103 protein-coding genes and 3 tRNA genes (2 of these 106 cut by a window edge) are annotated in these 114,416 nt (G+C 71.6%); 46 read left to right on the forward strand and 60 right to left on the reverse strand.

From position 1 onward, the window contains the following. Positions 1–1,298, reverse strand: the 5' portion of a protein-coding gene (locus ACZ7MF_RS26860) for a CCA tRNA nucleotidyltransferase (RefSeq protein WP_471480403.1). It extends 154 nt beyond the left edge of the window; only the first 1,298 of its 1,452 coding nucleotides appear in the window; it begins with the start codon at positions 1,296–1,298; its stop codon lies beyond the left edge, outside the window. Between the two features lie 224 nt (positions 1,299–1,522). Here ACZ7MF_RS26860 and ACZ7MF_RS26865 point away from each other — a divergent pair, with 224 nt between their 5' ends. The 7 genes from ACZ7MF_RS26865 to trxA all read left to right on the forward strand — a co-directional run bounded on the left by ACZ7MF_RS26865 (position 1,523) and on the right by trxA (position 11,317). Continuing rightward, positions 1,523–3,886 (forward strand): DUF6049 family protein, encoded by a 2,364-nt coding sequence (locus ACZ7MF_RS26865; protein WP_471480404.1) that lies wholly within the window; start codon positions 1,523–1,525, stop codon positions 3,884–3,886. A 44-nt stretch (positions 3,887–3,930) separates the two neighbouring features. After that, complete coding sequence (gene murJ / locus ACZ7MF_RS26870) at positions 3,931–6,366, forward strand: murein biosynthesis integral membrane protein MurJ (RefSeq protein WP_471480406.1); 2,436 nt, start codon at positions 3,931–3,933, stop codon at positions 6,364–6,366. 139 nt (positions 6,367–6,505) lie between these two features. Then, on the forward strand, positions 6,506–8,197 hold the full coding sequence (locus ACZ7MF_RS26875) for a protein kinase family protein (protein ID WP_471480408.1): 1,692 nt from the start codon (positions 6,506–6,508) through the stop codon (positions 8,195–8,197). A gap of 28 nt (positions 8,198–8,225) precedes the next feature. Beyond that, positions 8,226–8,951, forward strand: coding sequence for an RNA polymerase sigma factor SigM (sigM, locus tag ACZ7MF_RS26880; protein WP_471480410.1), 726 nt, complete (start codon positions 8,226–8,228; stop codon positions 8,949–8,951). Between the two features lie 17 nt (positions 8,952–8,968). Next, complete coding sequence (locus tag ACZ7MF_RS26885; RefSeq protein WP_471481196.1) at positions 8,969–9,820, forward strand: anti-sigma factor family protein; 852 nt, start codon at positions 8,969–8,971, stop codon at positions 9,818–9,820. Between the two features lie 158 nt (positions 9,821–9,978). Then, positions 9,979–10,947 (forward strand): thioredoxin-disulfide reductase, encoded by a 969-nt coding sequence (gene trxB, locus ACZ7MF_RS26890; protein WP_471480412.1) that lies wholly within the window; start codon positions 9,979–9,981, stop codon positions 10,945–10,947. 37 nt (positions 10,948–10,984) lie between these two features. After that, positions 10,985–11,317 (forward strand): thioredoxin, encoded by a 333-nt coding sequence (trxA, locus tag ACZ7MF_RS26895; RefSeq protein ID WP_003975042.1) that lies wholly within the window; start codon positions 10,985–10,987, stop codon positions 11,315–11,317. 103 nt (positions 11,318–11,420) lie between these two features. On the opposite strand, the gene ACZ7MF_RS26900 is transcribed toward trxA, so the two are convergent. The 9 genes from ACZ7MF_RS26900 to rpmH form a co-directional block, all read right to left on the reverse strand. Then, positions 11,421–12,038, reverse strand: a complete 618-nt coding sequence (locus ACZ7MF_RS26900) for a GNAT family N-acetyltransferase (RefSeq protein ID WP_109029158.1) — start codon at positions 12,036–12,038, stop codon at positions 11,421–11,423. Between the two features lie 298 nt (positions 12,039–12,336). Further along, a complete protein-coding gene (locus ACZ7MF_RS26905; protein WP_471480414.1) occupies positions 12,337–13,443 on the reverse strand; it encodes a ParB/RepB/Spo0J family partition protein in 1,107 nt (368 codons plus the stop codon). After that, on the reverse strand, positions 13,440–14,513 hold the full coding sequence (locus ACZ7MF_RS26910; RefSeq protein ID WP_003975045.1) for a ParA family protein: 1,074 nt from the start codon (positions 14,511–14,513) through the stop codon (positions 13,440–13,442). Before ACZ7MF_RS26910 ends, ACZ7MF_RS26905 begins: the two co-directional genes overlap by 4 nt. Positions 14,514–14,786: 273 nt before the next feature. Then, the gene (gene rsmG, locus ACZ7MF_RS26915; protein WP_115743095.1) at positions 14,787–15,506 is read right to left on the reverse strand and encodes a 16S rRNA (guanine(527)-N(7))-methyltransferase RsmG; all 720 of its coding nucleotides are present in this window, start codon (positions 15,504–15,506) and stop codon (positions 14,787–14,789) included. Positions 15,507–15,630: 124 nt separating this feature from the next. Further along, positions 15,631–16,143 (reverse strand): Jag family protein, encoded by a 513-nt coding sequence (locus ACZ7MF_RS26920; RefSeq protein WP_356866400.1) that lies wholly within the window; start codon positions 16,141–16,143, stop codon positions 15,631–15,633. 15 nt (positions 16,144–16,158) lie between these two features. Then, a complete protein-coding gene (gene yidC / locus ACZ7MF_RS26925) occupies positions 16,159–17,454 on the reverse strand; it encodes a membrane protein insertase YidC (protein ID WP_356866398.1) in 1,296 nt (431 codons plus the stop codon). Between the two features lie 3 nt (positions 17,455–17,457). After that, positions 17,458–17,832, reverse strand: coding sequence for a membrane protein insertion efficiency factor YidD (yidD, locus tag ACZ7MF_RS26930; protein ID WP_003975049.1), 375 nt, complete (start codon positions 17,830–17,832; stop codon positions 17,458–17,460). Continuing rightward, a complete protein-coding gene (gene rnpA, locus ACZ7MF_RS26935) occupies positions 17,829–18,200 on the reverse strand; it encodes a ribonuclease P protein component (protein ID WP_042822545.1) in 372 nt (123 codons plus the stop codon). The genes yidD and rnpA overlap by 4 nt, the downstream gene beginning before the upstream one ends. A 21-nt stretch (positions 18,201–18,221) precedes the next feature. Next, a complete protein-coding gene (gene rpmH, locus ACZ7MF_RS26940; RefSeq protein ID WP_003975051.1) occupies positions 18,222–18,359 on the reverse strand; it encodes a 50S ribosomal protein L34 in 138 nt (45 codons plus the stop codon). 377 nt (positions 18,360–18,736) lie between these two features. Here rpmH and dnaA point away from each other — a divergent pair, with 377 nt between their 5' ends. The 9 genes from dnaA to ACZ7MF_RS26985 all read left to right on the forward strand — a co-directional run bounded on the left by dnaA (position 18,737) and on the right by ACZ7MF_RS26985 (position 31,628). Then, positions 18,737–20,719: a chromosomal replication initiator protein DnaA gene (dnaA, locus tag ACZ7MF_RS26945; protein WP_471480417.1), complete on the forward strand. Its 1,983-nt coding sequence runs from the start codon at positions 18,737–18,739 to the stop codon at positions 20,717–20,719. A gap of 880 nt (positions 20,720–21,599) precedes the next feature. After that, a complete protein-coding gene (gene dnaN / locus ACZ7MF_RS26950) occupies positions 21,600–22,730 on the forward strand; it encodes a DNA polymerase III subunit beta (protein ID WP_471481201.1) in 1,131 nt (376 codons plus the stop codon). Between the two features lie 219 nt (positions 22,731–22,949). Then, on the forward strand, positions 22,950–23,825 hold the full coding sequence (gene gnd, locus ACZ7MF_RS26955) for a phosphogluconate dehydrogenase (NAD(+)-dependent, decarboxylating) (protein WP_471480419.1): 876 nt from the start codon (positions 22,950–22,952) through the stop codon (positions 23,823–23,825). A gap of 30 nt (positions 23,826–23,855) precedes the next feature. Further along, positions 23,856–24,977, forward strand: a complete 1,122-nt coding sequence (gene recF / locus ACZ7MF_RS26960; RefSeq protein ID WP_471480421.1) for a DNA replication/repair protein RecF — start codon at positions 23,856–23,858, stop codon at positions 24,975–24,977. Beyond that, the gene (locus tag ACZ7MF_RS26965) at positions 24,974–25,546 is read left to right on the forward strand and encodes a DciA family protein (RefSeq protein ID WP_471480423.1); all 573 of its coding nucleotides are present in this window, start codon (positions 24,974–24,976) and stop codon (positions 25,544–25,546) included. Before recF ends, ACZ7MF_RS26965 begins: the two co-directional genes overlap by 4 nt. A gap of 434 nt (positions 25,547–25,980) precedes the next feature. Beyond that, the gene (gyrB, locus tag ACZ7MF_RS26970; protein ID WP_356866387.1) at positions 25,981–28,041 is read left to right on the forward strand and encodes a DNA topoisomerase (ATP-hydrolyzing) subunit B; all 2,061 of its coding nucleotides are present in this window, start codon (positions 25,981–25,983) and stop codon (positions 28,039–28,041) included. 42 nt (positions 28,042–28,083) lie between these two features. Next, the gene (gyrA, locus tag ACZ7MF_RS26975; protein ID WP_471480425.1) at positions 28,084–30,678 is read left to right on the forward strand and encodes a DNA gyrase subunit A; all 2,595 of its coding nucleotides are present in this window, start codon (positions 28,084–28,086) and stop codon (positions 30,676–30,678) included. 18 nt (positions 30,679–30,696) lie between these two features. Beyond that, positions 30,697–31,440: a DUF3566 domain-containing protein gene (locus ACZ7MF_RS26980; protein WP_471480427.1), complete on the forward strand. Its 744-nt coding sequence runs from the start codon at positions 30,697–30,699 to the stop codon at positions 31,438–31,440. A gap of 111 nt (positions 31,441–31,551) precedes the next feature. Beyond that, positions 31,552–31,628: transfer RNA gene (locus ACZ7MF_RS26985), tRNA-Ile, on the forward strand. Between the two features lie 217 nt (positions 31,629–31,845). Here the strand turns inward: ACZ7MF_RS26985 and ACZ7MF_RS26990 are convergent. After that, entirely contained in the window at positions 31,846–36,870 is a 5,025-nt protein-coding gene (locus ACZ7MF_RS26990; protein WP_471480429.1) for an nSTAND1 domain-containing NTPase, read from the reverse strand. Positions 36,871–37,235: 365 nt separating this feature from the next. Then, the gene (locus ACZ7MF_RS26995) at positions 37,236–37,826 is read right to left on the reverse strand and encodes a hypothetical protein (protein ID WP_471480431.1); all 591 of its coding nucleotides are present in this window, start codon (positions 37,824–37,826) and stop codon (positions 37,236–37,238) included. A gap of 279 nt (positions 37,827–38,105) precedes the next feature. Here ACZ7MF_RS26995 and ACZ7MF_RS27000 point away from each other — a divergent pair, with 279 nt between their 5' ends. Together ACZ7MF_RS27000 and ACZ7MF_RS27005 are read left to right on the forward strand one after the other, a co-directional pair. Beyond that, the gene (locus ACZ7MF_RS27000; protein WP_003975067.1) at positions 38,106–38,318 is read left to right on the forward strand and encodes a ferredoxin; all 213 of its coding nucleotides are present in this window, start codon (positions 38,106–38,108) and stop codon (positions 38,316–38,318) included. Between the two features lie 62 nt (positions 38,319–38,380). Then, the gene (locus tag ACZ7MF_RS27005) at positions 38,381–39,256 is read left to right on the forward strand and encodes an FkbM family methyltransferase (RefSeq protein ID WP_471480433.1); all 876 of its coding nucleotides are present in this window, start codon (positions 38,381–38,383) and stop codon (positions 39,254–39,256) included. A 101-nt stretch (positions 39,257–39,357) separates the two neighbouring features. On the opposite strand, the gene ACZ7MF_RS27010 is transcribed toward ACZ7MF_RS27005, so the two are convergent. The 3 genes from ACZ7MF_RS27010 to ACZ7MF_RS27020 form a co-directional block, all read right to left on the reverse strand. After that, on the reverse strand, positions 39,358–40,128 hold the full coding sequence (locus tag ACZ7MF_RS27010; protein ID WP_471480435.1) for a glycosyltransferase family 2 protein: 771 nt from the start codon (positions 40,126–40,128) through the stop codon (positions 39,358–39,360). After that, positions 40,125–40,913, reverse strand: coding sequence for a GntR family transcriptional regulator (locus tag ACZ7MF_RS27015; protein WP_471480437.1), 789 nt, complete (start codon positions 40,911–40,913; stop codon positions 40,125–40,127). Before ACZ7MF_RS27015 ends, ACZ7MF_RS27010 begins: the two co-directional genes overlap by 4 nt. 180 nt (positions 40,914–41,093) lie before the next feature. Continuing rightward, entirely contained in the window at positions 41,094–41,468 is a 375-nt protein-coding gene (locus tag ACZ7MF_RS27020; protein ID WP_471480439.1) for a DUF6344 domain-containing protein, read from the reverse strand. A gap of 339 nt (positions 41,469–41,807) precedes the next feature. On the opposite strand from ACZ7MF_RS27020, the gene ACZ7MF_RS27025 reads away from it, so the two are divergent. Together ACZ7MF_RS27025 and ACZ7MF_RS27030 are read left to right on the forward strand one after the other, a co-directional pair. Further along, positions 41,808–41,936 carry a DLW-39 family protein gene (locus tag ACZ7MF_RS27025; protein ID WP_003999697.1) on the forward strand — a complete coding sequence of 43 codons (129 nt, stop codon included), beginning with the start codon at positions 41,808–41,810 and terminating at the stop codon, positions 41,934–41,936. A 129-nt stretch (positions 41,937–42,065) separates the two neighbouring features. Continuing rightward, on the forward strand, positions 42,066–43,382 hold the full coding sequence (locus ACZ7MF_RS27030) for a hypothetical protein (protein WP_471480441.1): 1,317 nt from the start codon (positions 42,066–42,068) through the stop codon (positions 43,380–43,382). Between the two features lie 37 nt (positions 43,383–43,419). On the opposite strand, the gene ACZ7MF_RS27035 is transcribed toward ACZ7MF_RS27030, so the two are convergent. Together ACZ7MF_RS27035 and ACZ7MF_RS27040 are read right to left on the reverse strand one after the other, a co-directional pair. Next, on the reverse strand, positions 43,420–45,117 hold the full coding sequence (locus tag ACZ7MF_RS27035) for a serine/threonine-protein kinase (protein ID WP_471480443.1): 1,698 nt from the start codon (positions 45,115–45,117) through the stop codon (positions 43,420–43,422). A gap of 86 nt (positions 45,118–45,203) precedes the next feature. Beyond that, positions 45,204–45,752 (reverse strand): helix-turn-helix domain-containing protein, encoded by a 549-nt coding sequence (locus tag ACZ7MF_RS27040; protein WP_104636363.1) that lies wholly within the window; start codon positions 45,750–45,752, stop codon positions 45,204–45,206. A gap of 180 nt (positions 45,753–45,932) precedes the next feature. On the opposite strand from ACZ7MF_RS27040, the gene ACZ7MF_RS27045 reads away from it, so the two are divergent. Next, a tRNA-Ala gene (locus ACZ7MF_RS27045) sits at positions 45,933–46,005 on the forward strand. Positions 46,006–46,402: 397 nt separating this feature from the next. Further along, a complete protein-coding gene (locus ACZ7MF_RS27050; RefSeq protein WP_356862002.1) occupies positions 46,403–47,179 on the forward strand; it encodes an isoprenyl transferase in 777 nt (258 codons plus the stop codon). A 115-nt stretch (positions 47,180–47,294) separates the two neighbouring features. Here ACZ7MF_RS27050 and ACZ7MF_RS27055 read toward each other — a convergent pair whose 3' ends face one another. Then, a complete protein-coding gene (locus ACZ7MF_RS27055; RefSeq protein WP_471480445.1) occupies positions 47,295–47,993 on the reverse strand; it encodes a DUF5324 family protein in 699 nt (232 codons plus the stop codon). 320 nt (positions 47,994–48,313) lie between these two features. On the opposite strand from ACZ7MF_RS27055, the gene ACZ7MF_RS27060 reads away from it, so the two are divergent. Next, complete coding sequence (locus tag ACZ7MF_RS27060; protein ID WP_003975078.1) at positions 48,314–48,847, forward strand: peptidylprolyl isomerase; 534 nt, start codon at positions 48,314–48,316, stop codon at positions 48,845–48,847. Positions 48,848–48,951: 104 nt separating this feature from the next. Continuing rightward, positions 48,952–49,845, forward strand: a complete 894-nt coding sequence (locus ACZ7MF_RS27065; protein ID WP_471480447.1) for a rhomboid family intramembrane serine protease — start codon at positions 48,952–48,954, stop codon at positions 49,843–49,845. A 223-nt stretch (positions 49,846–50,068) separates the two neighbouring features. Here ACZ7MF_RS27065 and crgA read toward each other — a convergent pair whose 3' ends face one another. Continuing rightward, entirely contained in the window at positions 50,069–50,323 is a 255-nt protein-coding gene (gene crgA, locus ACZ7MF_RS27070) for a cell division protein CrgA (RefSeq protein WP_003975080.1), read from the reverse strand. Positions 50,324–50,473: 150 nt separating this feature from the next. Here crgA and ACZ7MF_RS27075 point away from each other — a divergent pair, with 150 nt between their 5' ends. From ACZ7MF_RS27075 to ACZ7MF_RS27095, 5 genes are read left to right on the forward strand one after another with little or no spacing between them, the layout of a single operon-like run. Then, entirely contained in the window at positions 50,474–51,253 is a 780-nt protein-coding gene (locus tag ACZ7MF_RS27075; protein ID WP_471480449.1) for a DUF881 domain-containing protein, read from the forward strand. Positions 51,254–51,298: 45 nt separating this feature from the next. Then, entirely contained in the window at positions 51,299–51,496 is a 198-nt protein-coding gene (locus ACZ7MF_RS27080) for a hypothetical protein (RefSeq protein WP_162832944.1), read from the forward strand. Next, complete coding sequence (locus tag ACZ7MF_RS27085; RefSeq protein ID WP_115743067.1) at positions 51,493–52,131, forward strand: aminodeoxychorismate/anthranilate synthase component II; 639 nt, start codon at positions 51,493–51,495, stop codon at positions 52,129–52,131. The genes ACZ7MF_RS27080 and ACZ7MF_RS27085 overlap by 4 nt, the downstream gene beginning before the upstream one ends. Then, complete coding sequence (locus ACZ7MF_RS27090; RefSeq protein WP_471480451.1) at positions 52,128–53,168, forward strand: class E sortase; 1,041 nt, start codon at positions 52,128–52,130, stop codon at positions 53,166–53,168. Before ACZ7MF_RS27085 ends, ACZ7MF_RS27090 begins: the two co-directional genes overlap by 4 nt. Positions 53,169–53,181: 13 nt before the next feature. Next, positions 53,182–53,940, forward strand: coding sequence for a class E sortase (locus tag ACZ7MF_RS27095; protein ID WP_471480453.1), 759 nt, complete (start codon positions 53,182–53,184; stop codon positions 53,938–53,940). Positions 53,941–54,025: 85 nt separating this feature from the next. Here the strand turns inward: ACZ7MF_RS27095 and pknB are convergent, their stop codons facing one another. The 6 genes from pknB to fhaA all read right to left on the reverse strand — a co-directional run bounded on the left by pknB (position 54,026) and on the right by fhaA (position 62,254). Continuing rightward, complete coding sequence (gene pknB, locus ACZ7MF_RS27100) at positions 54,026–56,044, reverse strand: Stk1 family PASTA domain-containing Ser/Thr kinase (protein WP_471480455.1); 2,019 nt, start codon at positions 56,042–56,044, stop codon at positions 54,026–54,028. A gap of 189 nt (positions 56,045–56,233) precedes the next feature. Then, complete coding sequence (locus ACZ7MF_RS27105; protein WP_471480457.1) at positions 56,234–57,706, reverse strand: peptidoglycan D,D-transpeptidase FtsI family protein; 1,473 nt, start codon at positions 57,704–57,706, stop codon at positions 56,234–56,236. After that, positions 57,703–59,139 (reverse strand): FtsW/RodA/SpoVE family cell cycle protein, encoded by a 1,437-nt coding sequence (locus ACZ7MF_RS27110; protein WP_356369900.1) that lies wholly within the window; start codon positions 59,137–59,139, stop codon positions 57,703–57,705. The genes ACZ7MF_RS27105 and ACZ7MF_RS27110 overlap by 4 nt, the downstream gene beginning before the upstream one ends. Before the next feature lie 27 nt (positions 59,140–59,166). Next, complete coding sequence (locus ACZ7MF_RS27115) at positions 59,167–60,714, reverse strand: Stp1/IreP family PP2C-type Ser/Thr phosphatase (RefSeq protein ID WP_471480460.1); 1,548 nt, start codon at positions 60,712–60,714, stop codon at positions 59,167–59,169. A 141-nt stretch (positions 60,715–60,855) separates the two neighbouring features. Continuing rightward, positions 60,856–61,374 carry an antibiotic biosynthesis regulator FhaB gene (gene fhaB, locus ACZ7MF_RS27120; RefSeq protein ID WP_003975090.1) on the reverse strand — a complete coding sequence of 173 codons (519 nt, stop codon included), beginning with the start codon at positions 61,372–61,374 and terminating at the stop codon, positions 60,856–60,858. A 10-nt stretch (positions 61,375–61,384) separates the two neighbouring features. After that, the gene (gene fhaA / locus ACZ7MF_RS27125; RefSeq protein ID WP_356862024.1) at positions 61,385–62,254 is read right to left on the reverse strand and encodes an antibiotic biosynthesis regulator FhaA; all 870 of its coding nucleotides are present in this window, start codon (positions 62,252–62,254) and stop codon (positions 61,385–61,387) included. Positions 62,255–62,795: 541 nt separating this feature from the next. Between fhaA and ACZ7MF_RS27130 the strand changes: the two genes are divergently transcribed. Beyond that, positions 62,796–62,882, forward strand: a tRNA-Leu gene (locus tag ACZ7MF_RS27130). Positions 62,883–63,029: 147 nt separating this feature from the next. Here ACZ7MF_RS27130 and ACZ7MF_RS27135 read toward each other — a convergent pair. From ACZ7MF_RS27135 to ACZ7MF_RS27280, 30 genes are all read right to left on the reverse strand, one after another. Further along, positions 63,030–63,356: an acyl carrier protein gene (locus ACZ7MF_RS27135; RefSeq protein WP_115743059.1), complete on the reverse strand. Its 327-nt coding sequence runs from the start codon at positions 63,354–63,356 to the stop codon at positions 63,030–63,032. A 30-nt stretch (positions 63,357–63,386) separates the two neighbouring features. Further along, a complete protein-coding gene (locus ACZ7MF_RS27140; RefSeq protein ID WP_471480463.1) occupies positions 63,387–63,959 on the reverse strand; it encodes a nuclear transport factor 2 family protein in 573 nt (190 codons plus the stop codon). Next, positions 63,956–64,231, reverse strand: coding sequence for an acyl-CoA carboxylase epsilon subunit (locus ACZ7MF_RS27145; RefSeq protein ID WP_471480465.1), 276 nt, complete (start codon positions 64,229–64,231; stop codon positions 63,956–63,958). Before ACZ7MF_RS27145 ends, ACZ7MF_RS27140 begins: the two co-directional genes overlap by 4 nt. Then, entirely contained in the window at positions 64,228–65,883 is a 1,656-nt protein-coding gene (locus tag ACZ7MF_RS27150) for an acyl-CoA carboxylase subunit beta (protein WP_471480467.1), read from the reverse strand. The genes ACZ7MF_RS27145 and ACZ7MF_RS27150 overlap by 4 nt, the downstream gene beginning before the upstream one ends. A 7-nt stretch (positions 65,884–65,890) precedes the next feature. Further along, positions 65,891–66,700 (reverse strand): 4'-phosphopantetheinyl transferase family protein, encoded by an 810-nt coding sequence (locus tag ACZ7MF_RS27155; RefSeq protein WP_471480469.1) that lies wholly within the window; start codon positions 66,698–66,700, stop codon positions 65,891–65,893. Further along, positions 66,697–67,146 (reverse strand): acyl carrier protein, encoded by a 450-nt coding sequence (locus ACZ7MF_RS27160; protein ID WP_471480471.1) that lies wholly within the window; start codon positions 67,144–67,146, stop codon positions 66,697–66,699. Before ACZ7MF_RS27160 ends, ACZ7MF_RS27155 begins: the two co-directional genes overlap by 4 nt. A gap of 35 nt (positions 67,147–67,181) precedes the next feature. Continuing rightward, positions 67,182–68,642 (reverse strand): MFS transporter, encoded by a 1,461-nt coding sequence (locus tag ACZ7MF_RS27165; RefSeq protein WP_471480473.1) that lies wholly within the window; start codon positions 68,640–68,642, stop codon positions 67,182–67,184. A 4-nt stretch (positions 68,643–68,646) separates the two neighbouring features. Next, on the reverse strand, positions 68,647–70,965 hold the full coding sequence (locus ACZ7MF_RS27170) for an SDR family oxidoreductase (RefSeq protein ID WP_471481204.1): 2,319 nt from the start codon (positions 70,963–70,965) through the stop codon (positions 68,647–68,649). 90 nt (positions 70,966–71,055) lie between these two features. Further along, positions 71,056–72,000, reverse strand: a complete 945-nt coding sequence (locus ACZ7MF_RS27175) for an aromatase/cyclase (RefSeq protein WP_471480475.1) — start codon at positions 71,998–72,000, stop codon at positions 71,056–71,058. Positions 72,001–72,038: 38 nt separating this feature from the next. Next, positions 72,039–72,824: a 3-oxoacyl-ACP reductase FabG gene (fabG, locus tag ACZ7MF_RS27180; RefSeq protein ID WP_115743051.1), complete on the reverse strand. Its 786-nt coding sequence runs from the start codon at positions 72,822–72,824 to the stop codon at positions 72,039–72,041. Between the two features lie 121 nt (positions 72,825–72,945). Beyond that, on the reverse strand, positions 72,946–73,218 hold the full coding sequence (locus ACZ7MF_RS27185) for an acyl carrier protein (protein ID WP_385362860.1): 273 nt from the start codon (positions 73,216–73,218) through the stop codon (positions 72,946–72,948). 238 nt (positions 73,219–73,456) lie between these two features. Continuing rightward, positions 73,457–74,674 carry a ketosynthase chain-length factor gene (locus ACZ7MF_RS27190; protein ID WP_471480477.1) on the reverse strand — a complete coding sequence of 406 codons (1,218 nt, stop codon included), beginning with the start codon at positions 74,672–74,674 and terminating at the stop codon, positions 73,457–73,459. Further along, positions 74,671–75,942, reverse strand: coding sequence for a beta-ketoacyl-[acyl-carrier-protein] synthase family protein (locus tag ACZ7MF_RS27195; protein WP_471480479.1), 1,272 nt, complete (start codon positions 75,940–75,942; stop codon positions 74,671–74,673). Before ACZ7MF_RS27195 ends, ACZ7MF_RS27190 begins: the two co-directional genes overlap by 4 nt. Then, the gene (locus ACZ7MF_RS27200; RefSeq protein ID WP_061443596.1) at positions 75,939–76,268 is read right to left on the reverse strand and encodes a TcmI family type II polyketide cyclase; all 330 of its coding nucleotides are present in this window, start codon (positions 76,266–76,268) and stop codon (positions 75,939–75,941) included. The genes ACZ7MF_RS27195 and ACZ7MF_RS27200 overlap by 4 nt, the downstream gene beginning before the upstream one ends. Positions 76,269–76,310: 42 nt before the next feature. Continuing rightward, positions 76,311–77,777: an FAD-dependent monooxygenase gene (locus ACZ7MF_RS27205; protein WP_387066856.1), complete on the reverse strand. Its 1,467-nt coding sequence runs from the start codon at positions 77,775–77,777 to the stop codon at positions 76,311–76,313. Beyond that, the gene (locus ACZ7MF_RS27210) at positions 77,732–78,820 is read right to left on the reverse strand and encodes a hypothetical protein (RefSeq protein WP_471480482.1); all 1,089 of its coding nucleotides are present in this window, start codon (positions 78,818–78,820) and stop codon (positions 77,732–77,734) included. The genes ACZ7MF_RS27205 and ACZ7MF_RS27210 overlap by 46 nt, the downstream gene beginning before the upstream one ends. A gap of 5 nt (positions 78,821–78,825) precedes the next feature. Continuing rightward, on the reverse strand, positions 78,826–80,598 hold the full coding sequence (locus tag ACZ7MF_RS27215; protein ID WP_471480484.1) for an acetyl/propionyl/methylcrotonyl-CoA carboxylase subunit alpha: 1,773 nt from the start codon (positions 80,596–80,598) through the stop codon (positions 78,826–78,828). Position 80,599: 1 nt separating this feature from the next. Then, positions 80,600–81,184: a flavin reductase family protein gene (locus ACZ7MF_RS27220; protein ID WP_115743045.1), complete on the reverse strand. Its 585-nt coding sequence runs from the start codon at positions 81,182–81,184 to the stop codon at positions 80,600–80,602. Positions 81,185–81,245: 61 nt separating this feature from the next. Continuing rightward, positions 81,246–82,958, reverse strand: a complete 1,713-nt coding sequence (locus tag ACZ7MF_RS27225) for an NAD(P)/FAD-dependent oxidoreductase (RefSeq protein WP_471480486.1) — start codon at positions 82,956–82,958, stop codon at positions 81,246–81,248. Between the two features lie 182 nt (positions 82,959–83,140). Further along, on the reverse strand, positions 83,141–84,094 hold the full coding sequence (locus ACZ7MF_RS27230) for a MarR family winged helix-turn-helix transcriptional regulator (protein ID WP_471480488.1): 954 nt from the start codon (positions 84,092–84,094) through the stop codon (positions 83,141–83,143). A gap of 128 nt (positions 84,095–84,222) precedes the next feature. After that, positions 84,223–85,695 carry an MFS transporter gene (locus ACZ7MF_RS27235; protein ID WP_471480490.1) on the reverse strand — a complete coding sequence of 491 codons (1,473 nt, stop codon included), beginning with the start codon at positions 85,693–85,695 and terminating at the stop codon, positions 84,223–84,225. A 103-nt stretch (positions 85,696–85,798) separates the two neighbouring features. After that, the gene (locus ACZ7MF_RS27240; protein ID WP_115743041.1) at positions 85,799–86,458 is read right to left on the reverse strand and encodes a hemerythrin domain-containing protein; all 660 of its coding nucleotides are present in this window, start codon (positions 86,456–86,458) and stop codon (positions 85,799–85,801) included. 138 nt (positions 86,459–86,596) lie between these two features. Next, a complete protein-coding gene (locus ACZ7MF_RS27245; RefSeq protein ID WP_471480492.1) occupies positions 86,597–87,910 on the reverse strand; it encodes a cation:proton antiporter domain-containing protein in 1,314 nt (437 codons plus the stop codon). A 76-nt stretch (positions 87,911–87,986) separates the two neighbouring features. Next, a complete protein-coding gene (locus ACZ7MF_RS27250) occupies positions 87,987–88,562 on the reverse strand; it encodes an NADPH-dependent FMN reductase (RefSeq protein ID WP_115743039.1) in 576 nt (191 codons plus the stop codon). Beyond that, a complete protein-coding gene (locus ACZ7MF_RS27255) occupies positions 88,559–88,960 on the reverse strand; it encodes a nitroreductase family deazaflavin-dependent oxidoreductase (protein WP_115743038.1) in 402 nt (133 codons plus the stop codon). The genes ACZ7MF_RS27250 and ACZ7MF_RS27255 overlap by 4 nt, the downstream gene beginning before the upstream one ends. A gap of 184 nt (positions 88,961–89,144) precedes the next feature. Continuing rightward, complete coding sequence (locus ACZ7MF_RS27260; protein ID WP_471480495.1) at positions 89,145–89,612, reverse strand: ester cyclase; 468 nt, start codon at positions 89,610–89,612, stop codon at positions 89,145–89,147. 27 nt (positions 89,613–89,639) lie between these two features. Further along, positions 89,640–90,197 (reverse strand): nuclear transport factor 2 family protein, encoded by a 558-nt coding sequence (locus ACZ7MF_RS27265; protein ID WP_471480497.1) that lies wholly within the window; start codon positions 90,195–90,197, stop codon positions 89,640–89,642. Further along, positions 90,194–90,565 (reverse strand): dehydrogenase, encoded by a 372-nt coding sequence (locus tag ACZ7MF_RS27270; RefSeq protein WP_240330438.1) that lies wholly within the window; start codon positions 90,563–90,565, stop codon positions 90,194–90,196. The genes ACZ7MF_RS27265 and ACZ7MF_RS27270 overlap by 4 nt, the downstream gene beginning before the upstream one ends. Positions 90,566–90,927: 362 nt before the next feature. Further along, on the reverse strand, positions 90,928–91,134 hold the full coding sequence (locus ACZ7MF_RS27275) for a hypothetical protein (RefSeq protein WP_471480500.1): 207 nt from the start codon (positions 91,132–91,134) through the stop codon (positions 90,928–90,930). Beyond that, the gene (locus tag ACZ7MF_RS27280; RefSeq protein ID WP_471480502.1) at positions 91,131–91,766 is read right to left on the reverse strand and encodes an OvmZ protein; all 636 of its coding nucleotides are present in this window, start codon (positions 91,764–91,766) and stop codon (positions 91,131–91,133) included. Before ACZ7MF_RS27280 ends, ACZ7MF_RS27275 begins: the two co-directional genes overlap by 4 nt. A 391-nt stretch (positions 91,767–92,157) precedes the next feature. On the opposite strand from ACZ7MF_RS27280, the gene ACZ7MF_RS27285 reads away from it, so the two are divergent. Beyond that, positions 92,158–92,745 carry a TetR family transcriptional regulator gene (locus ACZ7MF_RS27285; RefSeq protein ID WP_471480504.1) on the forward strand — a complete coding sequence of 196 codons (588 nt, stop codon included), beginning with the start codon at positions 92,158–92,160 and terminating at the stop codon, positions 92,743–92,745. A 29-nt stretch (positions 92,746–92,774) separates the two neighbouring features. Here the strand turns inward: ACZ7MF_RS27285 and ACZ7MF_RS27290 are convergent, their stop codons facing one another. Next, entirely contained in the window at positions 92,775–93,383 is a 609-nt protein-coding gene (locus ACZ7MF_RS27290; protein ID WP_471480506.1) for a ScbR family autoregulator-binding transcription factor, read from the reverse strand. Between the two features lie 58 nt (positions 93,384–93,441). Continuing rightward, complete coding sequence (locus tag ACZ7MF_RS27295) at positions 93,442–94,191, reverse strand: response regulator transcription factor (RefSeq protein ID WP_471480508.1); 750 nt, start codon at positions 94,189–94,191, stop codon at positions 93,442–93,444. A gap of 464 nt (positions 94,192–94,655) precedes the next feature. Here ACZ7MF_RS27295 and ACZ7MF_RS27300 point away from each other — a divergent pair, with 464 nt between their 5' ends. Both ACZ7MF_RS27300 and ACZ7MF_RS27305 read left to right on the forward strand, forming a co-directional pair. Continuing rightward, on the forward strand, positions 94,656–95,609 hold the full coding sequence (locus ACZ7MF_RS27300; protein WP_471480511.1) for a ScbA/BarX family gamma-butyrolactone biosynthesis protein: 954 nt from the start codon (positions 94,656–94,658) through the stop codon (positions 95,607–95,609). 28 nt (positions 95,610–95,637) lie between these two features. Then, complete coding sequence (locus tag ACZ7MF_RS27305) at positions 95,638–96,570, forward strand: NAD-dependent epimerase/dehydratase family protein (RefSeq protein WP_471480513.1); 933 nt, start codon at positions 95,638–95,640, stop codon at positions 96,568–96,570. A gap of 81 nt (positions 96,571–96,651) precedes the next feature. On the opposite strand, the gene ACZ7MF_RS27310 is transcribed toward ACZ7MF_RS27305, so the two are convergent. After that, positions 96,652–97,542 carry a dioxygenase family protein gene (locus tag ACZ7MF_RS27310; protein ID WP_471480515.1) on the reverse strand — a complete coding sequence of 297 codons (891 nt, stop codon included), beginning with the start codon at positions 97,540–97,542 and terminating at the stop codon, positions 96,652–96,654. A gap of 406 nt (positions 97,543–97,948) precedes the next feature. Between ACZ7MF_RS27310 and ACZ7MF_RS27315 the strand changes: the two genes are divergently transcribed. The 6 genes from ACZ7MF_RS27315 (at position 97,949) to ACZ7MF_RS27340 (ending at position 104,205) form a co-directional block, all read left to right on the forward strand. Continuing rightward, positions 97,949–99,433, forward strand: coding sequence for a DUF2252 domain-containing protein (locus tag ACZ7MF_RS27315; RefSeq protein ID WP_471480516.1), 1,485 nt, complete (start codon positions 97,949–97,951; stop codon positions 99,431–99,433). 283 nt (positions 99,434–99,716) lie between these two features. Next, a complete protein-coding gene (locus ACZ7MF_RS27320) occupies positions 99,717–100,532 on the forward strand; it encodes a hypothetical protein (RefSeq protein ID WP_471480518.1) in 816 nt (271 codons plus the stop codon). A gap of 49 nt (positions 100,533–100,581) precedes the next feature. Next, positions 100,582–100,911: a rhodanese-like domain-containing protein gene (locus ACZ7MF_RS27325; protein WP_356862255.1), complete on the forward strand. Its 330-nt coding sequence runs from the start codon at positions 100,582–100,584 to the stop codon at positions 100,909–100,911. A 176-nt stretch (positions 100,912–101,087) separates the two neighbouring features. Then, complete coding sequence (locus tag ACZ7MF_RS27330) at positions 101,088–102,110, forward strand: DUF5819 family protein (protein ID WP_471480520.1); 1,023 nt, start codon at positions 101,088–101,090, stop codon at positions 102,108–102,110. Then, complete coding sequence (locus ACZ7MF_RS27335; protein ID WP_471480522.1) at positions 102,107–103,423, forward strand: HTTM domain-containing protein; 1,317 nt, start codon at positions 102,107–102,109, stop codon at positions 103,421–103,423. The genes ACZ7MF_RS27330 and ACZ7MF_RS27335 overlap by 4 nt, the downstream gene beginning before the upstream one ends. Beyond that, positions 103,420–104,205 (forward strand): TrmH family RNA methyltransferase, encoded by a 786-nt coding sequence (locus tag ACZ7MF_RS27340; RefSeq protein WP_471480523.1) that lies wholly within the window; start codon positions 103,420–103,422, stop codon positions 104,203–104,205. The genes ACZ7MF_RS27335 and ACZ7MF_RS27340 overlap by 4 nt, the downstream gene beginning before the upstream one ends. A gap of 11 nt (positions 104,206–104,216) precedes the next feature. Here the strand turns inward: ACZ7MF_RS27340 and paaN are convergent, their stop codons facing one another. Continuing rightward, a complete protein-coding gene (gene paaN / locus ACZ7MF_RS27345; RefSeq protein WP_471480525.1) occupies positions 104,217–105,908 on the reverse strand; it encodes a phenylacetic acid degradation protein PaaN in 1,692 nt (563 codons plus the stop codon). Between the two features lie 160 nt (positions 105,909–106,068). Between paaN and ACZ7MF_RS27350 the strand changes: the two genes are divergently transcribed. Then, the gene (locus tag ACZ7MF_RS27350) at positions 106,069–107,583 is read left to right on the forward strand and encodes a 3-hydroxyacyl-CoA dehydrogenase (protein WP_471480527.1); all 1,515 of its coding nucleotides are present in this window, start codon (positions 106,069–106,071) and stop codon (positions 107,581–107,583) included. Next, on the forward strand, positions 107,580–108,224 hold the full coding sequence (locus ACZ7MF_RS27355; RefSeq protein WP_356862042.1) for a TetR/AcrR family transcriptional regulator: 645 nt from the start codon (positions 107,580–107,582) through the stop codon (positions 108,222–108,224). The genes ACZ7MF_RS27350 and ACZ7MF_RS27355 overlap by 4 nt, the downstream gene beginning before the upstream one ends. 45 nt (positions 108,225–108,269) lie before the next feature. Here ACZ7MF_RS27355 and ACZ7MF_RS27360 read toward each other — a convergent pair whose 3' ends face one another. Continuing rightward, entirely contained in the window at positions 108,270–108,773 is a 504-nt protein-coding gene (locus ACZ7MF_RS27360; RefSeq protein WP_356862044.1) for an Lrp/AsnC family transcriptional regulator, read from the reverse strand. Positions 108,774–108,963: 190 nt separating this feature from the next. On the opposite strand from ACZ7MF_RS27360, the gene pdhA reads away from it, so the two are divergent. From pdhA to ACZ7MF_RS27385, 5 genes are all read left to right on the forward strand, one after another. Continuing rightward, positions 108,964–110,133, forward strand: a complete 1,170-nt coding sequence (gene pdhA / locus ACZ7MF_RS27365; RefSeq protein ID WP_471480529.1) for a pyruvate dehydrogenase (acetyl-transferring) E1 component subunit alpha — start codon at positions 108,964–108,966, stop codon at positions 110,131–110,133. Then, positions 110,130–111,134, forward strand: a complete 1,005-nt coding sequence (locus ACZ7MF_RS27370) for an alpha-ketoacid dehydrogenase subunit beta (protein ID WP_356862048.1) — start codon at positions 110,130–110,132, stop codon at positions 111,132–111,134. The genes pdhA and ACZ7MF_RS27370 overlap by 4 nt, the downstream gene beginning before the upstream one ends. Further along, a complete protein-coding gene (locus ACZ7MF_RS27375; RefSeq protein WP_471480531.1) occupies positions 111,134–112,603 on the forward strand; it encodes a dihydrolipoamide acetyltransferase family protein in 1,470 nt (489 codons plus the stop codon). Before ACZ7MF_RS27370 ends, ACZ7MF_RS27375 begins: the two co-directional genes overlap by 1 nt. 103 nt (positions 112,604–112,706) lie before the next feature. Then, positions 112,707–113,690: an NTP transferase domain-containing protein gene (locus ACZ7MF_RS27380; protein WP_471480533.1), complete on the forward strand. Its 984-nt coding sequence runs from the start codon at positions 112,707–112,709 to the stop codon at positions 113,688–113,690. After that, on the forward strand, positions 113,690–114,416 hold the 5' portion of the coding sequence (locus tag ACZ7MF_RS27385) for a molybdopterin molybdotransferase MoeA (RefSeq protein WP_471480535.1). The gene runs 656 nt beyond the window's last position; only the first 727 of its 1,383 coding nucleotides appear in the window; the start codon lies at positions 113,690–113,692; its stop codon lies off the right edge, out of view. Before ACZ7MF_RS27380 ends, ACZ7MF_RS27385 begins: the two co-directional genes overlap by 1 nt.

A 114,416-nucleotide genomic window follows, 5' to 3' on the forward strand; every position in this document is an offset into this window, starting at 1 on the left:
TGGTTGCCGTCCAGGTCCGGGCGGATCGCGTCGAGCTGCTCCTGCTCCTGAAGCTGCGCGATCCGTTCCTCCAGACCGTCGTACGCGCGGGAGAGGGCCGCAGCCTTGCGCTTGTTGCGCGTCGTACAGTCCGACCGCGTCAACTTGTGGAGTCGGTCGAGCAGCGGCCCGGCGTCCCGGACGTAGCGGCGGACCGCGGAGTCCGTCCACTCGCCCGTGCCGTAGCCGTGGAAGCGCAGATGCAGCTCGACCAGGCGTGAGACGTCCCTCACCAGGTCGTTGGAGTACTTCAGCGCGATCATGCGCTTCTTCGTCATCTTGGCCCCGACCACCTCGTGGTGGTGGAACGAGACCCGGCCGTCCTTCTCGAAGCGGCGAGTGCGCGGCTTGCCGATGTCGTGCAGCAGGGCGGCCAGACGAAGGACCAGGTCGGGCCCCTCGCTCTCCAGGGCCATCGCCTGCTCCAGGACGATGAGGGTGTGGTCGTAGACATCCTTGTGCCGGTGGTGCTCGTCACGCTCCAGCCGCAGGGCCGGCAGTTCGGGCAGGACCCGCTCGGCGAGGCCCGTCTCCACCAGAAGGCTCAGTCCCTTGCGCGGGTGAGGGGAGAGGATGAGCTTGTTCAGCTCGTCCCGGACCCGCTCGGCGGAGACGATGTCGATGCGCCCGGCCATGTCGTGCATGGCCTTGACCACCTCCGGCGCCACCTCGAAGTCGAGCTGCGCGGCGAAGCGCGCGGCCCGCATCATCCTCAGCGGGTCGTCCGAGAAGGAGTCCTCGGGCGTACCCGGAGTGCGCAGCACCCGGGCCGCCAGGTCGTCGAGTCCGCCGTGCGGGTCGATGAACACCTTCTCCGGAAGCGCGACGGCCATCGCGTTCACCGTGAAGTCACGCCGGACGAGGTCCTCCTCGATGGAGTCGCCGTAGGACACCTCCGGCTTGCGAGAGGTGCGGTCGTACGCCTCCGAGCGGTAGGTGGTCACCTCGATCTGCCAGCCGTCCTTCTGCCCCCCGACCGTGCCGAAGGCGATCCCGACCTCCCAGACCGCGTCAGCCCACGGACGCATGATCTTCAGTACGTCCTGGGGACGGGCGTCGGTGGTGAAGTCCAGATCGTTGCCGAGCCGCCCGAGCAGGGCGTCCCGGACCGAGCCGCCGACCAGGGCGAGTGAGAACCCGGCCTCCTGAAAACGGCGGGCGAGATCGTCGGCGACAGGAGCGACCCGCAGCGGCTCACCCGCCGCGCGGTGGTGCTCCTGGCTCAGGACACTGGGGCTGACTTCGTTGGCGTTCGGCACAACAAAACAGGGTACGTGGCCTGGGCGGGGACGGGCGCCCCGTGGAGCGCGCACCGAATCCCCCGCTTTCGTACCGCTCCCTTTATAGGCGCACATAGGGGGAAGCCCGGGCTGGCAGCGGATCTTGTGACGTAGTCCGCGGCACTTCCCCTCGGCGCACCTCGTTACCATGCGTGGACGCACATTCCGACGACCACTGATCACGACGAGGGACGGGCGAGCGCGTGGCCGAGGCGGCAGACTTCCAGGGGACCAGTGCCTCACCTGCCCGCCGGTGGCTCCGGCGCACCACGGCGCTGCTCGCCGGGGCGCCGCTGCTGGCCGGTCTGGTCCAGCTGCCCGCCGCCGGCTCGGCGCACGCCGAAGAGGCGGCCGCTGCCCTGGCCGACTCCGACTCGGGCTCGGTGGCCGTGGCCGTCGACTCGCTCACCCCTTCCGCGCCCACGGACGGGGACACGGTGACCGTGTCGGGCACCGTGACCAACCACGGCAAGCAGACGGTCACCGACGCCCATGTGGGCCTGCGCGTGGGCCCACCGCTCGACACCCGCTCGTCCGTCGACGCGATCGCCAAGGACAGCGACGATCTCCAGGGCTCCTTCTCCCCGGAGATCGACAACAAGTACACCGAGAAGTTCTCCAAGCTCACTCCCGGAGTGGCGGAGCACTTCAACATCTCGGTGCCGGTCGACGAGCTGAACCTCGGCCGCGACGGCGTCTACGAATTCGCGGTCTCGCTGTCCGGGGAGACCTCCGCGCAGCCGTGGGAGCAGATCCTCGGCATCCAGCGGACCTTCCTGCCCTGGCAGCCCGACGAGGCCGACACCAGGACCAAGACCACGGCGCTGTGGCCACTCGTCTCGACGACGCACATGGCCGCCGAAACGGGACCGAACGAGGAGCAGACCCCGGTCTTCCTCAATGACGACCTGGCCAAGGAGATCTCCCCGGGCGGCCGCCTGAACCAGATGGTGACGCTGGGCAAGGACCTGGACGTCACCTGGGTGGTCGACCCGGACCTGCTGGCCTCCGTCGACGCGATGACGGGCAGCTACCGCGTCCGGGACGGGGACCAGACCACCGCCGGCACCCACCAGACGATCGCCAAGCAGTGGCTCGCCGACCTGCAGGACGCAGTGGCCGACGAGGAGGTCGTCGCCCTTCCCTTCGCCGACCCCGACCTGGCGTCCCTCGCCCACAACGGCACGGACGTCACCGGCTCGCTGAGTCAGCTCAAGGACGCGACGGACGTCGTCGCCAACACCGTCGAGCCGATCCTCCATGTGAAGCCGAACACCGAGTTCGCCTGGCCCGTGGAAGGCGCCGTCGACCGGTCGATCGTCAAGGTCGCCACCTCCGCGGGCGCCGACAAGGTGATCGCGCGCAGCGACAGCCTCCAGGAGACCGACGCCCTGCCGTACACACCGTCCGCCGCCCGCCCCATCGGCGGCGGCACGACGGCCGTGGTGGCGGACGCCCGGATGTCCACGGCGTTCGAGGGCGACCTGACGACGGCGTCCGCGTCCACACTCGCCGTGCAGCGCTTCCTCGCCCAGAGCCTCGGTCTGGGCCTCCAGACCGACAAGCAGCGCAGCGTGGTCATCGCCCCGCAGCGCACGCCCTCCGGAAGCCAGGCGCGCGCGATGGCCGAGGGGCTGCGGGCGCTCCAGAGCGGCACGTGGTCCCAGTCCCAGAAGCTGACGACGGCCGCCGCGGCCAAGCCGGACCCGGACGCCGCCACCAAGGTCCCGGGCACCGCCTCCTACCCGTCGGCGCTGCGCAAGAAGGAGCTGCCCCGCTCGGCGTTCGTGGAGAGCGCGCGGACGCAGGACGCGCTGGACAGCTTCAAGGTCGTGCTCTCGGACCCGTCCCGGGTGGTGACCCCCTTCGGACGCGCCCTGAACCGGGAGCTGTCCGTGTCGTGGCGCGGCAGGGCCGCCGAGGCGGAGTCGTTCCGCGCCGGAGTGAAGAGGTACCTCGACGGGCTGACCGGCCGGGTCAGACTGATCGACAAGTCGGAGACGAAGCTCTCCGGCCGCAGCGCCACGATCCCGGTGACGGTGCAGAACAACCTGGTGCAGGACGTCGGCCCGCTGGTCCTGCGGCTCACCTCGACGAACCCGACCCGCCTCGAGATCGACGGCGCCCGCTACGAGGAGCAGCCGATCTCGGTCTCCGGCGGCCACAGCCAGTCGGTGAAGTTCACCACGTCGGCCAACGCCAACGGCCGGGCGACGGTGATCGCCCAGCTGTACACGGCGGACGGGCGGCCGTACGGCAAGCCGGTCACCTTCGACGTGAAGGTCACCGAGATCACGGCCACCGTGATGCTCGTCATCGGCGGCGGCGTCCTGCTGCTCGTCCTCGCCGGCTTCCGGATGTACACGCAGCGCAAGCGCGCCGCGGCCCGTGCCGCCGAGAAGGCCGAGGCGGGCGAGGACGGCGAGGGGAGCGAGGAGGGTAATTCCGGGGAGCCGGAGGCTCCGGAGAACTCCGAGGACGATCCGGAGCAGCCGAGTGACCCGACACCGGACACCGCAGCGGAAAGCGACGACCCGTCCGGCACGGGTGAGAGAGTGGACCGTTGAGGATGTCGTGGCCGGTCGGCCCGGGACGATGAGGTGGGGTAACCATGAACGCGCCGTACGACGGTGACCGCGGTCAGGCCGCGGACGGCTCGGGTCACCCCCAGGGCCCGCCGCCGGACCCCGGCCAGACGCCGCCGCAGCCGCCCGTGGACATGTACCTCCAGGACGCCTACGACCAGGATCCCTACCGGGCTCAGGACCTCTCCGCCCAGGACCCGGTCTCCGAGGCGCTCTACGACCGCGCCGCACACCCCCCGCCGCCCCCGGGCACGTACCCGCCGCAGCAGCCGCTGTACTCCCAGCCCTCCCAGTCGCCCTACGCCCCCGATCCCCGCGTGTGGGCCCAGACGCCCGCCCCGGAACCGGAGGGGCCCACGCAGTACCTGCCGTACGGCGACGACCCCCGGACCACGCAGTTCGTGGGCGTGGACGACCTGGTCGGCCAGGCCGGAGACCAGCGTCACGAGCCGGACGCCTTCGCGCACCTGTTCCGCGACCAGCAGCAGGGCGGCGGCCACCCCTCGTACGACGACCAGGCTGCCGTACCCGCACCGGCCCCGGCACCGGGGCCGTACGGCGGGGCGTCGGGGCCGGGCCAGTACGGCGCGCCACCGCCACCGCCACCGGGCCAGTACGGCGGGCACCAGGGGCCCGATCCGTACGGAAACGCTCAGACACACGGTCAGTACGGCGGCCCCGCTCCGTACGGTGGCCCCGCTCCGACGCCCGGGCAGCACGCGGCGCCCGCACCCGGCCAGTACGCGGTGGCCCCCACCCCCGAGGCGGCCGAGGCTCCCCTCCAGGAGCCCGAGCCCGCACCCGCGGCCACCCGGGCCGCGCCCAAGAAGGGCGGGCGCGCGGGCGGCCTGCTGAAGTCGAGCGCCGTGATGGCGGCCGGCACGATGGTGTCGCGACTGACCGGGTTCGTCCGGTCGGCCATGATCGTTTCGGCCCTGGGCCTCGCGCTGTTGGGCGAGTCCTTCCAGATCGCCTATCAGCTGCCGACGATGATCTACATCCTCACCGTCGGCGGCGGCCTCAACTCGGTCTTCGTACCCCAGCTCGTCCGAGCCATGAAGGACGACGACGACGGCGGCGAGGCTTACGCCAACCGGCTCCTGACCCTGGTCATGGTGGCCCTCGGCGCCCTTACCGCGCTGGGCATGCTGGCGGCCCCCCTGCTGGTTCGTGCGCTGTCGAACCCGGTCGCCTCGGACCCCGCGGCCAACGAGACGGCCGTCACCTTCACCCGGTACTTCCTGCCGTCCATCTTCTTCATGGGCGTCCACGTCGTGATGGGGCAGATCCTCAACGCCCGTGGCCGGTTCGGCGCGATGATGTGGACCCCGGTCCTGAACAACATCGTCATCATCGTCACCCTCGGCATGTTCCTCTGGGTCTACGGCACGGCCGCCGACTCCGGAATGACGGTCGCCACCATCCCGCCGGAAGGCAAGAAGCTTCTCGGAATCGGCATCCTGCTGGGCCTCGTCGTGCAGTCCCTGGCGATGATCCCCTATCTCCGCGAGACCGGGTTCAAGCTGCGACTGCGATTCGACTGGAGGGGGCACGGCCTCGGCAAGGCCGCGATGCTCGCCAAGTGGACGATCCTGTTCGTCCTCGCCAACCAGGCGGGTGCCCTCGTCGTGATCCAGCTCGCCACGGCGTCGGTCACGGACACCGACCTCGCTGGCACCGGTTACAGCGCCTATGCCAACGCCCAGCTCATCTGGGGGCTGCCGCAGGCCATCATCACCGTCTCCCTGATGGCCGCCCTGCTGCCGCGCATCTCCCGCTCGGCGTCCGAGGAGGACGGGGGAGCGGTCCGTGACGACATCTCCCAGGGTCTGCGCACCACGGCCGTCGCCATCGTGCCGGTCTCCTTCGGCTTCGTCTCGCTCGGCATCCCGATGTGCACACTGATCTTCGGCTCCTCGGGCACGGGCGCGGCCACCAACATGGGCTACATGCTGATGGCCTTCGGCCTCGGTCTCATCCCGTACTCCGTGCAGTACGTCGTCCTGCGCGCCTTCTACGCCTACGAGGACACCCGGACGCCCTTCTACAACACCGTCATCGTGGCCGTGGTCAACGCCGCCGCCTCGGGCCTGTGTTACCTCCTGCTGCCCTCGCGCTGGGCCGTCGTCGGCATGGCCGCCTCCTACGGCCTGGCCTACGTGATCGGCGTGGGCGTCGCCTGGCGCAGGCTGCGCAAGCGGCTCGGCGGGGACCTGGACGGCGCACGGGTGCTGCGCACGTACGCCCGGCTGTGCATCGCGTCCGTCCCGGCCGCCCTGGTCGGTGGCGCCGCCTGCTACGCGATCAGCCGCTCGCTCGGCCAGGACGTCGTGGGATCGTTCGCCGCGCTGCTGGCCGGCGGAGTGCTCCTGTTCGGTGTCTTCTTCGTCGCCGCCCGCCGCATGCGCATCGAAGAGGTCAACTCTCTGGTCGGCATGGTGCGCGGACGCCTGGGACGCTGAGACCCGGGGTAGGCGCACAACCATCGTCCGCCGCTGTGTGTCGTGCTTAGCGGCGGACTGTGGGCACAATTGGGTTCGGCGTCGGACGCGCGGATCGGGAGTCGGCCGACGCGCACGGAATGGGGAGGCAGGAACGACGGTGGCGGAACGGAGCACAGCTGCCGTCGACGTGGCAGACAACAGCGGCGATGAGCCGCTGACCGCACAGGCGGACCAGTCCACGGCCGACGGGGTGGCCAACAACCGGGAGCGGGACACGGACAGCGACGAGGCACAGGGGAACCCCACGAGCGAGGAGCCCGGCAAGGCCTCGCCTCCCGAACTGCACAGCGGGCACAAGCTCGCCAGACGCTACCGCCTCGAGGAGTGCGTCACCCGTCTGGACGGCTTCAGCAGTTGGCGGGCCGTCGACGAGAAGCTGCGCCGCGCCGTCGGAGTCCACCTCCTCCCCGCCGATCACGCGCGCGCCCGGTCCGTACTGGCCGCGGCACGTTCGTCCGCCCTGCTCGGCGACCCCCGCTTCGTCCAGGTACTGGACGCCGTCGAGGACAACGACCTCGTCTACGTCGTGCACGAGTGGCTCCCCGATGCCACCGAGCTGACCGCTCTCCTCGCCGCCGGGCCGCTGGAGGTGTACGACGCCTACCAGATGGTCAGTCAGGTCGCGTCGGCCATGGCGGCCGCGCACCGGGAGGGCCTCGCCCATCTGCGTCTGAGCCCCAACGCGGTGCTGCGTACGTCGACGGGCCAGTGGCGGATCCGCGGGCTGGCCGTCAACGCCGCACTGCGCGGCATCAGTTCCGACACCCCGCAGCGCACCGACACGGAGGCCATCGGTGCCCTCCTGTACGCCACGCTCACCCAGCGCTGGCCGTACGAGAGCGACGCGCACGGTCTGGCAGGTCTGCCCAAGGACATCGGGCTGATCCCGCCGGACCAGGTACGCGCCGGCGTCCACCGCGGCCTGTCCGAACTGGCCATGCGGGCGCTCGCCAACGACGGTGCCACCGCTTCCCGGCACGAGTCTCCGTGCACCACGCCGGAGGAACTGGTGAAGGCGATCGGCGAGATGCCGCGCATCCGCCCGCCGGAGCCGGCGTACACCGCACCGCCCCAATACCAGCGCACGGCCTACCAACAGGGTGCGTACGGTCGTCCGGCGCCGCGCCCCGGTGCCACCCAGCCCGTGCCGGCGCCGCCGCCCCCGCTGCAGAGCCGCACCGGCAAGGCCCTGAAGTGGGGGGTGTCGGCCCTGCTGATCGCGGCACTGGGACTCGGCAGCTGGCAGCTCGCCGATGCGCTCATGGAACGGGGCGGCAAGGCCGACGACCCGAACCAGACACAGACGGTGGACGGCGACAACGACAAGGGCGCGAAGGAGCCGGTCAGCCGACCGATCACCATCGCGGGGGCGCACGACTTCGACCCGTTCGGATCCGACGGGTCCGAGTACCCGGAGAACGTCGGCAAGGCCTACGACGGCGACCCCGGAACCTACTGGCAGACGAGCCACTACGCGAGCGCCGACTTCGGGCGGCTGAAGCCGGGTGTGGGCATCGTGGTCGACCTCGGCAAGGTGCAACAGGTCGGCAAGGTGGCCCTGACGTTCGGTGGCGACACTTCGGTGGAGCTCCGTTCCGCCGGGGCCACGGACTCGGAACCGCAGTCCTTCGAGGGCTACGAGAAGGTCGCCGGCGGAAACGGCACGACGGTGGACCTCAAGCCGGACAAGGCGGTGCAGACCCGCTACCTTCTGGTCTGGCTGACCAAGCTGCCGGTGACGGACGGGCAGTTCCGGGGCCGCGTCGCCGACATCAAGGTGACCAGCTGACGGCATCTACCGCGGGGAGAGGGGTGTGATGGCGGGCGGCACGAGTCATGACGGAGTGACCGACCAGGAACTGCTCGCCCGCCACGTCGAGGGCGACCCCGACGCCTTCGGTGAGCTTGTGCGCCGTCACCGCGACCGACTCTGGGCAGTGGCCCTGCGGACGCTGGGGGACCGCGAGGAGGCCGCTGACGCCGTCCAGGACGCGCTCGTTTCCGCCTACCGGGCCGCCCACACCTTCCGCGGACAGGCGGCCGTCACCACCTGGCTGCACCGGATCACGGTGAACGCCTGTCTGGACCGTGTCCGCAAGGCCGCCTCGCGGAAGACCGCGCCCGTCGACGACACCGAACGCCTGGAGCAGCTGCTGGAGCCGCACGAGTCGGCCTCCGCTCCTGCGGAGCGCAACGATCTGCACCGCCAGCTGCTGGAGGCCCTGGGCACCCTGCCCGCCGACCAGCGGGCCGCTCTCGTCCTGGTTGACATGCAGGGCTATCCCGTCGCGGAGGCCGCCCGCATCCTCGACGTACCGAATGGCACGATCAAGAGCCGGTGTGCCCGGGGCAGAGCCCGGCTCCTGCCGCTGATCGCCCACCTGCGTCCGGACGGCAGCGGAGACGGCAGGAAGCCCGGCCCGGAGCGGAACCGGACGCCGGGGGCATCCGTCCCACCCGCAGCGGGACCGCAGCGTGCGGGTCCGCCGGAAGCAGGGCCGAGTGATTCAGCCGCAGTGAAGGGCGGAGGTGGACGAGCGTGACGTCGTCGACGACAGACATGACCGGGCACCCGGACGTCGCGGAGATCTCCGACCTCGCCGAAGGCCTCCTCCCGAGCACACGGACCACCGACGTACGGCGGCACCTGGAAGGCTGTGCGCTCTGCGCGGACGTCTACGCGTCGCTGGAAGAGATCCAGGGACTGCTCGGCACCCTGCCGGACCCGGCGCCCATGCCGGACGACGTGGCCGCTCGTATCGACGCCGCGCTGGCGAACGAACCCCTGCCGGGTGGTGGCGACGGCCCGCGCGTTTCACGTGAAACATCGACACCGGCCGACCGGCCCGCCGGGCACGCCCGGCCCTCTTCCACGGGTCCCGGCCGCAAGGACCGCCGCCGAAGCGGGCGGCGAAGGATCGCCGCACTCGGCGCGGTGGCCGCCGCTGCCGCGATCGGACTCGGCTCGGTCATCGTGTCCTCCCTCACCGGAGAGAGTCCCTCCCACGACACCGCCCACGAGCAGCAGACCGCGCTCCCGGACACCTTCGCCGAAGGCCGGCTCCAGGACAAGGTCACCGGTCTCCTCGCGGACGGGAGCACCGAGAGCGGCGGATCACGTACGCCGCGCAGTCTCGGAATGGAGTCCGAGAACGGTGGCGAGACCGCCGAGAACCATGTCTTCAAGCAACCGACCGTCCCCGAGTGCATCCGTAAGGGCATCGGCCGCGACGATGCTGTGATCGCCACGGAGCCCGGCGTCTACAAGGGCAGGGAAGCCTTGCTGGTGGTACTGCCCGACGCCACCAATGACACCCGGGTCACCGCCTACATCGTCGAAACGGCGTGCGTGGATCAGCCCGCGGTGGGCAAGGCCAAGATCCTTCTCAAGCACTCCTACGCGCGTTCGTAGCGGTCCTTCCTTCCCCTCACCAGGCGACGGGACCCTGCTGCCGTGTGCCCGGGCACAGCGGGAATGCGCGCCCCGTAGGATCCGTTAGGTGGGGTGAGAGTTCCGAGTGCAGCTCCACCCGGCCCTGAAGACGCAGTCCAGAGACGAGGAATGAAGCCGTGAGCGACGTCCGAAACGTGATCATCATCGGCTCCGGGCCCGCCGGCTACACGGCGGCGCTCTACACCGCGCGAGCGTCCCTGAAGCCGCTGGTGTTCGAGGGTGCCGTCACCGCGGGCGGAGCGCTGATGAACACCACCGAGGTGGAGAACTTCCCCGGCTTCCAGGACGGCATCATGGGCCCCGAGCTCATGGACAACATGCGGGCCCAGGCGGAGCGCTTCGGGGCCGAGCTGATCCCCGACGACGTCGTGGCCGTCGACCTCAGCGGTGAGATCAAGACCGTCACCGACACCGCGGGAACGGTCCACCAGGCCAAGGCCGTCATCGTCACCACCGGCTCCCAGCACCGCAAGCTCGGCCTGCCGAACGAGGACGCGCTGTCCGGTCGCGGTGTCTCCTGGTGCGCCACCTGTGACGGCTTCTTCTTCAAGGACCAGGACATCGCCGTGATCGGCGGCGGGGACACCGCGATGGAGGAGGCCACTTTCCTCTCCCGCTTCGCGAAGTCCGTGACGATCGTCCACCGCCGGGACACCCTGCGCGCCTCCAAGGCGATGCAGGAGCGTGCCTTCGCCGACCCCAAGATCACGTTCGTCTGGGACAGCGAGATCGCCGAGGTCCAGGGCGACCAGAAGCTGGCGGGTCTGAAGCTGCGCAACGTCAAGACCGGCGAGCTCTCCGATCTGCCGGTGACCGGCCTGTTCATCGCGATCGGCCACGACCCGCGCACCGAACTCTTCAAGGGCCAGCTCGACCTGGACCCGGAGGGCTACCTGAAGGTCGACGCGCCCTCGACGCGCACCAACCTGACGGGCGTCTTCGGGGCCGGTGACGTGGTGGACCACACTTACCGTCAGGCGATCACCGCTGCGGGCACCGGCTGCTCCGCCGCGCTCGACGCCGAGCGCTTCCTCGCCGCCCTCAGCGACGAGGACAAGGCGGAGCCCGAGAAGACCGCCGTCTGACCCCCCATCCCTCGCACCAACCAGTTAGGAGCCCGCCGTGGCCGGCACCCTGAAGCATGTGACCGACGACTCCTTCGAGCAGGACGTCCTCAAGAACGACAAGCCCGTCCTGGTGGACTTCTGGGCCGCCTGGTGCGGTCCGTGCCGCCAGATCGCGCCGTCCCTCGAGGCCATCGCCGCCGAGTACGGCGACAAGATCGAGATCGTCAAGCTGAACATCGACGAGAACCCGGGTACGGCCGCCAAGTACGGCGTCATGTCCATCCCGACCCTGAACGTCTACCAGGGTGGCGAGGTCGCCAAGACCATCGTCGGTGCGAAGCCGAAGGCCGCGATCGTCCGCGACCTCGAGGACTTCATCGCCGACTGACGAACGTCACCTGATGATCGTCGACTGACGTTTCACGTGAAACACGAATGGGCCGACCCGAACGGGTCGGCCCATTCGGTGTACAGCGGTTCCCGGTGCCGAGTTACAGCGGACGCAGCGCCGGTTCCTTCTGCACGGCGCCGAGCAGGCGGTCCAGTGCCATCTCCACGTCTTCCTTCCAGGACAGCGTGGAGCGAAGATCCAGCCGCAGCCGCGGATGCCGGGGGTGCGGTCGGACCGTCTTGAAGCCCACCGCCAGGAGATGCTCCGCCGGCAGGACGCAGGCGGGCTCCTTCCAGCGGGCATCCCCGAACGCCTCTATGGCCTTGAAGCCACGACGCAGGAGATCCTTGGCGACCGTCTGGACCATCACCCGGCCCAGTCCCTGGCCCTGGTACCCCGGCATCACGAACGCGGTCATCAACTGAACCGCGTCGGAGGAGACCGGGCTGGTGGGGAAAGCCGTCGAGCGCGGCACATACGCGGGCGGTGCGTAGAGCACGAAGCCCACCGGTACGTCATCGACGTAGACCACCCGGCCGCAGGATCCCCAGTCCAGCAGCACGGCGGAGATCCAGGACTCCTTCTCCAGGGCCGGCGTACCGGCCTCTACCGCGGCCTCGCCGCTGACGGGGTCCAGTTCCCAGAAGACGCACGAGCGACAGCGCTGGGGAAGGTCCTGAAGGTTGTCCAGCGTGAGCGGTACGAGCCGGCGCCCCATGAAGGCTGTTCCTCGCTTCCTTCCCCTGCCGCGTCGCGGGCGGCTGTCAGAGCGCTCCGTTCCCTGAGCAGGCTGCCGATGAACCCACCGACCGCGCCCAGCCCCAAGCCCGCGCTCACCCATTCGGTGCGGCTCATCGTTCGCATGGCCCCTGCCTTCCTCCCAGAGGTACCGCCAGGTGACAACGCTCTCCCGCTCGCATCGTATCCACGATGCGGTGGACCCGACACCGACGCACAGCAAAGGGCGGACCGTGTTCCGGTATGCACCGGACGCGGCCCGCCCTCAAGACAGCCGATCAGGACTCGGCGTCCCCGTCCCCGTCCTCGTCCTCCAGGAGGCCCTTCTGCAGGACGGGGCCTTCGCCGGGAGCGAGACTGCCGAGGATCCGCTCAAGGTCGTCCATGGAGGCGAACTCCACGGTGATCTTGCCCTTCTTCTGTCCCAGGTCGACCTTCACCCGCGTCTCGAAGCGGTCCGAGAGCCGCGTCGCGAGGTCCGACAGCGCTGGGGAGACCAGAGAGCCGGCCCGCGGACCCTTGGCTCGCTGCGGCTTCTGCGGCCGGGAACCCATCAGGGTCACGATCTCCTCGACCGACCGCACCGAGAGCCCTTCGGCCACGATGCGATGTGCCAGTCGATCCTGCTCCTCCGGGTCGTCGACGGACAGCAGGGCTCGCGCGTGCCCCGCGGAGAGCACTCCTGCGGCCACCCGGTTCTGGACCTTCGGGGAGAGCTTCAGCAGACGCAGGGTGTTGGACACCTGCGGGCGGGAGCGGCCGATACGGTCCGCCAGCTGGTCATGCGTGCAGTTGAAGTCCTTCAGCAGCTGGTCGTAGGCGAAGGCCTCCTCCAGCGGATTCAGCTGAGCGCGGTGCAGGTTCTCCAGGAGGGCGTCCAGGAGGAGCTTCTCGTCCTCCGTCGCCCGCACGATCGCCGGGATGGCGTCCAGCTCCAGCTCTCGGCAGGCGCGGAAGCGGCGCTCACCCATGATGAGCTCATAGCGCCCGGGCTCCGTCGGCCGAACGACGACCGGCTGGAGGAGACCGACCTCTCGGATGGAGGTGACGAGCTCGGCCAGCGCATCGTCGTCGAAGTCCTTACGCGGCTGCTTGGGGTTCGGCGTGATGGCGTCGAGGGGAACCTCGGCGAAGTGCGCCCCCATGGGGGGCCGAAGCCCTTCCATGCCCTGCGGTGCCGTCGGCTCTTCGGTTTCACGTGAAACATGCGGCAGCGTGGCCACCTTCGCCGCGGCCACCCCACGCTCGTTCGGCAGCAGAGGCATCGCCCCCGGGGTTGCGGAAGCCGCGTTTCCCAAGGCCGCCGAGGCAACCGACTTCTCGGTCGGGGCGTTGGGGATCAGTGCACCGAGGCCACGGCCCAACCCCCTCCGTCGCTCACTCACTGGGTCCCCTCCACCATGCTCGGATCGTTCTGAGCGCCGAGGTGGGCGTGGGTTGCGTCATAGGTGACGCCCACACCCTTCAGCGCGATCTCACGGGCCGCCTCCAGATAGGAGAGGGCTCCACTTGATCCTGGATCGTAGGTCAGTACCGTCTGCCCGTAGCTCGGGGCCTCGGAGATACGGACCGAGCGGGGAATGCTCGTCCGCAACACCTCCTCGCCGAAGTGGCTGCGCACCTCGTCCGCGACCTGCGACGCGAGTCGCGTCCGGCCGTCGTACATGGTGAGGAGGATCGTCGACACATGCAGGGTGGGGTTGAGATGGCCCCGCACCAGGTCGACGTTGCGCAGCAGCTGCCCCAGTCCTTCCAGTGCGTAGTACTCGCACTGGATCGGAATCAGCACCTCCTGGCCCGCGACGAGGGCGTTGACGGTCAGCAGACCGAGGGAGGGCGGGCAGTCGATGAGGATGTAGTCCAGCGGCTGCTCGTACGCCGTGATCGCTCGCTGGAGCCGGCTCTCGCGTGCGACCAGAGAGACCAGTTCGATCTCCGCACCGGCGAGATCGATCGTGGCGGGCGCACAGAACAGACCCTCGACATCGGGGACCGGCTGGACCACTTCCGAGAGCGGACGGCTCTCGACCAGCACGTCGTAGATGGAGGGCACATCGGCGTGATGGTCGATGCCCAGCGCGGTAGAGGCGTTGCCCTGCGGGTCGAGGTCCACGACCAGGACTCTCGCACCGTGCAGGGCGAGTGACGCGGCAAGATTGACGGTCGTCGTCGTCTTGCCCACACCGCCCTTCTGGTTCGCTACGACCATGACCCGCGTCTGCTCGGGTCGCGGCAGGCCCTCGCCGGCGCGGCCCAGAGCCTCCACCGCCAGTTGGGCAGCACGACCGATCGGTGTGTCGTCCATCGGAGGCGGTGTTTCACGTGAAACATCCGCCCCCATCGACTCGGTGCGGGGACCGGGGACCGGATCGGTCATCGGTCCCGCGATATTGGCGTCGGACCGCAAGGATTCACTCTCCTCGACTTCAGGCTCGCAATGAACAGAGCCTCCCATGCCTCCGGGGTCATGAACCAGTGAGGCCTGGTCTTCTGTGGAGAAATCCACCTCTGTGGACAACTCCGTGCCCTCTCCGAGCGACCCGAGAGGCTTCCGGTCGCGGGGGTCGGCCGCGGCGCGGCCGCGGCTGATGATGCCGTGCAGCAGTGAGCGACGTTTCACGTGAAACACGATGCACAGCAGCAGATGCCGAACTGCCGCGACACTCCGGCATGCGTGAGCAGGGCAGCTTGTGTGGAGTACGGCTGACCATCCGAGCGAAGTCCGACGCTATCCGCGACGTCGGCGCGTCCGACCGGTCCGAGCGGCCTTGGCCCGCTTGGCGGCGAAGCGCACACCGCCGGGGCTCTCGCCCACCTCGACCCGCACCACGGTGGACAGGGGATCCACGACACCCTCTCCCACGTGGAGGATGGACGTCTGCTCCGCACCGAGTTTGCTCAGCGCCGCGGTCGCCGCCTTCAGCTCCTCCTCGGCCGTGTCGCCCTTGAGGGCGAGCATCTCCCCGTACGGGCGCAGCAGGGGAATGCCCCAGGTGGCTAGGCGGTCCAGCGGAGCTACGGCACGGGCCGTCACCACATGGACCGGCGGCAGCTTGCCCATGACCTCCTCGGCCCGGCCCCGCACCACGGTGACATGGTCCAGGCCCAGCAGCTCCACGACCTCGGTCAGGAAGTTCGTGCGGCGCAGCAGTGGCTCAAGAAGGGTGATCTTCAGGTCTTCCCGCACCAGCGCCAGCGGGATACCGGGCAGGCCGGCTCCCGAGCCGACGTCGCACACCGTCACTCCCTCGGGTACGACCTCCGAGAGCACCGCGCAGTTCAGCAGATGCCGCTCCCAGAGCCGGGGCACTTCGCGCGGGCCGATCAGACCACGCTTCACCCCCGCCTCGGCAAGCAGTTCCGCGTAGCGGACCGCGTCCGCGTAGCGATCACCGAACACATCACGTGCCTGCTCGGGTACAGGGGGGAGTTCCGCTGCCTCCGACACGGGGACCGTCCTTCCGTACGGCACCGGCGCACCGAGCGCCGGTACCAGAACCACCAGAACTATCAGGCTGACAAAATTCGGCCCCGCCTGCGCAACAGACGGGGCCGGAGAACGAGAGAACCGATCAGGCGGGAAGCACGACGACGAAGCGCTCCGGCTCCTCGCCCTCGGACTCGCTGCGCAGTCCCGCGGCCTTGACCGCGTCGTGCACGACCTTGCGCTCGAAGGGCGTCATCGGCTTCAGCCGCACGGACTCGCCGCTGCTCTTGACCTCGGCGGCGGCCTTGGCACCCAGCTCGGACAGCTCGGCGCGCTTGTCGGCGCGGTACCCCGCGATGTCGAGCATCAGGCGGCTGCGGTCACCGGTCTCCCGGTGCACGGCCAGGCGCGTGAGCTCCTGCAGAGCCTCGAGCACCTCACCGTCCCGGCCGACCAGCTTTTCCAGGTCCCCGCTCTTGCTGTCGCTGATGATCGAGACTGAGGCACGGTCGGCCTCGACGTCCATGTCGATGTCACCGTCGAGGTCGGCGATGTCGAGCAGACCCTCCAGGTAGTCCGCGGCGATCTCGCCCTCCTGCTCGAGGCGGGTGAGGGTGTCTGCACCCTCGGCAGCGGCGGAGGTGATGCCTTCCGTCACGGGATGGACTCCTTCTTACTTCTTCGACGGGGACTTGGGCCGCTGCGGGCCCTTGCGCTGTCCGGACTGGGCCTTGCTGCGGCCACCGCCGCCGGACTTCTGAGCCGGCTTCTTGGCACCGGCGGCAGGCTTGGCGTCCTGCTTGCCGGCCGGCTTGGCGTCCTGCGGCTCGTCCGACTTGGTCAGCGACGTCTTCGGCTCGGCCTCGCCGGCAGGCTTGGCCTGGCGCTGGGACTTGCTCTGCCGCTTGGGCTGCTGGCGCTTGGGCTGAGCCGCGGTGGCCACGGTCGAGCCGTCCTCGCTCTGGGCGGCCACGGCGGTGTCGTTCTTCACCACGGTGCCGTCGGTCTGAGCGGCGAGGCCCGCCTTGTTCAGACCGTTGATGAACTTCCGCTCGGCCTCGTTGCGGTCCCGGCCCTTGGCGACGATGGCCTTCACGATGGCCTTCTCGCCCCGGCGACGGGTCTTGCCGTGCTCGGTGACGCTCTTGTGCAGCCGCTCCAGGTAGGAGGCCTGCGCCTTGGAACCCGGCGTCGGGTTGTTGCGGATGACGTACATCTGCTGGCCCATGGTCCACACGTTCGTGGTCAGCCAGTAGACGAGGACACCGACGGGGAAGTTGACACCGAAGACGGCGAACATGACGGGGAAGACGTACATCAGCATCTTCTGCTGCTGCATGAACGGCGTCTTCACCGTGGTGTCGACGTTCTTCGTCATCAGCTGGCGCTGGGTGAAGAACTGCGAGGCCGACATCAGCACGATCATGATCGCGGTCACGACGCGGACGTCGGTCAGGGAGGCGCTGAGGGCGGCGACGTCGCTCTCGCTGCTGAAGAACTTGGAGGCGAGCGGGGCCCCGAAGATGTGCGCCTTCTGCGCGCTCTCCAGCAGGTCCTGGTTGACGGCGCCGATGGTGTCGCCGGACGCGATGCCGTTGAGCACGTGGTACAGGGCGAAGAAGAACGGGGACTGCGCAAGGATGGGAAGGCACGAGGAGAGCGGGTTGGTGCCCGTCTCCTTGTACAGCTTCATCATCTCTTCGGACTGACGCTGCTTGTCGTTCTTGTAGCGCTCCTGGATCTTCTTCATCTCCGGCTGGAGCGTCTGCATCCCGCGCGTCGCCTTGATCTGCTTCACGAAGAGCGGGATCAGGCAGATGCGGATGAGGACCACCAGGGACACGATGGACAGGCCCCAGGCCCATCCGGTGTCAGGTCCGAAGATCGCCCCGTACACCGTGTGGAACTGGACGATGACCCAGGAGACGGGCCAGGTGATAAAGCTGAAGAGGCTGGCAATCGTGTCCACTAATCATGCTCCTTGGGCATGGGGCGAGGTCTCTGCGGCCGGGCTCGAAGGATCGGACGAGCTCGGATGAGCAGGCCTTCCTTCGGTGGCCGGTTCGGCGGCGGAGGTCCCGCCCTTGCGTGCCCGCCAGGCGGCACGCAGCATTTCGTGCCACCGCGGGCGCTTGCGCGGCGGAACATGGTCCACGCCGCCCAGCGACCACGGATTGCACCGCAGGATGCGCCAGGCGGTGAGTGCCGTGCCCTTGACGGCTCCGTGCCGGTCGATGGCCGTGTAGCCGTAGTGGGAACACGACGGGTAGTACTTGCACACCGGCCCCAGCAGCGGACTGATCGTCCACTGGTAGAGCTTGATCAGAGCCAGCAGCGGGTACTTCATCGCGCGCCCCCTCCCAGTAGCCGCGCCAGGGCGGCGTCCAGGTCTCGGGCCAGCTGTGCATGGTCGGCGTCACCCGCACCGGGCAGCGCTCGTACGACTACCAGGCTACCGGGGGGCAACAGGTCGATCCGGTCGCGCATCAGATGGCGAAGCCTGCGCTTCACCTTGTTGCGCACGACCGCGACACCCACGGCTTTGCTCACGACGAAACCCGCACGTGTCCGGGGAGCGCTCTCCCCAGGCGCGTGCGGGTCCGTGGCGCCGCTTCGTAGGTGGACGACGAGGGCCGGGCGGCCGGCCCGGCGACCTCGTCGTACCGCGGTCGCGAAGTCCTCGCGCCGCCTCAGCCGGTTCTCGGTGGGCAGCACGATGTCATGACCTGACCGGGATCAGGCGGACAGACGGGCGCGACCCTTGCTGCGGCGGGTCGCGAGAATCGCGCGGCCGGCACGGGTACGCATACGCAGCCGGAAGCCGTGGGTCTTCGCGCGGCGACGGTTGTTCGGCTGGAAGGTGCGCTTGCTCACTCGGGGGCTCCAGAAAGAATCGGGTGTTGGCGGGGTGCCGTCCTGGCTGTCACCGTGCGCCCACGAGTAGCTCGCGTTACGCCCGAGTGCACCGCTTTTCGATCACCTTGGACGTGACCTGTGCCCATCGGAGGCAGGCGGCAGCAGCCATCGACAACTCGACCTGGTTACGGTACGTGCGACTGCGCCATTCGGTCAAACCAGCGGTGACCGGGAGACACTTGTCCACAGGCTGGGGACAACAACTTGAACCCTACCCGTCGCGCTGACTACCGTGACTGGACTCCGATTCGTTCCCTTATCCCTGCCCCACCCGAGTTTCATCCCGACCCGTCCCCGAATCACACCTTCGAGGGACTCGTGAGAGAGCGTGCCCTGTGGCTGACGTACCTGCCGATCTTGCCGCAGTGTGGCCACGCGTATTGGAGCAACTTCTCGGAGAGGGCCGCGGGCAGGGCGTCGAGTCGAAGGACGAGCACTGGATCCGCCGCTGCCAGCCGCTCGCGCTGGTCGCCGACACCGCCCTGCTCGCCGTACCGAACGAATTTGCGAAAGGCGTACTGGAGGGCCGCCTCGCGCCGATCGTCAGCGAGACCCTGAGCCGCGAGTGCGGGCGCCCGATCCGTATCGCGATCACCGTCGACGACACCGCGGGCGAACCCGCCGGCCCCGCTCCACAGGCACCCCAGGCACCCCAGGCGCCGCCCGCCCGCCCCCAGCACCGCTACGAGGAGCCCGAGCTCCCCGCCCCAGGCCAGGGCGGCCGCGAGGAGTACCGCGACCGCGACGAGTACGAGGGATACGGCCGCAACCGCGCCGACCAGCTCCCCACCGGCCGGCCCGCCTATCCGCAGGAGTACCAGCGCCCCGAGCCCGGCTCCTGGCCCCGCCCCGCGCAGCAGGACGACTACGGCTGGCAGCAGCAGCGCCTCGGTTTCCCGGAACGGGACCCCTACGCGTCCCCGTCGCAGGAGCCGTACGGCCAGGAGCCGCCGCCACCGCCGTACTCCCACGAGCCCCACACCTCGTACCAGCAGGACTACCGGCCGCAGCCCCCGGAACGCCCGTCGTACGACGCCCAGCGCGGCGACTACGAACAGTCCCGCGGCGAGTACGAGCAGCCCCGCAGCGACTACGACAAACCTCGCGGCGACTACGACCAGCAGCGGGGTGACTACGAGCAGCGCGGTCCGCGCCGCGACCTGCCCGAGCCCCCGGCCGGATCCGGGCACGTCCACCGCGGCGGCCCCGTCGGCCCCGGGCCCGCCACCGGGGCACCCGGACCGCTGGCGGCCCAGCCCGCGCCGGCCACCGGTCCGGGCGAGCCGACCGCGCGACTGAACCCGAAGTACCTCTTCGACACCTTCGTCATCGGCGCCTCCAACCGCTTCGCCCACGCGGCGGCCGTCGCCGTCGCCGAGGCACCCGCCAAGGCCTACAACCCCCTGTTCATCTACGGGGAGTCGGGACTCGGCAAGACCCACCTCCTGCACGCCATCGGGCACTACGCGCGCAGCCTCTACCCCGGCACGCGCGTGCGGTACGTGAGCTCGGAGGAGTTCACCAACGAGTTCATCAACTCCATCCGCGACGGCAAGGGCGACAGCTTCCGCAAGCGCTACCGCGAGATGGACATCCTGCTCGTCGACGACATCCAGTTCCTCGCGGACAAGGAGTCGACGCAGGAGGAGTTCTTCCACACCTTCAACACCCTGCACAACGCCAACAAGCAGATCGTGCTCTCCAGCGACCGGCCGCCCAAGCAGCTGGTCACGCTGGAGGACCGGCTCCGCAACCGCTTCGAGTGGGGTCTGATCACCGACGTCCAGCCGCCGGAACTGGAGACGCGCATCGCGATCCTGCGCAAGAAGGCGGTCCAGGAGCAGCTCAACGCCCCGCCGGAGGTGCTGGAGTTCATCGCCTCCCGGATCTCGCGCAACATCCGCGAGCTGGAGGGCGCGCTGATCCGGGTGACGGCGTTCGCGTCGCTCAACCGGCAGCCGGTGGACCTGGGCCTCACCGAGATCGTCCTCAAGGACCTGATCCCCGGCGGCGAGGACTCGGCCCCCGAGATCACCTCGACGGCCATCATGGGCGCGACCGCGGACTACTTCGGCCTGACCGTCGAGGACCTGTGCGGCACCTCGCGGGGGCGCGCGCTCGTGACGGCCCGGCAGATCGCCATGTACCTGTGCCGCGAGCTGACGGACCTCTCGCTGCCGAAGATCGGCGCGCTGTTCGGCGGCCGGGACCACACCACGGTGATGCACGCCGACCGCAAGATCCGCAATCTGATGGCCGAGCGGCGCTCGATCTACAACCAGGTGACCGAGCTGACCAACCGCATCAAGAACGGCTGACGACCGCCGCCACCGGTCACGAAGGCGCCTCCGGGACCCCTGGGGGCGCCTTTCGCATGCTCCCCGCCCGCCCGGGTCTTCGTACGGCCGTCCTGTCCGCTGTTCGAATCCCCGCCGGGTTACGGCCGTCCTCCACAGATTCGGCCAGTTTTTTCCGTCCACACCTTGGGGACTGGGAAGTTGTCCCGATCCTGTCCACAGGCCAGCCTGGTGAGGGATCATCAGGGCAGGTCAGGTCCCTGTGGATTCGTGGACGAAGGATCTCCACAGGCTGTGGACGAAGGAATGGTCCACAGGCTGTGCATTCAGTTGTCCACGGGCAACCCACAGGCTGGACGGGGTTGTCCCCAGCGATCACCAGCTTCTCCACATGCCTGTCCACTGTTCGGCAACATGACGCGCCCCGTCACCGCGTCGAGTGAAAGCCGTCACACCAGGCTGCCTGGTTGGGCTGTGGGAAACGTGGGTAAAGCTGGGGACGGCGCTGGGGAGAAGTCGCCTCTCCCTGTGCACGGTGTGTGCAGAACTTTCTGTTCTCCACAGATACGCCCAGTTGTCCACCGGCTCCGCCCACAGGGCCCGTGGACAAAATTCCTGCTCTGACCTGGGCAAACGAGGTTATCCACGGTATCCACAGGCCCTACTACTACTGACGACTAGAGAGAGAGCGGAATTCGTTTCGAAGCGGGTCCTGTGCACAACTCGGCCTCTCGGGCCCGACCGCGCCTCGTCACGACTTGACCCCGAACGGCACCTACTGTCAGTGGGGTGCGTCAGACTGGTCCCCGGTGTTCTGCCCCTCACAGCGGCGGGCGACACCGGTCAGACGACGAAGGCGAAGCAGGGCGAGCAGCGCCGGCAACAGCAGGAGGCGGCAACAGTGAAGATCCGGGTGGAACGCGACGTACTCGCGGAGGCAGTGGCCTGGGCGGCTCGCAGCCTCCCGGCCCGTCCGCCGGCGCCGGTCCTCGCGGGCCTGCTGCTGAAGGCCGAGGAGGGGCAGCTGAGCCTGTCCAGCTTCGACTACGAGGTCTCGGCGCGGGTGTCGGTGGAGGCCGAGATCGAGGAGGAGGGCACGGTCCTCGTCTCCGGCCGTCTGCTCGCCGACATCTCCCGCGCCCTGCCCAACCGGCCGGTGGAGATTTCCACAGACGGTGTACGGGCGACGGTGGTCTGCGGCTCCTCGCGGTTCACCCTCCACACCCTGCCGGTGGAGGAGTATCCGGCGCTGCCGCAGATGCCGGAGGCGACGGGCACGGTCCCCGGCGAGGTCTTCGCCTCGGCCGTGCAGCAGGTGGCGATCGCCGCCGGCCGCGACGACACGCTGCCCGTCCTGACCGGTGTGCGCATCGAGATCGAGGGCGACTCGGTGACGCTGGCCTCCACCGACCGCTACCGCTTCGCGGTCCGCGAGTTCCTGTGGAAGCCGGAGAACCCGGACATCTCCGCGGTCGCCCTGGTGCCCGCCAAGACGCTCCAGGACACCGCCAAGGCGCTGACCAGCGGTGACCAGGTGATCCTGGCGCTGTCCGGTTCGGGCGCGGGCGAGGGCCTGATCGGTTTCGAGGGCGCGGGCCGCCGGACGACGACGCGTCTGCTGGAGGGCGACCTCCCGAAGTACAAGACGCTCTTCCCGACCGAGTTCAACAGCGTCGCCGTGATCGAGACCGCCCCCTTCGTGGAGGCCGTCAAGCGCGTGGCCCTGGTCGCCGAGCGCAACACCCCGGTGCGGCTCAGCTTCGAGCAGGGCGTGCTCATCCTGGAGGCCGGCTCCAGCGACGACGCACAGGCTGTGGAAAGGGTTGACGCCCAGCTGGAGGGCGACGACATCTCGATCGCCTTCAACCCGACCTTCCTGCTGGACGGTCTGAGCGCCATCGACTCCCCGGTCGCCCAGCTGTCCTTCACGACCTCCACGAAGCCGGCGCTGCTCAGCGGCAGGCCCGCGGCGGACGCCGAGGCGGACGAGGCCTACAAGTACCTGATCATGCCGGTGCGGCTGAGCGGCTGAGCGGCTGAGCCGTCCATCCGGCCGGTGGTGCGCCGTAGGTGGCTGTCCACAGGGTGGGGACGAACCCGCAGGTGGGGGCGTACGTCTGAGCGCGTATGCCCACAGCTGTGCACGGGCCTGCGGGTTTAGGCTCGACGCGGGTACGAAAGTGCCGCGGCACCCATCCGGCGGGTACGGAGGTGCCGCCTTGCCACCTCGCACACCTAAGGAACGCAACTGATGGAGCTCGGTCTCGTCGGCCTCGGCAAGATGGGCGGCAACATGCGCGAGCGGATCCGCCGCGCGGGCCACACCGTCGTCGGATACGACCGCAATCCGGACCTCGCCGACGTCCACAGCCTGGAAGAGCTCGTGGGCAAGCTCAGCGCGCCGCGCGTGGTGTGGGTGATGGTCCCGGCCGGCGAGGCCACCCAGGCCACCGTCGACCGGCTCGGCGAGCTGCTGGAGCCCGGCGACGTCGTCGTGGACGGCGGCAACTCCCGCTGGACGGACGACGAGAGGCACGCCGAGGAGCTGGCGGCCAAGGGCATAAGCTTCGTCGACTGCGGCGTCTCCGGCGGCGTGTGGGGCCTGGAGAACGGTTACGCGCTGATGTACGGCGGCGACGCCGGGAACGTCGCCAAGGTGCAGCCGGTCTTCGACGCCCTCAAGCCGGAGGGCGACTTCGGGGCCGTGCACGCCGGCAAGGTGGGCGCGGGCCACTTCGCGAAGATGGTCCACAACGGCATCGAGTACGCGATGATGCAGGCCTACGCCGAGGGCTGGGAGCTGCTGGAGAAGGTCGACTCCGTGGAGAACGTCCGCGAGGTCTTCCGCTCCTGGCAGGAGGGCACGGTGATCCGCTCCTGGCTGCTCGACCTGGCCGTCAACGCGCTCGACGACGACGAGCACCTGAACGGGCTCCGGGGTTATGCACAGGACTCCGGTGAGGGACGCTGGACTGTGGAGGCGGCGATCGACAACGCGGTGCCGCTGCCCGCGATCACGGCCTCCCTCTTCGCGCGGTTCGCGTCCCGGCAGGACGACTCGCCGCAGATGAAGATGATCGCGGCGCTGCGCAACCAGTTCGGCGGCCACGCGGTCGAGAAGAAGTAACCGGAAGGCTGGGGAGGTCGGCGCACGACCATGCACGTCACGCATCTGTCGCTGGCCGACTTCCGTTCGTACGCCCGGGTCGAGGTGCCCCTGGACCCGGGCGTCACCGCATTCGTCGGCCCGAACGGGCAGGGCAAGACGAACCTGGTCGAGGCGGTCGGCTACCTCGCCACCCTCGGCAGCCACCGGGTCTCCTCCGACGCCCCCCTGGTGCGCATGGGCGCCGAGCGTGCCGTGATCCGGGCCCAGGTCCGGCAGGGCGAGCGGCAGCAGCTGATCGAGCTGGAGCTGAATCCGGGCCGGGCCAACCGTGCCCGCGTCAACAGGTCCACGCAGGTCAGACCCCGTGATGTGCTCGGCATCGTGCGCACCGTGCTGTTCGCGCCGGAGGACCTGGCGCTGGTGAAGGGCGACCCCGGTGAGCGGCGCCGTTTCCTGGACGAGCTGATCACCGCCCGTTCCCCACGGATGGCGGGGGTGCGGTCGGACTACGACCGGGTCCTCAAGCAGCGCAACACCCTGCTGAAGTCGGCCGCGCTCGCCCGCCGGCACGGCGGCCGCACGATGGACCTGTCCACGCTCGACGTCTGGGACCAGCACCTCGCGCGCGCGGGCGCCGAGCTGCTCGCCCAGCGCCTCGACCTGATCGCGGCCGTGCAGCCGCTGGCCGACAAGGCGTACGAGCAGCTGGCCCCGGGCGGGGGCCCCCTCGCCCTGGAGTACAAGCCGTCGGCGCCCGGTGAGGCGCACACACGTGAGGACCTGTACGAGCAGCTGACGGCGGCGCTCGCCGAGGCCCGCAAGCAGGAGATCGAGCGGGGCGTCACCCTGGTCGGTCCGCACCGGGACGACCTGCTGCTCAAGCTCGGCTCGCTGCCCGCCAAGGGCTATGCCTCCCACGGCGAGTCGTGGTCGTACGCGCTGGCGCTGCGGCTGGCCTCGTTCGACCTGCTGCGGGCGGAGGGCAACGAGCCGGTGCTGGTGCTGGACGACGTGTTCGCCGAGCTGGACGCGCGGCGCCGGGAGCGGCTGGCCGAGCTGGTGGCGCCCGGCGAGCAGGTGCTGGTGACGGCCGCGGTCGACGACGACGTACCGCATGTGCTCGCGGGGGCGCGGTTCACGGTGGCGGAGGGGACGGTGGAGCGCGTATGAGCGCGGAGGCACCGGAGCCGGGTCCCGGCCAGTCCCCCGGTGAGCGCGCAAGCGGCAGCCCGGAGCCGTCCGGCGTCGACCTCGCGCGCGTGGCGCTCAGGGCGGCGCGGGAGGCGGCACGCGCGCGTGGGGACGCGGCCCAGCAGAAGAAGCAGGCGCGGCGCGGGGGGCTGCGCTCCGGGGCGCGGGCCGACGGCCGTGACCCCATGGCGCTGGGTTCCGCGATCAACCGGCTGATCACCGAGCGCGGCTGGGAGACACCGGCCGCGGTGGGCGGGGTGATGGGCCGCTGGCCGGAGATCGTCGGCGCGGACGTGGCGAAGCACTGTGTGCCGGAGCGGTACGACGAGGACGAGCGGGTGCTGGTGGTGCGCTGCGACTCGACGGCCTGGGCGACGAACCTGCGGTTGCTCGCGCCGACGCTGGTGGCGCGCCTCAACGAGGACCTGGGGCACGGGTCGGTACGGATGATCAAGGTTCTCGGCCCGGGCGGCCCGGGTGGTCCGGGCCGGCGCTACGGGCCGTTGCGGGCCCCTGGAAGCCAGGGCCCGGGTGACACCTACGGGTGATCTGCGGGCGTTCTGGCGCCCCGTCAGGGACGCGTGATGTACCTCACAAAAAGCGGCGACGACGGACGACGTGAACCGTCGGCGTGCGCCGCGGCGCACCACCGTGCAGGGTCGCGCATCCCGATCTGACTCCCAAGTAGCAAAGGGTTGACGCCCCGAAGCGCTGAGTGCCGTTGTGAGCCTCTTGAGGCCCCCATCCGCATATCGGGAGTCGGACGAGGCAGGTTCAGGGCGGCACATGCGGACTCAGGTACCGGCAAACCCCCATCAGTGTCAGTGGTACCGGTAGAATGAGAGAGAATCCCGCCCCGAACGTGGGGACCGTCCGGGACTAGCTGAGCAACGCTGATCAAGGCTTACCAACGCAACATGCCGCAGCCGCTCCGGCAACCTGCCGACGAGCCCGGCTCGTGCTGTGCCAGAAAGGGCGCTTCGTGGCCGATTCCGGCAACCCCAACGAGAACAACCCGTCCACCGACACCGGCGTGAACGACGCGGTGAGCACCCCGCACGGCGATGCTTCCGCGTCGTACGACGCCAGTGCCATCACCGTCCTCGAGGGTCTGGACGCGGTCCGCAAGCGACCCGGTATGTACATCGGTTCGACCGGTGAGCGGGGCCTGCACCACCTGGTGCAGGAGGTCGTGGACAACTCCGTCGACGAGGCGCTCGCCGGTCACGCGGACACGATCGACGTCACGATCCTCCCCGACGGCGGTGTCCGCGTCGTCGACAACGGCCGTGGCATCCCGGTGGGCATCGTGCCCTCCGAGGGGAAGCCCGCCGTCGAGGTCGTGCTGACCGTGCTGCACGCGGGCGGCAAGTTCGGCGGCGGCGGCTACGCGGTCTCCGGTGGTCTGCACGGCGTGGGTGTCTCCGTCGTCAACGCCCTCTCCACGAGGGTGGCGGTGGAGGTCAGGACCGACGGCTACCGCTGGACGCAGGAGTACAAGCTGGGCGTCCCCACGGCGTCGCTCGCCCGGCACGAGGCCACCGAGGAGACCGGCACGACGGTCACCTTCTGGGCCGACGGCGACATCTTCGAGACCACCGACTACTCCTTCGAGACGCTCTCCCGGCGTTTCCAGGAGATGGCCTTCCTCAACAAGGGCCTGAAGATCAACCTCACCGACGAGCGCGAGTCGGCGAAGGCCACCGCCGGCGCGGACGAGGCGGGCGAGGACGAGAAGCACGAGGTCAAGAGCGTCTCGTACCACTACGAGGGCGGCATCGTCGACTTCGTGACGTACCTCAACTCCCGCAAGGGAGAGCTGGTGCACCCGACCGTGATCGACCTCGAGGCCGAGGACAAGGACAAGAGCCTGTCCCTCGAGGTCGCGATGCAGTGGAACGGCGGCTACACGGAGGGCGTGTACTCCTTCGCCAACATCATCCACACGCACGAGGGCGGCACGCACGAGGAGGGCTTCCGCGCGGCGCTCACCTCGCTGATCAACAAGTACGCGCGCGACAAGAAGCTGCTGCGCGAGAAGGACGACAACCTCACGGGTGACGACATCCGCGAGGGTCTGACCGCGATCATCTCGGTCAAGCTGGCGGAGCCGCAGTTCGAGGGCCAGACCAAGACGAAGCTGGGCAACACCGAGGTGAAGACCTTCGTCCAGAAGGTCGTCTACGAGCACCTGACGGACTGGCTCGACCGCAACCCCAACGAGGCCGCGGACATCATCCGCAAGGGCATCCAGGCGGCCCACGCGCGCGTGGCGGCCCGCAAGGCCCGCGACCTGACGCGTCGTAAGGGCCTGCTGGAGTCGGCTTCGCTGCCGGGCAAGCTGTCCGACTGCCAGTCGAACGACCCGACCAAGTGCGAGATCTTCATCGTCGAGGGCGACTCCGCCGGCGGCTCCGCCAAGTCCGGCCGGAACCCGCAGTACCAGGCGATCCTCCCGATCCGCGGCAAGATCCTCAACGTCGAGAAGGCGCGCATCGACCGGATCCTGCAGAACCAGGAGATCCAGGCGATGATCTCCGCGTTCGGCACCGGTGTGCACGAGGACTTCGACATCGAGAAGCTCCGCTATCACAAGATCATCCTGATGGCGGACGCCGACGTCGACGGCCAGCACATCAACACCCTGCTGCTGACCTTCCTGTTCCGCTTCATGCGGCCGCTGGTCGAGTCCGGGCACGTGTACCTGTCCCGCCCGCCGCTGTACAAGATCAAGTGGGGCCGGGACGACTTCGAGTACGCGTACTCGGACCGCGAGCGCGACGCGCTGATCGAGATGGGCCGCAACGCCGGCAAGCGCATCCGCGAGGACTCCGTGCAGCGCTTCAAGGGCCTCGGCGAGATGAACGCCGAGGAGCTGCGCATCACGACCATGGACCAGGAGCACCGCGTGCTCGGCCAGGTCACGCTCGACGACGCCGCGCAGGCCGACGACCTGTTCTCGGTGCTGATGGGCGAGGACGTCGAGGCCCGGCGCGCGTTCATCCAGCGCAACGCCAAGGACGTCCGCTTCCTCGACATCTGAGTCGGTCTCAGCTGACCGCACCAGGAAGGACCTTCACCAGCAATGACCGACGAGAACACTCCTGTGACGACGCCCGAGGGTGACGCCCTGGCGATGCGTGTCGAGCCCGTCGGGCTCGAGACGGAGATGCAGCGCTCCTACCTCGACTACGCGATGTCCGTCATCGTCTCGCGCGCGCTGCCCGACGTCCGCGACGGCCTCAAGCCCGTGCACCGCCGTGTGCTGTACGCCATGTACGACGGCGGCTACCGCCCCGAGCGGGGTTTCTACAAGTGCGCCCGCGTCGTCGGCGACGTCATGGGCAACTACCACCCGCACGGCGACAGCTCCATCTACGACGCCCTGGTCCGCCTCGCGCAGCCCTGGTCGATGCGGATGCCGCTCGTCGACTCCAACGGCAACTTCGGCTCGCCGGGCAACGACCCGGCGGCGGCCATGCGGTACACCGAGTGCAAGATGGCGCCGCTGTCGATGGAGATGGTCCGCGACATCGACGAGGAGACCGTCGACTTCACGGACAACTACGACGGCCGCTCCCAGGAGCCGACCGTCCTGCCCGCCCGGTTCCCGAACCTGCTGATCAACGGCTCGGCGGGCATCGCGGTCGGTATGGCGACCAACATCCCGCCGCACAACCTGCGCGAGGTCGCGGCCGGCGCCCAGTGGTACCTGGAGAACTACGAGGCCTCGCACGAGGAGCTCCTGGACGCGCTGATCGAGCGCATCAAGGGCCCCGACTTCCCGACCGGCGCCCTCGTGGTGGGCCGCAAGGGCATCGAGGAGGCGTACCGCACCGGCCGCGGCTCGATCACCATGCGCGCGGTCGTCGAGGTCGAGGAGATCCAGAACCGCCAGTGCCTGGTGGTCACGGAGCTGCCCTACCAGGTCAACCCGGACAACCTCGCGCAGAAGATCGCCGACCTGGTGAAGGACGGCAAGGTCGGCGGCATCGCGGACGTCCGCGACGAGACGTCGTCCCGCACGGGCCAGCGCCTGGTCATCGTGCTGAAGCGCGACGCGGTCGCCAAGGTCGTCCTGAACAACCTGTACAAGCACACCGACCTGCAGACCAACTTCGGCGCCAACATGCTGGCCCTGGTCGACGGCGTGCCGCGCACCCTGTCCCTGGACGCGTTCATCCGCCACTGGGTGAACCACCAGATCGAGGTCATCGTCCGCCGTACGCGCTTCAGGCTGCGCAAGGCGGAGGAGCGGGCGCACATCCTGCGCGGCCTGCTCAAGGCCCTGGACGCCATCGACGAGGTCATCGCGCTGATCCGGCGCAGCGACACCGTCGAGATCGCGCGCGGCGGCCTGATGGACCTCCTCGACATCGACGAGATCCAGGCCAACGCCATCCTGGAGATGCAGCTGCGCCGCCTGGCGGCCCTGGAGCGGCAGAAGATCGTCCGCGAGCACGACGAGCTCCAGGCGAAGATCGCCGAGTACAACGAGATCCTCGCCTCCCCGGTCCGCCAGCGCGGGATCGTCAGCGAGGAGCTGACCGCGCTCGTCGAGAAGTACGGCGACGACCGCAAGACCAAGCTGATCCCGTACGAGGGCGACATGTCCATCGAGGACCTGATCGCCGAGGAGGACATCGTCGTCACGGTCACCCGTGGCGGCTACATCAAGCGCACCAAGACCGACGACTACCGGGCGCAGAAGCGCGGCGGCAAGGGCGTGCGCGGCACGAAGCTCAAGGAAGACGACATCGTCAACCACTTCTTCGTGTCCACCACGCACCACTGGCTGCTGTTCTTCACCAACAAGGGCCGCGTCTACCGCGCCAAGGCGTACGAGCTGCCGGACGCCGGCCGGGACGCGCGCGGCCAGCACGTGGCGAACCTGCTGGCCTTCCAGCCGGACGAGACGATCGCGCAGATCCGCGCGATCCGGGACTACGAGGCGGTGCCGTACCTGGTGCTGGCCACGAAGGCCGGCCTGGTGAAGAAGACGCCGCTGAAGGACTACGACTCGCCGCGTTCGGGCGGTGTCATCGCGATCAACCTGCGCGAGCAGGCGGACGGAAGCGACGACGAACTGATCGGCGCCGAACTCGTCTCGGCCGAGGACGATCTGCTGCTGATCAGCAAGAAGGCGCAGTCGATCAGGTTCACCGCCTCGGACGACACGCTGCGGCCGATGGGGCGTGCCACCTCGGGCGTCAAGGGCATGAGTTTCCGCGAAGGGGACGAGCTGCTCTCGATGAATGTTGTTCGAGCCGGTACGTTCGTGTTCACTGCCACCGACGGCGGTTACGCGAAGCGGACCTCCGTCGACGAGTACCGCGTCCAGGGTCGCGGCGGCCTCGGCATCAAGGCCGCCAAGATCGTCGAGGACCGCGGGTCGCTCGTGGGCGCGCTGGTGGTCGAGGAGCACGACGAGATCCTCGCCATCACACTCTCGGGCGGTGTGATTCGTACGCGAGTCAGCGGGGTCAGGGAGACCGGCCGTGACACCATGGGCGTTCAACTGATCAATCTGGGCAAGCGCGATGCCGTCGTCGGCATCGCACGCAACGCCGAGGCGGGACGCGAGGCGGAGGAGGTCGACGGCGATGTGGTCGTCGACGAGACCGCCGAGGGTGCCGCGACCACCGGCACGGACGAGGGCGAGGCGCCCTCGGCCGAGTAGCACGAGGAGAGAGTCATCGTGAGCGGAGCCACGGGCGCCGGATCGGCCGGTACCCCCACGGGTACGGAAACGGGCGGCGGCGGCCGTGGCTCAGCCGCGCGTGCGACGGATTCGCACACGACTCAACTGCGCAAGATCGACGACGGAGCGACCGACTCGCACTCGGGGAGCTCGTCCTCAACGCATGGATCCCAGGGGGGAACTGTGACGGACACCCGAGGCCAGCAGACTCAGCAGGCGGCCTCGCCGCTGCCGGGGGAACGGCAGCCACAGCAGCCCGGCGGGCCCTACCACCCGCCGCAGGCCTACCAGACCCAGGGCGGCAGTCAGACCCACGGCGGCAACGCGTCCGCAGTGCGCCGCCCGCGCACCGGCGCCCGGACCACGCCCCGCGTCCGCAAGGCGCGCCTGCGCGTGTCGAAGGCCGACCCGTGGTCGGTGATGAAGGTCAGCTTCCTGCTCTCCATCGCGCTGGGCATCTGCACCATCGTGGCCTCCGCCGTGCTGTGGATGGTCATGGACGCCATGGGCGTCTTCTCGACGGTCGGCGGCACGATCTCCGAGGCCACCGGATCCAACGAGTCCAACGGCTTCGACCTGCAGTCCTTCCTGTCGCTGCCCAACGTGCTGATGTTCACGACGATCATCGCGGTCATCGACGTCGTCCTCGCGACGGCCCTGGCCACCCTCGGCGCGTTCATCTACAACCTGTCCGCCGGCTTCGTCGGCGGTGTGGAGCTGACGCTCGCCGAGGACGAGTGATCCGCGAGCCGTCCTGGCCCTCGGGCCGCGCGACAACCGATTTTGGGACTGCCCGCCTCGTGCGCTAATCTTCAGGAGTCAGCGCGCGGGACATACACCGCAGAGCGCGGCGGGGCTATAGCTCAGTTGGTTAGAGCGCATCCCTGATAAGGATGAGGCCACAGGTTCAAATCCTGTTAGCCCCACCAGCACCAAGACCCCCAGCCGGTACCGGTTGGGGGTCTTCGCGTTCGCCGTTCGCCGTTCGACGTGGACTACGCAGGAAAAGACCCGACCGCTGGCGACGGGGGATGCGCCAGCGGTCGGGCTGTGGCCAAGGCTAACAAGGCCGGGTGGCCGGTGGGTGCCGACTGGTCGGTCGGGTACCGGTGATGTGACAGGGATCACGTGTGCGGTGGTGGTGCCTCACTGGTCGCACGGCGGCTCGTAGTCCAGGCGTGGCAGGTACTCGTGCCACTTCTCCTCGGTCAGCACACCCCGGGTGGCCGAGCAGATGCGGTCGATGGCGTCGTCCACGCCCAGGCTCCACAGCCGGACCGTGTCCGTGCCGCTGGACACCCCGAGCATGTGGCTCACGGGGCTGAAGGACAGGAAGTTGCCCGTCTTGGCGTTGGGGCTCATCGCCCGGCCGATGGGGGCCGCCTCGGCCGGGTCGGTGACGCTCCAGAGCCGGACCGTGTTGTCGTTGGCGCCGCTGGCCAGGGTGTCGCCGTCCTGGCTGAACGTCAGCGACACCACCGAGTCGGTGTGTCCGGCGAGCGTGGTCTCGGCCCCGGACGCCTCGCCCGGCTCGGTGACGTCCCAGAGCCGCACCGTGCCGTCGTCGCTGCCGCTGGCCAGGGTGTGGCCGTCGGGACTGTAGGCGAGGACGTTGACGGGCCCGAGGTGCCCGGTACGCGCCGCGCCGAGGCGGGTGGCGTGCACGGGGTCGGTGACGTCCCAGAGGCGTACGGCGTCGTCGGCACCGCCGCTGGCGAGGGTGCGGCCGTCCGGGCTGAACGCGAGCGTGTTGACGTATCCCGAGTGGCCGGTGAGCGGCTTGCCCAGGCGGCGGGGGTGGGACGGGTCGTCGGCGTTCCACAACTGGATGGTGCGGTCGTCGTGAGCCGTGGCGAGGGTGCGGCCGTCCGGGCTGAACGCCAGCGTGTCGGGGCCCGCGTAGCGGGTGCTCAGTGCCACCGGCGGTCCGTGGGCGGTGGGCCGGGCCGGGTCCGTGACGTCCCACAGTTGCAGCGCGCGGCCCCCCACGAGGACCGCGAGCGTCCCGCCGTCCGGGGAGAACACCAATGACCGTATGTCACCGTCCCCCGGCTCGAAGGGAGCGCTCAGCGAGACGGGCCGGCCGGCGTCCGTCACGTCCCACAGCCGGACCCGGCCGTCGCGGGCCGCCGTGGCCAGTACGTGCCCGTCCGGTCGGAAGGCCCCGATGCGGCCGATCATGTCGGACGTCGGCAGCGACCACAGGCGGACCTTGCTGTCGCCGCTGCCGGTGGCGAGGGTGCGGCCGTCGGGACTGAAGCCGAGGGCGTACATCTCGCCGCTGCCTCCGGCGAGGGGCACGCCGACCTGCGAGGGGTAGGCCGGGTCGCTGACGTTCCACAGGCTCGCCGTACTGTCCGCGCTGCTCACCGCGAGCATGGCGCCGTCGGGGCTGAACGCCACCGCCCAGACGGGGCCGCTGTGGCCGGTGAGCGGCGCGCCGACGGGCGTCGCCCGGGCGGGGTCGGCGACGTCCCAGAGCTGGACGGTGTCGTCGGCGCTTCCGCTGGCGAGGGTGTGGCCGTCGGGGCTGAAGGCCACCGAGTGCACCAGGCCGCTGTGGCCGGCCAGCGGTGCGCCGGCCGGCTCGGGCCGGCGGGGGTCGCTCACGTCCCAGAGCCGGACCTTGTCGTCGTCGCCGCCGGCCGCGAGCGTGTCCCCGTCGGGACTGAAGGCCACCGAGCGCACCGCCCCCGTGGATCCGGTCAGGGTGTCGAGCGCCTCGGGGGCGCGTCGGTCGGCCACGTTCCACAGGCGGACCGCGTGGTCGTCGTGGGCGGAGGCCAGGGTGCGGCCGTCCGGACTGAAGGCGAGCAGGTAGACGGTGCCGCCGTGGCCGGCCAGCGGTGCCCCGAGCGGTCGCGGACGGCTGGGGTCGGTGACGTCCCAGAGCCGGATCGTGCCGTCGTCCGAGGCGCTGGCCAGGGTGCGGCCGTCCGGGCTGAAGACCGCGGTGCTCACCCAGCTGGTGTGTCCGGTGAGGGGCTTGCCCAGCTGCCTCGGACGGTCGGGGTCCGAGACGTCCCAGAGCCGGACGGTCCGGTCGTAGCTGGCCGTCGCCAGGATCCGTCCGTCGGGGCTGAAGGAGGTGAGGTAGACGGCACCGGTGTGCCCGAGGAGCGGGGTGGCCAGGGGCGCGTTCACGATCGAGATCAGCTGGTTCCTGACGTCCTCGTCGTCCGGCCGCAGGCGGTGTGCCGCCAGGTCGAGCTGGGCCGACAGGGACGGGTCGGTGTCCTCGACCCGGTCCGCTTCGGCGACCACCTGCTCGAACACGGCGTCGTTGCGCTGCTGCCAGGCGAGCACCGCGGAACCGACGGCCAGCAGGGCCAGGACGACCAGCGCCGACACCGCGGCACGGCTGATCATGACGGTGCGCCGGCGCAGCCTGACCGCGGCGGCCAGGAACTCCACCGCGCTGCGGGTCAGGAAGGTGTCGTCGGCCGACTTCGCCCAGCCGTCGGCCTGCGCCAGCCGGGAGCCCCGGTAGAGCAGCGCGGAGTCGCGGTCCGACTCCTCCCAGGCCAGACCGTCCTCCTCGAGCCGCTGGCGCAGCAGGTTTCCGGCGCGGTCCTCGTCGATCCAGTCGCGCAGCCGGGGCCAGGCGTGCAGCAGCGCCTCGTGGGTGATCTCCACGGTGTCCGCGTCGAGCGTCACCAGCCGGGCCCGCACCAGCGCCTCGAGGGACTCCTCGGTCTTGCCCGGGTCCCTCGACTCCTCGGCCAGCCGACGTCGCGTACTGCGCCTGCGGGTGGCCTGCGTGTCCTCGCTCAGCCGGATCAGCCTGAGCAGCAGCAGCCGCGCGGCCGTGCGGGCCGCCGGGTCCAGACCGGACCAGGCCCGCTCGGCGGTCGCGGCCACCGCGCCCTGGATGCCGCCGGCCGCGCGGTATCCGGCCAGGGTCAGCCGGCCCGCCTTGCGCCGCTGCCAGGTGGCGAGCAGGGCGTGGGACAGGAGCGGCAGCACGCCCGCGTCGTGCTCCCCCACGGCCCGGAAGGCGTGGGAGCCGCCTCCGCCGCGCGGGCCGTCGGTGCTCACCTCGCGGATGATCAGCTCGGCGAGCCCCGGTTCCAGCTCCATGCCGACGGCCCTGGCGGGGGCGGTCACCGCCTCGCGCAGCTCCGCGGTGGTCAGCGGCCCGAGCACCATGTGCCGGTGCTGCAGCGCGTCGGCCAGCTCGGGGTACCGCAGGCACCGGTCGTAGAAGTCGGCGCGTACGCCCAGGGTCACCAGCACCGGCGGCGGGTCCCCGTCGGCGCCGGGTACGCAGGCGGCCTGGAGCAGCTGGATGAACACGCGCCGGTCCGCCTCGTCGGCGCAGAGCGTGAACACCTCCTCGAACTGGTCCACGATGACGACCGCCCGGGCGGCGGCGTGGGCCTCGGGGTCGCCTGCGTGGTCCTTCCGGCTGTCGGAGGGTGCCGGGCGCGGCGGGGCATCGGGGCCCGCGTGGTCTTCTTGGCCGTCGGAGCGTTCCGGGCGCGGCCGGGCAGCGGGGCCGCCTGCATGGTCTTCCCGGCTGTCGGAGAGCGCCGGGCCTTGTGGGGCATCGGGGTCTGCGTGGCCGTCCCGGCTGTCGGAGGGTGCCGGGTCCGGCGGGCGCGTCTGGCTTGCCCGGCCGGTCGGGTTCACTTGCCCCGGCGGGTTCTCTGGGCGGGTTTCGCCGTCCGAGTGTGTCCGGCCGAGCTGTCGCGCCTGGCTGTTTGGACCGTCCTGGGTGCTGAGGCTGACCTGGCGTGCCCGGTCGCCGAGGCCGACCTGCCTGTCTTGGCCGTCGCGGTTGTCGCGGTCGTCCTGGCCTACCAGCCCGTCCTGTGCGTCCCGGCCGATCTGCCCGTCCTGGCCGTCCCCGCCGTACGGGCCAGCTCTGTCGTCCCCGCTTGGCTGCCTCGCGGGGGGTACCGGGGCGGGCCGAATCTCCCGGGCGCTCTGACCTCCCTGGCCTGCGTTGCCCGGCCGGCTGTCCGGGTCGGCCGTGTCGCCCCCGTCCGGGCCCGGCCCGTCTGCCTGGCTCACCCGGACCGTCCGTCCGGTCCGGCCGTTCCGGCATGCCGAGACGTCCGGGCCGCCCCGGCCGCTCAGGCCCGTTCGACTGTTTCGGTCTGCCTGGCCTGCCTCGTCAGCTCGGTCTGTTTGGTCGGCCTGTTCTGTCCGACCGGCCCAGGCTGCCTGGTCGGTCTGTCCTGCCGGGTCGGCAGGGTCGGCCGGGCCGGTGCGGTGCCTGCCTTGCCCGGCCTGCCCTTTTCGCTCGCCCGGCCCGTTCCGTCCGCCCTGCTCGTCCTGACTCTCCGGTCTGTCCTGCCCGTCCCGGCTCTCCTGCCCGGGTGGGGCTTCCGTGGATGCCGCCCAGGCCGCGAAGGCTGCCCTGGCGGCGTCCTCCGTCCGTGGGTCGCCCGGGTGCCAGGTCTCGGGGGAGTCCGGGTCCCGGTCCGCCGTTTCCCTCATGGCGACGACGACGGGCGTGAGCTGCGGTATCAGGCGGGTCAGTTCGCCGAGCGGGTCGGCACCCGGCACGAGTTGGAGCACCCTTCTGGGCGGACCGTCCCCGGCGTCCGGCGTGCCGGTGCGCAGGGCGGGCACCAGGCCGGCGTTCAGAAGGGAGGACTTCCCTGCCCCGGAGGCGCCGACCAGCATGACCAGACCGCCCGTGTCCCGCGTGGCGTGAAGCTGGGCGAGCAGGGCCCGCGTGCTCCGTTCCCGCCCGAAGAACCAGTCGGCGTCCTGCCGGCGGTAGGCGGCCAGGCCCCGGTAGGGGCAGACCCCGCCGAGGGCCGCCGGAGCCTCGGCGGGGGTCTGCTCCTCCGCCGCGGCCGCCCCGGGGCGTTCACCGCTCGGGTCGGCCAGCGCCCGCTCCCACAGGCGCTGCCACTGGGCCAGGTCGTACAGACCGGCGGAGACCGGTACGGGCCGTGCGCGCCGGGCCTGGGGTATGAGGACGTGCAGGACGGCCGCGAGGGCGGGGAACTGGGCCGGCACGTTCTTGGCCCGCCGCCAGTCGCTGATCCGCTGGGCGGAGACCCGCACCGGCCGCCCACGTTCGTCGACGCGCTGGAGCCGGACGACGGCCTCGGACACGCGTTTGAGGGGAGGGTTGCCGGCCTCCCTGTACAGCAGTGCGAGGCGTTCTGCGAAGGCCGTGCGTGCCCCTGAGTCGAAACTCAAGGTCTCCACTCCTTACTTCCCCCGCACCTGGACGTCCGGACCGGAAAACTCACTCTATACGGCTGACCTGCGGCTACAGCAGCTTCCGGATTCCGGAACCTCCTCCGCGGCGACCTCGGGTGGCAGGATCGCGTCGCAGTGGCGAGGCGGCCCCGCGGCACCCGGACAGGTCAGCGGCTCAGCACTCGGAGAGCCACCCCATGGGGCCGCATGTTCTCGGTCAGCTTTCGGTGGCCCGTCCCTCCCCGAGCCCGTCCGGTACCGCACGCGAAAACGGCGCCGGCATGGTTTGGCACCGGTCCCCACGAGGGGAGGGACCGGAGCCAAATCATGCCGACGCGCACTTGTGGACGGGCCGCGGCAGCCGCCGTGGGTCAGTCCCCGGCGGACGAGCCGGTGGCCGAACCGGCGGACGAGCCGGTGGCCGAGCCGGTGGCCGACCCGCGGGCGGGCGGGACCAGCAGGTCGCGCTCCGGGTGCTTCTCGCCGGTGACGCGGCCCCGGATGCCGAGGTCGGCCCTGGCGGCCTCGTGGAAGGCGTTGATGGCGCGGAACGCCGCCCGGTGCCGCTCCCGCCACTCCTCCAGACTGCCCTCGACCCGGCCGGTCGCCTGCCAGTCGATCTCGGCGAGCACCACGTTCAGCTCGTGCCCGGACTCGATGGCGTCGTCCCCGCCGAGCAGCATGACCCGCTCGAAGGCCGCCCCCCAGCGCAGGCTCGCCTCCGCGAGGTCGTCGCGGAGGTCCTCGTCGCTGCGGTGGGTCTCGCGCAGCCCTTCCCGCGCCTCGTACAGCGGCACGGACGCGGCGATCCGCAGCTTGGCGGCGTCCACGTACTCCCCGTAGGCGTCGACCTTCTTGTCGTCCCACCGCGTCAGCAGCTGATTGCGGTTGCGGCTCCGCTCCATCAGGTAATTCGTGACGTGTGTGGTCAGCGCGCCGACCAGCACGGCCGCGATCGTCACGAGTTGCTCGCCGGTCCCCAAACCGTCCCCCCCCGGTCGCAACTCCGCACTCGGCACCGCGCAGGCCGGCACGGGCCGTCGCAGGCCACCGCGGGGCCGCGGCGGAATGTGGGATTGCCGGACGATCTTACGAGGACCGGGGCGGGCGAGCCAACAGGCGGGCCGGTCAACAGGCGGGCGTGCGGGGCGGGTTCAGTGCGCCGATCCGTGGGCAGGCAGGTCGTGAAGGCTCCGAAACCGACTACCGACCGCCGACCGCCGACCCCCGCTGGAGTGCGCATGAGGATCTCCGTCGATCCCGAGCAGTGTTACGGCTCCGGAGACTGCGTCCACCGGGCCCCGTCCGTCTTCACCCAGGTGGGCGGCCTCGGTGCCGTCATACCCGGCCGGGAACACGACGTCGACGCCCCGCGGGTGCGCGAGGCGGCCGAGGGGTGTCCGTCCGCCGCGATCACCATCGCCCGCACGGAAGCGGAAGAGGTCCGGGGCTGAATACCCGGGGCGAACCGGGCGCCGCCGTCACCGAGGCCCTGGTCGGCCTCGCGACGCGGTACGTGCGCAACGGCCCCGGCACCCTCGGGAAGGCGGCCCTCGCCACGCGCTGGCTCAACGCGCACCTGCGCGAGCACCCCCGCAGGGCCGTCCTCGAGCTGCCCTCGGGCGGTCGCTTCGCCGTGGACACGCAGGATCTCATCCAGCGGTACCTGTACCTGTTCGGCGCCTGGGAGCCGCACCTGACCGCCTGGCTGCGGCGTCGGCTGCGGCCGGGGGACTGCTTCGTCGACGTCGGGGCCAACATCGGCGTCTTCAGCGTCCTGGCGGCCCGGCTGGTCGGCGACACGGGCCGGGTCGTCGCGATCGAGGCCTCCCCGGACGTCCACCGGCGCCTGGTGGAAAACGCCCGGCTCAACTCCCTCGGGAACATCCGCGCGCTCAACGCCGCCGTCTCGGACCGCACCAGGACCCTGACCTTCGCGCTCGCCAGCTCGCGGAACACGGGGGCGAACAGCATCGTCCCGTACGACGGCCCGGTGGAGTCCAGCTTCCGGACCGAGGCCCGGCCGCTGCCGGAACTCCTCGACACGGCGGAGATCGCGACCGCCCGGGTGATCAAGATCGACGTCGAGGGCGCCGAGGGGAGTGTCGTGCGCGGTCTCGCGTCGATGCTGGGCGCGCTGCGGCCGGACGCGGAGATCACGGTCGAGGTGGCACCGGAGCGCATGGCCCGGCTCGGAGACCGGGTCGACGACCTGCTGGCGGTGATGCGGGACGCCGGGTTCCACGTCTACCGGCTGGCCAACGACTACGCGCCGGGGAGCTATCCCCCGGCACTGAGCGGTGCGCCCCGGGCGCCGGAGCGGCTGCGCGGGCCGGTGACCGGGGAGAGCGACCTGGTCTTCTCGCGGCTGGACGCGGAACGGCTGCCCTGACCGCTCGGTGTTCCTACCGTTCGGTGCGCCTGTCGTTCGGCGCTTGTGCCGTTCGGTGCTCCTGCCGTTCAGCGACCGATGCCGCCGATGCCGCCGGTGCCCTACGGCAGGCGCCATCCGAAGGACGCCAGGGCGCGCGCCCTGGCCTCCACCACCGCCATCCGGGCAGCGCGTTCCGCGGGTTCCACGTGGGACGCCTGGCCGGTCTCCTGGCCCTCCCACTTGCGGTAGAGAAGGCCCACGTCCTCGGAGAACCATCCCCGGCTCACGCAGTTGAGCGCGAGCAGCAGGCCGGTGTCCTCGGAGGCGGGCAGCGCCATCCAGCCGCCGAGGGCGAGCAGCAGGTCACGCCGGACCAGCAGGGTCGCCGGATGGACCTGGGCCCGGAAGCCGTTCGCCCTCCAGAAGCCGAGCACCTCCCCGCGCTCGATCGGCCCGTGCGCCGGGTCGCCGGGGAAACCGGCCGTCGAACCGTCGGGCAGGAGGTCCAGGACCCGCGAGGTCGCCCACCCGATCGACGGGTCGGCCTCCAGGGCGGCCAGGTCGCGGGCCAGGGCGCCCGGAGTGAGCCGGTCGTCGGCGTCCAGGACCTTCACGTACGCACCGTCCGCGTGGGCCAGGGCCATCGTGCGCGCCACCCCGGGCCCGCCCTGCCGTCCGTGGCGCCCCTGGTGGAACACGACCCGCGGATCGTCGGGCACGTGCGGCCGGACGTCCTCCGTACGGCCGTCCTCCTGGATCACCCAGCGCCACTCCCAGCCGTCGGGCAGCTCCTGTGCGCACAGCGAGGCGTAGGCCTCGGGGAGGAAGGGGGCGGAGGGGCCGTGGACGGCCGTGACGATGACGACGCGCCGGTTCACGACGGCACTCACCACCTTTCCAGACGGGTCGTGAAGAGCAGTTCGGTGCGGTCCCCGGGCAGCGTGACGTCGGAGACGTCCACCACCCGGCCGCCGGTGTCGTACGAGGTCTTGCGGAGCAGGATCACCGACGTGCCCGGCGGCAGGTCCAGGGCCGCGGCCTCCTCCGGTGTCGGCGGGCGGGCGGTCAAGCGCTCCTCCACGCGGTCCAGTTCGACGCCCACGGTGTGGAGCTGGTGCTGAGTGCCGCCCGGCCAGGGCTCGTTGGCCTCGTCCAGAAGGTCGGGATTGGCGGCGATCAGGTCGCGGACGAGGTAGGAGGTGACGAGGCTGAAGGGAGCAGGCTCGGCCGAGTACCGCGTGCGGAAGGTGCGTTGGAGCAGCACGGTGCCCTCCGGAACGCCGAAGGCCTCGGCCAGTTCCCCGGACGCCTTCCGCTCGCTGTACTCGGCGTGGAAGACGAGGTCGTCGCCCCGCAGGCCGGTGTCGTGCTCCGTGGCGCCGGTCGCGGCCCTGGTGGCGAGTGGCCGGCGGGCCCGGTCCTTCTCCCACTGGTGGCGGCGGTTGTCCCGCACCGCCGGGGTGCGGGGGCGGCGGACGAAGGTGCCGAGACCGTGCCGCCTGTCGATCAGTCCCTCGTCGCTGAGCAGCCGGAGCGCGTTCTGCACGGTGGGCACGCTGCGCCGGTAGTGGTGGGCGAGGTCGGCCTCCGAGGGCAGCCGGTCGCCGGGCCGCCGCTCACCCACCCGGATGGAGCGGCGCAGATCGTCCGCGATGACTTCATAGGCCTTGGGCACGGTCGCAGGCTACAACTCCTCAAGAGGTCTTGAAGAGTCGGGTCGGTGTACGGGTACCGTCGTGTTCCCGCGCACACACGGCGGCGGCCCGGCTGCTCTGTCGAGCGGCCGGGCCGTTTCTCGCGCGTGGTGCGGTACGCAGATCGCCGTTACGTCAGGGTCGGGGGTGGCGCGGGCCGCTCAGCGCTGAAGCGGGATGGTGTGCTGGGCCCGGGGTTCGACCGCGGTGTCGTCGCACGGAAGACCGGTGGTCGTGGTTGTGGTCGTGGCCGCGGCTTCGGCGAGCGGGTGGTGGCGGCAGCTGGGCGCCGCGCCGTGCGCCTCGGCGCGGATGCGCTGCTTCATCGTGGGGGGCAGGGAGCCGGTTCGGGACCGGGGCAGGGGAAGGGCGGCCGCGGGTGCCGCCTCCGGGGAGGCGCTCTCGGTGTTGCTGTGCGTTCCGGTCTGCGGTACGGCCGCGGCGGCCGTCGTCGTGACGAGTCCGAGCGCCGTGCACAGCGCGAGGAAGGCGGTGACGATGCTGGTCCACAGCGTCAGGACCTTGTTCCGGGCCATGGCCCCTCACTTTCGGGTTGGGCGATTTGCGTACTTTCCTCATGATGTGTATGTGGGCCGCGAAGTGGTGGACCTGCGCCCGTGGCGCGTCGATGTTCAGATGAACACCACCCGAATAGCCGCAGGGTGTTGGAAAAGGTGCGCAGACGGGAGAGAGGCGGGCAAAAGTCACCGCACGTGAGGGTGTGATCACCCTCCGATCAGAATGGGTTCGTCCGCTTCTAAAGGGTTCCGGTGACGGGCAGTTGACCGCCGACGCAGGTCACCGATCGGTATCGGCCGGTGTGTATAGTCGGGCGCCGAAGGTCCCCTACGTCAAAGGAAAGACGAGGTCGCGCGGTGAAGAAGCTTCTCCTGGTCGCACTGGCCGCCATCGGCGGGCTCCTCGTGTACCGCCAGATCCAGGCGGATCGCGCCGAGCAGGATCTGTGGACGGAGGCGACTGACTCCGTGCCCACGGGTTCGTGAGTACGACCGACATCCGGTCCTGAGCAGACCCCGACCGTCAAACGGTCGGGGTTTTGTGTTGCCCTGAGGGGGCACGGTCCGCTCGGGGCGGGCGGCGACAGAGCCGGTGAGCGCGAGGGGTGGCGGGTCATGGGACGGTGGTGTACGGCTCGACGGGGCGCCGCGACGGGGCGCGTGGCCGTGGTGGCCGCCGTACTGGCCACGACCGCCGCCCTGCCCGGTGCCACGGCCCTCGCGGTCGGTCTCGGCGCCGGTTCGGCCGGTTCGGCCGCCGGGTACGGCTTCGCCGACGACGCCGTACGGATCGCGGGCGCGAGTGCCACGGCGGGCGCCGAACCGCTGGAGGCGGGCGCCACGTACCGCAGCTCCCTGCCGAGGAACGGGACTCTCTACTACCGCCTCGAACTCGACGCCGCCTCGGACGCCTACGTCTCCGTCACCGCCGTTCCCGGCGCCGACGGGGAGGTCACCGCGGTCGACGGCATCCGGGTCTCCGTGCAGGACGCCGACGGCGGCTCGTGCTCCGTGCAGAGCGCGACCTTCGGCGCCGCCCGCAGCCCCCGCCCGGTCACCGCCCGGGGCATGCGCGAGATCGACCCCGCCGCCCACCGGTGCCAGGAGCCCGGCAGGTACTACGTGGGCGTCGAGCGGACCCGGCCCCAGGACTCCCCGCCGGACGACTGGGACCTGGAACTCACCGTCGCCACCGAGCCCCGCCCGCGCGAGACCGGCGCGACGAAGGCACCCGAGACCTGGGACTCCGCCTCGCCCGAACCCCTCGCCGGCGAGCCGGAGCGCCGGCCGGGCGGCAACGGATTCGCCCACGCCACCCTCGTCGGGCAGGGGGTCTGGCGCGACGACATCCGGCCCGGGGAGACCCTCTACTACAAGGTGCCGGTCGACTGGGGCCGCCAGGTGTACGCCAGCGCCGAACTCGCCGGCTCCGCGGACGCCGCCGGCTATGCCACCGGTGCCCTGCGACTGGCCCTGCACAACCCCGTGCGCGACGAGGTGGACGACGCGGCCAAGGGCTACACCGGGCGCACGACCACGGTCGGCCTCGCTCCCCTGCCGCCCGTGGCGTACTCCAACCGGTACGCCACCGCGGGACAGGTCGGTGCGCTGCGGTTCGCCGGCGACTACTACGTCGTGGTCCACCTCGCGGCGCAGGTGGCCGACGACTTCGGCCAGGGCCCCTTCGCACTGACGCTGCGTCTGCGACTCGGGGGATCGGCGGGGACCGGCCCCGGGTACGCGGGGGAGCCCCGGCCGAAGGGCCTCTTCGAGGTCTCCGCGCAGGAACGGGTGGCCGCCCCGGCCGGCGGGGCGGCGGACGACGACCTCGCCATGAAGGCGGTCGCCGTCGGCGGCATCGGCACCGGCAGCCTGCTGCTCCTCGGCCTGGCCGTGTGGACGGCGACGACCCGGCGCAGGACCCAGCCGTAGGACCTGGAGCAGGACCCAGCCGTCCGGCGGCCCGGACTCAGATCCGGGTCAGCGCCCAGAAGCCCACGGCGTAACAGGCCAGCGCGAGCAGCAGCAGCGGCAGGGCCACCCGCGCCGGGGGACCGGGACGGCGGCGGCGCCGTGTCCCACGGTGCGGGGCGGGAGCGGCGGACCGCGGGTTCCGGGCGGTGTACGCGGCGGTGGGGACGTCGGCACGCATCGCCGGGGACGGCGCGAGGGACTGGGCGGGGAGCGGCGGCCCGTGCGGTGCCGGGTACTGGGTCCCGCCGGGGGCCCGGTCCGGCGGCAGGTGCTGCGGCCCGCCCGTGAACGCCGGGTGCGGTGCGGGCGGTTGCGCCGCCTCGGCCGCCGCCTCCGACGCCGGGGTGACGGTCGGCTGCGGGGGCGGCAGGTGGAAACTGCCGGTCTCCGACATGGCACCCGCCCGCTCGGCCAGGGGCGCCTCCTCGGAGTGCGTCCAGTCCTGCCCGGACGGGGCGCTGCCCAAGGCAGGCGCCGCACCCGGCAGGGGCAGGCCCGGGTCGGTGGGCGGTCGTCCGGGAGCGGAGGGTGTGCCGGTCGCTGTCGCGGGCGGGCCCGGCAGGCCGGGCGGGGTGGACATGGGTGCCGAGTCCGGGCCCGTCGCGGGTGGGCTCGGGACGCCGGGCGACGGCCAGTCCTGGTCGGGCGGCGAGCCGGCCGGTTGCGGGGCCGAAGGCGTCCGGTCCGGTTGCGGGGCCGGGGGCGTGCCCTGCCAGGGGGGTGTCGGCGGAGTGGTGGGCGGGGCTGCGGCCGATGGCGGGCCCGCAGGGCGTCGCGGGTCCGTCGGTACGCCGTCCACGCCGGAGGCCCTCTTGAGTGGGCCCTCGGGACCGAACCCCGTGGGCAGCGGCCCAACTTGGTCGAAGATCTCGATCAGCTCGTCGTCGGGCCCGGGCTCCGGCAGCAGCTCCACCGCCGCGGCCAGCGCCTTGCGCGCCCCGGTCGCGGTACGGAACCTCGCCGGCGGGTCCGGTTGCAGCAGCGTCGCCACGACCTGCCACAGCGGCTCGGGAATCCCCCGCGGCGCGGGCGGCGTACCGTGCTCGGCGAAGTGCTGGACGAGCACCTTGGCGTCCGGCTTGGCCCCTTCCAGCAGATACAGCGCGACCAGACCGACCGCGAACAGGTCCGACGGGAAGTCCGGTTCCGCACCCATCATCTGCTCCGGCGCGAGATAACCCGGCGTCCCCACCACGAGGTTGGTCTCCGTCAGCCGGGGCTCACCCAGCCGCATCGCGATGCCGAAGTCGGACAGCCGCAGGCGCGGACGGCCCGTCCCCGTCGCCTCCAGGAGCAGGTTGGCGGGCTTGATGTCACGGTGCACCACCCCCTCCCCGTGCACCGCCGCCAGGCCCGACAGGAGCTGGTCGAGCAGCGTGCACACGAATTCGGGCGGCAGCGGACCGTAGTCCCCGACCAGGTGGACCAGCGAGCCGCCCGTGACCAGGTCCATGGTGAACAGGACCTGGTCGTCGTCGGCGGCCCAGCTCGCGGGGGCGAGCACATGCGGGTGATCGATCCGCAGCGCCTGCTCACGGACGAACCGGAGCAGCGAGTGCGCGTCCCGCTGCTGAAGCACCTTCGCGGCCACATAACGCCTGCGCCGGTGGTCCCAGGCGCGCCAGACGGCACCCACCCCGCCCCGGCCGATCGGGTCGACCAGCTCGTACCGGCCCGCGAAGACCTCACCCATGGCTGTGCGCCGCTCCTCCCCTGGGACCTGTCGCGCCACTCCCGCGGGCCCGGCCGCCGACCCCCTCGGCGACCGGACCCACGGGATCAGTTCTGGTGGGACTGGTAGTGCGCGACCGCGTCCGAGGTGCGGCCCGCGCCGTACACCCGCAGGAACTCCGCCAGCTCCGGATGCGAGGAGGACAGGGAGTCCGCCGCGTCGATGATGTCTCCGGCGGCCGCCACCGAGCGCAGCAGCGACTGGATCTCCCTGACCACCCGCTTGACCGTGGGCGCACCCGAACTACTGGTGGTCGTCGTGGTGTTGCTGAGCACCGAGCCCCCCTGCGACTTCTTGATCTCGTCCATGCGCTCCGTGGCCTCGGCCGCGCTCACACTGCCGTCGGCGACCTGCCCCGCCAGGTCCTGCAGCAGCTGCACCCGCTGGACCACCGCGGGATTGCCGATCTTCGCCCGCTGGCCGCTCATCAGCTGCGACAGCATCGGCGCGGACAGCCCCAGCACTCCCGCGAGACGAGCCTGGTTGAGACCGAGATCGTCGATAAGCCTGCGGAAGAGCGCCCCCAGCGGCTCCCCGTACCAGTTCCGCTGCAGTTCCCGCGCTCTTGCGGTGGCTTCCTGCTGTGCGGCGTCCATTGCGTCTCCCCATCGCTTCCCCAAAAACCGCAGTTCGCTCCAGCGAACCACGCCGAGCATCTTACGGAGCGTGGTCGTTCCCCGGGAGCCCCAATCATTTGTGAGATACGGGGGGCGACCCGGTACTCTTGTCCGCGGCGACCGGCGGTCCGCGACACCAGGACCGACGACGCCACCCGAGGGGCCTTAGCTCAGTTGGTAGAGCGCTGTCTTTGCATGGCAGATGTCAGGGGTTCGACTCCCCTAGGCTCCACCGTCAAGAGCGCCTCCGACCTGCGGAAACGTAGATCGGAGGCGCTCTGTTCGATTCCGGGGGGCCGCGGTGGGCCCGCCCTCGCGGGCGCCGGCGGACGGAGACGTTCCTCACCGTCGCCGCCCTCGCACCGTGCCCGGCACCGCACGCACCGCCCGGATGATCGACAACGACCGGAGGGAAAGGGCCAGTTGAGCACGTGGAACAGCGCTCCGGCGCCCGCGCCATTACGAGAACCAGGCCCCGGACGGGCCTCTCTCGGCGCCCCGGCCGCGCTGTCTGCTCTTGATATCGTCACCCCACAGGGCATCAGCGCAGACCCCTGCGGGGCGGTGCCACGTGGCTCATCGCCGTCGGAGCCGTCCGGTCGCTACCGACGAGGTGGAAGGGGTAGACCATGCGGGCGAAGGTACGGGCCGCTCTCGACGCGCTCTATATGAAGCGGCTGGTCAGAGAGTTGGAAGGACGCCCACGCCCCCAGCACATCGGCATCATGCTCGACGGCAACCGCCGGTGGGCCAAGATGTCGGGTATCGACGACCCCCGCGAGGGCTACCGCGCCGGCGGCGCCAAGGTGCTGGACTTCCTGCGCTGGTGCGACTCCGCCAAGATCGAGCACGTCACCCTGTTCATGCTCTCCGACGACAACCTTTCCCGGCCCGAAGAGCAGCTGAACCCGCTCATCGACATCATCGCCGAGGTCGTCGAGCAGCTGGCCGCACCGGGCAACCCCTGGCCCGTCGAGGCCGTCGGAGCCCTGGACCTGCTGCCCGCCGAGTCCGCGAGCCGCCTCAAGACCGCCACCGCCGCCACCCAGGGCCGCAAGGGCGGCACCAAGGTCGACGTCGCCGTGGGCTACGGCGGCAGACGCGAGATCGTCGACGCCGTGCGCTCCGCCCTGACCGAGCACAGCTCCCAGGGCGGCGACATCGACGAGTTCATCGAGACCTTCACCATGGAGCACATCTCCAAGCACCTGTACTCCAAGACACGGTCCGAGTCCGACCTCATCATCCGCACCTCCGGCGAACAGCGGCTCTCCGGCTTCCTGCTCTGGCAGTCCGCCTACGCCGAGGTCCACTTCTGCGAGACGTACTGGCCGGACTTCCGGGAGATCGACTTCCTGCGCGCCCTGCGCTCCTACTCCCTGCGGGAACGCCGCTACGGCCGCTGAACGCCGTCGCCGTTTCACGTGAAACATCGCCGCGGGGCGGGAGACTCACGGTCTCCCGCCCCGCGGCGGTGAACAAACGACAGAAGGTGGCCGGCGCCACTACGGCGAGCCGGAATCAGCGGGGCTCGTCGCCCTCCGCCTCATCCTGGGCCTGCTTGGCCTGCACCTCGGGATCGAGGACCGCCTCACCGGTGCCGTCCACCGACGTCAGCCGCCCCGACTCGGGAACCTCCGTCGCCTCCGGCGGCTCCACCAGCCAGTCCGGGTTGGCCTGCTTGTCCCACCACTTCCACGCGGCGAAGGCGCCACCCGCGACGACGCCCACCACCGCGAGAACCTTGGCGACCCGGCCGGCCCTGGCCCGGCGCTGGTGCTTGCGCGTCAGCCTCTGGATCTCCTTCGCCGTGACCTGACCACGCAGCGCGGCCAGCGCGGCGGTCCCGCGGGCCGTGGCCTCGTCGCGCACGGGACCCGCCGCGGCCACTGCCTGCTCGATCCTCGGACGTGAGTAGTCGGCCGCCTGCCGAGCGGCCAGACGCGTACGGACAGCGGCCTCCTGCGCGGCCGCGTCCATCTTCGGCGGCACATGCGTACGGGCCTGTTCCAGCCGCGGCGCCACATGCGTGCCGTACTGCAGGCGTGCCTGGCACGTGGCCTGCGACACCTTGGGCGCCAGCCGTACGCGCGCCTCCTGTGCATAGTGAGCGGCCCTGTCCTTGGCCGTGTCGGCGTAGGGCGCCACCACTTCCGCGGCGTGCAGCACGCTGTCCTTCGCCGAACCGGTCGCGGCGCGCACGCTGTCGATGCGGGTCACGGGTTCCTCCTCCTCGGTGGCGTACGGTAATTCGACTTTCCACCCTTTTACGGATCATGCCTGGGGACGCACCGCCAGGCATGCGAGGGCGGGCATCCGGGTCACGGACGATGCCGCCGCGTCCTCTGGGGCAAGTGGTGATGAAGTTGCGAACAAGAGCTGATCAACGTCAATAACCGATGAATACCGGGCAACACGAGCCTGTCCACGACCATGCCACGGATCGGCGCCCCACGCTCGTGACCCAGCGGTAAGAGCGCCGAACGCACCCCCGACCGTGCGAGGATCGGTGCGCACAACAGGACGACGGAAGGCACCTCGTGGCCGCGCAGCTCTACGCCACCCTGAAGACCAGCCAAGGTGACATCGAGGTCCGGCTGCTGCCGAACCACGCACCCAGGACCGTCAAGAACTTCGTCGAGCTCGCCCGCGGCGAGCGGGAGTGGACCCACCCCGCCACCGGCGAGAAATCCATGGCCAGGCTCTACGACGGCACCGTCTTCCACCGGGTCCTCAGCGGCTTCATGATCCAGGGCGGCGATCCGCTGGGCAACGGCACCGGCGACCCCGGCTACCAGTTCCCCGACGAGTTCCACCCCGACCTCGCCTTCGACAAGCCCTACCTGATGGCCATGGCCAACGCCGGCCCCGGGACCAACGGCTCGCAGTTCTTCATCACCGTCTCCCCGACGACCTGGCTGAACCGCAAGCACACGATCTTCGGCGAAGTGACCGACGCGGCCAGTCAGAAGGTCGTCGACACCATCGCCGCCGCCCGGACCAACCCCCGCACCGAGCGGCCCCTCACCGACATCGTCATCGAGTCGGTCGTCGTCGAGACACGGAACGCCTGACGCCCCGCCACACCGGGCAGGAACCAAACGCCCCGCTCATCCGTAGAGAAGGGCGGGGCGGTGCATCTGCACACACCGCCCGCAGGGACGACCGAGGGGATGCCATGGACCACGCGGCCGCCGGCCGACCGGATGCCCAGAGCCCGCCCGGTTGCTATCGCCACCCGGACCGCGAGACCGGCATTCGCTGCACCCGCTGCGAGCGCCCCATCTGCCCGGACTGCATGGTCAACGCCTCCGTCGGCTTCCACTGCCCCGACTGCGCCGCCGGCCGCACACCGGGGGCCACCGGCCCGGCCCCGAGCGCCTCCCGCCCCCGCACCCTCGCGGGCGGCACCGTCGCCGCCGACCCCCACCTCGTCACCAAGATCCTGATCGGGATCAACGTGGCGGTGTTCATCGCCGTCCAGGCGCTCCCGTCGTCCTTCCTCAGCGACATGGTGCTCATCGGACGCTGGCCCCCCGCCCCCTTCGTCCCGACCGAGGGCGTCGCGGAGGGCGAGTGGTACCGGCTGGTGACCACGATGTTCACCCACGAGGAAATCTGGCACATCGGCTTCAACATGATCAGCCTCTGGTTCCTCGGCGCCCCCCTGGAAGCGGCCCTCGGCAGAGCCCGCTACCTCGCCCTCTACCTCGTCTCGGGCCTCGCCGGCAGCGTGCTCGCCTATCTGCTGGCCTCGCCCACCACGGCCACCCTCGGCGCCTCCGGCGCGATCTTCGGCCTCTTCGGCGCCACCGCCGCCCTCGTGCGCCGGCTCAACGCCGACATGCGGCCGGTCGTCATCCTGCTGGTGATCAGCCTCATCTTCACCTTCACCCGGAGCAACATCTCCTGGCAGGCCCACGTCGGCGGCCTCGTCGCGGGTGCCGTGATCGGCTACGCCATGCTCCACGCGCCCCGTGAGCGGCGCACGCTCGTCCAGTACGGCACCTGTGCGCTGGTCCTCCTGGTCGTCGTCGGCCTGACCCTGTTGAGGTCGGCGCAGCTCACCTGAGCGCCCGTTGTCCACAGTAGGTGGCGGATCTTGTGCACAGCGTGCGGGAACACATGTGCCCCCTGTCGCTGACCAGTGTTGTCGCAGGTCAGGCAGGGGGCGAACATGTTTTCGGAAGCTAGGTCCAGCCGGTAATTCCGTCACACCGGCGTCAACGCCGGGTGGGTTATCCACAGATCGTCTTTCTTTTTCCCCAGCGTGTGGACAGCGCCTGTGGATAACGCTATTTCCACTGCGTCGAGACGCCGAACCCCGCGGCGATGAAACCGAAGCCCACCACGATGTTCCAGTTGCCCAGCGAGTCGATGGGCAGGGAACCGTCGGTGACGTAGAAGACGACGATCCAGGCCAGGCCGATGACGAACATGGCCAGCATCACCGGCGCCACCCAGCCGCGGCTGGTCAGCTTGATGCTCGTCGCCTGCTTCGAGGGCGGCGGCGTGTAATCGGCCTTCTTGCGGATACGTGACTTCGGCACGAGGGTCTCTCCTGTCGATGCGCTGCGTGGCCGCGCAGGGAACGGGGCTCGGTCTCGGGTGCGGCGTACATGGGACGAGGGGACTCTGAGCGCTCCCCCGGGCGTCCGTTAGCGTAGTCCTTCCGTGGCGCCGAAGGAGATAAGGGTACGTTGAGCAATTCTGCCGACTCCCCCGGGACGGGATCCAGCCCAGTCCGCCGACGCCGTTTCCGGCCCGTGCGGGTGCTCACGGCGGCCGTCTTCGCACTCGCGGGACTTATCTTCTTCACCAGCTTCAACACCGCGAAGGGCACCAATATCCGGACGGACTCCTCTTTGCTCAAGTTGTCCGATCTCATCCACGAGCGCAGCCGGGAGAACGGCGACCTGGAGGAGTCCAACGGGACCCTGCGCGAGGACGTCGAATCACTCGCCGAGCGCGACGACGGCCGTACGAAGTCGGAGGACGACAAGCTCGCGGCGCTGGAGGAGAAGGCGGGCACGCAGAAGCTGAAGGGCGAGGCGATCACCGTCACGCTCGACGACGCCCCGCCGGACGCCACCGCGAAGCTCCCGGGCTACCCGGAGCCGCAGCCCGACTACCTGGTCATCCACCAGCAGGACCTCCAGGCCGTGGTGAACGCGCTCTGGCAGGGCGGCGCCGAGGGCATCAAGGTCATGGACCAGCGGCTGATCTCCACCAGCGCGGTGCGCTGCGTCGGCAACACGCTGATCCTCCAGGGCCGCGTCTACTCACCGCCGTACAAGATCCAGGCGGTCGGCGACCCGGGGCGGCTGAAGAAGGCGCTGGCGAAGTCGCCGGCGATCCAGAACTACATGGTGTACGTCAACGTGTACGGGCTCGGCTGGAAGGTCGAGGACGACGGCCGGGTGACCCTGCCCGGCTACTCCGGCACGGCGGACCTGCACTACGCCCGGCCTGTGGATTAGGGCCGTTCCCGAGGGCCGCGCGCCGCTAGTCTGGTGCGGTACGGCGTGAGTCTGGCGTCGTGGTGCGACGGAAGGGACGGCATGTACGGCTGGATCTGGCGGCATCTGCCGGGGAACGCTTGGGTGAAGGCGCTGCTCTCGCTCATGCTGGCGATGATCGTGGTCTACGTCCTGTTCCAGTACGTCTTCCCGTGGGCCGAACCGCTGCTGCCCTTCAACGATGTGACGGTGGACAACCAGTGAGCGCGCGCATCCTCGTCGTCGACAACTACGACAGCTTCGTCTTCAACCTCGTCCAGTACCTCTACCAACTCGGCGCCGAGTGCGAGGTGCTGCGCAACGACGAGGTGTCGACGGCGCACGCCCAGGACGGCTTCGACGGCGTGCTGCTGTCGCCGGGCCCGGGCACGCCGGAGCAGGCCGGGGTGTGCGTCGAGATGGTGCGGCACTGCGCGGCCACCGGAGTGCCGGTCTTCGGTGTGTGCCTGGGCATGCAGTCGATGCAGGTGGCGTACGGCGGTGTGGTGGACCGCGCGCCGGAGCTGCTGCACGGCAAGACCTCGCCGGTGGAGCACACCGGCCGGGGCGTCTTCGCGGGCCTGCCCTCGCCGTTCACGGCGACGCGGTACCACTCGCTGGCGGCGGAGCCGGCCACGGTGCCGGCCGAGCTGGAGGTGACGGCCCGTACGCCCGACGGGATCGTGATGGGCCTGCGTCACCGGGAACTGCTCGTCGAGGGCGTGCAGTTCCACCCGGAGTCGGTGCTGACCGAGCACGGGCACCGGATGCTGGCCAACTGGCTGGTGGAGTGCGGCGACCAGGACGCGGTGGCGAGGTCGGCGGGGCTCGCCCCGGTGGTGGGCAGGGCCACGGCGTGACCGCGCTGCGCCCCGAGCGCGACTCCGGCACGGCCGGTGACCAGGGATCCTCGTACGGGCAGCCGTACGGGGATTCCGGTGCGTTCGGGGAGCAGTACCGGCCGCCGCTTCCCGACGACGAGACGGTGGCGCTGCGGGTCCCGGAGCCCCCGGTGCGCCGGACGGCCGCCGGGAGCGGCTCCGCCGCCGCTTCTGCCGGGGACGGTCCCGTGGGTGGGGGTCGCGCGGCCCGCAGGAAGGCCGCGAAACGGCGTCACGGGCGCCGTGGGGCGCCCAGGGGCCAGGCTCCGGAGGAAGAGGCCGAGGAGACCCCGAAGGCGCCTCTGTCGCGCGTGGAGGCCCGTCGGCAGGCTCGGGCGCGCAAGCCCGGTGCCGCGGTGGTCGCGAGCCGGGCGATCGGTGAGATCTTCATCACGACCGGTGTGCTGATGCTGCTGTTCGTCACCTACCAGCTGTGGTGGACGAACGTGCGGGCGCACGCCCAGGCGAACCAGGCCGCGAGCAACCTCCAGGACGACTGGGCGAACGGCAGGCGCAGTCCCGGGTCGTTCGAACCGGGCCAGGGGTTCGCGCTGCTGCACATCCCCAAGCTGGACGTGGTGGTGCCGATCGCGGAGGGCATCAGCAGCAAGAAGGTGCTGGACCGGGGCATGGTCGGGCACTACGCGGAGGACGGGCTGAAGACGGCGATGCCGGATGCGAAGACCGGCAACTTCGGGCTCGCGGGGCACCGCAACACGCACGGCGAGCCGTTCCGGTACATCAACAAGCTGGAGCCGGGCGACCCGATCGTCGTGGAGACGCAGGACAAGTACTTCGTCTACAAGATGGCGTCGATCCTGCCGGTGACCTCACCGAGCAACGTGAGCGTGCTGGACCCGGTCCCGAAGCAGTCCGGCTTCAAGGGGCCCGGCCGGTACATCACCCTCACCACCTGCACGCCGGAGTTCACGAGCAAGTACCGCATGATCGTGTGGGGCAAGATGGTCGAGGAACGGCCGCGCAGCAAGGGCAAGCCGGATGCGCTCGTCAGTTAAGGGCGGATGACCAGTGGCAGCGACCACCGACACGGAGCACCAGGAGCAGGCCGAGGCGGGCGGTCGCGGGCGGCGTCGTCCCGGCCGGATCGTCGCGCAGGCGGTCAGCGTCCTCGGCGAACTGCTCATCACCGCGGGCCTGGTGATGGGCCTGTTCGTCGTGTACTCGCTGTGGTGGACGAACGTGGTCGCCGACCGCGCGGCGGACAGACAGGCCGAGAAGGTCCGGGACAACTGGGCCCAGGACCGGGTGGGAGACGGCCCGAGCGGCCCGGGGGCGCTGGACACCAAGGCGGGCATCGGCTTCCTGCACGTCCCGGCGATGGGCGAGGGCGACGTCCTGGTGGAGAAGGGCACGTCGATGAAGATCCTCAACGACGGCGTGGCCGGCTACTACACCGACCCGGTGAAGGCGACGCTGCCCACCTCGGACAAGAAGGGCAACTTCTCGCTCGCCGCCCACCGCGACGGGCACGGCGCCAAGTTCCACAACATCGACAGGATCGAGGAGGGGGACCCGATCGTCTTCGAGACGAAGGACACCTGGTACGTGTACAAGACGTACGCCGTCCTCCGCGAGACCTCGAAGTTCAACGTCGACGTCCTCGACGACGTCCCCAAGGAGTCCGGCAAGAAGAAGGCCGGCCACTACATCACCCTGACGACCTGCACCCCGGTCTACACGAGCCGCTACCGCTACGTGGTCTGGGGCGAACTGGTCCGCACGGAGAAGGTCGACGGCGACCGGACACCGCCCAGGGAACTGCGCTGAGGCTCACCGGGCCGACGCGTACGACGGAGCCCCAGTCCTTCAGCTGAGCTGAGGGACCGGGGCTCCGGTCGGTCGTGCGGGTGGGTCAGTCGCCGAAGCCTGGGAGGCCGGCGATGGTGCCGCCGTTGTCGTTTCCGCCGTTTCCGCCGCCGTTGCCGGGGATGGTCACCAGCGTGACGGGTGTGGCGGCCGGGTCGTCGACCTCGCTGCCGGGCTGCGGGTTCGAGGCGACGACCCTCGCGTTGTCGTCTCCCGGGGAGCCCTGCTGGATCTGCACGTTGGTGAAGCCGTTCTGCTGCAGGATCTGCCGGGCCTCCGCGACGGTCTTGTTGCGGATCTCCGGCACCTTCGTCTTCTCGACGGCCTTGCCGACGACGATCGTGACCTTCGAGCCCGGGTCGACCTGTGTGCCGGACTGGGGCGTCGTGGAGATGACCTTGCCGACCTGGTTCGGGTCGTTCGTCGGCTGGTCCGTGCAGACGGCCGTCAGGTCGCCGCCGCTCTCCACCTGGGCCTTGGCCTCGTCGCAGGTGCGGCCCACGACGTCGGGCACCGTGGCCTTCTCCTCGGCCTTGGCGACCTCCAGGGTCACCGTGGAGCCCTTCTCCAGTTCCTTGCCCGGGTCGGGGTCCTGGCTGAGGACCGTGCCCTCGTCCTGGGAGGACTCGGTCTGCTTGGTCTCGACCTCGAAGCCCTTGTCCTCGAGCTGCTTGGTGGCCTCGTCGATGTTCTTGTCGATGACGTTCGGGACGGCGACCTTGGGTGCGCCGGTCGAGACCACCAGGTTGACGGTGGACTTCTTCTCGACGTCGGTGCCCTGCTTGGGGTCCTGGGCGCAGATGTTGCCCTTGGGCTGGTCCTCGCACTCCTGCTGCTTGAACGTCAGCACCAGGTCGATGTTGTCGGCCTGCTGCTGGGCGTCGGCCTTGCTCAGGCCGATGAAGGCGGGCACCGGGACCTTGTCGTTGCCCGGCCCTCCGTCCCCGCTGAAGGCGTACTTGCCGATCAGGATGGCGCCGACGAGGACGAGGATGCCGGCCAGCACCAGGAAGATCGTGGAGGTGTTCTTCTTGCGGGGCTGCTGGCGGCGCCGGTCGGGGCGCTCGTCGTAGCCGTAGCCGCCGTCGTCCGGGTTCATGGGCGGCAGCATGGTCGTGGCGCCGCCGCCTCCGTCCGAGCGCAGGGCGGTGGTCGGCTGGTCGTCGGGGTAGGCGCCGTAGCCGCCCGCGGCCATGGCGCCCAGTGCGGCGGTGGCGGCGACGGGCTGGCCGTCGAGGCAGGCCTCGATGTCCGCGCGCATCTCGTCGGCCGACTGGTAGCGGTAGTCGGGGTCCTTGGTCAGGGCCTTCAGCACGATCGCGTCCATCTCGGGCGTGATCTCGGGGTCGAAGACGCTCGGCGCCTGCGGTTCCTCGCGCACGTGCTGGTAGGCGACGGCCACCGGGGAGTCGCCGACGAAGGGCGGGCGCACCGTGAGCAGCTCGTAGAGCAGGCAGCCCGTGGAGTACAGGTCGGAGCGGGCGTCGACCTGCTCGCCCTTGGCCTGCTCCGGGGAGAGGTACTGGGCGGTGCCGATCACGGCGGCGGTCTGGGTCATCGTCATGCCGGAGTCGCCCATGGCGCGGGCGATGCCGAAGTCCATGACCTTGACCTGGCCGTTGCGCGTGAGCATGACGTTGGCCGGCTTGATGTCGCGGTGGACGATGCCGGCCCGGTGCGAGTACTCCAGGGCCTGGAGGATGCCGATGGTCATCTCCAGCGTCCGCTCCGGCAGCAGCTTGCGGCCGGAGTGGAGCAGCTCACGGAGTGTGGAGCCGTCGACGTACTCCATGACGATGTACGGGATCGACACGTTGTCGATGTAGTCCTCGCCCGTGTCGTAGACCGCCACGATCGCGGGGTGGTTGAGCGAGGCGGCCGACTGGGCCTCCCGGCGGAAGCGGGCCTGGAAGGACGGGTCGCGCGCGAGATCCGCGCGGAGCGTCTTCACCGCCACCTGGCGTCCGAGCCTGGTGTCATGCGCGTGGTAAACCTCCGCCATGCCACCACGGCCGAGCACCGGGCCCAGCTCGTACCGGCCGCCGAGGCGACGCGGCTCTTCCATGGTTACTACCAGCCCTCTCCGTCGGTCCCGACCGGCATGCTTGTACGGTCGGAGGCTGCCGTCCGGCCTACCGTACCCGGCTCACTCCTGGCCCTTTGGCCGAGCCGGGCAGCCGATACAGGACCGGTATCGCAACGTGCGCCGATGTGAAGGAGACGTGACCGGAGTCACGTCCCGTTCATGGCGCGGTCACTTCTTGCTGTCGATGACGGCCTCCATGACGTTCTTGGCGATCGGTGCCGCGAGGCCGCCGCCGGAGATGTCGTCGCGGACGGCGTTCTCGTCCTCGATCACCACGGCCACGGCGACGGGCGAGCTGCCGTCGTCGGCCTTGGCGTACGAGATGAACCAGGCGTAGGGGTTCTCGCTGTTGTCGACACCGTGCTGTGCGGTACCGGTCTTGCCGCCCACCTTGACGCCGTCGATCTTGGCGTTGGTTCCCGTGCCGTCCTCGACGACGGTCTCCATCATGGACTGGAGGATCTGGGCGTTGTCCGCGGACAGCGGCTTGCTCATCTCCTCGGGGTCCGTCTTCTCGATGGTGTCGAGGTTGGGGGCCTGGAGCGCGTCCACCATGTACGGCTTCATCAGGGTGCCGTTGTTGGCGATGGCCGAGGTGACCATGGCCATCTGCAGCGGGGTGGCCGCGGTGTTGTACTGGCCGATGGAGGAGAGCGCGACCTGGGAGTCGTTCATGCCCTCGGAGAAGACGGAGGCGCTGGAGCGGACCGGGACGAACTGCTCCTCGGTGAAGCCGAACTTCTTGGCCGTCTCCAGCATCTTGTCGTTGCCGAGGTCGTAGCCGAGCTTGCCGAAGACGGTGTTGCAGGAGACGCGCAGGGCCTCGCGGAGGGTGGCGTCCTCGCAGGGGATGTTGCCCTCGTTCTTCAGCTCGGTGGTGGTGCCGGGCATCGTCCAGGGCAGCGGGGAGTCGGTCTTCTCGTCGGCCGAGTCGTACTTCCCGTGTTCCAGGGCCGCCGCCGCGGTGACCACCTTGAAGGTGGATCCGGGCGGGTAGACCTCGCGCAGCGCGCGGTTGAGCATCGGGTCGTCGGGGTTGTTCTTCTTCTGGAGCTTGTTCCAGGCCTCGCCGGCCGCCTCGTTGCTGCCCGCGATGACGGTGGGGTCGTACGACGGGTAGGAGGCCATCGAGAGGATCTTGCCGGTGGACGGCTCGATCGCGACGACGGCGCCCTTGGCGCCCTGCTTCTTCAGGCCGTCGTAGGCGGCCTTCTGGGCGGCGCTGTTGAGGGTGGTGACGACGTTGCCGCCCTCGCGCTTCTTGCCCGTGATCATGTCCAGGGTGTTGCGGAAGAAGAGCCGGTCGTCGTTGCCGGTGAGGATGCCGTCGTCGATGGACTCGAGCTGGGTGGCGCCGAAGGCCTGGGAGACGTACCCGGTGACGGGCGCCCACATGGCGCCGTCCTTGTAGGTGCGCTTGTACTTGAAATCGCCCTTGGTGGTGGCGTGCGAGGTGATGGCCTTGCCGTCGACGATGATGTCGCCGCGGGGGCTGGCGTACCGCTCGATGGCGACCCGGCGGTTGTGCTCGTCCTCCTTCAACTCGTCGGCCTGGACGTACTGGAGCCAGTTGTCCCGGATGAGGAGGGTGAGGACGAGGAGGCCGCAGAAGATCGCGATTCGGCGCAGTGGCTTGTTCACGGTCGGACCACCTGGGTCATCTCGGCGTCGGGGCTGGCGGGCGCGGCGGGCGCCGGTCTGCGCGCGGTGTCGCTGATGCGCAGCAGAATGCCGATCAACGCCCAGTTGGCGATGACGGAGGAACCGCCGTAGGCCAGGAAGGGCATGGTCATACCGGTGAGCGGGATGAGGCCCATGACACCGCCGGCGACGACGAAGACCTGGAGGGCGAAGGCGCCGGAGAGGCCGATGGCGAGGAGCTTGCCGAAGGGGTCGCGGGCGGCGAGGGCGGTGCGCACGCCGCGTTCCACGATCAAGGCGTAGAGCAGGAGCAGGGCCATCAGGCCGGCGAGGCCGAGTTCCTCGCCGAAGGTGGCGAGGATGAAGTCGGAGTTGGCGGCGAAGCGGATCAGCTCGGAGTGGCCCTGGCCCCAGCCGGTGCCGAGGGTGCCGCCGGAGCCGAAGGCCCACAGGGCCTGCTGGGCCTGCTCGGAGTGGCCGCCGACGCCCGCGCGGGAGAGCGCGTACTCCTTCATCGGGTCGAGCCAGGCGTCGACGCGCTGCTGGATGTGCGGTTCGAAGCTGGCGACGCCGACGGCGCCGACGGCGGACATCATCAGGCCGAAGACGATCCAGCTGGTCCGCTCGGTGGCGACGTACAGCATGATCACGAACATGCCGAAGAACAGCAGCGAGGTGCCGAGGTCGGTCTCGAAGACGAGGATCAGGATCGAGACGATCCAGACCACCAGGATGGGGCCGAGGTCGCGGCCGCGCGGCAGGTAGAGGCCCATGAAGCGGCGGCTGGCCAGGGCGAGCGCGTCGCGCTTCACCATCAGGTAGCCGGCGAAGAAGATCGCGAGGACGATCTTGGCGAACTCGCCGGGCTGGATGGAGAAGGAGCCGACCTGGATCCAGATCTTGGCGCCGTAGATGTTCTTGCCGAGGCCCGGTACGAGCGGGAGCAGCAGCAGGAACAGGGCGCCGACCATGGAGATGTAGGTGTAGCGCTGCAGGACGCGGTGGTCCTTGAGGAAGACGAGCACGGCGACGAACAGGGCGATGCCCATCGCGGTGTAGATCAGCTGGCGGGGTGCGGCGGTGCCGGCCTGGTCGATGCTCTGGAGCAGCTCGGACTGGTCCAGGCGCCAGATGGCGACGAGTCCGAGGCCGTTGAGCAGGGTGGCCAGCGGCAGCAGCAGCGGGTCCGCGTACGGGGCGAACTTGCGCACGACGAGGTGGCCGACGCCGGCCAGCAGGCCGAGGCCGAAGCCGTAGCTCAGCAGGCCCGCGGGTACCTCGTCGTTGATGGCGAGGCCCACGTTGGCGTAGGCGAAGACCGGGATGAGGACGGCGAACACGAGCAGAGCCAGCTCGGTGTTGCGCCGGCTCGGGGCGCCGATGGCGCCGATCGTGGACGTGTGGTGCGTCGACGGGTTGGTAGTACTGCTCATCGTGTGAAAGGGCCTCTCACGGCTTGCCTACTGCTTACCGCACAGCGAGACGACCTTCTGCTCTTCCTCCGAGAGGGTCGGTCCTGAGCCTTCAGTGGGTGCGGTCGTGGACGGGGACTCGGACGATTCGGGTGCCTCGGGCGAGCCCGACGGGTTCGGGCTGGGTGAGGCCTTGGACGTGAAGGAGGCGGGAGTGGTTCCCGTGGTGCCTCCGGCCTCGCCCTCGCCCGTCTTCGCGTTCTTCTCGGTCTCCGCGGTGCGCCGGTCGGCCTGCTTCTTGCAGGCGGAGGCCTGGACCGCCAGTTCCTCGATCTTGGCCCGGGCGTCGTTGAGGTCGCCCTCGGGGATGGTGGCCTCGACCAGTTTCTGCTGGTAGGGCGGCAGGTACTTGAGTTCGATCTCGGGATGGTCCTTCTGGACCTTCGAGAGCGAGACCCAGGCGAGGTCCTGGCTGATGCCCCGGTACAGCGCGAGGTGGTCGTCGTTGGTGCCGACGTAGTACTGGGTCTGGGTCCAGCGCCAGCCGCCGTAGGTGCCGCCGCCGATGACGGCGAGGGCGAGGGCGGTGTAGAGGGACCGCTTGAGCCACTTGCGGTTCTTGCGGGGCTTGACGAAGTCGTCGGGGCCGTAGTCGTCGAAGCCGTCGGTGGGGATGAAGCCGGTGACGTCGCCGCTGCCGGGCGGGCCGAACTCGCCGCCCCCGCCGCGCTGTCCGCCCTGCCGGCCGAGGCCCGCGGCGCGTCCGGCCGGGGTCTGCATGATGCCGTTGTCGCCCATCTGGGCCTGGTTCTCGGCGACGGCGCCGACGACCACGGGGGTGTCGGAGAGCTGCCCGGCGAGGGTGTCGCCGGTGTCGAGGTCGAGGACGTCGGCGACGATGACGGTGATGTTGTCCGGGCCGCCGCCGCGCAGGGCGAGCTGGATCAGCTCCTGGACGGTCTCCTGAGGGCCCTGGTAGCTGGCGAGGGTGTCCTCCATCGTCTGGTGGGAGACGACGCCGGAGAGCCCGTCGGAGCAGATCAGGTAGCGGTCGCCGGCCCGCACCTCGCGGATGGACAGGTCGGGCTCGACGTGGTCGCCGCTGCCGAGGGCGCGCATCAGCAGGGAGCGCTGCGGGTGGGTGCCCGCCTCCTCCTCGGTGATCCGTCCCTCGTCGACGAGGCGCTGCACCCAGGTGTGGTCCTGGGTGATCTGGGTGAGGACGCCGTCGCGCAGCAGGTAGGCGCGGGAGTCGCCGACGTGGACCATGCCCAGGCGCTGGCCGGTCCACAGCAGGGCGGTGAGCGTGGTGCCCATGCCCTCCAGGGCGGGGTCCTCCTCGACCATCTGCCGCAGCTGGTCGTTGGCGCGCTGGACGGCGGCGCCCAGGGAGGTGAGGACGTCGGAGCCGGGCACGTCGTCGTCGAGGGCGACGATGGTGGAGATCACCTCGGAGGAGGCGACCTCACCGGCGGCCTGGCCGCCCATGCCGTCGGCGATGGCGAGCAGGCGGGGACCGGCGTAGCCGGAGTCCTCGTTGCCCTCCCGGATCATGCCCTTGTGGGAACCGGCGGCGAAGCGCAGTGACAGACTCATGCGCACCTCGCCCGTCGGCTCCGACTGCAGCCGGTCGTGTCGAGCCACACTGCCCACCCTCCGGTCGGGAGCGCGCCGGGGCCCGGGGTGCCGGCCGCCGCTGCGTGCTCGCTCCGCTCGCGCTCATTCATTGGTGTAGCACTACTTCCGCAGCTCGATGACGGTCTTGCCGATGCGGATCGGCGCCCCGGGGCCAATTGGTGTGGGGGTCGTCAGCCGGGCCCGGTCCAGGTAGGTGCCGTTGGTGGAGCCCAGGTCCTCGACGATCCACTGGCCGTTCTGGTCCGGGTAGATCCTGGCATGGCGGCTGGAGGCGTAGTCGTCGTCCAGCACGATCGTCGAGTCGTGTGCCCGGCCGAGCGTGATGGTCTGGCCCTGGAGGGCGACGGTGGTGCCGGTGAGCGTGCCCTCCGTCACGACCAGCTTGGTGGGCGCGCCCCGGCGGCCGCGGCCCCCGCCGGACTGCTGGCGCTGCGGTGGAGGCGCCTGGCCCTGGCGCGTGGCGGTCTGCTGCGGTCGGGCGGCGTCGCGTCGCGCGCCGCGCTGGGTGACCCGCGTACCGAAGAGGTCGCTGCGGATGACCTGCACGGCCACGATCACGAACAGCCACAGTACGGCGAGAAAACCCAGCCGCATGACCGTGAGGGTCAGCTCTGACATTGCCCCCGGATCACCCTTCGGCTTGCCTGTAGATAACGGTGGTGCTGCCCACGACGATCCGTGAGCCGTCGCGGAGCGTAGCGCGGGTGGTGTGCTGCCCGTCCACCACGATGCCGTTCGTGGACCCGAGATCCTGGATCGTCGAGGGCGTTCCGGTCCGGATCTCGCAGTGCCGGCGGGAGACGCCGGGGTCGTCGATCCGCACGTCGGCCTCGGTGCTGCGGCCCATGACGAGCGTCGCGCGGGAGATCTGGTGGCGGTTGCCGTTGATCTCGATCCAGTGGCGGGTGCGTCCGCCGGGGGCGGGTGCGGCCGGGGGCTGCTGGCCGCCGGCTGGCTGCGGGTAGCCGTAGCCGCCGGGGCGTCCGCCGGGCGGCGGCGCGGACGGCATGGGCGGGGCGCCCGCGGGGGCGGCCGGCGGGTAGCCGTACCCACCGCCCGGTCCGGCGGGCCGCGCGGGCGGTGCCGGGGGTGCGGCGGGGCCCGGACCGCCCTGGTGGCTGGTGGAGGAGGCGAGCGTACGGCTGCGCACCCGGTACAGGCCGGTGTCGAGGTCGTCCGCCTTCTCCAGGTGGACCTTGATCGGTCCCATGAAGGTGTAGCGCTGCTGCTTGGCGTAGTCGCGGACCATGCCGGCCAGCTCGTCGCCGAGCTGTCCGGAGTAGGGGCTGAGGCGCTCGAAGTCGGGCGTGCTCAGTTCCACGATGAAGTCGTTGGGTACGACGGTGCGGTCGCGGTTCCAGATGGTCGCGTTGTTGTCGCATTCGCGCTGGAGCGCTCCCGCGATCTCCACGGGCTGCACCTCGGACTTGAACACCTTCGCGAAGGTGCCGTTGACCAGACCTTCGAGACGCTGCTCGAACTTCTTCAGGACTCCCATGGGGCACCTCCTCCGTCGCTGCCGTCCTGTCGACTGCCTTGCGTACTGCTGCCTTGCGTACTGATGCCTTGCGTCGTACTGCGTTGCGCCGTGCTGCCTCGCGCAGTGCCGTGCGTCCGTGCACTGCCCACCTGGTACTGCTTACTGATCGTATCCACGCGCCGGTCGATCGGCTGGTTCCCCCTGTCGGCCCGGTCGACGGGTGTCGACGCCTGACGGAGTTCCCGCCGGAGCTCCCCTTCGAACTCCCGCGGACCTCCGGGATGTGCTCCCGCAGGTAACTCATGCCCAGGATCGTAGAGGCGGCCGCAGACCAGTGTCCCGCACCTGAGTGCGGTCCCCCACCGGCTCCTGGGGAGACGGGCCGGACCGGTACGAGGTTGATACGTGAACGGCCACGGACCGGGACGAGTGCCCGAAGGAGGTCGGGCACCCCGCTCCGCCGGGGGAAAGGGATGTGAATCGACCCCTTCCAGCGTGCTAATGTTCTCGTGTCGGAAGGCGCCGGACCGCAAGGAAAAGCCCGGAAGACACACCCAATGCGCGGGTGGCGGAATAGGCAGACGCGCTGGATTCAGGTTCCAGTGCCCGCAAGGGCGTGGGGGTTCAACTCCCCCCTCGCGCACCACGGAGCATGGCAGATGCTCTGGATACGCAAAAAGACGGGGCGGCATCGTGAAGATGCCGCCCCGTTCTGCTGTGCGCCGGGCCGCGGAGTGGATCGCTCCCGGGGTCTGAGACTTTACTCACAGGGCCGTCGTCCGGCGGCCGGTGATCAGCCGGTGGCCTCCTCGGGAGCCGCCCGCTCCGTCGTGGTGCTGAGGACGGCGGCGAGTTCCCCGACGGTCTGTTCCCGCAGCAGCTGGTGCGAGGGGACGGGGATTCCCAGCGCCGACTCCAGGGTGCGCTGGAGGGCCAGCGCGGTCAGCGAGTCGATGCCCTGGGCGTACAGCGGCCGGGTCAGGGAGACCCGGTGGGCCGGCGGGACGTGGAGGTGGGGTGCCAGGCTGCGGCACAGGAACGTCTCGAAGGCCCGCACGCGGGCCGCGCCGTGGAGGTCTCGCAGGGCGTCGGTGTCGAGGGTGACTGGGTTGCCCGGCACGGTGGTGTCCTTTCGTCGGGTGCGGGTCGGTCAGGTGCGGGGGCGGGGCTGGGAGGCGTGCAGGGCGTGCGCTGCGGGACCGGGTCGCGGGCCGGCCCCGTCCGACCACGTCAGGTGGAACCGCCAGCGGTGGATCCGCCAGCCGTCGGGGGTGCGGACCGCCTCGGCCGCGCTGTGGCCGCCGATGTCGAAGCGGCCGCCGGGGTCGGGGCCGTCCTCGTGGTGCACGTGCGAGGCGACGAGGTGGACGCGGATCCGGGCGGTGTCGCCGTCGGTGGTGATGCCGTAGTTGGACGCCAGGTGATGGGTGCGGGCGAACCGGGACTTGCGGTCGAAGTGGAAGGCGGCGGCTCCCTCCCGTCCTTCCAGCGTGCCGACGGGGAACTCCAGCAGGCAGTCCTCGGTGAAGACCTCCGCGGGCCAGCCGTCGTCGAAGCCGTGCTCGTCCTGGGTGTCCAGCAGCGTGACGTAGCGGTCGACCAGTTCGGCGATCTCCGTCCGGTCGCTCAGTGCCCGGACCTGGGCGCGCAGGGCGTCGAATTCGGCCCGGGCGAGGGTGACCGTGTCCGGGCCGGCGACGGGGCCGGAGGGTGGGCGGGTCATGGGACGAGGTCCTTTCCGTGGGGTGGGCGGCCGCCCGGGCCGCCGGCGGTGTGCCAGCCGCGGGGGTCGCGGTGCGCGGCGGTGCGTTCCGGGCGGCGCCAGCCCGCGGTCGGCCGGGGGCGGGGCGGGCCGGGCGGGACGGCGCCGAGGGCGGCGGCGCGGGCGAGCAGGACGCTGGTGAGGGCGGCGATCTCGGCGGGGGTGGGCCGGCCCCGCAGGATCCGGACGACCGCGCTCCCGTCGGTGGCGTCCGCGCCGTCGGTCCCGCTCACTGCGGGGGGTTGCCGTGCTTGCGGCACGGCAGGTCGGCCTGTTTGCTGCGCAGCATCGACAGGGCCCCGACGAGGGCGCGCCGCGTGTCCCGCGGGTCGATCACGTCGTCGATGAGGCCGCGTTCGGCGGCGTAGTACGGATGCATCAGCTCCGCCTGGTACTCCTTGATCTTCTGCGCGCGAGTGCCCTCGGGGTCGTCCGACGCGGCGATCTCCCGGCGGAAGATGACATTGGCGGCGCCCTCGGCGCCCATCACCGCGATCTCGTTGGAGGGCCAGGCCAGCGCCAGGTCGGAGCCGATGGAGCGGGAGTCCATCACGATGTACGCGCCGCCGTAGGCCTTGCGCAGCACGAGGGAGACGCGCGGCACGGTGGCGTTGCAGTAGGCGTACAGCAGCTTGGCCCCGCGCCGGATGATGCCGTTGTGCTCCTGGTCGACGCCGGGCAGGAAGCCCGGGACGTCGATCAGCGTCACCAGCGGGATGTTGAAGGCGTCGCAGAACTGCACGAACCGCGCGGCCTTCTCACTCGCGTCGATGTCCAGGACCCCGGCGTACGACGTGGGCTGGTTGGCGACGATGCCCACGACCTCGCCGTCGAGCCGGGACAGGGCGCACACCATGTTGGTCGCCCAGCCGGGGTGCACCTCGAAGTAGTCGCCGTCGTCGACGATCTCCTCGATGACGGCGCGGATGTCGTAGACCCGGCCGGGGTCGTCGGGGACGATCTCCAGCAGCCGGTCGGTGCGCCGGTCGGCCGGGTCGGAGCCGGGCGCGGCCGGTGGCAGTTCGCGGTTGTTGGAGGGCAGCAGGGACAGCAGGTGGCGTACGTCCTCCAGGCAGCCGTGCACGTCGTCGTAGGCGAAGTGGGCGACGCCGGAGGCGGTGGCGTGGACGTCGGCGCCGCCGAGGGCGTCCTGGCTGATCTCCTCGCCCGTCACCGCCTTCACCACGTCCGGGCCGGTGATGAACATCTGCGCGATGTCGCGGACCATGAAGACGAAGTCGGTCAGCGCCGGTGAATAGGCGGCGCCGCCCGCGCAGGGGCCGAGCATCACGCTGATCTGCGGGATCACGCCGGAGGCCCTGGTGTTGCGCTGGAAGATGCCGCCGTAGCCGGCGAGCGCGCAGACGCCCTCCTGGATGCGGGCGCCCGCTCCGTCGTTGAGCGACACCAGGGGCGCGCCGGCCGAGATCGCCATGTCCATGATCTTGTGGATCTTCAGTGCGTGCGCTTCGCCGAGGGCGCCGCCGAACACCCGGAAGTCGTGCGCGTACACGAAGACCGTGCGGCCGTGGACGGTGCCCCAGCCGGTGATCACGCCGTCGGTGTAGGGGCGCTTCTTCTCGAGTCCGAAGCCGGTGGCGCGGTGCCGGCGCAACATCTCGACCTCGGTGAACGACCCCTCGTCGAGCAGGAGTTCGATCCGCTCGTGGGCGGTGAGCTTCCCCTTGGCGTGCTGCCGTTCGGTGGCCGTCGGGTCGCCGTGCCGGGCGGCCTGCTTGATCAGGCCGAGTTCCTCGATGCGCTCCTCGGCGCTCCACTGGCCCCGGTGCTCGCGCCGGTGCAGGGGCTGTCGCGCGGTGGTCTGCGCGGTGGTCTGCTCGGTCGTCTGATCGGCCGTCTGGTCGGTTCTCTGGTCGGTCGACATCGTCGTGTCACGCTCCCCAGTCGGATACGCGGGTGGTCACACCGCCGGCGGCCAGGTCCACCGACCCGTCGAGGTGTGTCGCGGTGGGCGGCAGCCAGCGCACGGCGACCCGTTCGGGCGGCGCGCCGCGCACGGCGACGGCGGCGTTGTGCCGGGGGCCGGACGCCAGGTCCAGCAGCGTCCAGCCATCCGGCCGGCGGTCCTGGTCGGCGCCCAGGTAGTCCCGGGCGGGATCGCGGGACAGGCCGGTGCCCAGCGCCTTGAGGTAGGCCTCCTTGCGGGTCCAGATCCGGCCGAAGGCCGGGCGCCGCTCCTCGGGGCCCAGCCGTGCCAGCTCGGACTGCTCGTCGGGGTGCAGCGCCGCGGCGCACACCTCGACGGTCTCGGCCCGCGGCAGCCGCTCCACGTCCACGCCGAGGACGGCGCGGGAGACGGCCACCACGGCCATCCCGTGGCTGTGCGCCAGGGAGAAGTGCAGCGGCGGGTCGGGATGGCGGACGGCCGGTCTGCCGTGCGGTCCGGCGCACCCCGGGCAGGGCTCGCGCACGAACGGGACGCCCGCCGCGGGCAGCCCGAGGTAGGCGCCGAGCAGCCGGCGCAGCGCGATGTGCGCGGACGCGTACGTGACCCCGTCGGCGGGGCGGACGAAGGAGGCGGTGCGGCGGCGTTCCGGTTCGCTCAGCTCGTCCAGGGCGAGCGTCCCGGCCGCCGTGTCCAGCCGGGGGCGGCGCACCAGCCAGACGTCGAGGTGCCCGGGCACGGGCAGCCGCGGCGCGCCGGTCGCCGCGTCCGGCCGGTGCGCGAGCTGTCCGATCACGTCGTGCCCAGCACGTCGTGCGCGACGAGGTGGTCGCCGCGCCCGTCGTGCTTGTGGAGGCTGTCCTCGGGGCCGAGCTGCCCGGCCAGGCAGTCGATCAGCTCGGCCGCGCTGTTGGCCCGCAGCAGCCGGTTGAGGTTGACGTCGACGCGCAGCACGGACTCCATGCGGCGTTGCAGTTCGAGGCCGTTGATGGACCCGATGCCCAGGCTGTTCATGGGGCGCCCCACGGTGTCGATGGTGTCCGGCGGCACCCGCAGCACGCGGGCCAGTTCGCCCCGTACGTAGACGTCGATGAGGCGGGTGCGCTCGGCCGGGTCGCAGGCGGCCAGGTGCGCCAGGTCGGGCGGCTCCGGCTCGGCGACGTGGTCCCGCTCGAACTCGTAGTCGAGGTCGTCCAGGTCGTCCAGGTCGTCGAAGACCCAGTTCCTCGTGGTCAGATCCATGATCGTCCCCCGTCGTGGAGTGGAAGGAGTGAACGTCAGGTGCGGGGTGCGGCCGTGCGGCCCGCGGCGCCGGGACCGGCGAGTCCGAAGAGCGAGGTGAGCACGCCGAGACCGCCGAGCGCGGCCACCAGGGCCAGTGCCGGGCGGCAGGCGGCGAGCCGCGCCGCGGGCCCGCCGTCCCCGCCCGCACCGGCGAGCAGCGCCGCGACCAGCGCGACCGCGAGGACCGCGCCGAGTTGCACGGCGGTCTGGTAGAGCCCGCTGCCCGCACCGCGGTCGGCGGGCGCCAGCCCGGAGGTGGCCTGCACGTTGAGCGCGGCGAAGGACAGCACGAAGCCCAGCCCGACCAGCAGCAGCGTGGGCAGCAGCCGCCCGGTGTAGTCCAGGGGCCAGCCGGACCGCAGTTGCAGCAGACAGCCGGCGAACGCGCTGGCGGCACCGGCCGCGACGAGGCGCGGCGCACCGAACCGGGCGATCAGCCGCCCCGAGGCGAGCGCGGTGAGCGCCGGCGGCACGGCGGCCGGCAGCAGGGCCGCGGCCGCCACCGGCGGTGACCAGCCGGCGAGGGTCTGCGTCTGGTACGTCAGCACGAACAGCAGCCCGAGATAGGAGCCGTTGAGGCAGGCCGCGCCGAGGGCCGAGCGGATCAGGGCCCCGCTGCGCAGCAGCCGCAGAGGCAGCAGCGGGGCCGGCGCGGCGCGTTCCAGCGCCCGGAACCACACCAGCAGCAGGGCCGCCGCCGCCACGGACCCGAGGAAGCGGACGTCCCCCCAGCCGTGCCCGGGCAGCGCGGTGACGCCGTGCACGAGGGCGAGCAGCGCGCCCGTGAGGGCGGCCGCGCCCCCCACGCCGTAGTGCCGGGGGGTGGCCGGGCGGCCGCCCGGCGGGCCGTCGCCGCCGGGGACCAGGCGCAGCGCGGCGGCGAAGAGCAGCAGGACGACGGGGGCCGGGAAGGCGAAGGCCAGCCGCCAGCTGTACGTGCTCAGCCAGCCGGACAGCAGCAGGCCCGCGGTGAACCCGCCGGCGCCGAAGAGGGTGTAGACGGAGACGGCACGGCTGCGGGCACGGCCCTCGGGGAAGGCGGTGGCGATGATGGCCAGCCCCGTGGGTGCCGTCAGCGCGGCGCAGAACCCCTTGACCAGCCGGGTCGCGACGAGCAGCGCGGGCTCCTGGGCGAAGGCGCTGAGCAGGGAGGCGGCGGCGAACCCGAGGAGCGCCACCAGATAGACCCGGCGACGGCCCAGCAGCGCCACCAGCCGGGTCCCGAAGAGCATGAGGGCGCCGAAGCCGGCGGCGAAGCCGGTCATCGCCCACTGCGCACCCGTCAGGGGCAGCCCGAGGTCCGTGCCGATGGAGGGCAGTGCCACCACCGCCACGGACACCTCGAGCGCGTCGATGAGCATGTTGCCGGCGAGGACCAGCAGCAGCCCCCACAGCCGGGGGCTCCACCGTCCTTCCCCGGCGTCGGCCACCGGCCCGGGAACGGTCCTGGTCATGTCGTCAGCCCAGGAGGGTGCCGCCGCTGGCGTCGACGAAGGAGCCGGTGATCCAGCGGGCGTCGTCGGACACCAGGAAGGCGACGACGTCGGCGACGTCCTGCGGTTCGCCGACCCGGTTGAAGGCGGACAGCGCGGCCATCGCCTCGACCGCCTCGGGGACGTCGAACAGCGGGTTGCCGTTGCGGGTGATGCCCGGAGCGACGCTGTTCACCGTGATGCGGCGCGGGCCGAGCGACTTCGCGAAGTGCAGCGCGAGCTGCTCCACGGCGCCCTTGCTCATCGCGTAGGCGATCTCGTCGGGGTTGGCGAACCGGGTCAGTCCGGAGGAGACGTTCACGATCCGGCCGCCGTCGGGCATGTTGGTGAGCGCCCGCTGGATGATGAAGAACGGCGCCCTGGCGTTCACGGCGACGATCCGGTCGAACTGCTCCGGCGTGGTGTCCTCGGGCTTGACGCCGCCCATCACCCCGGCGTTGTTGACCAGGATGTCCAGTTCGGTGGAGCCGGTGCGCTCCTTCAGCCCCTCCTCCAGGGCGAGGAACAGCTCGTGCACGTCGCCGGGGGCGCCGAGTTCGGCCCGCACGGCGAACGCCCGTCCGCCGTCCCGCTCGATGCCGTCGACGACCTCGGCAGCCGCGTCCTCGTTGGTGCCGTAGTGCACGACGACGAGTGCGCCGTCGCGGGCCAGCCGCTCGGCGGTGGCCCGTCCCATGCCCCGGCTGGCGCCCGTGACGAGCGCCGTGCGTCCGGTCAGACTGCCCATGTTCTCTCTCCTGCCGTGAGGTCGTGCCGCTTGGTGTCGTGCCGCTTGGTGTCGTGCGGCTTGGTGTCGTGCGGCGGGGTGGCGTGCGGGGCGCGGCCGCCCGTCGGTGTGCCCGTCGCGGTGCGGGGCCGTTCCGGCCTCCTCGTCGGGGGCGAACCAGCGGGCGAGCGCCGTCCGCAGGCCGTCCGGTGCGTCGCCCGTCCAGGCGATGTGGCCGTCGGGGCGGACGAGGACGGCGGCGGCGTCCCGCAGCGGGCCGTCCCCGGCCGGCGGGACGGTCACGGTGTCGACGGCGCCCGCGAAGGGGCGTGCGGCGCGCACGAGGGCCTGGCGCGGGTCCCCGTCGCCGGTCGCCACGAGGAGCACCCCGCGGGCCCGGCGCAGGGCCTCCTGCGTGCTGCCGTGGTCGCCCGGGGGCGGGCCGGGCAGCCGCGCGCCCACCGGGGCCGGGTCCTCGTCTGCGCCGTAGCGGACGTCGAGACCGCTGATCAGTCCGGCCAGGTGCGTCCGGACCGGTTCGTACGGGATCAGTTCGCCGATCACCGAGCGCAGCGCCTCCACCTCGGGGCCGCCGAGCAGCAGGCGGGCCTGCGCGCGGATGGTGGACAGCACGCGCCGTCCGACCGCGTGCCGCTCCCGGTGGTACGTGTCCAGGAGGCCTTCGGGGGCCCGGCCGGACACGGTGGCCGCGAGTTTCCAGCCCAGGTTGACCGCGTCCTGGAGGCCCAGGTTGAGTGCCTGGCCGCCGATCGGCATCTGCTGGTGGGCGGCGTCGCCGGCCAGCAGGATCCGCCCCAGACGGTAGTGCTCGGCCTGCCGGGAGGCGTCCCCGAAGGAGTTCACCCACAGCGGGGTGCCGCCGGAGACGTCCTCGCCGGTGACGTCCCGCCAGGCCGCCACGACGTCCCCGAAGTCCGGTTCCCCGGCGCCGCGCGGCGGGGAACCGAAGCGGTGGACCATCACGCGGGTGACGCCGTCGCCGCGCCGGGCCGCGATCGCCAGCCCCTTCGGCAGCCGCTGGAAGCGCCGGTCGGGGATCGCGATGCCGTCGACGTCGGCGCGCAGCAGCTCCCGTTCGGCGTCGGCGCCCGGGAAGCCGATTCCGGCCAGCCGGCGTACGGCCGACCGCTCGCCGTCGCAGCCCACGGCGTAGCGGGCGGTGAACGTGGTGCGCCGGCCCGCGTGCTCGGCCACCACCCGTACCCGGTGGGCGTCCTGCTCGACGGAGACGACGCGGTGGCCGCGCAGCACGCGCGCCCCGAGGCGTTCCGCCCGGGCGCCGAGGACCGCCTCGGTGCGCACCTGCGGGACCTTCCACTGCCCGGGGTGGGAGCTGGGCAGCGTCAGATCCAGGGGGAGGCCGCCGAAGTGGCCCCGTGGCTCGCACGGCGGGAGCGGGTCCGCGAAGCCGCCGGGGGCGTCCAGCAGACCGCGCTGCCGGAGGATCTCCATCGTCCGCGCGTGCAGCGTGGAGGCGCGGGACTCGGTGGTCGGGGTGTCCAGCCGTTCCAGCACGGTCACCTCGGCGCCGCCGAGCCGCAGTTCGCCGGTGAGCATCAGCCCGACGGGGCCGGCGCCGACCACGACGACCTGCGGGGCGGCTGTGCCTGTGTCGGCCGTGTCGGCCGTGTCGGCACCGGACACGGGTCAGCGCCTCGCCTCGGCGTAGTCACGGGCATGGCCCAGCGTGGCCCGGCTGTTGGTGCTCAGCGCGGTGCGCACGTACTCGCGGGCCTCGGCGACCCCCGCCCCGGGTCCCAGGATCCGCTCGATGTTCTCGGGGCGCAGCACGACGGTGTGCTGCGAGGACGCGGTGGCGCCGGTGTCCGTGTCGCGGAAGGTCCAGTAGCCGGTGTGCAGGCTCATCAGGGCCGGCAGCGTGGTCTGCTTGTAGGCGATCTTCCGGCCCTCCAGGCACACCCGGTAGGACCGGGTGGTGTGGGTGGAGCCGTCCTTGGCCCGGGTGTCCATCTCCAGAGTCTGCAGGCCGGGGGTGTCCTCGGTGAGGCGCACGGTCGCCACGTGCGGCAGCCGCTCGGCCCACCGGCCGGCCTCGTTGACGAAGTCGTAGGCGTCCTTGGCGGAGCCGTCGATGGCGACGGTGTCCTCGAAGGAGAAGGTCAGTTCCTCGGAGGCGGTGGCGAGTTCGACGTTGGTCTTCAGCGCCGCGAGCTCCGTGCGGGAGTTGCGGTCGACGGCCTCCTCGATCCAGGCCAGGCCGGCGGGGTCGTCGTCGACTGCCGTGTAGTCGTGGAGCAGCCGGACGCGCGCGGTGTGCTCGCCGGCCGGCTCGACGATCCAGGTGCCGCCCATGGTGGCGACCGGGGGCGTGGAGACCTGCTGCCGGAAGGTGATCCGCAGGTTCCCGGGGTCCAGGACCCGGCGCGAGGTCCAGTTCTTGGCCTCGCCGTTGGCGGTGGCCCAGATCCTGATCAGTTCCTCGTCGCCGGAGTGCTCCAGGTGGTCGACGTAGATGGTCGGCGGGAAGACGCGCGGCCAGTTCGTCACGTCGGCGATCAGCCGGTAGACGTCGCCGGCCGGGGCCGAGACCGTGATCTCGTGCTCGACTTCCCGTGGCTCGGATGCGGACATGGGGGATCTCCTCGTCGGGGTGGGCGGTGGTGGCCGGGTCAGAAGTTGCCGAGGCCGCCGCAGACGTTCAGGGCCTGTGCGGTGATGGACGCGGCGGTGTCGGAGGCGAGGTAGCCGACGAGGCCGGCGACCTCCTCGGGCGTGGAGTAGCGCCCGAGCGGGATCTTGGCCTGGAACTTGTCGAGGATGGCGTCCTCGGTGGTGTCGTAGGCGGCGGCGTACCCGGCGCGCACGCGCTGCGCCATCGGCGTCTCCACGTAACCGGGGCAGACGGCGTTGACGGTGATGCCGGTGGGGGCGAGTTCGTTGCCGAGGGCCTTGGTGAAACCGACCACCCCGTGCTTGGAGGCGGAGTAGGGGGCGCCGAGGATCACGCCCTGCTTGCCCGCGGTGGAGGCGATGTTGATGATCCGGCCGCGGTCCTTGCCGCGCATGCCGCCGGTGGTCAGCACGGCGCGGGTCAGCCGGAAGACGCTGTTCAGGTTGGTCTCGACGACGTCGTACCAGAGTTCGTCGTCGATGTCGGCGGTGACGCCGCCGCCGGACCGGCCCGCGTTGTTGACCAGGACGTCCACGGTGCCGTAGCGGTCCACGGCGGACTGGACGAAGGTCTCGATGGACAGCGCGGAGCGGACGTCCAGGACGGAGCCGTCGACGTCGAGGCCCTCGGCGCGCAGTTCCTTCACGGTGGTGCTGACGTTCTCGGGATCGCGGGAGCCGATGAAGACCCGGTGCCCCTGCTCGGCCAGCAGCCGCGCGGCGGCGCGGCCGATGCCGCTGGTGGCCCCGGAGACGAGGGCGACCCGCTGATGCTTGTCGGACATGACTGGTACTCCCTTGTGGGTGCTGGGTGGACGGCCGCGTCCGGTGCCGCCGCGGCCGGGCCGGGACAGGCCCTGGGGTGACCCGGCCGCGGCGGGCAGTGGGGGGCCCGGGACAGGTGGGTCAGGCGGCGGCGGGCAGGCCGGCGAGCTGGGTGTTGACCAGGCCCAGCAGGGCCCGGGGCGTCTTCGCCTCGGTCACCACGGAGTCGTCGAGCGTGATGCCGTACTCCCGCTCTATGCGGCCGCAGGTTTCGAGGATGGCCAGGGACTCGTAGCTGAGCTCCTCGAAGTCGGTGTCGAGGATGTCGCCGTCGAGATCCACGCTCTCGTCGGCGCCTGCCGCCTCCAGCAGGACGCGCCGGAGGTCGTCGAGGGTGAAGGACTGCGTGGGCATGGGTGGGGTCCTCTCTGTCGGTGCCCCGCGTCCCGGGCGGGCCCCGGGGCGCGGACGGACGAACGCCCGCCGCCCGGTCCGGCGTGGGGGACACGGATGACGGACCGGGAGGCGGGCGCGTTGGGGGAGCACGGGAAGACCGGCCCCGCCGGAGCCGGGGGCGTGCGCCGGCCGGGCGGAGGGGAGGGGAGGCCGGGTGGCGTCCGGCGGCGGCCGGTCGTGCTCGTGGGGCGGGAGGTCAGGGGGTGCGGACGACCAGGGCCGAGTTGAAGCCGCCCTCGCCACGGGCGAGGACCAGGGCGGTGCGGAGGTCGGCGGGGCGCGCCTCGGTGACCAGGTCGAGGTCGTAGGAGGTGTCCGGGTCGACGTTGGTGGTGGCGGGGACGAGGCCGTCCCGGGCGGCGAGCAGGGCGGTCGCCACGTCCAGCGGGGCGGCACCCGAGTAGAGGCGTCCGGTCATCGTCTTGGGCGCGGTGACCGGCACGCCGTGCGGCCCGAAGACCGCGTTGAGCGCGTCCGCCTCCGCCCGGTCCAGCTCCGGCACCGCGGCCGCGTCCGCGAACACGACGTCGACGTCGCCCGCGTCCACGCCCGCGTCGGCGAGGGCGAGCTCGATCGCCTTGCGCAGGCCCGGCGGCCGGCCGCTGCCGGGGGCGGGGTCGAACGTGGCCCCGTAGCCGGCGATCTCGCCGTACACCCGGGCGCCGCGCTCGGCGGCCGACCGCTCCGACTCCAGGACGAGCAGCGCGCCGCCCTCGGCGGGCACGTGTCCGCTCGCCGCCGCGTCGAAGGGCAGGTAGGCCCGCTCGGGCTCCTGCGCGGTGGTCAGCCGGCCGCCGGCCAGCTGCGCCACCCAGCCCCACGGGCAGATCGAGGCGTCGATCGACCCGGACATGATCAGCCGGGTGCCCTTGCGGATCTGCCGCCGCGCGTGCGCCAGCGCGTCCAGCCCGCCGGCCTGGTCGGAGACGAGGACGCCGCTCGGGCCCTTCATGCCGTTGCGGATGGAGATCTGGCCGCTGTTGACGGCGTAGAACCAGGCGAAGGACTGGTAGGCGGAGACGTACTGGCTGCCCCGGCTCCACAGGTTGCGCAGCTCGCCCTGGCCGAACTCGAAGCCGCCGGAGCAGCTCGCGGTCACCACGCCCATGTCGTAGGCGGGCAGGTCGGCGGGCACGGTGCCGGCGTCGGCCAGCGCCCAGTCGGCGGCCACGAGGGCGAGCCGGGTCATCCGGTCGGTCTGCGCCAGCAGCCGGTTGGGCAGGTGGTCGGCCGCGTTGAAGCCGGGCACCTCGCCGGCCAGCCGCGCCGGGTACGAGGACGGGTCGAAGCGGGTGATGCGGGCGATGCCGCTCTTCCCGGCCCGGGTGGCCGCCCAGTAGTCGGCCGTGCCCAGGCCGTTGGGCGCGGCGATGCCGAGCCCCGTCACCACGGTCCGTGCGGTGGCCGTGCTCATGCGGCGCTCCTCTCCGGTCGGGCGAGCACCATCGCGCTCTGGAAGCCGCCGAACCCGCTGCCGACGGTCAGTACCGCGTCGGTGCGGTGCTCGCGCGCCGTCAGCGGTACGTAGTCGAGGTCGCACTCGGGGTCGGGGGTGTGCAGGTTGGCCGTCGGCGGCACCACGCCGTGCTCCATGGCGAGGACCGAGGCGGCGATCTCGATCGAGCCGATCGCACCGAGCGAGTGTCCGACCATGGACTTGATGGAGGACACCGGCGTCCGGTAGGCGTGGTCGCCCAGGCTCTTCTTGAAGGCGGCGGTCTCGTGGCGGTCGTTCTGCTTGGTGCCCGAACCGTGCGCGTTGATGTAGTCGACGTCCTCGGGGTTGAGCCGGGCCTCGTCCAGCGCGACCGTGATGGCCTCGGCCATCTCGGCGCCGTCCGGGCGCAGGCCCGTCATGTGGAAGGCGTTGCAGCGCGAGGCGTAGCCGGCGATCTCGGCGTAGATGTGTGCGCCGCGCCGCCGGGCGGCCTCCAGCTCCTCCAGCACGAACACCGCGGAGCCCTCGCCGAGCACGAACCCGTTGCGCGTGCCGTCGAAGGGCCGCGAGGCGTGTTCCGGGTCGTCGTTGCGGGGAGTGGTGGCCTTGATGGCGTCGAAGCAGGCCAGGGTGATCGGTGAGATGGGCGCGTCGGTGGCCCCGGCCACCACGGCGCACGCCGAACCCTCGCGGATCAGCTCCACGGCGTGCCCGACGGAGTCGAGCCCGGAGGTGCAGCCGGTGGAGACGACCGTGGCCGGGCCCTCGGCGCCCGCCGCCCACGCCACCTCGGCGGCCAGGGAGCTGGGCACGAGGTAGTTGTACAGGTGCGGCACGGCGTACCGGTGGTCCACCAGGTCGAGCCGGCCGCCGTCGCTGACGACGCGGTACTCCTGGTCGAGGCCCATGGTGGCGCCGACCGCGCTTCCGATGGTGACCCCGACCCGGTACGGGTCGGCGCCGGACAGGTCGAGTCCGCTGTCGGCGAGCGCCTCGCGGGCGGTGACCACCGCCAGTTGGGCCGCCCGGTCCATCCGGCGGATCTCCTGGGGACTCAGCCCGTGTTCCCCGGGGTCGAAGTCGATCTCGGCGGCGACCCGGGACCGGAAGGCGGAGGGGTCGAAGAAGGTGATCCCCCGGGTGGCGGTGCGGCCTTCGCTGAGCAGGCTCCAGAAGTTCTTCCGGCCCACCCCGCCGGGCGCGGTGACGCCGACGCCCGTGATGACCACTCGTCTGGCGCTCACGCCCGGCCCTCCCAGTCGTAGAAGCGGGTGGCGAGGGCGTCGGCGGGCGAGCGCCAGGTCGCGGGGTCGTACGCCTGGATGAACGGCTTGAGGTCCTCGCTGATCCGCACGAACCTGTCGTCGGTCTTGGCCTGCTCGATCAGCTCTCCGCCGTTGTCGCCGTCGAAGTCCTGAAGGTGGAAGTAGAGGCCGCGGTAGGCGAAGAGCTGGCGGCGCCGGGTGCCCATCAGGTGGGGCATCTCGGTGCCGTCGAACTCGCCGAAGAGCCGGGCGACCTCGGTGCTGCTGCCCGGGTCCATCCGGGCGACGATCAACGTGCTGTGCATGGTCTCTCCTCTGGGCGGGTGGGGCGGGTGCGGGCAGGCGGGTCAGCGGGCCGGTCCGAACCAGCGCTCCAGGGCCATGGGCAGGTCGGCGTGGCTGCCGGGAGCCGCCCAGGCCACGTAGCCGTCGGGGCGGACCAGTACGGAGGTGGTGCGGGCCAAGGCGCTGTCCTCGGGCAGTACGGGGGCGGCGGTGACCACATCGATCCGGTCCAGCCAGGGCCGGGCCCGCTCGCGCAGCCGGCCGTTGTCGGCGAGGTCCAGCAGCACACCGCGCCCGGCCCGCAGCGCCTCGGTGCTGCGGGACAGCAGCTTGTGGCCGCTCAGCTCCACGTCGGGCAGGCGGCGGCCGAGCAGCGGGTGGGAGCCGCCGTCGAGGTCGTAGTGGATCTCCAGGCCCGAGACCATCGCCGCGAAGTGCCGGCCGACCTCGGGGTAGCGGATCAGTTCGGTCAGTACGTCGCGCAGCGGCTGCACCTCGGGTCCGGACAGGAACAGCAGTCCCTGGGCCCGGGTGTTCATCAGCAGCCGTTCCCCGACCGGGTGGCGTTCGGCGTGGTAGCTGTCGAGCAGGGACTCGGGGGCCCGGCCGCGCACCACGGCGCCGAGCTTCCAGCCGAGGTTCACCGAGTCCTGGATGCTGGTGTTCATGCCCTGGCCGCCGGCCGGGAGGTGGATGTGGGCGGAGTCGCCGGCCAGGAGGACCCGGCCGCGCCGGTACTGAGAGACCTGCCGCGTGCCGTCGCCGAAGGCCGACAGCCACACCGGTTCGGCGTGCGAGATGTCGTCGCCGGTCAGCCGCTGCCAGGCCGCGGAGACCTCGTCCCAGGTCGGGGGCTGCTCGCGCCGCTTGGGCGGGGTGCCGCGCTCGCACACGATCAGCCGGGTGATCCCGCCGGGCAGCGGGCCGACCATGACCATGCCGCCTTCCAGGGTCTCGCCGATCATCCGCGGTTGCAGGTCCACGCCCTTGACGTCGGCGAGGTACATCTCCAGGGTCGAGGGCGTGCCGGGGAAGTCGAAGCCGGCCTTCTTGCGGATCACCGAGCGGCCGCCGTCGCAGCCGACCAGGTACTCGCAGCGCAGCCGCTGAACTCCGTCGGGGCCGTTCACCTCGACCTCGACGCAGTCCTCCTTCTCCGTGACGGACCGCACCTCGTGGCGGCGCCGCAGGTCGGCGCCGAGCCGGGTGCACCACTCCTCCAGCACGGTCTCGGTGACCGACTGCGGGACGCTCTTGGCCGCCTGGTGGGCGCCGTCCAGCACGCCGAAGTCCACCGGCAGGCCCCCGAAGTGGCCCACGTTGCTGACCTCGACGTCCCCGAAGCGGGACAGCAGGCCCCGCTGGTCGAAGACCTCCATGGTGCGTGCGGTGAAGCCGAGGCCCCGTGACTCTCCGGTGCGTGCGGCGAGTTTCTCCAGTACGACGACGTCGACGCCCGCGAGCCGCAGCTCGCCCGCGAGCATCATGCCGGCCGGCCCGGCGCCCACGACGATGACTTGTGCGTCCATGACACTCCTCGGGAACTCCCGCCGGGCGGGCGGGGCAGGGAACGGGTGTGGGGCGGATCAGCGGGACAGGCGCCCGATGGCCTGGTTCGCCAGGTGCGCGGCCGCCGCGTGCCGGGGATCGGGTGAGAACGCTCGTGGCGCACCGCGACCTCGGCGAGCTTGATGGTGTGCTCGTCGCCGATCTCCACGGCCCTTGCGAAGACCTCCGCCAGGGCGGGCGGGCCGGCCGGCGCCGGGGTGGCGATGCCGGGCGCCGCGCGGAACCAGTCGAGCATCGTGCGGCTGACCGCCCGCGCGGTCAGGTAGGACGGGCGGCGCTGGGCGGGCGGCAGGTGGTCGACCACCAGGCGCACCGCGGCGGGCCCGGTGACCGCGTGGATCAGGGGGATCGGATGGTGCTGGGAGACGGTGGTGTAGATCCCGGCGTACTCGGCGACGAGCGCGTCCAGGGCCCGCGCGACCTCGTCGCGGCCTCCGTCCCCGTCGTGCCCGGTGTCCGGGGCGCGTCCGGGTCCCGGCACGTCGTCGGGGTCGGCGACGATGCCGTGGGTCGAATGGCGTGCGGCCCAGTAGCCCAGGCCCTGGGCCAGTTCGCCCAGCTGGAACCGGTTGTGGCCGGGGGCGGCGGCCACGGCCCGGACCGCGTGCGCGGTACGGATCACCCCGTGCGTGAGCACCGCGGACATGCCGGGCAGCAGCCGGGGCCACCAGCGGGCCAGCACTTGGGGCCACGGGCTCAGCGCCAACTCCCTCTCGAACAGCGCCGTCCAGTCGGCCACCCGGGAGAAGTCTCCCAGCGCGGCCCGCCAGTCGGCGGGGTCGTCGGGATCGATGGGCCAGCGGCGCTCGGGCACGTCGTGATAAGAGCGGCTGCGCAGGTTCCGCTCGACCCACGCCGGCACCTCGTCGGCGTACCCCATGTGAGCCAGGGCCTCGGCGGCCATCGGAGCGTGGTTGACGAAGCTTCTGCCGTGCTCGAAACCGACCGGACGCAGACGCTCCAGCGCCTCGCTCACGGCCTCGGAGTAGCTGAGTGCTGCCACGGCCCTCAGTCCTTGATTTCGCAGATGGCGGCGCCGGAGGTGAGGGAGGCGCCGACTTCGGCGGTGAGGCCCTTGACGGTGCCGGACCTGTGGGCGTTGAGGGGCTGTTCCATCTTCATCGCTTCGAGTACGACGATGAGGTCGCCCTCCTGGACTTCCTGGCCCTCTTCGACGGCGATCTTGACGATGGTGCCCTGCATGGGGGAGGCGAGGGTGTCGCCGGAGGCGGCGGGGCCGGACTTCTTGGCCGCGCGGCGCTTGGGGCGGGCCCCGGCCGCCAGGCCGGTGCGGGCCAGGGACATGCCCAGGCTGGAGGGGAGGGAGACCTCCAGGCGCTTGCCGCCGACCTCGACGACGACCGTCTCCCGGCCCGATTCCTCGTCCGCCTCGGTGTCGGCGGGGGCGGTGAAGGGCTTGATCTCGTTGACGAACTCCGTCTCGATCCACCGGGTGTGGACGGTGAAGGGGCCGGTGGAGCCGGTCAGTTCGGGGGCGAAGGCGGGGTCGCGGACGACGGTGCGGTGGAAGGGGAGGGCGGTGGCCATGCCCTCGACGGTGAACTCGTCCAGGGCGCGGGCCGCGCGCTGGAGCGCCTCGGCGCGGGTGCGGCCGGTGACGACGAGTTTGGCGAGGAGGGAGTCCCAGGCGGGGCCGATGACCGAGCCGGATTCGACGCCGGCGTCCAGGCGGACGCCGGGGCCGGTGGGCGCGTCGAAGAGGGTGACGGTGCCGGGGGCGGGCAGGAAGCCGCGGCCGGGGTCCTCGCCGTTGATGCGGAACTCGAAGGAGTGGCCGCGCAGGGCGGGGTCGTCGTAGCCCAGTGGTTCGCCGTCGGCGATGCGGAACATCTCGCGGACCAGGTCGATGCCGGCGACTTCCTCGGTGACCGGGTGCTCGACCTGCAGGCGGGTGTTGACCTCCAGGAAGGAGATGGTGCCGTCCATGCCGACCAGGAACTCCACGGTGCCGGCGCCGACGTAGCCGGCCTCCTTCAGGATCGCCTTGGAGGACGCGTACAGCTCCTGCGTCTGGGCGTCGGAGAGGAAGGGTGCGGGGGCCTCCTCGACGAGTTTCTGGTGGCGGCGCTGGAGGGAGCAGTCGCGGGTGGAGACGACGACCACGTTGCCGTGGGTGTCGGCCAGGCACTGGGTCTCCACGTGGCGGGGCTTGTCGAGGTAGCGCTCGACGAAGCATTCGCCGCGGCCGAAGGCGGCCACGGCCTCGCGGACGGCGGAGTCGTAGAGTTCGGGGACCTCTTCGAGGGTGCGGGCGACCTTCAGGCCGCGGCCGCCGCCGCCGAAGGCGGCCTTGATCGCGATGGGCAGGCCGTGTTCCCTGGCGAAGGCGACGACCTCGTCCGCGCCGGAGACGGGGTCGGGGGTGCCGGCCACCAGGGGGGCGCCGGCCCGCTGGGCGATGTGCCGGGCGGCGACCTTGTCGCCCAGGTCCCGGATGGCGTGTGGCGGCGGGCCGATCCAGATCAGACCGGCGTCCCCGACCGCCTGTGCGAACTCGGCGTTCTCCGAGAGGAATCCGTAGCCGGGGTGGATGGCGTCCGCGCCCGACTCACGCGCGGCTTTGAGGACCTTGGCGATGTCCAGATAGCTGGTCGCGGGGGTGTCACCACCCAGGGCGAACGCCTCATCAGCGGCACGGACATGCAACGCGTCCCGGTCCGGATCCGCGTAGACGGCCACGCTCGCGATCCCGGCGTCCCGGCAGGCCCGGGCCACACGGACAGCGATTTCGCCACGATTGGCGATGAGCACCCTCCGCATGTCAGGACGCCTGCCGGGCGGTCGTCGGCGCGTCCGGGGCCGCGTGGTGGAACCGGCCGGCGCCGGACTGCAGCGGCCCCAGCGAACCGTCGAAGAAGACCAGCGGTTCGCGGCCCTGCTCCGGCGCTCCGAGGTCCACCACCTCGCCGACGACGATGTCGTGGTCACCGGCCGTGTGGACGTCGACCGTCGTGCAGGTCAGATGGGCCAGCGCCTCGCTCAGCACGGGCAGTCCGTCCGCGCTGAAGTGGTGCGGGACCCCGGCGAGCATGTCCGGCCGCCGCTCGGCGAAGTGCCGGGCCAGCGACTGCTGGCGGCCGGAGAGGAAGTTGACGGTGAACCCGCCGCTCTCGGTCAGCAGGGTGTGCAGCCGGGACCGCCGGTGCAGACAGAACAGGACGAGCGGGGGCTCCAGGGAGACCGAGGTGAAGGAGTTGACGGTCGTGCCGTCCGCCTCGCCCTCCGATCCGGTGGTGATCACGGTGACGCCGGTCGTGAACAGGCCGCACACACGGCGCAGGCCCAGGGGATCGACGGGCCGGCGCTGCTCGGGGGCGCGGGTCAGTGACCGCGCTGCTGCGGACATGGGCATCCCTTCCTGGCTCATGGCTCTTGGCTCTTGGCGGTGTCTGAGGGGGCTGCGCGGGTCAGAGGAGCTTGCGGACCTTGGAGCCGGCCTTGAGGATGCCGAGCAGGAACTCCCGGCCGACGCTGTTCATCTCGGCCGGCGCCTGCGCGGAGGCCCAGTACAGGAAGCGCGCCATCGTCACCGTCGAGGGGTAGATGAAGCGGCGGCTCTCGTCCTTCCAGCCGAAGACCGGGTTGACGACCGGGGACTCGTCGATCAGCTTGAAGACGATGTCGGCGGCCTCGTCACCGGTCAGCGCACCCGCCTCGTACTTCTCGCAGGTCTCCGCCGTGGCCTCCAGCAGCTGCTTGAAGGAGTCGCTCTGCGGCCACCACAGGCCCGGGTGGGGGACGTTCTCCAGCTCGTCGAAGTGCTCCTGACGGCCGTCGCGCAGATGCTTGAGGCGGGCCCGGGTGAGCCGCATGGTGCCGGGGGTGATGAAGGAACCCCAGATCCGGAAGACGGCGTTCCACAGCCGGAAGTGGGAGAAGGAGATGAACGAGCTGTTCACGAGCTCGTCGTTGTACTGGAGCAGCCCCTGCTCCAGGCGCTCGACGTACTCGAAGCGCTCGGCCGAGAAGTCGCCGTCCTTCAGGGCGGTCACCAGACGCGAGGTCAGCGCGTCCACCACTTCCAGCGTGTTCGACAGCCCCCGGGAGAACAGCGGGTCGAGGAAGCCGGCCGCGTGCGACATCAGGCACCAGCGGTCGCCGACGGTCTGTTTCGAGGAATACTGCAGCCGGTCGGTGGACACCCATTCCCGCACTCGGGTGGCACCGTCGAATTGCCGCTTGACTGCCGGATATTTGTCCAGGAAGAGCTGGAATTCCTGCTCCGCGGACAGGTCCTTGGGTTTCGGATAGGTGCGCTCGTCGATGGTCAGCGCGACGCTGCACAGCGGATTCCGGGACTTCTCGTGATTGTCGAACGGAATGATCCAGAACCAGCCGCGCTCGATGAGGTGGTGCATGGTGCCGGTGTGCCAGTCGGCCGGCGGGCGGAGTGCCGCGGGGTGCCCGCTGACGTCGTCGAACCGCTTGATGCCGACGTAGTGGGTGAACATCGACCGGGAGTGGTGCTTGAAGCGGGCCGGCTTCTCCCGCAGGTCGAGCTTGTCGGCGAGCGGTGAGCGGAACCCGGAGGCGTCCACCAGGTACTTCGCCCGGTACAGCTCGGGCTGGGCGCCGGGGGCGGCGCTCTTGCCGAGGACCGTCACGCCGTCGTCGTCGAAGTCGACCTCGCTCGCCCGCCAGTTCTGGCGGGGGGTGCAGCCGTACTTGATCGCCACGTGGAACATGAAGGCGTCGCTGTCCTGGCGGAACATGTGGCTGTTCTGGTGGAAGATCTTCGGCAGCGCCAGCTGCGTCGCCTGCCGGGGGTCGGGTTCCTTGCCGACCTCGTGCTTCATGAACCCGAAGTGCGCCTTGGTGCCGAACGTCGGGGCGATGTCCCGGGTGGAGGCCTGGACGCTGGCCAGGCTCTTCAGCTCGGGTATCCCGTGCCGTTCGGAGAGGATGTGGATCCACTCGACGAGCTGCGGGGTCATGGATTCGCCGATGGCGAAGCGGGGGTGCGCGGCCGCGTCGACCAGCAGGACCTTCGCGCCGTGCCGGGCCAGGATCGTCCCCGTCACGGAGCCGGCCAGTCCCGAGCCCAGGACGATGACGTCGAAGGTCATCTCCTCGGGGACGCCGGCCGGTTCGGGTATGCCTTCGGTCCGTGTCGCGACCATGAGCTGTCTCCTTCGTCGGGGCGGTGCACAGCGGGTTTCGGTGGTGGGCACGGCGGTGTGACCGCATGAAAAAAGGCCCTTCACTCCGTTTGGAATGAAGAGCCTTGGTACGGCTTCTGGAAGACTCTGGAAAGGGCATGCGAGAACCGCTGGATTAAGCGTGACAGCCTTTGCCCGGTGGGTCAACCCCCGGCCGGAACAGAAGGCGCAGAAATAGCGGAGAAGGCACTTCCGGAATGGGTGGGGGAAAGGAGTTTCAGCAGCAGGGTGCGCAATTCCTCCGTGCCGCCGGAACCGAGCAGGTCCGTCACGTCCGCCGCCAGGCCGGCCACGGCCCGCGCCACGGTGTCCAGCTTCTCCCGGCCGGTGTCGGTCACTTCGAGGGCGTAGCGGCGCCGGTCGTGCGGGTCGCGGCCCCGGCGTACGAGCTGCTGCTTGACCAGTTCGTCCACGAGCTGGGAGACGGCGGGCCCGGTGATCGCCAGCAGTTCCGCGAGCCGCTGCTGGGCGCAGGGCCCGAACGTCGCCAGGGCGGACAGCGGGCCGTAGTGGCGCACTCGCAGGCCGGTGCCGGCCAGCTTCTCGTCGCCGAGCCGGCGCAGCCGGTGGTGGGCCTGGGCCACCAGGTACTCGGTGCCCTGGACCAGGGACTGCGCGGACTCGGGCAGCAGACGGGCGAGGAGGGCGTCGAGCCGGGCGGTCTCGTCGGGGGTGAGGACGGAGGTGAGCAGGGCGTCCCGCTCGGCCACCGCACGCCGCCGGACGTCCAGTGCCCGGCGGCCCTCATCCGTCAGGGAGAGCACGTACTGGCGACGGTTGTCGGGGTTGCGGGTGCGCCGGACCTCACCGCGCTCCTCGAGGCGGTCGATGACCGACACCATGATGGTGCGGTTGATGCCGAGCCGCTCGGCCAGGTCGAGCTGGGACTCCCAGTCGTGGCCGGTGAGCGCGTCCAGGACCAGGAAGTCGCGGGAGTCCGCGTCGCCGCCGGTGCCGGTCGAGGAGAACTGGGCGTGGACCCGGCGCAGGAGGTATCCGATGAAGTCGGTGAGTGCCTCCGGGAGTACACCGGGGACTTCCGCGGTCTCCTCGGTCCGTGTGACGGGGCCTCGCCCGGCGTCGCGTTCATACCGCAAGAACAGCACCTCCTGCCCGAGTATACGGGCGGTGTCCGGGAGCATCCGGTGGCGTGTGCCGCCCCGCGGTCCTGTGGTCGGGGGCTCCGGCGGCCCGCCCCGGGGGACAAGGCGGGGCCGCCGGAGGGTCACAGCGCGACCGGGGGGTGCTGCATGTCGCGCTGCGGCTGGGGGGCGGTCGCGGGGGCGGTCACCAGGGCGACGACCAGGGCCAGCAGGTACAGGCCGCCTCCGAGCAGGAAACCGTAGGAGTACCCGGTGGTCAGCGCGTCGGGCACGCTGCCCGGCAGCTCGTTGTCGGTGACCACGGTGGCGGCGGCGGCCAGCGCCGCCAGGCCGATCGCTCCACCGATCTGCTGGGCGGTGTTGACCAGGCCGGATGCGGCCCCGGTCGCCTGCGGTTCGACGCCGCGGACGCTGATGACGGTGACGGTCACGAAGACCATGCCGAGCCCGAGGCCGACGATCAGCTGGGCGGGCAGCAGCGCCACCATCGGGTTCTGGCCGGGGGCCAGGAAGCTGAACCAGACCATGCCCGCGATGCCGACGACCAGACCCACGGAGATGACGGCACGCTCGGAGATCCGGGCCAGGAGCTGCGGGCCCAGACCGCCGGCCGCGATGCCCATGCCGAGTGCGAAGGGCAGGTACGCGAGGCCGGTGACCATCGGCTCGTAGCCCTTGACCACCTGCATGTAGAGGGTGAGGAAGTAGAAGGTGGCGAGCATGCCGGCGCCGACCAGGAACATGATCAGGTTGGCTCCGACCCGGCTGCGGTCGGCGAGCAGACCCCGGGGGACCATGGGCGCCCGGCTGCCGCGCTGGATGGCGACGAAGGCGACGAGCAGGACGAGGGCGGTGGCCAGGCCGATCAGGGTGAGGCCGTCACCGAGGCCTTCCTCGCCGGCCCGGGTGATGCCGAAGACGAGGGCGCCGAAGCCGAAGGTGGCGGCGAACGCGCCGGGCACGTCGACCTTGCCGCGCTCACGGTCGCCCTCGACGAGGACGCCGGTGCCGAGCAGTACGGCCAGGGCGATCGGGATGTTGATGAACATCACCCAGCGCCAGCTCAGGAACTCGGTGAGCACACCGCCGAGCAGCAGGCCGACGACCGAGCCGAGTCCGCCCATGGCGCCGTACACCCCGAGCGCCTTGTTGCGGGCGGGGCCCGCTTCGAAGGTGGTGGCCAGCAGCGACAGGGCCGTGGGGGCGGCGATGGCCGCGCCCGCGCCCTGGATCACCCGGGCCAGGATCAGCAGTTCCCCGTTCTGGGCCACGCCGCCGAGCAGGGAGGCGGCGGTGAACAGGACCAGGCCGATGCGGAAGACCCGGCGCCGGCCGAAGAGGTCACCGGCGCGGCCGCCGGCCAGCAGCAGGCCGCCGAACGCCAGCGCGTAGGCGGTGACGACCCATCCGAGGCCGGACTCGCTGAGGCCGAGGGCGCTCTGCATGCTCGGCAGGGCGACGGCGACGATGGTGTTGTCGAGGACCAGCATCAGCTGAGCTGCGGCGATGACCAGCAGCGCGAGGCCGAGCCGGCCGTCCTGCCGCGGCGGTGCCGCGGCCTTGGGGACGGCCTGGGTGCGGTCTTGCAGCGACATGAGTTCTCTCCGATGTCTCTGATGTCCCTGGCGGGAAGGGGATGGGCGTCTGTGGCGGGATGGGGATGGGTGCGGCGGTCCCGGGGCGGACGGCGGCCGCGGTTCAGCGCAGGGCGGCGTCGGCCTTCGGGGTCCAGATGTCCAGGTCCTCGTAGGCGGCGCGCCACTCGGTGGCGTAGGCCTGGCGCAGCGGTTCGGGCATCTTGCCGAGGACGGTGGCGACCTTGGCGGCGTCGATGTCGTCCAGCAGCCAGGGCAGGTAGCGGGTGGAGTCGTCGCCGATGCGGGTGCGCTGCTCGGCGCTGAAGGCGGTCCACTCCTCCTGGCTCAGGGTGAGGTCCATCAGGGCGAGGGCGTCCCGCTCCTCGTGGTCGAGGTGGCCGCCGAGCTGCGTGACGAGGGTGTCGGTCAGGCCCCCCAGGCGCTGCAGCCCGGACTCCCGGTCGGCGAGGGCCGTGTCGATGTCGGCCAGCAGGGGTTCGATCACCGCGTGCTCGGCCTCCATGGCCTCCAGCAGGGCCAGTTCGTCCGGGCGGCCGGCCAGGGCACGCTCCATCGGGGGCCACACGGTGACGTCCTCGGAGACGTGGTGGGCGGTCAGGAACTTCTTGAACAGCTCCCAGCCGACGGCGGTGCTCAGTACGTGCCGGGGGTCCTCGTCGACCCGGGCGGTGATCCGGGCGATGCGCTCCAGCTCGCGCCGCAGGGCGTCGTGGATCGCGAACATCATCGTCATGTCGAGGTTCTTGAAGTCCTGGTTCATGGCTCTCTCCCTCATCGCCTCACTGCTCCGTGCGGTACTGCGACGGTATCGTCAACTTGCTTATCTATCAAGACGCCAACTAGCAATTCACCAACCATCAGTGCCGCAAGGGCTTGACGGTGATGGCGAAAGAGCAGGTCAGCGCCGTTCGGCAGGTTGCAGCACGGGGTTCTCGGCATCGGCGGCTTCAGGTGCACCGGGACCGTCCGGGGCGTCCGCGGCGTCCGTCCTCCCGCGGATCAGGCTCAGCGCCGGCGTGGTCATCGCCGTGGTCACCAGGGCCATGAGCACCAGGACGGTGAAGAGGTCGGGGCCGACGATCCCGAGGCCGAGACCGATGTCCAGCACCACCAGCTCGGTCAGCCCCCGGCAGTTCATCAGCGCGCCGAGGGACATCGCATCGCGCCACCCGTTGCCGGTCAGCCGGGCCGCGAGCGCGGCTCCGCCCCACTTCCCCAGCCCCGCCACGGCGAGTACGGCACCGGCCCAGAGCCACAGCGCCGAACCGCCGCCCAGCAGCGACACGTCGGTCCGCAGCCCGGTGCTCACGAAGAAGAGCGGCAGCAGTACCGGTACCGCGAAGGCACGCAGTCGTATCGCCGCCGTCGCGGTCCGCCGGCTGCCGCGCGGGGTGACCACACCGAACAGGAAGGCGCCGAACAGCGCGTGCACACCGATCAGATCGGTGACGTACCCGGACAGGCACAGGCCGCTGAACAGCACGACCAGTACCACGGCGTCGGAGTGACCCCGTTCGGCCCGCGCGGTCCACCGGGTCAGCAGCGGCCGGACGACGTAGAACAGGACGCACGCGAAGGCCGTCGCGTACAGCGCGGTCGTGACGGCGTCGAAGGGCGAACCGCTGTTCGCGATCGCCACGACGGCGGCCAGCAGGCACCATGCGCTCACGTCGCCGACGGCCGCGCTGGCCATGGCGAGCGCGCCCACCCGGCTGCGGTACAGCCCGCGATCGGTGAGGATGCGGGCCAGGACCGGGAACGCGGTGATGCTGAGCGCGACCCCGATGAACAGCACGAACGAGAGCCGGTCGGTGCCGTCCGGGGCGAGCGGGCCGTACATGCCGAGCGCCAGCAGGGCACCCAGCACGAGCGGCACGGCGGTGCCCGCCTGGGAGACGGCGAGGGCGGTTCTGCGGTCCCCGCGCAGTGCGCCGAGGTCGAGTTCCAGCCCGACGAGGAACATGAAGACGAGCAGCCCGACATTGCCGAGCATGTCGATGTACGGGATCACGGACGGGCCGAACAGCCAGGCCTGGCCCTCGGGCCACAGCGCGCCCAGCAGGGAGGGGCCGAGCAGGATGCCGGCGAGGATCTCTCCGACCACCGGTGGCTGACCGGCCCGGCGCAGGAACTGGGCGGCCGCCCGGCTGACGAGGATCACCGTCGGAACGGCGATGAGGAGGTCGGAGAGAGGGACGGGAACAGCGGCCATCACGTCTCCTGAGACAGGGAGGGGCGGGGCGGTGCGGTGCGGGCACCGGGTGGCGTCGCGGCGGTCGCCGGAGGGGTCAGGAGCCGTAGGGGCGGGCCGCCTTGGCCGCGCGCAGGGCGTCGGCCCACCACATCAGCTGGTCGAGCATGAGCTTGGCGGCCGCCTCGCACCGCTCGGGCTCGGCGGGAAACCGTCCCTCGGCGTCGAAGTGGTCGAGCACGCGGGGGAAGGTGACGACGTCCTTCATCCCCACGCAGTGGAACTCGGCGAAGATCTGCCGCAGATGCTCGATCGCGCGCACTCCGCCCGCCGCGCCGAGCCCGTAGCCGACGAAGCCGACCGGCTTGGCCCGCCACTCGGTCTGGAAGCTGTCGACCAGCGTCTTCAGCGGCCCGGGAATGCTGCGGTTGTACTCCGGCACGACCACCGCGTAGGCCTCGGCGCCCGCGAGCCGGGGACGCAGCGCCGCGGCCACGGGGTCGTCCGCGGCCAGGTCGGACGGCAGCGGATGGTGGGCCACGTCCACGACGTCCAGGACGAGGTCCCCGCGCCGCCGGGCGACACCGGCGAACCAGCCCGCGACGTCCGGGGCGAGCCGCCCTTCGCGGGCCGAGCCGACGAGGAGCGCGACCCGGACCGGCGCGGGCGTCACCGGCCCGCCGGCAGCGGCGCGGGCACCGGCGTCAGGGCGAGGAACTCGGTGGCCTCGACCCGGGACAGGATGCGGCGGGTCACGGCCGGCATGCGCGTGCTGCCGTCGTCGGTGAAGACCACGGGGTCGGTGACCCGGATGCGGCGCCCTCGGGTGGTGATCTCGCAACCGCCCGCCGCCAGCACGTTCTTGACCCAGTCGGAGCCGGGCCCGTACGGCAGCGTGATGACGATGTCCGTGCCGCGCCGGAACAGTTTGACCGGCGTGGCGAACTCCCGTCCGGACTTGCGGCCCCGGTGATGGACCTTCCCGAAGCCCGGCAGGCGGCTGAACAGGGGGCCGACGAACCGGTTGGCGAACCGCCGGTTGAACCGGGCGACTTTTCTGTCGATGGGCATGACGTCCTCCTTGCGCTTCCTTGCGCTAGCTGCTTCCTTGCGCTGCTTCCTGGTGCTGTTTCGTCCAGATGTTTCGTCGTGCTGTTTCGTCGTGCTGCTTCGTGGTGTGTCTTCTGCGGCGGTCCGGCGCCGGCCGCGGCAGCGCCCGTGCGGCGCGCGCGACCGACGCCGGAGCTGGGGCGGGTCAGGCGCCGGGGCGGCCGGCCGGGGTGAGGGGGCCGGCCGGCTTGCCGCCCGACTGCAGGAAGCGCTGCAGGGCGAAGTTGTCGACGATGCCCCAGCGTTCGGCGATCCGGTCGCCCTCGAAGCGGAACCAGATGATCGCCTGGTGCTGGACCTGGAGCCCGGTCGGCCGGATCCCGATGAAGGGGCCCGTGTGCCGGCCGTGCATCACCCAGCGGATGGCGGCCTTGTCGCCCATGGCGATGAAGTCGAGGATCTCGTACTTGATGTCGCTGAAGGCGGACTGCTGGATCCGGATGGTGTGCTTGAACGCCTCCGGTCCGCGCATGGAGTCGTCGTGGCTGCCGTGGTTGCGGAAGTCCGCGGTGAGGTAGCGGTCGGCGGCCGAGAGGTCGCCGAGGTCGAGGCCCTCGTGGAAGACCTTCTCGATGAGTTCCTTCTGCTGGTCCGGCGTGAGCGTGGTGGGCATGGCGGGTTCTCCTTCGCTGGGATCGGGCTACTGGGCGGGGGTGCCGCGGCCGCCGCGGGTGTCGAGCGTCCGCGCGTCGACCCGGGTGACACCGGCGGGTACGGCTCCGGTGGTCCACACGATGCGCAGCCGCAGCCGGTCGAAGCGCCAGCCGTCCGGCGTGCGCCGGGCCGTACCGGCGAAACGGCCGCCGAGCTGGAAGTACTCGGAGGCGTCCGGCGGCAGCGGCGAGCCGTGGTGCACATGGGAGGCGATCAGGCTCCAGCCCACTTCGGCGCGGTCGCCGTCGACCTCGACCGTGCTCTCGGAGCCGTGGTGGTGCGTACGGCCCCAGCGCGCCATGATCTGCGCGGTGAAGCCGTCGACACCCGCGCTGCCCCGGTGGCTGCCGACCGGGAACGTCATCTCCACGTCGTCCGTGAACAGCGCGCCGGCCCACGCCGCGTCGAAGGTGCCCGCGTCGAGGCTGGCCAGATAACGGTCGGCGAGGTCCTTGAGCGCCGTGACGTCGGACAGCCGGGCCACCTCGGCGGCCAGTTCGGCGGCCAGTTCGGCGGGGACCGCGGCCTGCACCGGGGTGGTCATGACACCCTGCGCGCTTCGGTCCGGGCGCCCGTCGCGTAGATCACGGCGTCGTCGGGACCGTGCACGACGGCCTTGCCCTCGCCGGAGAGCGTGTCCCCGGTGAGGCGCGCCGTGATGTCGATCTGTATGTACGCGGCGTGGTGGCCGTTCGGGCTGATCTGGGTGACGTCGACGTTGAAGTCCTCGCGCAGGGAGAACTCCAGGGTCTCGTCGCCGACGGCGGTCCACGCGCCGTAGCCGGTGCTCTTCCGCGTCGTGACCGAGAGCGAACCGTCCGCGGCGAAGGCGACCGTGTACTCGTCCACCTCGTCGTCGTGCGTGACCGTACCCGTCCATCGTCCGACGGGGGTCCAGGTAGAAACAGGCATCGACCACACTTCCTCGAATGGGGGCGGCAGAAAAAAGGAGATCCGCGGCGGGTCGGTGCTGCCGACTCGCCGCGGATCTCCTGGAACGTGCGGAACGCGGGGCTGCGAAGAGCCTGCCGCGGGAGGCGCCGCCCGTGGAGACCGCCGCCGAAGAAGTGGCGGCGTCCGGGCATGGGGGCGCCGCAGAAAGTGTGACAGTTGTCGTCCGCGTCGTCAACTGCCGCTATGCATAAGGGAGTTGACGAAAACGGGCTGCCCCCGCGGACGGTGTGGGCCGCGGGGGCAGCTGTGGACCCGATCCCCGCACGGATCGGTCCTTGAGGGAACGGTCGGTCAAGAGGAGGGCCCTCTCCGGGCCCGGGTCATTCGCGGGGGTCGCGGCGGGTCAGGGCCAGCAGTTCCTCCAGGTCGTACTCCGCGCGCTGCGGGCCGCCGTGCCGGGTGATCTTTCCGCGGCTGGCCCATTTGCGGATGGTGGCCTGGGAGACGCCCATCGCCAGGGCGGCCAGTTCCGTGGGCACCGTACGGCGTCGGGCCGTCCCGCCGGTGCGCTCCGCGAAGCCGCTCACGCCGCCCGCTCCTTCTCCGTACGGCCGGCCAGCAGCAGCCACTGGCGGGGCGGCACCGGGTGGCCGGCGTCGCAGGAGACATGGCTCGGAACGCGGTCGCGGTCCGCCGGCCGGACGCCGAAGAGGGCGCCCCCGCACTCCGGCCGCGGACACGGCCCGAGCGGGAACCGGTTCACCGGCCCAGGACCGAACAACTCGTCCAGATCCGCGAGCAGTTCGGTGATCTCCTCGGTGAACTCGACACCGGCGGGGTGGCCGGCGAACCACGGCAGTTGCTGCCCCAGGAACCGCACCAGCCGGCCGAGCCCCCGCTCCGTGGTGCCGAGGGCGGTGTCGCCGCGCTCGTCCAGGACGAGCCGGGCCCACAGGCTCAGGGTCTCGGTCACCCGGCTCCGCAGGGACACGACCCGCTCGTCCAGCACGATGCCGACGCTGCCGCGACTGCCGCTCACCCGCTGCCGCAGCGCCGTCGCGGGGGTGGCGGCCAGGGTTTCGTCGCTCTCCCTGTACAGGGCGAGCAGCGTCCGCAGTTCACGGCCGGTCCGGTCCAGGCAGCGGGTGCAGATCCGGCCGCACCGCCGTGCGCAGTCCCTGCTCGTGTGCTCCGCGGTGGCTCTCTCACGCTCATCCATCGAAATCCCCCGATCCGTGGCAGTTTCGCAAGACGACATTCAGTCTCACCGGGCTCCCGGGGCTACTTCTACCGACAGCGATGCAGGGTTCCATCAAGCGTTCGAGGTTGGGTCAGCCCCATGTCAATGCCGTGCCAAGTGCCCAGATCGGGGCGCCTCGGCGAGCGTTCGATCCAGGAAAACATACAGGCAAGTCTACTCGGTTCAGTGTCGATCGGTCGTTTCGGAAGGGAAGGTTCAGGCCATTTGACGTATGTATGTGGGGGATCTGTGAATGAAGGAAGATCATATTAGGGTGTCGCATGCGGGTGTGGGTCCGGTAAAACAGACCTCCTTGTATGCTTCCTTTGGCTGAGAGGCCGACAAGGACGAAGAAGGCAGGTGGGGTCCGATGCAGACGCGGTCCGAGCGGACTCGTGAGGCTCTGATCAGGGCCACGGCGGAGCTGATCGCGGACGGGCACCCGGCCGACGCGGGCCTGGTCAACATCTGCCGCCGGGCCGGTGTGAGCCGCGGCGCGCTCTACCACCACTTCTCCTCGACGGCCGCCCTCGCGGCCGCCGTCCACGAACAGGCGCGCGGCCGGCTGGAGGAGATCGTCGACGCGGCGTTCTCCGGTGCGGCCGTGGACGCGCCGGAGCGCTTCTGCCTGGCGCTCACCGAGGCGCTGGGCAGCGACAAGATCGTCCGGGCGGGCATGGAGCTGGCCCCGGACGGCTCAGCGGGGCCGCCGAGGCTGCGCGACCACCTGATGTCGCTGCTCCGCGACCGGGTGGCCGCCGCGCACGAGGCGGCCGGCGGGCGGCACGGCGCGCCGCCCGGGGACCTGGCCGATCTGGCCGTGGTCGTGGCGGCCGGCATCGAGACACTGGGCCGGTCGGACCCCGGGTGGTGGGACGGCGACACCTCCCGGCGCCTGTGGGGACTGATACGCCCGCCGTTCCCCCAGGCGGACGGCGACCACCGCCGCCTGCCGTGACAACGTTCGCACGTCGTCCGTGAACGGGGTCAGGAAGCGGGGGCCGCGGTGCGGAGCCGGCCGATCAGGCCGGGGGTGGCGAGTCCGGGCAGGAAGAAGCGCCAGAAGGAGCCGACCCGGTCGCCCAGGTCCTCCCGGCCGGTGTACGCCTGGGACATGATCTGCAGGCCGGTGAAGCAGCCGACGATCATCGACGCCGCCTCGTCCACATCGACGCCCGGCAAGAGCTCGCCCCGTTCCTTCGCCTCCCGCAGCAGCTTCTCGATCGCCTCCAGGGACTGCTCGTAGGCGGTCTGCGGAGGGCGGTGGAAGGAGGTCTGCTCAGTGGTCAGACGCACGCTGGCGCGCAGTACCGGGTCGTGCTGGAGACGGCGGGCGAACTCCAGGGTCAGGTCGATCACCGACTGCAGCCGCACCGGCCCCTCCGGTACGTCCAGGGCCTCGCCGTGGGCCTGGACCAGGGCCACGGCGATGGCTTCCTTGGAGGGGAAGTGGTGGTAGAGGGAGCCGCGGGTCAGCCCGGTGCGGGCCAGTATGTCGTTGGTGCTGGCGGCGTCGTAACCGCGTTCGTCGAAAACGTGGGCGGCGGCCTCGAGAATCGACCGTCGCGACTGCCTGCCGCGTTCCTGTTGAGCCATGCCTCATCCTTACCCTGCCGCTGTTAGCCCAACAGACTAGTCTGTATTGTTGCCGCGGTCACGGTTGGCCGAGCCGGAAACCCACCCCGCGCACGGTGACGATCCAGGCGCTGGAGCCGAGTTTGCCGCGCAGGGTGCCGACGTGCGTGTCCACGGTCCGGCCCCGCGGCGACCAGGCGTCGTCCCAGACGTGGGCCATGATCTGGCGCCGGGTGAGCACCGTACCGGCCTGCAGGGCCAGTAGGTGGAGCAGGTCGAACTCCTTGCGGGTCAGGTCCAGGGGCTCCCCGTGGAGGGTGGCCGCCCGGCCGGCCACGTCGATGCGCAGCCCGGCGTGGGTGATGACCCGGCCGGTGTCCGCGGTGGCCGGCCGGCCGTGCGAGCGGCGCATCACCGCCTCCATGCGGGCCAGCAGCTCGCGGAAGCCGTACGGCTTGACCAGGTAGTCGTCCGAGCCCGCCTGGAGTCCGAGCACACAGTCGAGTTCCGAGCGCCGCGCGGTCACCGTGATGATCGGTGTGTCGCTGATCGCCCGGATGGCCCGGCACACCTCGAGGCCGTCCAGGTCGGGCAGGTCGAGGTCGAGCAGGATCAGGTCGGCGTCGCGGTGGCCGCGCAGCGCCTGGGCGCCGGTGTCCACGCCCCGTGCGGCGTACCCCTGCCGGGTCAGCCCCCGCAGGAGCGTTTCGGCGGACCGTTGGTCGTTCTCGACGACCAGTACGTTCCGGGCCGCCCGGCGGACCGGGGCGGCGGGTCGGAGAGGGTGCTGCGGCGACGGTCCGACGAGCTCCGCGTACTGCCGGTTCATCTGTCCCCCTGGAGGCACCTGAAAACACACCACGACATCACTGACTGAGGTTCACGGCGAAGACAGTACCAAACAGACTTGTCTGATTGTCAAAGGTTGCCTCGTGCCTCTGGGTGACCTCTCGATCACTGGGGTCCATGTCTGGTGAGCTGTGTGTTTCCCGTGTGCGGGTGTGGATCGTGTCGCCTTCGCGTGCGTGTGAGCCCTGGAAACACTTGGCCAAGAGTGGGTCAATCCGCTCGGAACCGTGCGCGTCGGCATGTTTCATCGACCGGTCCGGTGTGGGGGTGCGGCGGAGTCGCGCGTACAGCACTTGACGCACGTGTGGCCGACGAAACCTTCCTGCCTCTTGAAAAACTGGACCGACCTGTCTGTATCTTTAGCCGCAGCTAGTCGGCCACGGGGGTGGGCAGCCGACTTACGGCCGTGCCGCCCCCTGTCTGCACCTGATGGGAGCCCCGCACATGCCGAACCTCGCCCCGACGGCACCCGGCGTCACGGCACAGCCCCGGAAGCTGACCTCCACGGTTCCGCGTGAATACGTGCACCGCGCAGCCGTCTCCGAAGTCCTGCTCACCGGCTGGGAGCACGACGGTTCCGCCGCCGGCGACCGCAGCGGTTTCGTGGTCGGGGCCCAGTGGCCCCGCTGCCACTCCCTGTTCGCCTCCGACCGCGGATACCAGGATCCGATGCTGTTGGTCGAGTCCGTGCGGCAGATCGGTTCCCTGCTCGCGCACGCCGAGTTCGACGTGCCGTTCGGCTATCAGTTCCTCATGTCCGACCTCAGCGTGAGCGCCGACCCGGAGCTCTTCAGGGCCGGCGCGGTCCCCACCGACGTCGAGATGCACACCCTGTGCCGGGACGTCGTGCGCCGCGGCCGCAGCCTGCGCGAGATGCGCTACGACGTCACCGTGCGGCGGGGCAACGAGGTGCGGGCGACCGCCTCGGCCGCCTTCCGGTGCATGAGTCCGGACGTGTACAGACGGCTGCGGGGAGAGCGCCCCACGGACTGCCACCGCACACCCCCGCCGGCGCTCGACCCCGCGGCCGTGCGCCACGGCAGCCCCTGGCACGTCCTGCTGGGCGAACCCGCACCGGCGACGCCGGGCCGCTGGGAGCTGCGGGTCGACACGGCCCACCCGACCTACTTCGACCACCCGACCGACCACATCCCCGGCATGGTCCTGCTGGAGGCCGCCCGGCAGGCCGCCCACGCCGTCACAGGGCTCCCCTGCGCCCTGCTCTCGGACGTGCGGGCCGACTTCGCGCGCTACGCCGAGTTCGACTCCCCGTGCTGGGTCACGGCCACCGTCGAGGGGCACGGCACCCGGGGCGAGCTGCCGGTGCGGGTGTGCGGCAGCCAGGAGGGCGAGACCGTCTTCACCGCCGACCTCGTCCTGCGCCCCCGCGTCAGCTGACCCGGCCCGACCCCTGGGAGAGTGCCCCGTGCCCACCGTACTGATCACCGGCGCGTCCGGCTTCGTGGGAGGACACGTCGTCCGCGAGGCGGAACGGCGGCGGGCCGGCGTCAGGCTGCTGGCGCACCGTCGTCCCGTCCCCCGCTCCGGGGCGCGGTGCGTACGGGGCGACCTGACCGACCCCGAGAGCCTGCGCGGCGTCTGCGACGGCGTCGACGTGCTGATCCACTGCGCGGCGCAGATAGGCGGCACGAAGGCGGCGAACGAGGCCGTGAACGCCGACGGCACGACCGCGCTGGTCGCGGAGGCCCGCCGGGCCGGGGTCCGCCGTGTCGTGCACCTGAGCACCGCCTCGGTCTACGGCCGCGGCACCTACCGGGGCCAGCGGCCCGAGGAGCTCGTCCGCAACCCGGGGTCCTGGACCTCCCGCACCCGCGCCGCCGCCGAGGATGCCGTGCTCGCGGCCGGCGGGGTCGTCCTGCGGCCCCACCTGGTGTACGGGGCGGGAGACGCCTGGGTCGGGCCCGGCATGGCCCGGGTGCTGCGCGAGCTGCCGGGCACGGTGGCGGGCTGGTCCGCGCGGATGTCGATGATCGCCGTACCGGATCTGGCCCGGGCCCTGGTGGGTGCCGCGTTCGCGCCCGACTCGGCGCTGTCCGCGTCCGTCTACCACGCGGCGCACCCGGATCCGGTCGGCGTCGGCGGCGCCCTGCGCGCCGTCGCCGCCTGCGCCGGGATCCCCTGGCCGCGGCGTGACCTCACGGTACGGCGGGCACGGGACCTGCTGGCCGGGGACGATGTCCTGCCGGGCGTGGTCGACCTGCTGACCACCGATCACCTCTTCGAGTCCGACACCCTCTGGTCGGACCTCCGGGAGACGCCGGGCGACCCCTTCGGCACCGGGTTCCGGCGTGCCGAGCCCTGGTACCGGTCCACGCTGCCGTCCGCCGGGCGCCCGTGAATGGCGAGGCCCCCCGCCGGTCGCGCGCCCGGCGGAGGGCCTCTGGATCGGGGAGCGGGCACTCGCCCGAGCTCCGCACCGTCAGGACTCGCGCTGCCACAGCGCCGGCACGTTCGGCGGTTCCCAGCCCTCCATGGAGGTGTGCGCCTGGAGGCAGCGGTAGGAACCGCCCCCGTACGTGACCCGGTCACCGGCGGTGTAGGCGTGGCCGCTCGCCCAGGTGCCGCCCGGCGGGTCGGTGGGCGGGTCGGTGGGCGGGTCCGTGGGGCCGGTGTCGCCGTCGACGTTCAGGACGAAGTCGAAGGTGGCCTCCTTGCCGTTGCCGGCGCCGCGGACGTTCATCAGCAGGGCCGGGTCGAAGATCATGTCCGTGCTGTTGCGGGGCTCGCCGGGGAAGTACAGCTGAGTGGTGAGCACGGGCTCGCCGGGGGCCTGCACCTTGACGTGGATGTGCCGGGTGCGGCCGGGATAGAGGCCCGGCACGATCGTCTGGAGGGCGAAGGCGCCGGTGGCGTCGGTGAACTGGTGGCCGCGGAAGGTGTACCCGGCCATGTCGTAGTCGCCGTTGTCGTCGGCCTGCCAGAAGTCGAGGAGCACGCCGGACAGCGGCACGCAGTTCCGGCCGAAGACGTAGCCGCCGACGGTCAGCGGGGTGCCCGGGGTGCCGGGGGTGACCAGGTTGGTGCGCAGCGGGGAGTTCGGCTTGAAGTACGGACCCTCCATCTGGTCGGGCGTCAGGTCGTCGCCGTCGTCGCAGTACGGGGTCGGCGTCAGCCTCTGGCCGCCGGAGGAGCGGGCGGCGTCCCGGGCCAGCGCGATACCGCCGGTGGCGAGCAGCGGAACGGTGGCACCGGCGGCGACGGCCGCCCTGAGCAGCGTCTTGCGGCTGATCCCGCGGTCGGCGCCGGAGCCCGGGCCGGGGCCGGGCCTGGGCCCGGGTTCGTCAGGGGTGGTGGGGGTGTCGGAGGTCATGGCGGTTCCTCGGTCTCCTCGGTGAGTGGTCCCTGGGGAAGCTGAACGGGACGTGCGACATCCGGGACGTCGGGGACAGGGAGCGCGCCCGCCGGCGCGGGGCAGGCTGCTGTTGCTACGACGGGCGCGCTCCGTGGTGATCGCTGGCCACCGTAGGCGCGGCGCAGGGGCCGCGGGCACCTCCTGTTTCGCCCCCTGCCCGGCGTTATGAGGGCGGTGGGCAGGGCCCGTGTACGGGCGGCGCGGCCGGGGGTACGGTCGTGGCGCACCGGCGCCCGGGGCGGATCGGCCGGGCGCGAGGCGGTGCGACGCGCCGCGAGACGGTGCGACGCGCTGCGAGGCGGAGCGACGTTCAAGCGACGCACAGGTACGGACGAGCACGACGAGGACGGGGAGGGCGGCCGGGATGACCGGGGCGACGGCGGGGACGGGCACGGGGGCGGCGACCGGGGAGGCGGCGACCCGGGTGGTGCCGGCGGCGCGCGCGGGCGGGGACGCGGCGCGGGGCAGTCGGATGCCGTACGTCCCGGGGTTCGCGCGGTGGCCCGTGGCCGGTTCGCCGAAGGCGGAGGGCAAGGCGCTGCGCACGCGCGTTCCGCGGTCCGCGCACGCCGCCCTCGACCTGGACGCCGCCCGGCCGGACGCGGTGAGCGCGGTCGAGGAGTCCAGCCGCGGCCGGATAACGGGTCTCGCCCCGATCCGCGCCGGGCGGATGGCGGCCACGCCGTTCGCCTTCCTGCGCGGATCGGCGGGCCTGATGGCGTACGACCTGGCGCGCACGCCCGTGACCGGGATCGGCGCCCAGATCTGCGGCGACGCGCACGCTGCCAACTTCGGTCTCTACGGCGACGCCCGCGGCGGCCTGGTCATCGACCTGAACGACTTCGACGAGACGGTCCACGGCCCCTGGGAGTGGGACCTCAAGCGGCTCGCCGCCTCCCTCGTGCTCGCGGGCCGGGAGGCCGGCGCCGACGAGGACACCTGCCGCGAGGCCGCCCACGACGCGGCGGGCGCCTACCGGCGCACCATGCGGCTGCTGGCGAAGCTCCCCGCGCTGGACGCCTGGAACGCCATCGCGGACGAGGAGCTGGTCTCCCACACCGACGCCCACGACCTGCTCGGCACCCTCGAAAGGGTCTCCGAGAAGGCGCGGGCCAACACCAGCGGGCGCTTCGCCGCGAAGTCGACCGAGCCGACCGAGGACGGCGGGCGGCGCTTCGTGGACGCGGCGCCGGTGCTGCGCCGGGTGACGGACGCCGAGGCGGCGGCGGTCGCGGGCGCCCTGGAGGCGTACCTGGCCACCCTCTCCGAGGACCGGCTGCCGCTGCTGGCCCGGTACGCCGTGCACGACGTGGCCTTCCGGGTCGTCGGCACCGGCAGCGTGGGCACCCGGTCGTACGTCGTGCTGCTCCTCGACCACCGGGGCGAACCGCTCGTGCTCCAGGTCAAGGAGGCCCGGCCGTCCGCGCTGCTGCCCCACCTCGCCGCCGCCGGGTTCGAGGCTCCCGAGGCCGCGCACGAGGGCCGCCGGGTCGTCATGGGGCAGAAGCGGATGCAGGTGGTCAGCGACATCCTGCTGGGCTGGACCTCGGTCGAGGGACGGCCCTTCCAGGTGCGGCAGTTCCGCAACCGCAAGGGCAGTGTCGACCCCGCGGCCCTGGCCGCCGACCAGCTGGACGACTACGGCCGCATGACCGGCGCCCTGCTGGCCCGGGCCCACGCGCACAGCGCCGACCCGCGGACCGTCGCGGGCTACTGCGGCAAGAACGACGAACTGGACGAGGCGGTGGCCGCCTTCGCCGTCGCCTACGCCGACCGTACCGAGGCGGATCACGCGGAGCTGGTCGGCGCGGTGCGCACGGGGCGGATCGCGGCGGAGCTGGGGGTGTGAGGGGGGACGGGGACCGCGCGGGCGGCTCCCCGGGTCCGCAGGCCTTGGGGCCTGTCCGGCGGATCATGCCGCAGACGCGGGGTCTGGCACGCGCATCTGCGGCGTTGTCGTCGGTTGCCGACTCCCCCACGCTCGACTTCGCTCGCGCGGGGGGACCCCCATCGCGTCGGCGCCCTCCTCCGCCTTCAGCTGCACGCTCCCCATCGCCCCCGCTCACCAGCGCCGACGAGGTACCGCTTCTTTCCTGCGACCTGATCCGCCGGACAGGCCCTAGGCTGGTCGGGTGACGACGCCCGAAGCTGAGCCCGAGCAGGGGGGTGCGCCGCGTCCCGAGGAACGGCTGGAACAGGCCGTACGGGCCGCCGAGCAGGCACTCATCGAGTACGAGATCGCCCTGGAGACCTTCCGCGTGGAGGTCGAGAACTTCTCGCGGCTGCACGAGCAGCGGCTCGGCCCGGTGTACGCCCGGCTCGAGGAGCTGGAGGCGCAGATCCTGGAGGCGAGGGCGGCCCGCACGGGCGACGCCGACGACCTGCGCCGGGCGGACGAGGCGCGGGCCCGCCTGATGCCGATCCCCGGGGTCGAGGAGCTGCTGAACGGCTGGATGGACGGGGACGGGCTGTTCCCCGAGGCCACGTCGATGCTGACGGACCAGGCGGTACGGCCCCCGCAGCGGGTCCGGCCGAGCGAGGAGGCCCGCAAGCTCTACCGCGAGCTGGCCCGCAAGGCCCACCCCGACCTGGCCCAGGAGGAGGCCGAGCGGGTCCGGCGCGAGGAGTTCATCACCCGCGTCAACGCCGCCTACGCCCGCGGCGACGAGGCGGAGTTGCGCGAGCTGGCCGAGGAGTGGGCCGCCGGCCCGGTGCCCGAGCGGCGCCCGAGCCGCGGCGAGGAGCTGTACGTGCGCCTCGAATGGCTCGACCGGCGCAAGGAGCTGCTCACGCTGCTCGCCAAGGAGCTGGAGGAGAGCGCGATCGGCGCCATGCTCCGGCTGGCCCCGGACGACCCCGACCGGCTCCTCGACGAGATCGCCGAGCAGCTGGCGGCCCAGGTGCGCGAGCGGGAGGCCGAGCTGGCGGCGGCGCTCGCGGGGGACTGAACCGGGTGGCGGCTCCGGTAGCGTCTGGGGCATGAGTTTCGGAGCTGGTGTGCCCACGGTCGGGATCGAGGATCTCAAGGACGGCGACTTCCTGCTGGACGTCCGCGAGGACGACGAGTGGCAGGCGGGTCATGCCGCCGGGGCGCTGCACATTCCCCTCAGCGAGTTCGTGGCCCGCTACGGAGAGCTGGCCGAGGCCGCGCCGCAGGACGGCCGGGTGCACGTGCTCTGCCGTGTCGGGGGCCGTTCGGCGCAGGTCACCATGTACCTGGTCCAGCAGGGCGTCGACGCGGTGAACGTCGACGGCGGCATGCAGGAGTGGGCCGCGGCCGGGCGTCCCGTGGTGGACGACAAGGGCGGGCCGGGGCACGTTCTCTAGGCTGTCCCCCGCCGCATGTGGCGACGGCCACGATGCGGTCGGCCCACCGGGGGCTGTGCGGGTGGCCGGTCCTGAGTACCGTTCGCGTGCGAACGTCGCCGAGCAGCCGCGAGGGTGGCGCGTGGGCGCCCCCGGCGGGGCGGGCGGATGGACGGATCGGGACCGAACGGGGCGGAATGGACGCGTACGACAAGGGCTCGGACGCCCGGCAAGGTCGGAAGCAGGGGCAGGAGCAGGGGCCGGGGCAGGGCAGGCCGGACGGCGAAGCGGGTCCGGAGCGGACCGGCGAGCCGGCCGGGACCGCTGGGACCCCCGAACCCGCCGGTCCCCCCGAGCCCGCCGGGGCCCCCGGACCCGCCGGGACCCCCGAGCCTGCTGAGCCCGGCGAGGCCGCTGGGCCGGGTCGGCCCGCCGAGCGCGCCGCGACTGCCGAGCAGGCCGGTGCTGCCGAGGCGGCGGGGGCCTCCGGAGCCGTCGGGACGTCCGCGGGCACCGGGGTCGCCGGGCCCACGGGGGTCGCCGCGCTCTCCCCGCGCTACCAGGTCGGTGCCGTGGTCGCCCTCGCGGTGGTCGCGGTCGCCGTCTGTGCCCACATAGGCCTGGTGTTCCTGCACGTGGCCCCGTCCAACACCCTGACCAAGCAGCACGGTTCCGTGGTGGACGAGTGGGTCTTCCCCGAGTTCGAGCAGAACTGGAAGCTCTTCGCTCCCAACCCCCTCCAGCAGAACGTCTCCGTCCAGCTCCGCGCGGAGGTCAGCACGGCGGACGGCGAGATACGGACGACCCGCTGGTACGACCTGTCGGCCCAGGACGGCCGGGCCATCGACGGCAATCCGCTGCCGAGCCACACCCAGCAGAACGAACTGCGCCGGGCCTGGGACTTCTTCGTCGCCAGCCACGACTCCGAGGACCGCCCGGTGGGCCTGCGGGGCACCCTCTCCGAGACGTATCTGCGGCGCATCGCGCTTCTGCGGCTGGACCGTGACGGCGCCGCCGGACCCGGGGACGTCGTCGAGCGCGTCCAGTACCGTTCCCGCACGACCAACGTGGAGCCGCCGCCGTGGAGCGGCGAGAAGGTCTCCGACCGTCCGACCGTCCGCGAGCTGCCCTGGTGGTCCGTGGCCGCGGAGACCCGGGACACGAGGGCAGGACAGTCCGGGCAGTCCGGGCAGTCCGAGCGGGAAGGGGGCGTCGCGTGAACGCCGCCGTCCTCTGCGTCTCCCGCGGCATCGCCCGCGTCACGGGTGCCGCGCTCGGCCCGTACCAGAGCGCCGTGATCCGCATCGGTTTCAGCGCCACCTGGCTGCTCTTCCTGCTGCGCGAACTGCCCCACCGGAACGAGCTGTACGGCCCGGACGGGCCCTGGAGCCACGACCTCGCCGAGCAGTTGATCTCGGACAACGGCGCCTTCACGGCGTTGATGTGGTCGGACGGGCGGGCCTGGTTCGAGATCGTCTACGCGGTGGCCGTGCTGAGCAGCGTGCTGCTCCTGCTGGGCTGGCGCACCCGGACCATGTCCGTGCTGTTCATGGTCGGCGTGCTCTCGCTGCAGAACCGCAGCGTCTTCATGGGTGACGGCGGCGACAACGTCGTGCACCTGATGAGCATCTACCTGGTCCTCACCCGGTGCGGCCGGGTGTGGTCGCTGGACGCCCGCCGTGCCCGGCGCGCGGCGGCGGCACGCGCGCGTGGCGAGCGGGTCGGGGACCGGGTCGGGCCGGTGCTGTGGTGCGCTCTGGGCTTCCTGCTGCTCACGGTGACGCTGGCGGGCGGTCTCGACGGCGACTGGTTCGTCCCGGCGCTGCTGTGGGCGGTGTGGGTCGCGCTGGGCCTGTGGTGGGTCGTGGGGCGGGGCGCGGAGGGCAGTCAGCCGCGGATCCTGCTGGACGTGGTCACCAACATCGTGCACAACGGCGCGCTGGTCGTGATCATGGCCGAGGCCTGTCTGATCTACGCGACGGCCGGCTGGTACAAGATCCAGGGTTCCCGCTGGCAGGACGGCACGGCCGTCTACTACCCGCTGCACCTGGACTACTTCTCGCCGTGGCCCGCGCTCTCCGACGCGCTGGCCGCCAACGGCACGATGGTCATGCTCATCACGTACGGCACGGTCGCGGTCCAGGTCGCCTTCCCGTTCACGCTGTTCAACCGGCGGGTCAAGAACGTGCTCCTCGCCGCGATGATGATCGAGCACGCGGTGATCGCCGTGACGCTCGGGCTGCCGTTCTTCTCCCTGGCGATGATCGCCGCCGACGCGGTCTTCCTGCCCACCTCGTTCCTGCGCCGGCTGGGCGGCTGGGCGGCACGCGCGCGTGGCCGGCTGTCCGGCCGCGGGCCCTCGGGTGTCCTGGCCAAGGCGCCGGGCGGGGACGGGCACGGGCAGGGGGATCGGGACGGGCGTACGGCGACGGTGCCCGGTCCGCGGGCCCGGGAGGCCGAGGGGGCGGCGGCCGGAGCGGGCGTGGTGGACGGGAAGGACCCCGACCACACGCACGTAGGCTTCCGGGCATGACCGATCCCGGACCCGACTCCGGCCCTGCTCCCGGTCCGCCGGCCGCCTGGCACCGGAACGCCGGCCGGTGCGTGCTGCTGGACGGCTTCCACGCCCTCAAGCACGCGCTGCGCTTCGGCGCCGAGGTGCCGGTGGCGGTCACGAGCGACCGCGCGGGTGCCCTGGCCCTCGCCGACGAGCTGGCGCCGGACGTGCGCGAGGCGCTGGCGGGGCTGCTGACCGAGGTGTCGCACGTGACCTACGCGTCGCTCGTGGCGCGGCCGCACCCCACCGCGGTGGCCGCCCTGGCCGTACGGCCCTCCAGGGCGGCGGGCCTGGAGGCGCTGGCCCGCACGCCCCGCCGCGCCCCCGTCGTGGTCCTCGACCAGCCGCGCAACCTCGGCAACGCGGGGGCGGTGATCCGGCTGACCGCCGGGTTCGGCGCGACCGGCGTGGTCACCACCGGCACCCTCGACCCCTGGCACCCCACGGTGGTGCGCGGCGGGGCGGGGCTGCACTTCGCGACCGTGGTGGAGCGGCTGGAGGTGGCCGGGCTGCCGCAGGGGCCGCTGTTCGCGCTGGACCCGGAGGGCGAGGACATCCGGGGGCTGGAGCTGCCGGACGACGCGCTGCTCGCGTTCGGCTCCGAGCGCAGCGGGCTCACGCCCGAACTGCGCGCCCGGGCCGACCATCTGGTCGCACTGCCGATGCGCCCCCAGGTCTCCAGCTACAACCTCGCGACCAGTGTGGCCATGACGCTGTACCACTGGAGCGCCGGTGGGGGCGCACCGCAGGTGCCCTAGGGCTCTTGGTCTCAGGCCGGGCGGCGGACCTCCACCACCCGGAAGCGGTTGGCGACGAACGCGCCGTCGCACAGGGCCGCGTTGGCCGCCGGGTTGCCGCCGGAGCCGTGGAAGTCGGAGAAGGCCGCGGTCTGGTTGACGTACACCCCGCCGGTGAGGTTCAGGGAGAGCTGGGCCGCCTCGTCCAGGCAGACCTCCTGCACGGCCTCCTCGACCTCCGGGTCGGTCGTGTACGCGCCCACCGTCATCGCGCCCTTCTCCCGGACACTGCGGCGCAGCAGCTCCACCGCGTGGTCGGCGGAGTCGACGGCGACCGCGAAGGAGACCGGGCCGAAGCACTCGCTGGTGTAGGCGGCCTCGTCCTCGGGCTTGGCGCCGTCCAGCTTGACGATCACCGGGGTGCGCACGACCGCGTCCGGGAACTCCGGGTTGGTCACCTCGCGGGAGGCGAGGGCGACCTCGCCGAGACCGGCGGCGGCCTCCAGGCGGGCCTTGACGTCCGGGTTGACGATCGCGCCGAGCAGGGCGTTCGCGCGGGCGTCGTCGCCGAGCAGGCCGTCGACGGCGCGGGCCAGGTCGGCGGTGACCTCGTCGTAGGACTTGGCGCCCTGGTCGGTGCGGATGCCGTCGCGGGGGATCAGCAGGTTCTGCGGGGTGGTGCACATCTGGCCGCTGTAGAGGGAGAGGGAGAAGGCCAGGTTGGCGAGCATGCCCTTGTAGTCGTCGGTCGACTCCACGATCACCGTGTTGACGCCGGCCTTCTCCGTGTACACCTGGGCCTGGCGGGCGTTGGCCTCCAGCCAGTCGCCGAAGGCGGTGGAGCCGGTGTAGTCGATGACGCGGATCTCCGGGCGGGTGGCCAGGGTCTTGGCGATGCCCTCGCCGGGGCGCTCGGCGGCCAGCGCCACCAGGTTCGGGTCGAAGCCCGCCTCGGTGAGGACGTGGCGGGCGACCTGGACGGTGAGCGCCAGCGGCAGCACCGCGCGGGGGTGCGGCTTGACCAGGACCGCGTTGCCGGTGGCGAGGGAGGCGAACAGGCCCGGGTAGCCGTTCCACGTCGGGAAGGTGTTGCAGCCGATGACCAGGCCGATGCCGCGCGGGACGGGCGTGAAGCGCTTGGTGAGCGCGAGCGGGTCGCGCTTGCCCTGCGGCTTGGTCCACTCCGCCGTCTCGGGCGTGCGGGACTGCTCCACGTACGCGTAGGCCACGGCCTCCATGCCGCGGTCCTGGGCGTGCGGGCCACCCGCCTGGAAGGCCATCATGAAGGCCTGTCCCGAGGTGTGCATGACGGCCTGGGCGAACTCCATGGTCCGGGCGGCGATCCGCCCGAGGATCTCCAGGCAGACCATCGCGCGCAGCTCCGCGCCCGCGTCCCGCCACGCCTTCTGTCCCGCCCGCATCGCGGGCAGCAGCACGTCGAGGTCCGCGTGCGGGTATTCCACGCCCGGCTCGATCCCGTACGGGGAGACCTCGCCGCCCACCCAGCCGTCGGTGCCGGGCTGGCCGAGGTCGAGGCGGGTGCCGTGCAGGGCGTCGAAGGCGGCCTTGCCCGCGGCCGTGTCCAGGCTGCCGTTCTCCCCGTAGGCCTTGGGGTGCTCGGGGTGGGGGGACCAGTACGCCCGCGTGCGGATCGTCTCCAGCGCCAGGTCCAGGGTCGGCCGGTGCCGGGCGATCAGCTGGTGTGCGGTGAGTTCGGCGGCCATGCGGGACCAACTCCTCGTCTCACGAGCTCTCCGTCGAGTCGTGACCTGGGGGGGAAACCTGGGCAGAAACAGGCGGACACGGCTAGAGTAACCGAACGATCGGTCGGGACAAGGGGGACCGCCGCATCTGTGGAAAACCCCGTGCGGGAGGATCGCGCACATGACAGCACTCGACCTCAGCAGCCCCGTGGCCGTCGTCGGCACCGGCACCATGGGCCAGGGCATCGCCCAGGTGGCGCTGGTCGCGGGCCATCCCGTGCGGCTGTACGACGCCGCCGCCGGACGCGCCGGGGAAGCGGCCGACGCGATCGGCGCCCGGCTCGACCGGCTCGTCGAGAAGGACCGCCTCACCGGCGCCGAGCGGGACGCCGCCCGCGCCCGGCTCACGTCCGCCGAGACCCTGGCCGGACTCGCCGACTGCGCGCTCGTCGTCGAGGCGGTCGTGGAGCGTCTGGACGTCAAGCAGGAGCTGTTCCGCGCGCTGGAGGACGTCGTCGGCGACGACTGCCTGCTCGCCACCAACACCTCCTCCCTGTCCGTCACCGCGGTCGGCGGCGCACTGCGCGTCCCCGGCCGTTTCGTGGGCCTGCACTTCTTCAACCCCGCGCCGCTGCTGCCGCTGGTGGAGGTGGTCTCCGGGTTCGCGACCGACGCGGCGTCGGCCACGCGCGCGTACGAGACCGCCCGCGCCTGGGGCAAGACTCCGGTCGCCTGCGCCGACACCCCCGGGTTCGTCGTCAACCGCATCGCCCGGCCCTTCTACGCCGAGGCGCTCGCGGCGTACGAGGCGCGTGCCGCCGACCCGGCCACCGTCGACGCCGTGCTGCGCGGCTCCGGCGGCTTCCGGATGGGCGCCTTCGAGCTGACCGACCTCATCGGGCAGGACGTCAACGAGTCCGTCACGCACTCCGTGTGGCAGTCGTTCTTCCAGGACGCCCGCTTCACCCCGTCCCTGGCCCAGCGCCGCCTGGTCGAGTCGGGCCGCCTGGGCCGCAAGAGCGGACGCGGCTGGTACGACTACCGGGACGGCGCCGAACGTCCCGCACCGCAGACCGCCGCACCGGCCGGGGCGCCCGCGTACGTCGTGGTCGAGGGCGACCTGGGGCCGGCCGCCGAACTGGTCGGGCTGATCCGGGAGGCGGGCGTCGAGGTGCGTCCGGAGGACGGGCACGGCGCGGGAAGGCTCGTCCTGCCCGGCGGCGGCACGCTGTGCCTCACCGACGGTGAGCTGCCCGTGTCCGAGGACCTCGTCCACTTCGACCTCGCCCTCGACTACCGCGCGGCCACCCGGATCGCCCTGTCCGCCTCCGAGGACGTCCGTCCAGGTCTCCTGTCCGAGGCCACCGGCCTGTTCCAGGCGCTCGGCAAGGAGGTCAGTGTCGTCGGCGACGTTCCCGGCATGATCGTGGCCCGGACCGTCGCCCGGATCATCGACCTGGCCTTCGACGCCGCGGCCAAGGGTGTGGCCACCCCGCAGGACGTCGACACGGCGATGCGGCTGGGTGTGAACTATCCCCTCGGCCCCTTCGAATGGAGCCGTCGGCTCGGTGACACCTGGGCCTACTACCTGCTGGCCCACGTGCACGAGTGGGAACCGTCCGGGCGCTGCGCGCCGTCCCTGGCACTCCACCGCCACGCCGAGGCCGCCGAGGCCCGGGAGGACACCGCCTCATGACCACCGCCAAGCGCGACACGTACACGCCCGAGACGCTGCTGTCCGTCGCCGTGCAGGTCTTCATCGAGCGCGGCTACGACGGCACCTCCATGGAGCACCTGTCCAAGGCGGCGGGGATCTCCAAGTCGTCGATATACCACCACGTGGCGGGCAAGGAGGAGCTGCTGCGCCGGGCCGTGAGCCGGGCCCTGGACGAGCTCTTCGGGATCCTCGACGAGGAGCACGCGCGCGTGGGCTCCGCCGCCGAGCGCCTGGAGTACGTCGTGCGGCGCATGGTCGAGGTGCTCCTGGCGGAGCTGCCCTACGTGACGCTGCTGCTGCGGGTGCGCGGCAACACCGGCACCGAGCGGTGGGCGCTGGAGCGGCGCCGCGAGTTCGACCACCGGGTCGCCGCGCTGCTCAAGGACGCGGCGGCCGAGGGGGACGTGCGCGCGGACGTGGAGGTGCGGCTCGCGACCCGCCTCGTCTTCGGCATGATCAACTCGATCGTCGAGTGGTACCGCCCCGACGGTCCCGACGGCCGGGGCGGCGCCGGTGGCGGCGCGAGTGACGGCGAGAGTGGTGCGAGCGGCGCGGGTGAGCGCGAGGTGGTCGACGCGGTGGCGCGGCTGGTGTTCGGCGGGCTGCGCAAGGCGTCCTGAGCGGCCCGGGACGGGCGGGGCCCGGCCTGTCGGCCCCGCCGCCGGTCAGCCCTGCGGTTCGAGGTCCTCGGTCTCGAAGACCAGCAGGGTGCGGGTGCTGAGCACCTCGGGGATGGCCTGGAGGCGGCTGAGCACCAGCTCGCGCAGGGCCCGGTTGTCCGGGGTGTGCACCAGCAGCAGGACGTCGAAGTCGCCGCCCACCAGGGCGATGTGCGAGGCCCCGGGCAGCTGCCGCAGTTGGGCGCGGACCGTCCGCCAGGAGTTCTGGACGATCTTCAGGGTGATGTAGGCCGAGGTGCCGTGCCCGGCGCGCTCGTGGTCGACGCGGGCGCCGAAGCCGCGGATGACACCGTCCTCGACGAGCCGGTTGATGCGGGCGTAGGCGTTCGCGCGCGAGACGTGCACCCGCTCCGCGACCGACCGTATCGAGGCCCGGCCGTCCGCCTGGAGCATGCGCAGGATGTCCTGATCGATGGCGTCCAGCGGGCGCGGGGGCGGCGGGGCACCGGGCTCGTCCGGGCCGCCGCCCTCACCGGGGCGATCGGCCATTTGTTCAGATGCCACGTGCCCCCGCCTTCCCCTCATGGACGTACTGCGTCCATCTCAGGCTGTGGAGAACCGTTTGTCCACAGCCTGGGGCCGCATGTAGCCAAAATGTGCCGACGACCGAACAATCGGTAGGTGAGGCCCGTCACACCCGTGGCGAGCCCGGAGCCGTCTCCCACGAGGAGGTGCCGTCATGACGGTCATGGAGCAGCGGGGCGCGTACCGGCCCACACCGCCGCCCGCCTGGCAGCCCCGAACCGACCCCGCGCCGCTGCTGCCCGACACGGAGCCCTACCGCGTCCTCGGCACCAAGGCCGCGGACCGCGCCGACACCGAGCTGCTGCGCACGCTGTACGCGCGGCTGGTGCGCGGCCGGCGCTACAACGCGCAGGCCACGGCGCTGACCAAGCAGGGCCGGCTGGCCGTCTACCCCTCCAGCACCGGCCAGGAGGCGTGCGAGATCGCCGCCGCGCTGGCCCTGGAGGAGCGGGACTGGCTCTTCCCCAGCTACCGCGACACCCTCGCGGTCGTCTCCCGCGGCGTCGACCCCGTCGAGGCCCTCACCCTGCTGCGCGGCGACTGGCACACCGGCTACGACCCCTACGAGCACCGGGTCGCCCCGCTGTCCACGCCGCTGGCCACCCAGCTGCCGCACGCCGTGGGACTCGCCCACGCCGCCCGTCTGAAGGGCGACGACGTGGTCGCGCTGGCCATGGTCGGCGACGGCGGCACCAGCGAGGGCGACTTCCACGAGGCGCTGAACTTCGCCGCCGTCTGGCGGGCCCCGGTCGTCTTCCTCGTGCAGAACAACGGCTTCGCGATCTCCGTCCCGCTCGACAAGCAGACCGCCGCCCCGTCGCTGGCCCACAAGGCCGTCGGCTACGGGATGCCCGGCCGCCTGGTCGACGGCAACGACGCCGCCGCGGTGCACGAGGTCCTGTCCGACGCCGTGCGCCACGCGCGCGCGGGCGGCGGTCCCACCCTGGTGGAGGCGGTGACGTACCGCGTCGAGGCGCACACCAACGCCGACGACGCCACCCGCTACCGGGGCGACGCCGAGGTGGAGACCTGGCGCCGGCACGACCCGGTCGAGCTGCTGGAGCGGGAGCTGACCGAGCGCGGCCTGCTCGACGAGGACGGCATCCGCGCCGCCCGGGAGGACGCCGAGACCATGGCCGCCGACCTGCGCGCCCGCATGAACCAGGACCCCGAGCTGAACCCCCTGGACCTGTTCGACCATGTCTACGCCGAGCCCACACCGCAACTGCGCGAGCAGCAGGCGCAGCTGCGCGCGGAGCTGGCGGCGGAGGCCGAGTCCGAGGCGGGTTCCGCGTCCGGTCCACAGGAAGGCGGACACCGATGACCACCGTCGCCGTCAAGCCGGCCACCATGGCGCAGGCCCTCACGCGCGCACTGCGCGACGCCATGGCCGCCGACCCGGGCGTGCACGTCCTCGGTGAGGACGTCGGCACCCTCGGCGGCGTCTTCCGGATCACCGACGGGCTCGCCGCGGAGTTCGGCGAGGACCGCTGCACGGACACCCCGCTCGCCGAGGCCGGCATCCTCGGCACGGCCGTCGGCATGGCGATGTACGGGCTGCGCCCGGTCGTCGAGATGCAGTTCGACGCCTTCGCCTACCCGGCGTTCGAGCAGGTCGTCAGCCATGTCACCAAGATGCGCAACCGCACGCGGGGGAAGATGCCCCTGCCGCTGACCATCCGCATCCCCTACGGCGGCGGCATCGGCGGCGTCGAGCACCACAGCGACTCGTCCGAGGCGTACTACATGGCGACTCCGGGGCTCCATGTCGTCACGCCCGCGACGGTCGCCGACGCCTACGGGCTGCTGCGCGCGTCCATCGCCTCCGACGACCCGGTGGTCTTCCTCGAACCGAAGCGGCTGTACTGGTCGAAGGACTCGTGGAACCCCGAGGAGCCGGCGTCCGTTGAACCGGTGGGCCGCGCGGTGGTGCGGCGCTCCGGCCGGAGTGCCACGCTCATCACGTACGGGCCGTCGCTGGCCGTCTGCATGGAGGCGGCCGAGGCGGCCCGGGCCGAGGGGTGGGACCTCGAAGTCGTCGATCTGCGCTCCCTGGTGCCGTTCGACGACGAGACGGTGTGCGCTTCGGTGCGGCGGACGGGACGAGCGGTCGTCGTCCACGAGTCGGGTTCCTTCGGGGGCCCGGGCGGGGAGATCGCGGCCCGGGTCACGGAGCGCTGCTTCCACCACCTGGAGGCGCCGGTGCTGCGTGTGGCCGGGTTCGACATCCCGTATCCTCCGCCGATGCTGGAGCGTCACCACCTGCCCGGTGTGGACCGGATCCTGGACGCCGTGGGGCGCCTGCAGTGGGAGGCCGAGAGCTGATGGCACACGCTTGTGACGGGCACGTTCTGGAGTTCAAGCTGCCCGACCTCGGTGAGGGGCTCACCGAGGCGGAGATCGTGCGCTGGCTGGTCGAGGTCGGCGACGTGGTCGCCGTGGACCAGCCGGTCGTCGAGGTCGAGACGGCCAAGGCGATGGTCGAGGTGCCCTGCCCCTACGGCGGCGTGGTCACCGCCCGCTTCGGCGAGGAGGGCACCGAGCTGCCCGTGGGGGCGCCGCTGGTGAGCGTCGCGGTGGGCGAGGGCCCGGCGGCCGCCGCCGGCCCGGCGCGGGACTCCGAGACGGATGCCGGTGCCGCCGGGACACCGGCCACCGAGACGCCCGCCGCGCAGACGAAGGCGGAGGGCTCCGGCAACGTCCTGGTCGGCTACGGCACCTCAGAGGCGCCCGCGCGGCGGCGCCGGGTGCGGCCCGGGCAGCAGGCCGCCACCGGCGCGTCCGGGCGGGCGAACGGCCGGGTCCTCGGCGCCGGTGCGGTGGACGGGCCGGTGCGTGCCGTCGAGCCGGTGGACGGGCCGGTCCCGGTCATCTCCCCGCTGGTGCGCAGGCTGGCCCGGCAGCACGACCTGGACCTGCGTGAGCTGACCGGTTCAGGACCGGACGGGCTGATCCTGCGCGCGGACGTCGAGTACGCGGTGCGTGCCGCCGCCGCACAGGGCGGCCGCACGGCTGATCCGGAGGCCGGGACGAGCCGGGTGGCGCCGGATGCCGCGTCCGCCGGCCTCTCCTCCGCGTCCGCCGCATCCTCCGCCTCGCGCTCCGAGGGCACCCGCGTCCCCCTCAAGGGCGTACGCGGAGCCGTCGCCGACAAGCTCTCCCGCAGCCGGCGCGAGATCCCGGACGCGACCTGCTGGGTGGACGCCGACGCGACCGAGCTGATGCGGGCGCGCACCGCGATGAACGCGTCCGGCGGCCCGAAGATCTCCCTGGTCGCCCTGCTGGCCCGGATCTGCACGGCCGCCCTGGCCCGGTTCCCGGAGCTGAACTCGACGGTCGACACCGAGGCCCGGGAGATCGTCCGGCTCGACCGGGTCCACCTCGGCTTCGCCGCCCAGACGGACCGGGGCCTGGTCGTGCCCGTCGTCCGGGACGCGCACACCCGGGACGCCGAAGCGCTCACCGCGGAGTTCGCCCGGCTGACCGAGGCGGCCCGCGCGGGCCGGCTGACCCCGGGCGAGCTGACCGGCGGCACCTTCACGCTGAACAACTACGGCGTGTTCGGCGTCGACGGCTCCACGCCGATCATCAACCACCCCGAGGCGGCCATGCTCGGCGTCGGCCGCATCGTCCCCAAACCCTGGGTGCACGAGGGTGAACTGGCGGCCCGTCAGGTCGTGCAGCTCTCGCTCACCTTCGACCACCGGGTGTGCGACGGCGGTACGGCGGGCGGTTTCCTGCGGTACGTGGCGGACTGCGTGGAACAGCCGGCGGTGCTGCTGCGGACCCTGTGACCGGGGTGATGACGCCCACAAGATGACGGTGTGTCCGCGCACACTCCGATCAGGCGGGCTCCCTTGCGTTCCCTGTGATCGCGCAGGGCCCCATACTCGGGGGGTGACCGCGTACGAGCCCCCCGGCGACCCAGGCGCCGGCACCGATCCCGGCCCCGTCGGGTACGACGCCGTCGTGCTCGCCGGCGGGGCCGCCCGGCGGCTCGGGGGCGCGGACAAGCCGGGTCTGCGGGTGGGCGGACGCGCGCTCCTCGACCGGGTGCTCGCCGCCTGCGCCGGAGCGCGGACCACCGTCGTCGTCGCCGGTCCCCGGCCCACCGCGCGCCCCGTGACCTGGGCGCGCGAGGACCCGCCCGGCGGCGGACCGCTCGCCGCTCTCGCCGCCGGACTGCGGCACACCACGGCGGAGCACGTCCTCGTGGTCTCCGCCGACCTGCCGTTCCTGGCCGGACCGACCGTGGGACGGCTGCTGTCCGCCCTCGCCGCGGGCGACGCCGACGGGGTGCTGCTCACCGACGCCGACGGCCGCGACCAGCCTCTCGTCGCCGCCTACCGCGCGTCGGCGCTGCGCCGGGAACTGGCCGCCCTCGCACGGGACCGCGCCGGCCGGGGCGAACGGGCCGACGGGGCACAACTGACCGGGCTGCCGCTGCGCCGCCTGACCGGCGCTCTGCGCCTCACCCGCGTCCCGGACGCCGTCGCCTCCTTCGACTGCGACACCTGGGACGACCTCGCCACCGCAAGGGCACGCATCAGGGAGCATGGTCACGTGTTGGATGAATGGATTTCCGCAGCCAAGGACGAGTTGGGCATCGACCTGGACGTCGACACCGGGATCCTGCTCGATCTCGCGCGCGACGCCGCCCACGGAGTGGCCCGGCCGGCCGCCCCGCTGACCACCTTCCTCGTCGGCTACGCGGCCGGGCGGGCCGGCGGAGGGCCCGAGGCCGTCGCCGAGACCGCCCGCAGGGCCGCGGCCCTCGCCCAGCGCTGGGCGGAGGAGGCCGCCGACACCGGGTCCGCTCCCGTGCGGGGCAAGCCCGACGTGGCGCCCGACGCCACCCCCGACACCCGCCCGGACGCCTGATGACCTCCCCCGGCACGCGGGCCGACGCGGACGCCGAGGACCTCGACGTCGAGGAGGCGCTCGCCCTCGTGAGGGAGAACCCCGGCCACGGCAGCCACGGCCGCCACGGAGGACGCGACGGACACGGCGGTCAAGGCACGCCCGCCCCGCACCACCCGGCGGACGCCCACCACCACGCCACCCCCTGGCCCGAGGCCCGCGCGACCGCCGAGCGCGCCGCCCGCACCGCCGCCCGTGCCGCCCGCCGCACCCCCGTCGCCGTGCCCCTCGACGCGGCCCTCGGCCTCACCCTGGCCGCGCCCCTGGCCGCCCTCACCGACCTGCCCTCCTTCGACACCTCCGCGATGGACGGCTGGGCGGTCGCCGGACCGGGCCCCTGGGCGGTGCGCGACGAGGGGGTCCTGGCCGGACACGCTGCGCCCGCGCCCCTCACCGACGGCGAGGCCGTCCGTATCGCCACCGGAGCACGGATCCCCCCGGACACCACCGCCGTACTGCGCACCGAGCACGGCCGCTCCGACGAACGTGGACGCCTGCACCCCATCCGCGAGGTCGTCCACGGCCAGGACATCCGCCCCCGCGGTCAGGAGTGCCGCAGCGGCGACCAGCTGCTGCCCGTCGGCACCCTCGCGACCCCGGCGGTCCTGGGGCTGGCGGCGGCCGCCGGATACGACACGCTCACCGCGGTCCCCCGCCCGCGCGTCGACGTCCTCGTCCTCGGCGACG

Source organism: Streptomyces sp. NPDC111628, assembly GCF_055635195.1.

Bases quoted from the DNA above. Each gene is read 5' to 3' on its own strand.
- ACZ7MF_RS27050 (WP_356862002.1), top strand. From the start codon at position 46,403: ATGCGGGCGAAGGTACGGGCCGCTCTCGACGCGCTCTATATGAAGCGG.
- ACZ7MF_RS27110 (WP_356369900.1), bottom strand. From the start codon at position 59,139: ATGAGCAGTACTACCAACCCGTCGACGCACCACACGTCCACGATCGGC.
- ACZ7MF_RS27065 (WP_471480447.1), top strand. From the start codon at position 48,952: ATGGACCACGCGGCCGCCGGCCGACCGGATGCCCAGAGCCCGCCCGGT.
- ACZ7MF_RS27190 (WP_471480477.1), bottom strand. From the start codon at position 74,674: ATGAGCACGGCCACCGCACGGACCGTGGTGACGGGGCTCGGCATCGCC.
- ACZ7MF_RS27240 (WP_115743041.1), bottom strand. From the start codon at position 86,458: ATGAACCAGGACTTCAAGAACCTCGACATGACGATGATGTTCGCGATC.
- ACZ7MF_RS27000 (WP_003975067.1), top strand. From the start codon at position 38,106: ATGAGGATCTCCGTCGATCCCGAGCAGTGTTACGGCTCCGGAGACTGC.
- ACZ7MF_RS27185 (WP_385362860.1), bottom strand. From the start codon at position 73,218: ATGCCCACGCAGTCCTTCACCCTCGACGACCTCCGGCGCGTCCTGCTG.
- ACZ7MF_RS27330 (WP_471480520.1), top strand. From the start codon at position 101,088: ATGGACGCGTACGACAAGGGCTCGGACGCCCGGCAAGGTCGGAAGCAG.
- ACZ7MF_RS27035 (WP_471480443.1), bottom strand. From the start codon at position 45,117: ATGGGTGAGGTCTTCGCGGGCCGGTACGAGCTGGTCGACCCGATCGGC.
- ACZ7MF_RS27300 (WP_471480511.1), top strand. From the start codon at position 94,656: ATGCCGAACCTCGCCCCGACGGCACCCGGCGTCACGGCACAGCCCCGG.
- pknB (WP_471480455.1), bottom strand. From the start codon at position 56,044: ATGGAAGAGCCGCGTCGCCTCGGCGGCCGGTACGAGCTGGGCCCGGTG.
- gnd (WP_471480419.1), top strand. From the start codon at position 22,950: ATGGAGCTCGGTCTCGTCGGCCTCGGCAAGATGGGCGGCAACATGCGC.
- ACZ7MF_RS27270 (WP_240330438.1), bottom strand. From the start codon at position 90,565: ATGCCTGTTTCTACCTGGACCCCCGTCGGACGATGGACGGGTACGGTC.
- sigM (WP_471480410.1), top strand. From the start codon at position 8,226: ATGGCGGGCGGCACGAGTCATGACGGAGTGACCGACCAGGAACTGCTC.
- gyrA (WP_471480425.1), top strand. From the start codon at position 28,084: ATGACCGACGAGAACACTCCTGTGACGACGCCCGAGGGTGACGCCCTG.
- ACZ7MF_RS27245 (WP_471480492.1), bottom strand. From the start codon at position 87,910: ATGGCCGCTGTTCCCGTCCCTCTCTCCGACCTCCTCATCGCCGTTCCG.
- ACZ7MF_RS27375 (WP_471480531.1), top strand. From the start codon at position 111,134: ATGGCACACGCTTGTGACGGGCACGTTCTGGAGTTCAAGCTGCCCGAC.
- ACZ7MF_RS27340 (WP_471480523.1), top strand. From the start codon at position 103,420: ATGACCGATCCCGGACCCGACTCCGGCCCTGCTCCCGGTCCGCCGGCC.
- fhaA (WP_356862024.1), bottom strand. From the start codon at position 62,254: ATGGGAGTCCTGAAGAAGTTCGAGCAGCGTCTCGAAGGTCTGGTCAAC.
- ACZ7MF_RS27140 (WP_471480463.1), bottom strand. From the start codon at position 63,959: ATGACCCGCCCACCCTCCGGCCCCGTCGCCGGCCCGGACACGGTCACC.
- ACZ7MF_RS27175 (WP_471480475.1), bottom strand. From the start codon at position 72,000: ATGTCCGCATCCGAGCCACGGGAAGTCGAGCACGAGATCACGGTCTCG.
- fhaB (WP_003975090.1), bottom strand. From the start codon at position 61,374: ATGTCAGAGCTGACCCTCACGGTCATGCGGCTGGGTTTTCTCGCCGTA.
- ACZ7MF_RS27370 (WP_356862048.1), top strand. From the start codon at position 110,130: ATGACCACCGTCGCCGTCAAGCCGGCCACCATGGCGCAGGCCCTCACG.
- ACZ7MF_RS26965 (WP_471480423.1), top strand. From the start codon at position 24,974: ATGAGCGCGGAGGCACCGGAGCCGGGTCCCGGCCAGTCCCCCGGTGAG.
- ACZ7MF_RS27215 (WP_471480484.1), bottom strand. From the start codon at position 80,598: ATGCGGAGGGTGCTCATCGCCAATCGTGGCGAAATCGCTGTCCGTGTG.
- ACZ7MF_RS27165 (WP_471480473.1), bottom strand. From the start codon at position 68,642: ATGACCAGGACCGTTCCCGGGCCGGTGGCCGACGCCGGGGAAGGACGG.
- ACZ7MF_RS27315 (WP_471480516.1), top strand. From the start codon at position 97,949: ATGACCGGGGCGACGGCGGGGACGGGCACGGGGGCGGCGACCGGGGAG.
- ACZ7MF_RS26910 (WP_003975045.1), bottom strand. From the start codon at position 14,513: ATGGGAGGCTCTGTTCATTGCGAGCCTGAAGTCGAGGAGAGTGAATCC.
- ACZ7MF_RS27205 (WP_387066856.1), bottom strand. From the start codon at position 77,777: ATGGACGCACAAGTCATCGTCGTGGGCGCCGGGCCGGCCGGCATGATG.
- ACZ7MF_RS27200 (WP_061443596.1), bottom strand. From the start codon at position 76,268: ATGCACAGCACGTTGATCGTCGCCCGGATGGACCCGGGCAGCAGCACC.
- ACZ7MF_RS26900 (WP_109029158.1), bottom strand. From the start codon at position 12,038: ATGGGGCGCCGGCTCGTACCGCTCACGCTGGACAACCTTCAGGACCTT.
- ACZ7MF_RS27235 (WP_471480490.1), bottom strand. From the start codon at position 85,695: ATGTCGCTGCAAGACCGCACCCAGGCCGTCCCCAAGGCCGCGGCACCG.
- ACZ7MF_RS27280 (WP_471480502.1), bottom strand. From the start codon at position 91,766: ATGGATGAGCGTGAGAGAGCCACCGCGGAGCACACGAGCAGGGACTGC.
- ACZ7MF_RS27020 (WP_471480439.1), bottom strand. From the start codon at position 41,468: ATGGCCCGGAACAAGGTCCTGACGCTGTGGACCAGCATCGTCACCGCC.
- ACZ7MF_RS27360 (WP_356862044.1), bottom strand. From the start codon at position 108,773: ATGGCCGATCGCCCCGGTGAGGGCGGCGGCCCGGACGAGCCCGGTGCC.
- murJ (WP_471480406.1), top strand. From the start codon at position 3,931: ATGAACGCGCCGTACGACGGTGACCGCGGTCAGGCCGCGGACGGCTCG.
- ACZ7MF_RS27355 (WP_356862042.1), top strand. From the start codon at position 107,580: ATGACCACCGCCAAGCGCGACACGTACACGCCCGAGACGCTGCTGTCC.
- ACZ7MF_RS27220 (WP_115743045.1), bottom strand. From the start codon at position 81,184: ATGTCCGCAGCAGCGCGGTCACTGACCCGCGCCCCCGAGCAGCGCCGG.
- ACZ7MF_RS27310 (WP_471480515.1), bottom strand. From the start codon at position 97,542: ATGACCTCCGACACCCCCACCACCCCTGACGAACCCGGGCCCAGGCCC.
- ACZ7MF_RS27150 (WP_471480467.1), bottom strand. From the start codon at position 65,883: ATGTCGACCGACCAGAGAACCGACCAGACGGCCGATCAGACGACCGAG.
- ACZ7MF_RS26885 (WP_471481196.1), top strand. From the start codon at position 8,969: ATGACCGGGCACCCGGACGTCGCGGAGATCTCCGACCTCGCCGAAGGC.
- fabG (WP_115743051.1), bottom strand. From the start codon at position 72,824: ATGTCCGACAAGCATCAGCGGGTCGCCCTCGTCTCCGGGGCCACCAGC.
- ACZ7MF_RS27295 (WP_471480508.1), bottom strand. From the start codon at position 94,191: ATGAACCGGCAGTACGCGGAGCTCGTCGGACCGTCGCCGCAGCACCCT.
- ACZ7MF_RS27265 (WP_471480497.1), bottom strand. From the start codon at position 90,197: ATGACCACCCCGGTGCAGGCCGCGGTCCCCGCCGAACTGGCCGCCGAA.
- ACZ7MF_RS27290 (WP_471480506.1), bottom strand. From the start codon at position 93,383: ATGGCTCAACAGGAACGCGGCAGGCAGTCGCGACGGTCGATTCTCGAG.
- ACZ7MF_RS27040 (WP_104636363.1), bottom strand. From the start codon at position 45,752: ATGGACGCCGCACAGCAGGAAGCCACCGCAAGAGCGCGGGAACTGCAG.
- ACZ7MF_RS27225 (WP_471480486.1), bottom strand. From the start codon at position 82,958: ATGGTCGCGACACGGACCGAAGGCATACCCGAACCGGCCGGCGTCCCC.
- paaN (WP_471480525.1), bottom strand. From the start codon at position 105,908: ATGGCCGCCGAACTCACCGCACACCAGCTGATCGCCCGGCACCGGCCG.
- ACZ7MF_RS27030 (WP_471480441.1), top strand. From the start codon at position 42,066: ATGGGACGGTGGTGTACGGCTCGACGGGGCGCCGCGACGGGGCGCGTG.
- yidD (WP_003975049.1), bottom strand. From the start codon at position 17,832: ATGAAGTACCCGCTGCTGGCTCTGATCAAGCTCTACCAGTGGACGATC.
- ACZ7MF_RS27350 (WP_471480527.1), top strand. From the start codon at position 106,069: ATGACAGCACTCGACCTCAGCAGCCCCGTGGCCGTCGTCGGCACCGGC.
- pdhA (WP_471480529.1), top strand. From the start codon at position 108,964: ATGACGGTCATGGAGCAGCGGGGCGCGTACCGGCCCACACCGCCGCCC.
- ACZ7MF_RS27160 (WP_471480471.1), bottom strand. From the start codon at position 67,146: ATGGATCTGACCACGAGGAACTGGGTCTTCGACGACCTGGACGACCTG.
- ACZ7MF_RS27255 (WP_115743038.1), bottom strand. From the start codon at position 88,960: ATGCCCATCGACAGAAAAGTCGCCCGGTTCAACCGGCGGTTCGCCAAC.
- recF (WP_471480421.1), top strand. From the start codon at position 23,856: ATGCACGTCACGCATCTGTCGCTGGCCGACTTCCGTTCGTACGCCCGG.
- ACZ7MF_RS27285 (WP_471480504.1), top strand. From the start codon at position 92,158: ATGCAGACGCGGTCCGAGCGGACTCGTGAGGCTCTGATCAGGGCCACG.
- ACZ7MF_RS27260 (WP_471480495.1), bottom strand. From the start codon at position 89,612: ATGCCCACCACGCTCACGCCGGACCAGCAGAAGGAACTCATCGAGAAG.
- ACZ7MF_RS27170 (WP_471481204.1), bottom strand. From the start codon at position 70,965: ATGCTCACCGGCGAACTGCGGCTCGGCGGCGCCGAGGTGACCGTGCTG.
- ACZ7MF_RS27115 (WP_471480460.1), bottom strand. From the start codon at position 60,714: ATGAGTCTGTCACTGCGCTTCGCCGCCGGTTCCCACAAGGGCATGATC.